The following is a 115,343-nucleotide window of genomic DNA, read 5'->3' as shown; positions in this document are numbered from 1 at the left end:
GTTTCACCATCCAGGTCACGTCGGTCCGCGGCACCACGTCGCGGGCGCGGAAGACGACGAGGTCACCGGGCGCGGGCCGCTGTCCCACCCGGACGAGAAGCTTGTCGCCGTCCCGCAGGGTGGGTGTCATGCTCTCGCCCCGCACGAGGATCAGGCGCCACCACCGGCGGATCACGGCGTTGCCAGCCGGTAGCCGCCGGCCTGCAGGGTGAACAGGCGGGAGTAGTCGCCGCCGGTGGCCATCAGCTCGTCGTGGCTGCCGGCCTCGGCGACCTGCCCGGCCGCCAGCACCAGGATCCGGTCGGCGTCGCGCAGGGTGCTCAGCCGGTGCGAGATCAGCAGCCCGGTACGGCCCTGCCGGACCCGCGCGAGGGAGGCGTTCATCCGGCTCTCCGCCTCGGCGTCCAGACCCGAGCTGGGTTCGTCCAGGATCAGCAGGTCGGCGTCGGCGCGCATCAGGGACCGGGCCAGGGCCACCCGCTGCCACTGCCCGCCGGAGAGCGTCACCCCGGTCTCGCCGTCCTCGTCGGTGAAGCTGCGGCTGAGCATCGTGCGGTAGCCGTGGGGCAGGTCGGCGAGCCGGTCGTGCACCCCCGCCTCGGTGGCCGCTCGCCGGACCGCGTCCGGGGAGTAGGGCAGCCGCCCGATCCCCACGTTCTCCTCGGCGGTCAGGTCGTAGCACATGAAGTCCTGGAAGACCGCGCCGAGCCGGGCCCGCAGCGTCGTCAGGTCGAACTCGCGCAGGTCGACACCGTCCCAGGTGATCCGGCCCCGCTGCGGGTCGTAGAACCGGCAGAGCAGCTTGACCAGGGTGCTCTTCCCGGCGCCGTTGACGCCGACCAGCCCGGTGGCGCGGCCCGCCGGGATGGACAGGCTCAGCCCGCGCAGCGCCCACGGGCCGTCCTGGTCGTAGCGGAACCACACGTCCTCGAAGCGGATCTCCGCGCCCAGCGGCGGTGCCGTGAGCGTGCCGTTCGCCAGGTCGGCGGGGCCGTGCACGACGGCGGCGTAGTGCCGGAACAGCCGCATCGAGGCGCCCACCTCGCCGAGTTGGGCGGCGATGCCGGACAGGCTGCTCTGCACGGCACCGACCGCGGCCAGGAAGATGGTCAGGTCGCCGAGGGTGAGGTCGCCGCGCAGCACCGCGGCGACCACGGTCACCGTGCCGATGAGGGCCACGGCGGCGCTCGCCAGCGCCCAGCCCGCCGAGACGAGGGCGGCGTGCCGGCGGGCGTCCAGCTCGATCCGGCCGGTTCGGCGCAGGGCGCCGGTGAGCCGGCCGTGGAAGAACTCGCCCAGCTGGAAGAGCCGGATCTCGCGGACCGCCCGCAGGTCGGTGAGCAGCCCCTGGTAGAGGAACCGGATCCGGTAGAACCGGTTGGCCTGCTCGGTCGCGCGGGCGGAGCGCCGGGCCAGGGCGAGCTGGATCGCGAACTCCGGCCCGGCCACGGCCAGGACCAGCAGGCCGGCCGGCGGCCACAGGGTGAGCAGGACCCCGGCGAAACTCACGATGGTGACCAGGCTCTGCGCGCTGCCGACGGCGAACATGACCACGGTGTACGGCGCCTGCTCGGCCGCCTGCTGCGCCAGCATGAGCCGGTCCCGAAACGCCGGCTGCTCGAACGGGGCCAGCCCCAGGAAGGCGTTCACCCGCGCGTAGAGGGACACGTTCGCGGCGATGCCGACGGCGTTCTGCACCACGGCGGTCAAGTAGGAGACCAGGCGGTTGGCCGCCGTGGCCAGCGCGACCAGGGCGGCCGCGAGGACGGCGAACCGGATGGCCCGGCCGAGCTGCGCGTCCGGGCCCTGGCCGATCTCGTCGAGCAGCAGCTTGGTGCACCACGCCGCACCGACCGGCAGGGCCGCGCTGCCGAGCATGAGGGCCAGCAGGCAGCTCAAGGCCGCCGGATGCGCCCCGGCACCCAGCCGCAGCGCGGCCCGCAGCGTCGTCACCGACGGACCCGGACCCGCGCCGGAAGCTCGTGCCCGACCCGGGTGACCACCCCGTCGTCCAGGACCAGCACGGCCGGGAAGCCGGTGACCCCGAAGACGGACTCCGCCACGTCCTCGCGGACCGAGATGGTCCGGTAACCGGGCAGCCGGGCCGCGACCGGCGCCAGCTCGGCCGGCTCGCCGACCACGCAGACCAGGCCGTCGCGGGCGTAGTCGTCCGCGCCGGACTCCAGCACGCCGAGCAGCTTCTGGCAGGGCGGGCACGTCGGCGTGATCATGATGACCGTGCGCCGGCCGCGAGCCAGGCCGCCGGCCTGCGGCAGCGACCCGACGGCGAAACCGACCGCCGGCAGGATGTCCGGCGCGGTGGCCTCGACCGGCCCGGCCGAGAGGTCCCGCAGCCGCCGGATCACGGCCAGGATCAGGACGAGATTGAGAATGGTGATCGCGCCGATCAGCGTCAGCGCACCTGCGGTGATGCCGGACATGCCGTCCTCTCCAGGGTGGGGGGACGGGGCCGCGCCGTCGGCGCGGCCCCGCGGGAGCGCTGAATCAGCAGGCGCCGGCCTTCTTGGTGTAGCAGACCGGGTCGGACGTCTTGGCCGAGCAGCCACCGCTGCAGGTGTACGAGCTCCGCCGGTAGTACCAGAAGTAGTTGCCGCCGGAGCAGTAGCCGTTGGAAATGGCGCAGCAGGACTGGCCGTGCTCCGGCACGCAGGCGCCGGCTTCCTCCTTACCGAGCAGGGCACCGAGCATCGTGTCGCCGAGTCGGGTCATCACCTTGGTCATGCCGAACCTCCGTGTCGGGTAACTTGCCCCGTCACTGTGCCGCCGGCCGCTGCGGATCTACTGCGGATCGGCTGCGGCCGGGTCCCTCGCCCCGGCCGGCTCCCAGGTCCGCAGCAGGTCGCGCAGCTCGACCGCGTCCTCGGCGGCGAACTGGTCGAAGATGGCCAGGGCCTCCCGGCCCAGGGTGACCGCCGCCGCGTGCTCGCCCAGGGTGGCCCGGGCCCGGGCCAGCAACGCCAGCGAGCGGGCCAGCGTGAACGGCTTCTGGCAGCCCCGCAGGATGGCCACCGAGGACTCCAGCTCGTCCGCCGCCCGTCCGGCCTCGCCCTCGTCGAGCAGCAGGTTACCGAGCAGCCGCTGGGAGACACCCTGGCCCCACGCGTACCGCATGTCGCGGAACGTGGCGGAGACCCGGGCCAGCAACGCGCGGGCCGCCTCGGTCTCCCCGGCCGCCAGGTGCACGGAGGCCAGCGCCTGCTCGGCGATCGTCATGGAGTGCTTGTCGCCCAGGCCGCGGTGCATGGCGATGGCCCGGCCGAGGTGCTCGGCGGCGAGCGGCCAGTTCCCGTCCTGCCGGTACACGACGCCGGTGGTCTCGTGCACCAGGGCCTGACCCCAGCTGTCGCCGGCACGCTCGAGGAACTCGTCGGCGGCCTGCAACAACCAGTGACTGAACGGCGTGTGCCGCTGGAACTGGCCGAAGTGCTGGCCCGCGACGAGCAGGCTGTAGCCGATGACCGGGTCGGCGATCCGCTGCCCGGCGCAGCGGCCGAACGCCAGCCCCAGCACCGCCTCCGAGGTGCGCATCTCGCCCCGGTGGCGGCTGCAGAGGGCGTACGTGAGCGCCGCCATCACCTGATGCTCCGGCAGCCGGCCGCGACCGTCCCGGTAGGCCGCCCGCAGCAGCGGCATCGCCTCCGCGATCCGGTCCGTCATCCGCGCGGCCGCGGCCAGCGCCAGCTGCACGGACACCCTGGTCGGCACGGTCAGACCGGCCGGTTCGGCCAGGACCGCCCGCAGCGTGTCCGCCCATTCCGGCAGGTGGCCCTCGCGCATCAGGGCGAAACGGCCCATCGCGTAGGCCAGCCGGCCCGCCAGGTCGGCCTGCCCGAGCGCCAGCAGATCGGCCACGGCGGCGGTCAGGTTCTCCCGCTCCTGCTCGAACCAGGCCAGCGCGGCCGGCGCGGGCCGGTCCGGGGTGACCGCGTGGGTCACCGGGAAGTGCTGGCAGGGCAGTGCCGCGCCGGCCCGCTCGGCCTGCCGGAGCAGCCGCTCGTACCAGCGGACCAGCTCGTCGTCGGCGGGCTCGGCCCGTTCACGCGCGTGCAGCCGCACCAGGTCGTGCATGCGGACCCGGCCGTCGCCGTACGCGGTCAGCATCTGCGCCCGGCAGAGCTGGTCCAGCAGCTGCTCGTCGTCCGGATCGGCGGTGCTGAAGCTGCGCAGCGACGTACGGCTGAGCACGCCGAGCAGCCGGGCCGCCGCCGGCCGCAACCGTTCGAACCCGACGGTGAAGCTGCTCCGTACGTCCAGCTCGCCCAGCGACAGCTCGTCGAGGCGCCGCCGCTCCACCCGCAGCCGGTCGCGCAGATGGGCGATGGTCATCGTCTCCCGTTCGGCCAGCCGGACGCCCGCGATCCGCAGCGCCAGCGGCAGGCCGCCACAGAGTTCGACCACCTGCTCGGCCGCCCGGGTCTCCCGCCCCACCCGGTCCGCGCTGGCCAGGTTGGCCAACAGGGCCAGCCCGTCGGCCAGCGGCAGCACGTCGAGCGGCAGGGCGGTCGCCCCGGACAGGGCGCCGAGCCCGGCTGTGGTCGTGATGAGCGTCGTGTTCGGACCGGGTGGCAGCAACGGCCGCACCTGCGCGGCGCTCGCGGCGCTGTCCAGCAGGATCAGGGTGCGCCGATCGGCGAGAACCGAGCGGTACAGCGCGGCCCGCTCGTCCCGCCCCGGCGGGATGGCCTGGCTGGTCACCCCGAGGGCGCGCAGGAAGGCGGCCAGCACGGCGGCCGGATCGGCTGGACTCGGGGTGTTGCCCCGCAAGTCGGCGAACAGGCTGCCGGCCGGGAACCGGTGCCGGTGCTCGTGCGCCGCGCGCAACGCGAGGGTGGTCTTACCGGTGCCGGCGAGCCCGACCACCACGATGACCTGCGCCGCGCCGGCCACCTCCGGCGTGTACGCCAGCATTGAACGCAGGCGGTCCAGCTCCCGGTCCCGGCCGACGAAGTCACCGATCACCGCCGGCAGCTGGTGCGGGCGGTACAGCCGGGCCGGCTGCGGTTGCGCCGCCCGGTCCTCGGCCAGAATGCGATCGTGCAGGTGGCGCAGCTCCGGGCCGGGGTCGAGCCCGTGCTCGTCGGCCAGCAGGCGGGCGCCGGCGCGGTACACCGCCAGGGCCTCGGCCTCGCGGCCACCGCGCTGCAGGGCGACCATGAGCTGCCCGCGCAGCCGTTGCCGCAGCGGACGGTCGTTGACGCTCTTCATCAGTTCGGGGACCAGCTCGCGGTGCAGGCCGAGGGAGAGTTGCGCCTCGAAGCGTTCCTCCACCGCGTGTTCCCGCAGCTCGTGCAGTCGGTCGCGCTCGAAGTCCACGAGGGAGGTGCGCACGTCCACGAAGGCGTCGTCGCGCCACCGGGCCAGCGCCTGGGTCAGCAGGTCGACGGCGAGCCGGGGGTTGGCCTCGGCGGCCTGCCGACCGGCGAGCCGGACCTCGTCGGCGAACTCCCGGGAGTCGAGCACCGGCGCCGCGCCGACCAGATAACCGGGCGGACGGGTCGTGATCAGTGTGGGCCCGGCGAGTTTGCGCAGCGCCGCCACCAGCGCCTGGACCCGGTTACGGGCCCCGGCCGGCGGCCGGCCGTCCCACAGCCCGTCGACCAGTCGGTCCACCGCGACGATCCGTCCACTGTGCGCGGACAGGACGGCCAGCAGCATGCGCTCGAGCGGCGGCAGCGCCACCGCGGACCCGTCCACGATCAGCTCCACCGGGCCGAGCACGCTGACCCGGACCGGCTCTCGGGTAGGTTGCACCGCGCAAAGCTAACGTGACCGGACAAGGAGCCGACCCGGCCCGACGGACCTGGCCCGGCCGGCGGGCGCCGGCCGCCCGGGTCACCAGGCCACGACACCCTGGGTGCTCGGCTGCACGGTGCCGATCTTCAGCGACTTCATGGTGATGAGGCTGCGGCTGGGGTCGGGGAAGTCCGCCAGCGTCGCGACCACGCCCCGGCCCGACCCGAGGCTGCCGCGCAGCGTGTTGCCGGTCGGGCAGTCGGCGTCGGCCCGGTCGCACGTCTCCCACTTGATGCCCTGGAACGCTCCGGTGCCGGGCCGCAGGAGGATGTCGACGGCCTCGCCGGGCTCGTCGACCGGGGTCGCCGGCACCGGCACGCGTTCGTCCGCGGCGTTGTAGAGACCGACGACGACACGGCCGTCGATCCGGCAGGCGGCGCCCGATCGGTTGGCGACCGAGAGCAGCCCGCGTTGCGTACCCGCCGCGGTCACGTCGTCGCTCTGCGCGGTGATGGTGATCTCCACGTCGGAGTCGCGGCACAGTGCGGCCGGGGGCGTCTTGCCGATGGTCGGTGCGTCGACCGGTTCCTTACCGGCGCGCGAGGTCGGGGCTGCCTGCGGCGCTTCGGCGGCCCGCGACGAGGTGGTCGACCTCGACGGCGCACCGCCGCTCGGCGTGCCGGAGGCCGCCGCACCGGGCGCGGCCACCGAATCGCGGGGCGGCTCCCCGGACAGCAGCCGCTGAGTCGGGCTGAGGGACAGGACGCCGCCGGCGATGGCGAGGACACCCACGGCCGTCAGCGCGATCGCGGTACGCCGTCGGCGGGCCGGCCGGCCGGTGTCCGGGTTCGCCGATGCGTGCCGGGCCGCCTGGGCCGCCCGTTCCGGCTCCGGCCGCTCGGCCCGGCCGACGGTCGTCGGCGCACCCGCGGTGACCAGTTCGTCGAGCAGGTCGAAGGCAGTCGGCCGGCGGGCCGGGTCCTTGTCCAGGGTTCGCGCGACCAGGTCCCGAAGCGGCGCCGACAGCCCGTCGAGCCGCGGCGGGCGGGTCAGGATGGCGCCGGCCGTGGCCGCCGCGGAGTCACCGCCGAACGGGGTTCGCCCGGTCCCCGCGTACGTGACGACCACGCCCCACGCGAACACGTCCGCGGCCGGCCCGATCCGGCCGGCGTCGTTGTCGAAGCGTTCCGGAGCCATGTAGGCGACCGTGCCGACCATCTGATCGGTGCCGGTGTGCTGGCTGGTCGCCTCGAACGCCCGCGCGATGCCGAAGTCGATCACCTTCGGCGTGCCCAGCGCGAACAGCACGTTTGCCGGCTTGAGATCGCGGTGGATCACCCCGGCGCCGTGGATGGCGGCCAGCGCGGTGGCCACCCCGACCGCCACGCTGTGCAGGTTGCCACCGGTCAACGGCCCCTGCTCGGTGACCACCTCGGACAGGCTGGGGCCGTCGACGTACTCCACGACGAGGTAGGGCGTCTCGTGGTCGGCGTCGGCGTCGAGGAGTTCGGCGGTGCAGAACGGCGGCACCTGGCGAGCGCGGTTCACCTCGCTGCGGAACCGGGCGCGGAACTCCTCCTCGTACGCGAACTCGGGCTTGACCGTCTTGATGGCGACCGGCCGCCCGTGCGGGTCGTGGGCGAGATAGACGGTGCCCATGCCGCCCTGACCGAGGCGCGCCTGCAGACGGTAAACACCCAGGTACCGTGGGTCACTCGGCCGCAGCGGTGCCCTCATCGGGCCGCGCCTTCGCCGATCCGATCGCAGGTCATCGCGGCGAACGATACTACGACCGGCGGGGGAATGCCGGGGGCCGCACGGTACCTGAGTCGGTCGCCTGGCCCCGGTGCCGTCCGCGTCGGCGGGGTGGACCGACGCCATCAGATCGTCCGGTCCCTGGGGGACGAACGCGATGCGCCGCCCGGCCGGGATGCTCGGGCCGGCGTGTGCTTGGCGCCGAGCGCGCCGGGCTGCAGAAGCCGGTCTTCGTCGGTCATGTCGATCAGTTCCTGCGCGAGTGCGTCGTCGGCCATGTCCGGCACCCTGGACGCGAGGAGACCCGGGTCTCTCCACCCCGAGCAGCACATTTGTCGATGTCGGTGTTGGATCCTTGTCGAGGCGACGACGGCACGCCCGGACCCTGGGGGACAAGGCCCGGGCGGCGGTCTCAAGCGTCGTTCACCACCAGGTCTGCTCCAGGGCGCGGTCCGTGCCGCCGGTGCCGTCCAGGCCGTCCAGCGTGCTCATGTCCGCGGCGGTCAACTCGAAGTCGAAGACCTTTGCGTTCTCCTCGATCCGCTCACGATGAGTGGACTTGGGCAGCACGATCAGGCCACGCTGCACCGCCCAGCGGATCAGCACCTGCGCCGGGGTGCGGCCCAGCCGCTCGGCGATCTCGGCCACCCGCTGGTCACTGAGATGACGGCCGGTCCCCAGCGGGCTGTAGGCCTCGAGGGCCAGGCCCCGCTGTTCGCAGGCCGACAGCAGATCGCGACGGAACTCGAACGGGCTGAACTGAACCTGGTTGACCACCGGGGCCACCTCGGCCGCCTTGAGCAGGGCGTCGACCTCGGACGCGCTGAAGTTGGAGATGCCGATCGAGCGCGCGTAGCCCTTCTCGTGGGCGCGCTGCATGCCGTCCCAGGCCCAGGTCGGCCCGCCCTGCGGCCAGTGCACGATGTACAGGTCGACGGACTCCACACCGAGTCGCTCGAGGCTGCGCTGCGCCTCGGCCTCCGGATCGCGCGAGCCCGGGTAGAACTTCGTCGTGATGAACACGTCCTGCCGGGCGACACCGCTGTCGCGCAGCGCCCGCCCGACGCTCGCCTCGTTGCCGTACGCCTGCGCGGTGTCGATGTGGCGGTAGCCCGCTTCCAGCGCCCAGCGCACCGCTTTCTCGCACTCGGGCCCGTCCGGCACCTGCCACACCCCCAGCGCGAGCAGCGGAATCTGGTTGCCGTCGGCGAGCACGCGGGCCCGCCCGTCCTCGGTCAGCTGTCCTGCCGCCATGGTTGTCTCTCCTGCTTCTGTGCTCAGCACCGGTCGGTACCTCATCGTCTGCCCAGCCTGACGCGCAGGAAACTATCGGCCGCGTGGGGCACGACACTTATCCGCGGGATGACGCACGCCGGAAATGCGGGCTTACCACAATGTGAGACATGAAGTTGTCGCCGCAGCTAGCCGTCACCGTCGCCATCACCCGGCGGGTCGCTCCGTCGCGGGACGCGGAGATGAACGCCTGGGTCCGGGCCGGCGCCTCGCTGGCCGAGACCTTCCCGGGGTTCCTCGGCACCGGCTGGGTCCGGCCGGAGCCGAGCTCGCCGGAGTGGCACATGCTCTACCGCTTCGCCGACGCCGGCGCGCTGCGCGGCTGGGAGGAGTCGCCGCAGCGCAAGTGGTGGCTCTCCTCGGCCGAGGGCTTCGTCGAGCACACCCGGATGGAGAAGCGCACCGGGATCGAGGGCTGGTTCGACCCGCCGCGGGAGCTGCAGGTCGATCAGCCGGCGCCGGCCGCGCCGGCCCGGTGGAAGCAGGCGATCACCATCTGGCTCGGCTTCTTCCCGGTCAGTCTGCTCTCCGGCGGGCTGCTGGCACCTCACCTGGCCGCCCTCAACCTGGTGCTGCGCACCCTGATCAGCACGCTGGTGCTGACGCCGATCATGACCTACCTCGTGCTCCCGCGGATCACCCGGATCTTGCAGCCCTGGCTGCGCCGCGGATGACCGGTCAGCGCCGGGCCCTCGCCCGTGGGGGAAGGGCCCGGCGGCTGTTCACTTGCGGTGCAGGATGACCCACCAGCTGACGGCGAGCGCCGCAGTGATGATCACGAGTTCGACCAGTGAGGCCATGATGCGGGTCCTCGTCGGGTCCGCCACCACCGTCGCGATCACCTGAACTATCAGGGCGGCCTCGATGACCGCGATGACCGCGAACTTCTTCCGCTTCGTCTGCGTGTCTGACACGTGCGTCACGTCCTGTGACAGTACTTGGAGTGGTCGGTGAACATGTAGCCGTAGTTGTTGATGCCGAGGCATCCGTTCTGGTCGCGGGCCGCCTTGAAGTGTCCGGCGATGTAGGCCTCGGACAACAGGAAGACCAGTCCGCACGCGGCCATGGCGAGGGGAGAACCCGCGGTGCACAGCAGTGCGCCGTACGCGGCGGCGAGGGCGGCGGAGCCGTTGCCGTAGTAGTTGAACAGGTAGCCCACCCGGTTCGTGATGTCGCGACTGAAGATGTAGCTGGTCGGCGAGTACCAGTGGGCGCCGGGCTTGCGGATGATGTGCTTCTTGCCGGTCGTGTCCGTGCAGCCGACGGGGTTGCCGACGCAGTAGTCGTACGGGTTGGCGTTACCGCCCACGACCGGGTCGGTCTGCAGGAACCGTCCGGTGGCCGGGCTGTAGAGCCGGACGCCCATGGTGAGGACGCCACCGGTGTTGTCGGCCGAGCGTTGGTCCGCACCGAGGTAGCCGTACCGGGGTGAGCCGTTGCCGGCGACCCCGTACTCGTCGAAGGCGTACGTCGCGGTGAGGCCGGCCGTGCCGCCCAGCGCCATGGCCACGACGTCGTCGTGCAGATCGGTGATCTGCCATTCCAGCTGGCCGCTCGTTCCGGTGTACAGCGCCTCCAGGCCGCCCAGGCCCTTGACGGCGCGGGTGTACGCGGTGCCGTCGGCGATCCAGGCGGGGTTGTCGGAGTCGTCGGCGTAGTGGTTGACATGGGTCACGGTCGTGCCGGCGACGGTGTTGCTGTATCCGCCGAACCGGCTGGCCAGCACGTCCAGCGTGGACGTCGTGCTGCTGGTGCCCTGCGTGATGGTGCGGGTCAGGTCGTTGGCGTAGTACGTCATGGCCGCGTCCGCGCCACCCGAGACGTCCGCGGCGGGCACGGTCAGCGCCCGGCCGAGGTTGTCGTACTGGTAGCCGCTCGAGCTGGTGCGGTCCGCCTCGTCGAAGGTCCACGCCCGGGTGGCCGACGGCGAGGTCAGCTGGCAGGCCCCACCGGTTCCCGGGCCGTAGGTCGTGAGCCCGGTGCGGTTGCTGTTCTTGTCGAGCGTGTACTTGCGGCTCTGGCAGCCACCGGTGCCGACGGTCTGGTCGGCGGTCGAGAGCCGGCCGGCCGCGTCGTACAGGTAGTCGGCATCCTGCAGCGTGCTCCACTGCCATTGCCACTGCCCCTGGGCCTGCACACCGACATGGTCGGCGTAGACCGTCGTCGTACCCCGCAGGTATTCGATCCCGGTGGCCGCTCCTTCCTCGTCGTAGTAGCGGTTGACGGTGAGCCCGTCCGGCCGGTTCTCGGTCTTGATCTGTCCGTCGGCGTCGTAGGCCGCGGTGAAGGTGCCGGCCTGGCCGTCGACGACCTGGTTGGGCAGGCCGCGCCCGTCACCGGCGTCGTCGTAGGAGAACGTCCGGACCGCCTTGCCGTCGTCGACGCCCTGGGTACGCGAGGCGACGTCGTAGGACGTCGTGGACAGGTTGCCGGCGGCGTCCGTGTACGAGGTGATCCGCCCGAGGGTGTCGACGGTGCGCACGATGGTGGCGGTGACCACGTCCGAGGCGTTCAGTTGCTCGGTACGCACGAGCTGGCCGGTTGCGGTGTCGTAGACCGAGCGCCGCTTCTCCACCGGCGTGCCGAGGTCGGCGGTCGCGCTCATCGTCGCCGAGGCGGGCCGACCGGCCACGTCGTAGCCGATGGTGGTGGTCCGCAGGGTCCCGCCGCTGTTGGTCTCCGTCAGGACGGTCGGCTGACCGTACATGTCGTACCTGGTGTAGGTGGTCGGCAGTTCCGGGTCGCTGCTGGTCTGGGCGGCGGCCACGGTGCGGCAGGGCAGGTCGACCCATTCCGCGTGGTTGTCGCAGGCGTCGTCGCCGGAGCCGGTCCCGGCCCGGTAGTAGAGGACGGTACGGGTGGCGGCGGTGGTGCCGTCACCGGCGGGCAGCGTGGTGGTGGTCGGTCGGCCGGCCGGGTCGTAGGTCATCCGGGTCTTCAGCGCCAGCCCCTGCGGGTCGACGATGACGGCCGTGGGCTGACGGAGGTCCCAGTCGTACTGGGTGGTCGTCGTCCGGCTGTCGGCGTCGACGGCCTTGCCGGTGCTGTCGAAGTACTGCGTCGATTCGATCTTGCTGGTGACCAGGTTGTAGGTCTGGCTCGGGTCCTTCGCGTTCTCGTCGTAGCGGTAGGTGGTGTGGGTACGCGCCCGGTCGGTGCTCCAGTCGGACAGCACCACGTCGTGCTCGGGGCCGAGGGTGTCGACGACGCGCTCGCCGTCGCTGCTGTAGCGCGTGACGGTGGACAGGTTCGCGGCCAGGGTGGCCTCGGCCGCGGCGGTGTCCGAGGCGGAGGAGCCCAGCGCCCGCTCCCGGTTGGCGGCGGTCAGTTCCTGCGTCACGTTGCCGAACGTGTCGTACCGGGTGGCGGTCATGTGCGATCCCGGCTGCAGATCGTTGACCTCGCGGGCATTGCCGTCGAGATAGGTGACCTGGGCCTGGCGCCAACTGCTCGGCATGGTCCCGAGGGCCTGGTTGCCGTCCGGCACCTGGGTCGGCGGGAACACCGCGGTCGCGTCCACCGGGGCGACGTTCTGACCCCACCGGGCGGTCTGCCCGGCGGACAGGTCCGCCGGCGCGCCGGTCCCGGTGCGCGGAACCCGGTAGACGATGCTGGTCACGGCGGTGCCGGCGGACAGCGCCGACCGGGTGACCTTGGCCAGCCGGCCCTTGCCGGCGTCGCCGGGCACCGTGGTGTACGCCAGCTGCCAGGGCAGTTGCCCCGGCGGGGTGAGGGTCGACAGGATGCCGTCGGCGTCGTACGTGTAACCGGTGGCGAGCTGGTGGATTCCGGTGCCGTCGGGGTAGGCCAGGCGCGGGTCCCACGAGGCCGACAGCCGGCCGTTGGGGTCATAGCTGTAGCCGGCGACGACCACCGTGGCCATGGCCGACTTCGCCGGGTCGTAGGCGGTGTAGTACAGCTGCTGCAGCCGCCCGGCGTAGTCACCGGCCGCCGACGCCGTAGCCGTCGTCGTGGTGGCGTAGGCGTACGTCAGGGTCTTGCAGCCCTTGGTGGTCAGCGGGTCGTTGCCGGCGGTCTTCGCGCAGTTGACCCCGGCCGGCGCGGGCGCCACGACCTGGGTCGGCCGCACCATGTCCGTGCCGTTGACGGTCGACTTGGTCCAGTACAGCGCGGTGGTGTTGCCGGTGCCGACCTCGACCGCCGAGGTGGGGGAGTAGACGCCGGCGGGGTCGCCGGTGGCTCGGGTGAAGGTGGTGCTGTTGCCGCTGCCGGCGGTCAGCACGTACTGGTCGGCGCCGCTGAAGTACTCCAGCGTCAGGGCCTCGTCACCGACCTGCGGGGCGAAGGTGGCGCCGGTGGAGGTGCTCGCCCGCTTGGTGAAGCCCAGGGTGTTGCCGTCCGGGATGCCGATCTGCACCAGGCTGCCGGCGACTGTCAGGGTCCGGTAGGTGTCCGGGGCTGCCACGGCGGCGCTCGACACCCACCCCGGGCCGAAGAGCGGGTCCACGATGCCGGCCTGACGGGTGTTGAAGGTACGCCCGACGCTGAGCGGGCCGGCCGCCTGCGCGTCGGAGGTGCTCACCGACAGGTTGCCGGTGAGCAGGTTGACGTCACCGGCACCGACCTGCGAGCTGGGGGCGTCGGCGCGGTTGCGGTCCAGTGCCAGGCGGACGGTGTCGCTGGTGCCGGAGGTTCCGCCGGTGTAGGAGGCCCGCACCTCCACCGGTCCGTCAAGAGCGTCCGGTCCCGCCTCGGCGGCGTTGACGGTGTTCTCGATGTTCCAGGTCAGGTCCGCGAACTTGCCGCTGCCCGTGGTCGCCAGCGGCCACGTCACGGTGCCGCCGCCGGAGCTCGGGACCACATCGGCGGCGGGGACGGTGGTCCAGGTGTCGGTCTCGGCCCGGCGCCACTGGTACGTCACCGCGGTCGAGGTGGCCGCGCCGGCGCTGGAGAGCGTGACCTTGCCGGCTGACAGGTCGCCGGTCCTCGGGGATGCCATGGTGCCGATGACGTTGCTGACCGTGAACGGGTACGACGTGATCGGCGACAGGTTCCCGGCCCGGTCCCGGGAGCGCGCGTACAAGGTGTGCGTTCCGCCGGTGGCCGGAGCGATGGCGACGGTGGCGCTGCCGCCGAGCGTGGACGCGTTGACCGCGGTGGTGGGCGGGTTGGTGTCCAGCCCGTACAGGAACGCGGCCGCGTCGGTCGTACCGTTGGCGTCGAAGCTGAACGTGCCGGCCACGCCGGGGCCGCCGCCCGAGCCGCCGGTCGGGTAGGTCGAGGAGCTCAGCTTGGGCCCGACGGTCGGGACGGTGGTGTCGACGACGAACTCGCACTTGCCGGACCAGTCACCGCCGACGGTGCCGTCGTTGGCTTGCACCCGCCACGAGTACCAGCCGCCGTTGGTCATCACCGCGGCGGGCACGGTCGTGGAGACCACCGAACCGGACGCGGCGGTGGCGGTGGTGGCGCCGCCCAGCTTGGTGCCGGCCGAGTTGTACCACTCGAAGGTGCCCTTGACCGGGCTCGACTCGGCGTCGGTCAGGGTCGCCTTGAGCGTCGGCGTGAGCGTGTTGAGGTACGGCCGGTTCGCTCCGGTCGCGCACGCCGCCGCCGGTGAGGTCGCGACGGCTTGCACGGTCGGGTACGAGTTGTAGTTCACCACCGCGTACGGCACCTGGCTGGAGTCCGCCGCGTTGCGGGACCGGAACTGCTTGAACGCGTTACCGTCGGTCTCGCTGGTGGCGCGGATACCCATGTAGGCCCGGGAGGACTGCCAGTTGTCGGCCGCCCGCTGGAAGAACGACTGCCCGTTGATGCTCACCCAGGCGTCGTCGCAGGCGGAGCTGAAGCCCTTGGTGCCGGTCGAGGTGGCTTCCTTGGTGTTCCACGCGGGCTGCGATCCCCATCGGGTGTCGGCACTGGCGGCACCGGTGGTCCAGATCTCCCATTGCGCCGTGCTGCACGACGGCGACCACCAGTTCCAGAAGTAGACCGAGGCCGAGGTGATCTGCTTGCCGCGAATCGCGCTGGTGTCCCAGTGGACGAACGACCGGGTCGCGTTGCCGGACACCACGCCCAGCTCGAGGTCGTTGGCGCCGCTGCGGTCGACGGTGTCGTTCTGCCGGACGTAGGTGTCGAACGTCGTCGACAGCGGGTTGATCTGCGGGTCGATCGTCACCGGATAACGGGTCGCCGGGTCGGCGAAGAAGCCGGCCGCCGGTGCGATGATCCGCTCGACGCCGGCCCCGTCGAGGGCCTTGCGCGGCTTCTTCGACCGGGCCGCGTGCTTGACCGTGCGGGAGCCGACCGCGCGTACGTCGGCGGGCTCACCGGTGCCGGCCACCGTTCGCGCGTCCCACATCAGGGGTTGCGGCGCGGTGGCGACCGGCCGGTTGCCGGCGTCGAGCAGGGTGACGTTGCCGGCCGCGTCGTCGCGGTAGGACGCGACGGCGGTCCCGGTGACCGGCAGCTTGAGGCCGGTGACCTGAGCCGCGGCCGCCTTCGTCTTGACGATCAGGAAGGTCTCGGCACCTGCGCGGGTGCCCTGGACCACCAGATCCACGCCGGGCATGGCCTCCGGGTAGGTGGCACGGTCCCCGTCGAGGACGGGCTCGGCGAGCTTGCCGGTCCAGGCCATCGAGACCTGGTGGACGCCGGTGCCCGCGGTGGCGAGCGGGTGTTCACCCGCATCGGTCTGGGGGCCGGAGATCACCAGGCCCGATGGGGCCGCCTTCGGTGACACCGTGCCGTCCGCGTTGCGCACCAGCGTCAGGTCGACCGGCACCCACTGGCCGTTCTGCCGCACGCGCACCGGGGCCGCGGAGATCGTCCGTTGCACCTGCCCGGACGGCAGTGCCGTCGCGAGCGCGGTCTCCGAGGTCGCGGCGTCGATGCCGACCGGTCCGTCGCACAGTCGCGCGGTGATGAGCGCCGCTGCTTCGTCGGCGACGGAGGCCGGGCAGGCGGAGGCCGCCACGGCCGCTTTGGCGGCGGCGGCCGCGGGCGCGGCCGGGAAGCCGGCCATGGTGGACACCAGGGCGATGGGCAGCCCGGCGGCCAGCCATCGTGAGCTCGACGACACGCCGGCACGCCACGGTGGCGTGGCGCCGCGCGATCGCGCAGAGGTTCTCGACAAAATGCTCTCCCAAGCAGAGGCGAAGAAATGCCGAGGAAAGGTAACGCCGGGGGAGTGCGGCTCATTGTCCCTTGACAGTTGATCTTCAATATGTATGAACTTGATTGGCGTCCGTCATGTCAGGTTTGGGCCCGATTTGCGAGCCCGGAAAGCAGGCCTAACGGTTGATTTCTTCTGCCGTAAAGGTGATGCGAGGGGTCAATTCCAGGCCGCGGAAAAGCGCCGTATCGGCCCTGCTGCTCGAACCTTTTCAAATTAGATCAAGTTCTAATTAGACGGGCCTCACGCAATATGTTGCAGGCCTTTTAAAAACCATTCTTCGGCCTCGCACGCCGTCGGCCCCGGCGCGGCGGTGCGTTTCCCGGCACCGTCGCCGAAGCGGCTCGGGCCGGTCAGGCCCGCAGCCGGCGCTCGGCTGCCGGCCATGCCGCCGCGGTGGCGGCGCGCGGCCGGTAGCGCACGATCGGCTGAGTCGCTCGCAGCAACCCCCGCAGGGCCGGTAGATCGCCGCCGACGGCCCCGGCCGCGCGGGCCTGGATCAGCACGTTGCCGAGCGCGGTCGCCTCGACCGGGCCGGCCAGTACGGGCAACCCGCAGGCATCGGCGGTGAGCTGGCAGAGCAGTTCGTTGCGGGCGCCGCCGCCGACGATGTGCACCGCGTCGACCTGCCGTCCGGACAGTTCCTGGGCCTGACGCACCGCACGGCGGTGGGCGAGCGCCAGGCTGTCCAGGACGCAGCGCACGATCTCCGCCGGCCCGGCCGAAGGGTCCGCGCCCGCGTTCCGCAGCCGCCCGACCATGTCGCCCGGCGGCAGGAAGACCGGATCGTCCAGGTCGACGAGGGTCCGGAAGGCCGGCACCGCGGCCGCCTCGCGGAGCAGCGCGGGCAGATCGGGGGATCCCCACTCGCGCAGGCACTCCTGCAACGGCCAGAGCCCCATCACGTTGCGGAGATAGCGCACGGTGCCGTCGACGCCGGCCTCGTTGGTGAAGTTGGCCCGTCGGGACGCCTCGGTGAGCACGGGTGCGTCCAGCTCGACACCGACGAGCGACCAGGTGCCGCAGGAGATGTAGGCGAAGTCAGGTCCGGCGGCGGGCACGCCGACGACCGCCGACGCGGTGTCGTGCGATCCGACCGCGATGACGTCCACCCGGCCGAGACCCAGGTCGGGCAGCACCGGGCCGATGACCGTGCCGGGCGCCCGCAACGGCGGGAAGAGAGTGGGCCGGATCCCGAGCGTGGTCATCAGTTCTCCGGCCCACCGGGCCGAGCCTAGGTCGAGAAGCTGCGTGGTGGAAGCATTAGTGATTTCCGCCCCTGTCCGGCCGGTCAACCAGTACGCCAGCAGGTCCGGGATCAGCAGCAGCTGCCGGGCCGCTTCCAGCTGGGGAGTGCCGGCCGCCGCGACGAGTTGGTAGATCGTGTTGAACGGCAGCTTCTGCAACCCCGTCCGGGCGTAGAGCTCGTCCTCGCCGACGACCTCGGCGACCCGGGCCGCCACGCCGTCGGTCCGGGAGTCGCGGTAGTGCACCGGGTTGCCGAGCAGGGCTCCGGTGGCGTCGAGCAACCCGTAGTCGACCGCCCACGAGTCGATGCCGATGCCGTCGACCGGGCCGGCCCGCCGTAACCCGGCCAGGACCTCGCGGTACAGCCCGAGGATGTCCCAGTGCAGGGTGCCGGCGGCCCGGACCGCCTCGTTGGCGAACCGGTGGGCCGTGGCGAGCGACAGGGTCCCCGGGCCGGCCCGGCCGACCATGACGCGCCCGCTGGACGCGCCGAGGTCGACCGCCGCGAAGGTCTTCACCGCAGGAAGGCCGCCGCAACCCCGGCGTCCACCGGGATGTGCAGGCCGGTCGTGTGCGACAGCTCGCCGCCGGTGAGCACGAACACCGCGTTCGCCACGTGCTCCGGGAGCACCTCGCGCTTGAGCAGGGTGCGCTGGGCGTAGAAGGCGCCGAGCTCGGATTCGGGTACGCCGTACACGGCGGCGCGCCGGGCGCCCCAGCCGCCGGCGAAGATGCCGGACCCGCGGACCACGCCGTCGGGGTTGATGCCGTTGACCCGGATGCCGTGCCCGCCCAGCTCGGCGGCGAGGAGCCGGACCTGGTGCGCCTGGTCGGCCTTGGCGGCGCCGTACGCGATGTTGTCGGGGCCGGCGAAGAGCGAGTTCTTGCTGGAGATGTAGATGATGTCGCCGCCCAGCCCCTGCGCGATCATGACGGCGGCGGCGGCCTTGGCGACCAGGAAGGAGCCCTTGGCCATGACGTCGTGCTGCAGGTCCCAGTCGGCCTCGGTGGTCTCGAGCAGTGGTTTGGAGATCGACAGGCCGGCGTTGTTGACCACCAGGTCCACCCCGCCGAAGGCGAGCACGGATTCCCGCAGTGCGCCGGCGACCTCCGCCTCGGCGGTCACGTCGGCGGCGACGGCCAGCGCCGCATCCGGGCCGCCGATTTCGGCCGCCACCGTCCGGGCGGCGTCGAGGTCCCGGTCCGCGATGACGACGCAGGCGCCCTCGGCGGCGAGCCGCAGCGCGGTCGCCCGGCCGATGCCCGAACCGCCGCCGGTGACCAACGCGACCCGGGTGGCCAGCGGTTTGGGCTTCGGCAGGCGCTGGAGTTTCGCCTCTTCCAGGGCCCAGTACTCGATCCGGAACTTCTCCGCCTCGTCGATCGGCGCGTAGGTGGACACCGCCTCGGCGCCGGACATCACGGTGATGGCGTTGACGTAGAACTCGCCGGCGACCCGGGCGGTCTGCTTGGTCGCGCCGAAGCTGAACATGCCGACGCCGGGGACCAGCACGATGGCCGGGTCCGCGCCGCGCATGGCGGGGCTGTCCGGGCCGGCGTGCCGCTCGTAGTAGGCGCGATAGTCCGCGCGGTAGGCGGCGTGCAGTTCCCGGAGCCGGGCCTCGACCTGCGCCGGCGGAGCGTCCGGTGCGGTGTCCAGCACCAGCGGGGTGACCTTGGTCCGCAGGAAGTGGTCCGGGCAGGAGGTGCCGAGCGCGGCGAGTTCGGGCATGCGCGCCCGGCCGACGAAGTCGAGCACCACCTCGCTGTCGGTGTAGTGACCCACCTGCGGCCGGTCGGTGGAGACGAGTCCCCGGACGACCGGGAAGAGGGCGGCGGCGCGCTCACGCCGTACCTCATCGTTCAGTGCCGGGTGGATCAGCGGGCCGAACGGCGCCGGACGGCCGTGCTCGGCGATCCAGGCCGCGGCGGTGTTGATGATCTCGAGGGAGTGGGCCTCGCACTCGGCGCTGGTGGCGCCCCAGGCGGTGATGCCGTGCCCGCCGAGGATGACGCCGATGGCCTGGGGGTGGGCCCGCCGCGCGGCGGCGATGTCCAGTCCGAGCTGGAATCCGGGGCGGCGCCAGGGCACCCAGAGCACCCGATCGCCGAAGATCTCCGCGGTGCGGGCCGCGCCGTCGGCGGCGGTGGCCAGGGCGATGCCGGCATCGGGGTGCAAATGGTCGACATGCGGCGCGTCCACCAGGCCGTGCATGGCCGTGTCGATCGAGGGGGCGGCCCCGCCGCGGCCGTGCAGGCAGTAGTCGAACGCGGTGACCATCTCGTCCTCGCGGTCGACGCCGGGGAAGACCCCGGCCAGGGCGCGCAGGCGATCGAGCCGCAGCACCGCGAGCCCGGCCTCGGTAAGCGTGCCCAGGTCACCGCCGGAACCCTTGACCCAGAGCAGCTCGGTCGGCGCGTTGGTGACCGGGTCGATCCCCGTCCCCTTCGCGGAGGTGTTGCCGCCGGCGTAGTTGGTGTTGCGAGGGTCGGCGCCGAGGCGGTTGCTGCGCGCCAGAAGGTCGCTGACGGCGGGGTTCGACTTGGGCATCCTGCACACCTCCGCACGTGAAACGTTTCACACCGGTTGCAGGTTACGACTCGGCCGGGGGCCGGTCAACACCTCAGCCGTCGATCCTTGACACTCCAGACCGACGCCACTTACGTTCGTCGGGGCCATCATGAAACATTTCAAACTGCGGAGTACGTCCGACCCGGCTGAAGAGAAGTGATCCCCATGGCTGATCCGGCAACCGTCAGGCGAGCCCTCGCCGCCCAACGGATCGAGACCCCGTCCTGGGCCTTCGGCAACTCCGGCACCCGGTTCAAGGTCTTCGCCCAGGCCGGTGTGCCCCGCAACCCGCAGGAGAAGATCGCCGACGCGGCCACCGTGCACCGGTTCACGGGGGTGGCGCCCACGGTGGCGCTGCACATCCCGTGGGACAAGGTGGACGACTACGCCGAGCTGGGCGCCTACGCGACGTCGCTGGGCGTACGCATCGGCGCCATCAACACCAACGTGTTCCAGGACGACGACTACAAGCTGGGGTCGGTCACCAACCCGGACGCCGGGGTGCGACGCAAGGCCACCGATCACCTGCTCGAGGCGATCGACATCATGGACCGGACGGGCTCGCGGGACCTGAAGCTGTGGTTCTCCGACGGCCTCAACTACCCGGGCCAGGACGACCTGCGCAACCGGCAGGACCGGCTGGCCGCGGCGCTGCGCGAGACCTATGACCGGCTCGGTGCCGAGCAGCGCATCCTGCTCGAGTACAAGCTGTTCGAGCCGGCCTTCTACGCCACCGACATCCCGGACTGGGGCACGTCCTACGCGCACTGCGTCGAGCTGGGCGAGAAGGCGACGGTGTGCATCGACACCGGCCACCACGCTCCCGGCACGAACATCGAGTTCATCGTGGCCTTCCTGCTGCGCCAGGGGAAGCTCGGCGCCTTCGACTTCAACAGCCGCTTCTACGCCGACGACGATCTGATGGCCGGGGCGGCGGACCCGTTCCAGCTCTTCCGGATCATGTACGAGATCGTCCGCGCCGGCGCCCTCGATCCCGCCTACGGCATCAACTTCATGTTGGACCAGTGCCACAACATCGAGGCGAAGATCCCGGCGATCATCCGCTCGGTGCTGAACATCCAGGAGGCCACGGCCAAGGCGCTGCTGGTCGACCGGGACGCGCTCGGCCGCGCGCAGAACGACGGCGACGTCCTGGAGGCCAACTCGGTGCTGATGGACGCGTACAACACCGACGTACGGCCGTTGCTGGCGCAGGTCCGGGCCGACGCCGGCCTGGACCCCGACCCGGTCCGGGCGTACCGGCGAAGCGGTCACCAGGAGAAGATCGTCGCCGACCGGGTCGGCGGTCAGCAGGCCGGCTGGGGCGCCTGATCGGGGCCGCGGGTGGCCGGCACGGCCGCGTCAGACGGCGAAGCGGTTGACCTTCTCGGGGTGCAGGACGATGCGCACCATGCCGCCGGCCCGCCACTCGGCGACGAGTTCCCGGTGGGCGGGGTCGGTCATGTCGTAGTAGCGGTCGGCGAGCCGGGCCGCCAGGTCGGCGCCGTCGTCGTGCAGGGTGACCGGCCCCTCGACGGCGACCCAGTGCTCGGGCTCGCCGGTCGGGGCGGCGACCACCACGGACGCGCGGGGCTGCTCGCGCAGGCGAGCGACCTTGGGGGCGCCGGGGTCGGAGAACATCTCCAGGTTGCCCTCGGCGCTCACGCCGAACCACACCGGCCGCGGGGCGGGCCAGCGGTCGTCGCGCGGGGCGACGGTGAGGAAGGCGTGCAGGGGGCGGCTGAGCAGAACAAGATCGTCGTCGCGAAGCATGCGCTCCAGCCTAGGCGCGCCGGCCCCGCGCCGCCGCCGGTCGTCCGGTCGCGGCGGGCGATCTCCCGGACCGACGCGCCCGAGTCGGACGATCGAACATCGAAGCATCCAGCCGTAGGTAAAATTCTCGCATGGCCGATCCGGGAGTCGTGCGCTCATGGATTCCCAGCGAAGGCTGGGGCGTCCTCGACTCCAGCGCGACGCCCGGCGGCTGCTGGGCGCATTCAGCAGCGCCGCCGTTCGAGAAGAGCACCCGGTCAAGTGGTGCGGCCTATCGGAGCACCTTGGCGCTCTCGTTCGATCTGCCCCGGCCGCGGTCGTACTGAAGGCGCTTCACGAGGTGTATTCGGTCGAGATCTCGGTGGCGTAGTTCTTCCACAACGGGGTCATGGTCTCGGCGTTGACCGGCGTGCCGGAATCGATGAGGGCCTTGAAGTCGCGGAAGTACTGGATGTACAGGTCGGGGGTGAAGGTGTTCAGCATGACCGCCGTCTCGTCGCCCGGGTTCGCGAAGGTGTGCGGCGCCCCGGTCGGCACGATGACCCAGGTGCCGGGGCCGGCGTCGTAGTCGTCCTCGCCGATCGTGAAGCGCAGGGTTCCCTTGAGCACGTAGAAGCCCTCGTCGTGCTGGGCGTGGCGGTGCTGCAGCGGGCTCGGGAAACCCGGCGGAATGGTGATCTCGGCGAATCCCAGCCGGTGCTCGGTGTGTTCGCCGTTCTCCAGGACCCGGATCCGCGCCGGTCCGCTCTCCAGGATCTCGCCCTCACCGGGGCGGACGATGTTCACCTTCGCCACGACTGCTCCTACCTGTTGCCTGCTTGGTCACCACCATCCTGTTCCGGCTGGGCCGTGCGCGTCTTGGTCGTCCGCGCACGGTTGCTGGTTATCAGTGCGCGGGCGTTGTAGCCGTACGTCGTCTTGAAGAGCTTGCTGAAATGAGTGGGATCGGAGAATCCCCAGCGGGCGGCCACGGCCGTGACCGTCCGTCCGCCGCCGGTCAGCTCGGCCCGGCAGCGCTCCAGGCGGCGCCGCCGGATCAGGGCCGCGACGGTGAGCGGCTGGTCCTCGAACAGCTTGTGCAACCGGCGTACGGAGATGTGGTGGGCGGCGGCGATGCCGGGCGGGGACAGCTCGGGATCGGCCAGCCGGGCCTCGATGTAGCCGGCGATCCGGTCCCGCAACCCCTCGTCCGGGGCCGGTTCCTCGTCACCCAACCGGGCCTCGAGTGCGACCGCGATCAGCTCGATGACGGCCGCCGCCGACCGCAGCGCCGCCGCCTCGCGAAGCTCGGTCACCGAGCGCGTGAACTCCCGGGCCAGCACGGAGACGAGCGCGCCCGGACCGTGGCTGCCGTCGATGCGTACGCCGATGAGCCGGTCGATCTGCGCGGGCCGGATCCGAAGCTCCCGGTGCGGAACCAGGATGGTGACGTGCGCCGAGGCGGTGCTCTCGAACCGCAGCGTACGGGTGGGATCGAGCAGCACCAGGTCGGCCGGTCCGAGTTCGGCGTCGCCGCGCCCCTGCTCGATCCGCGTCCGCCCCCGGGTCATCACCTTGATTGCCAGGTTCTCGCCGTCGACAGCGTCACGTTCCCGCCCGATGCAGGCGCTCTCGGGCGTCTCGAGGGAGAACAGCCGCAGCGACCCGAGGTCACGGGTGGTGACCCGGCCCTGGAAGCCGGCCCCGGCCCGCTTGTTGACCAGCCGGGGAAACCCGCTGGCGGCCAGCTCGTCCTGGAACGTCTCGAGGTTGCCGATCACCGGTCAACGATAACCGCGACGTCTCCGCTCGGGCCCGAGTCGTTGCCGGCCCGCGTCGGCGAGTGTCGCCCGGTGACTCCTCCACCATTCGTACGAGGCAGCGGCTTCTGATCTCCGCCACGAGCCGAGCCGTCGCAAGCTCGCGGGAGGAAGGCAACGCCGCCCTCGTCCGCCAGCCTTTGAGGCATGAAGCCGACACCACCCGAGCGGACTGCTCCAGCAAGCACCTGGCGCGGTTCGGCCTTCGTGCTGGCCGCGATGATTCTGGGTGGCACCATCGGGCCGGCTCAGGTTCTCCTCGACGGAGCGGTCGGACCCGCGGCCTTGGCGGGATGGCGCCACCTGGTCGGCGGCCTCGCGCTGATCGTGCTGGCTCTGCGCAGCCGCGCCGCGTTCCGGGCGGTCCGTGGGCTCCGGTTGTGGTCGCTGTTCGTGGCGACCGGGCTGTTCAGCGCCGGTTATCAGGTCAGCTTCCTCAAAGCGGTGACGCTGACCGGCGGCGCCATGGGCACCGTCGTCGCCGTCGCCACCGTGCCGCTGTTCACCGGGTTGGCCGCACGCAAATTCGACGGCGAGCGGCTGACCCGGAACTGGTTGATCGGCTCTGGCATCGCCGTGGCCGGATCATTCCTGCTGCTGGTCCCCGGCGCCGGCGCCAGGGTCGACCCGGCCGGTCTCGCCTGGGGAGTCCTGGCCGGCGCGGTGTTCGCCGGCTACACCGTACTGTCGAAGAGGATTTCGGCAGACGTTCCCGATGTCCACGTCTCCACCGGCCTGACCATGTTGATCGGCTCGGTAGTGCTCGCTCCCGCGATCGTCCGCGACGCGGGCAACATCGCCCAGCCCGGCACCGTCGCGCTCATCGCCTGGCTCGGCCTGATCACCACCGGTGCTGTCTACGCCCTCTACACCAAAGGTCTGCAGAGCGTCAGTGCCAACCTCGCCGGCACGCTGAGTCTGGGCGAGCCGCTGGCCGCCGCGCTCCTGAGCACTCTGGTGCTCGGGGAACGACTCTCGGCCGGGGCGTGGACCGCTTGCGCGATCATCCTCGTCGGCCTGCTCACCGCCGCGACCGGCGGGACGCCCGAGCAGAAGCCCGATCAGCAGTACTCGTGGCCGAGAGCGGTCGGAATGGTCGCCATGCCGGTCGGCATCCCCGTCCATCCCGCACACGTGGGTCGTCGCCGGCCCGCGGTCGGACGAGTACGCATCTCCGGTGCGGTCACCGCGGACGAGTTCCGGTCGACGCCGACCCCGCGCCTGCTCGAGGACGTCCCGTCGTGACCACCCAGGATCCCCGGGAACCGGACTGTGTGAACCCCGCCCTGACTGTCGCGGTGCTGTTCGGCGGGCCGTGCGCCGAGCCTGACGTGACCAAGAAAGTCCTGGCCGCCGAGGGAATCCCGGTCGCGCGCGGCGTGGTGCTGCGGCACCAGGAAGACAGCGATCGGGGTCGGCGAGCAGCCCGGGGCCGGGCGGTCAACCGGCGGCGATGCCGGCGCGCCAGGCCCAGGAGGCGACCTCGACCCGGTTGCGTACGGCGATTTTCGCCTGCGCCGCCGCGAGGTGTGTCTTGACCGTCGACACCGCGACGAACAGGTTGGCGGCGATCTCCTGGTTGGTCCAGCCCGCGGCCACGCCCCGGACCACGTCGGCCTCGCGTTCGGTCAGGTCGACCGGCGGTCCCGGCGCCCCCGCCGGCGCGCTGGTCCGGAGATGGTGCAGCAACCGCACCGTCACCTGCGGCGCCACCAGCAGGTGACCCCGGGCCGCGGCGCGGACCGCCTCGACCAGCAGCGCCGGGCCGCAGTCCTTGAGCAGGAAGCCGCTCGCGCCGCACTGCAACGCCGTACGTACGTCCTCGTCAAGGTCGAACATGGTGATCACGACGACCGGGATCGGGTCGGTCACCCCGGGACCGGCCAGCCACCGGGTCGCCTCCAGGCCGTCCAGGCCGGGCATCCGGATGTCGAACAGGCAGACGTCGGGCCGCATCGACCGGGCCATCTCGACCGCCTTGGTCCCGTCGGCGACATCAGCCACCACGGTGATGTCCGGCTGGGCCTCGAGGATCATCTTGAACCCGGCGCGGACCATCTCCTGGCCGTCGGCGATGACTACCCGCAACATGCTCGAGCTCCTGTGAATCGTGGCGATCACTACCTACATCCGGGTACATGCGATCCGCTGCCCGCGGGTTGCCGTCTGTCGGAGACTTTCTCGATTTTCTCGCCGGACCGGGCCGGCCTGGAGCGGCGGCCTCCGACCGCGGCAAAGTGTCGCCTGAGCGACAGGGAATCGCCCCGATATGACCCCAGGGGTGCTCAAATCGACCCTGCCTCGGGAAAACTGTTCGTAGCCAAAGTCGATCTTGCCGGTTAGCCTCTCCGCACGTTCACATCGTTTGGTGTGAATGAAATCGGGGGAGTGGAGAACGGCACCATGAGGTTAGCTTCGACACCGAGACGGTGGGCCGTCATCGGCCTGGCCATGGCCTGCCTTGTCGTCGGATCACCAGTTCAGGCCCACGCGGACGACACCGTCGCGCCGACCTTGACCGGAACGCTTCGCACACCGTCCGGCGAACCCATCGCCGACACGCTCATCACGGTCTCCGTGGAGCCGACCGCCGAGCAGCTGCTCGCGCTGCCGGCCGGTGCGGAGATCGAGCCGACCGAGGTCGGCTGGAGCTGGTCCTTCGAGGACGGCACCTTCTACACCTGGATCGCCGACCCGGCGACCCTGCTCGCGGCCAAGGACGCCGACGGGCTGATCTCCCTGGTGCTCACCGCGCCCACCGACCACGGGCAGGTCTTCTACCGCAGCCGGGTCACGATCGGCGACGACGGCGTCATGAGGCCGTTCGCCGACGACGTGGCCGCCGACGGTGACACCGAGGAGCGCCAGTCGAGCCTGTCGGCGATGGAGGCGGCGCCGAACGGCCGCCCCGAATTCGACCTGGTCTCCACCCAGGTCGAGCCGGAGGAGGTGACGAACACCGCCGCCGTCGAGACCGGGAGCCAGTGCCCGACCGGCATGATCTGCGCCACCGGTGCCCCGATCGAGGCGACCGGCACGGCACGCACCGACCTGCCGACCTACGACGCGTCCGTGGCCGCCGCCAACGCCCAGGTCTCCGCCTCCGGCAAGACGTACGACCCGGACGTGTGGTGCGGCGGGAACCACTGGATGCGCAAGAAGAGCAAGGACGTGATCGGCGCCAACGTGACCGTCTCCGACCAGGCCACCGGCTCGCACACCACCGGCACCTGGGAGTACCGCACCTCCAAGAACACCAGCCTCGAGGTCGGTGTGACCAACCGCAAGGGCAGCCTGGTGACCACGCTGGGCATGACCAAGGGCGCCACCACGACGGCGACCATCAAGGGCACCATCGCGAAGAACACCCGGGCCGAGTGGTACGTCAGCTACGGCTTCAACATGTACGACGTGTGGTGCCAGAACCGTCAGACGGGCGCGAAGTGGTGGTCGGGATACACCGAGTACCGCCCGAAGGGCTTCACCGGCAACTCCAACCGTCGCTTGTGGACGCCGTTCTCCTGCAGCGCGTCCTACAAGAACACCATCGGCGGCAACATGGAGATCAGCGTCGCCAAGGACAAGACCTCGACGTACACCGGCTCCTTCGGCTTCGGCAACGCGGTGGGCGGAAACCTCAAGCTGTCCCAGACCTGGAGTTCGGGTGTGACGGTCGGCTACAAGGGCGACTCCTCAGGATTCAACATCTGCGGGTACAAGGGCCGGTGGTACACCGGCGTGGCCAAGACGCGGGAAGTCGCGTGACGGATCAGGTTGCTGGCACCCCCCGGGACGATGTCCCGGGGGGTGCCCCCCGTCGCCGGAAACTCGTGATCGCCGCTGCCGCCGTACTCGCCTGCGCGCTCGCCGCGGCCGGCGTGCTGTGGCTGACCGGCCGGGGATCCAGCAGTGCGCCCTTGCGGGCCGGGCCGTTGGAGGGCACCAACTTCGAGGAGTTGCGGGCGCGCACCGAACCGTCGCAGTCAGGCCTGCTCTGGGGTTCGCTGGTGCTGCACAATCCGACGAAGAACGACATCGTTCTCCACGAGGTCACTCTCGCCGGCAACCCGCAGAGCCTCGAGCCGACGACCGCCCCGTACCTGTGGGGCCCGGACCGGGTGGCCCTGCTCGGCACCGGCGCGGTGAGCGGCTACGCCCTGCCGCTGCCGGCAGCCTGGAAAATACCTCCTCGCCACGAGGTGACGAACTATCGGATCGCGCCGCAGACCGAGGAGGAAAGCGTCGAGGTGGTCTTCGAGTTCCCCGTTCCCACGCACACCTCGGAACTGCACGGCATAACCGTGCGCTACCGCATGAACGGCCTCGCCTATCGCAAGACCTTCGACGTGAACCTCACCATTTGCGCCCCGGAGGACCCAAGCCCTTGCCGCAAGCTGTGACACGCCGCTGATTTCGGCAGGTCATGCCGTGGCCCTGGCTCGGCGGGGCTCCGCGGCCAGCCTGTCGATCTCGGACCACATCGCCTCGTCCGACCAGTAGCCGGTGTGCCGTCGCATTCGCGGCATCGGCTCGCCGGCGACGTACCAGGCGGAGTCCGGGTCGGGCAGCGCGACGTCGACGCCGTCGCGTCCGACCGGTCCGCCGATGTAGTCGGTCGGGTAGGAGAAATTGCGCCACACTCGTACGCGATCCAGCACCGTGGCATCGATGTAGGCGGGGAACGCCCACCCGTACAGCTTCATCAGCGGCGATCCGAACGTCACCAACGTCGGCTGGCCGGCCGGTTGCTGGACGAGGGCCAGAGCGGCCAGGACGCTGCCCTGGCTGTGCGAGACGACGATGACCCGGTGGCCGTTGTCGTTGAGCCAGCGGATGCGGCGCTGCAGGTCCGGCACCGCGCGCTCGGTGTAGCACGGCGGTGCGAACGGGTGGAACGAGCGCGGCCAGAACGTACCCACGTCCCAGAGCACTCCCAGCCACCGGCGGGCGTCCGGGCGACCCCAGCCCCACCTCAGCAGCGCCACTCCGGCCAGCGGAATCAGCCCGGCCAGCCAGACGGCGAAACCGTCGGCCAAGGTCGGCAACCTCGGCGTCGTCCCGTCGATCTCCGACTGGATCCCGGCGAGAACCGCGGCGGCGACAGCCACGAGACCGACAAGCAGATAGCGGACGTCCGGCGCGAAGCCGGCGACTTTCCGGGCGCGCGCGAGGGAACGGACCCACCGCATCCGGCGTTCACGTTCGCCTTCGCAGATGCCGTCGATCGGTAGAGCGTTACAGCGCCAGGCGTCCAGGGGCGGCGGCGGAGCCGGGGTGGCGTGCGACCGGCCGGCGTATTCGCCGAGAACCGGTGAGGTGCCGCGGAGGTTCCCGGCCGCGGCGTACCGGATCAATTCGACCACCAGGAATACGATGCCGACGGCTACCGGCGCCAGGGTGAGCCACGGGATCTGGTCGCGTAGCCCGTCGAACACCGCCTCCTGGGGAAGACCGAGCGACGTCGCCGTGGTGACCAGGCAGCCCAGGCCGGCGACGTTGACGCTGAGCATGCCGAGTACGGCTACGCACAACGGCGCCGCCGGCCAGCGCAGCCGCGCCGGCGGGACCGTCTTGTCCGCCGCGCCGCGCCGGAGTCCCGCGAGCCGGAGGAGGCCGATCGTGGCAAGGACCGGGAAGCGCACCAGCACCAGGGCGACGATCAGCCAGAACGTCTCGACCGCGATCCCGTGCATGTGTTCGACATTCGGACGGGTGCCCTCCGCCCCGGGGCCGGCGTGCCAGGCGTACCCGGCGGCAGTGCACGCCAGCAGCGCCGCCGCCACGACAAGCGGAAAGACCAGCCATTCCCCGCCGGATTCCACGGCGAGCAGAATGATCGCGCATCCGAGCAGTGCGGCCGCGCCGATCACCAGCGGATGCCCGATCGGCTTGTCGGCCAGCCAGGCCAGCACGTCGGCCAGCCAGGCAAGCCCAGCACCGACGTGCAGAAGCCCCAACCGGCGAACGGTAGCCGCACCGTTGAAGAACTGCGGATCGGTCGCGCCGCCCGGCAGGGCCGCGGCGCTGCCGCGGTAACGCCGGCCCGCCGGATCGACCGGGGTGACCTCCTCGTAGCGGTGGCGGGCCTGCCGCGACAGCAGCCAGAGCACCAGCAGTACGGCCACGACGACGCCGGCCCCGTTCACCACCCGGGGACCGGCGGCCGATCCGCCGAGCGGGGCGTGGACGATCCTCTCCCACATCGGCGCGGTGTCGCCGACCTCGCGGCGGCCGAACTGGAACGCCCACAGGTCGATGCCACCCAGCGCCGCGATCAGCAGGAGGTTGAGGGTGATGCCCAGTGCGGCCAGGCGCGCGCAGGCCCGGTGTGCCGCGAATGCCCACCGGTCGGCCCGGGTCCGCGCCGAGCAGGTCCAGCCGGCGAGGTTGGCCAGCATGAACGGGAACAGCAGCACCCACAACACCCGGGTGCTGCTCCGCGAGGTCAAGCCACCCCAGCAGTACGCCTCGACCGTCCGTCCCCGCTGCTCGGCGTCGGCGGCGTAGAAACCGGCGATCCGGTCTCCCCAGATCTGCCGGTGGGCCGCCGTCCCGAGCAGCGCTTCCGGCGCCGCCCCGCCCACCCCGTGCACCCGCAACTCGGTCACCCTCGACGATGCCGGCATCCTGCCCGCCTCCTGATGTGCACGGTCCGACTCGTTACTGGTTCACCGCGGCGGGTTCGGGGGCGGCGGTGCGCGGGCGGGCCGGGTGTTCGGCCTCCCGGATCGCGTTGAACGCCTGCAGCGGCCGGGGCGGGTTCAGCTTGACGACGGTGTGCGCGTCGACGGTCCGGTCGTCGAGGGCGAAGTCGCGGCGCCCGCCGATGAGGTGGACCGGGCCGGTGTTCTTGCCGGTCTGGTTCCACCAGATCCAGCCGGCGAAGCTCCAGCGCTGCTTCCAGCCCGGCGTGCCGGGATGCCAGGTGGAGACCTCGTCGTGCACGGCGCGCAGCCAGGTGGCGCGGGCCTTGCCGTCGTGGTCGTCGGGCATGCCGATCAGGCCCAGTTCGGGAAAGACCCGCGGGCGGGCGTCGGCCGGGCCATGCGCGTACGCCTTGATGTGCTTGAGGAAGTCCGCCGGCTTCGGCAGCCGTTGCGGGCTCATCACCCATTTGTCGGTGCCGGCGTCCACATAGCAGTCGACGCCGAAGAAGTCACCGGTGCCCGGGTCGTACGTCTCGTATTCGAACTTGCCCTTGTGCTCCGTCCAGTACTGCATCAGTACCGGGCCGCAGCGGACCTTGGCGCGGATCCGGGGGCTCAGGTGCTCGATCATGTGCAGGTACTTGGCGAAGTTGGCCCGGTAGGCGACCGCGCGGTCCTCGGGGTGTCCGTCCCGTTCCAGGTCGTCCTCGGGCTCGTGCCGGTCGGTGACGAACACCTGCATAGAGGGGTTGTCGCGCAGCCAGCCGGGCATGTCCTCCAACTGCTGGCGGATCCGTTCGAGGCCGGCCGGGTTGCCGTCGACCTTGCTGCTCAGGAACGGGATGGTGCCCTTGCGCTCGCAGTAGGCAAGGCGTTTGTCGGACCAGTCGGGGAAGACCTTCAGGTCGGCGTGACCCAGTCGTACGTCGACCGGGAAGATCCGCATGATGTCGTTACGGGGAAACAGCGGCTCGTAAAAAGGGATCTTGTCAGCTGCGATCGACGCGCCGATCAGCAAGGGAACCACCTCCGGATCAGATTTGACACCACCGTGGTCCCGATAGAGGGGTATCCGCGCCGCTATGTACGGCTTTAGGGGCATCGCCGTGTCGTCACCCGCGTACCCCGGTCCTGGCCACCCATCATGCACACATGCGAAAAGTCGGTCTTATTGCGCTATCACTGGCCATGTTGGTGCCTGGTGCCGCTGTGGCCGGGCCACCGCCCGCGGCCTGGGGACAGGACGGCTACGGGCCGGGCAACACCCGCTACAACCCGGCCGAATCGGTGGTCAACGCCTCCTCGATCGGCCGGCTCGCGCTGCGCTGGACCGTACGGCCCGCGCTCGGCCGGCCCGGCTGCGGCGCCGACCCGATCGCCCCCCGAGTGGTCGGCGACCGGATCTTCCTGCGCGACGGCGGGGGAGTGGGCGCCTACCAGGCCGCGACCGGGAAACCGCTGTGGCGGCAGACCGGGTTCAGCCAGGTCAGCGCCGGCCCGCTGGTCGCCGGTGGGCTGGTCCTCGTGGCCGGCACGAAATGCGGGTCGAGCAGCGACTACGACGGCACCCTGATCGCGCTGGACGCCGCGACCGGTGCACGGCGCTGGCAGCGCACCGGCCCGTGGACACTGGACGCGGTCGTCGCCGACGCGAGCACCGTCGTCGTCTCCGGCGCCTGCGCCACGTGTGACGACGCCCGGCGCGGCACCGTCGCGTACCGCCTGACCGACGGCAAGCCACTCTGGACCCACCGGAACGAGTCGCTCGCCGGCCCGGTCTCGGCCGGCGGGCTGATCCTGTTGCGGCGCAGCACCGGCAGCGCCGAAACCTGGGCGTCCCGGATCACCACCGGTGCGCCGGTCTGGGGCACCGATCAGGCGATCACCGCGTACGCCGCCGAGCCGGCCGTCTTCTACATCGGCGACGGCGGCGGTCTCTGCGCCCGCTCGGCCGTCGACGGGCGGACCCTCTGGCAGGTCGCGAAGGAGGCCGGCGACCTGGCCACCGACGGGCGGCGGGTCTACGTCGCCTCGGTGCAGCGGGTCAACACGTACGACGCGAGGACCGGGCGGCTGGTCTGGAGCCGGGCTCTGAACGCACCCGCCATGCCCGTACGTGCCGGGGGCCTGCTCTATGTGACAACCGGGACCGGAGCCGTGGCCGTCCTTTCCGCCACCGACGGCAGACCGGTCGCCACCAAGGGGCTCGCCATCGCCCCCCGGCAGCACGTCGTCGTCGCGGGCGGGCGCCTGCTCACCACCGATCAGAGCGCGGTGCGGGCCTATGCACCGTAGAGAGGTACGTCGATCTCCTGATTTCGCGTTCCCGCAGAACGGAGGGCTCAAGAATAATCCAGCACAGCCGTACGTGATAATGCGTGACGCTGACAAGTGCGGCCTGGTCGACGTCGCCCATCGCGGACATCACGCCGAGACTGGAGTAGAAAAGTCCAATTCGAGGGACATTCTTTCGAGCTTCCGGGGCAGCCCGTCGACTCCGGCTTCAGGACTGTAGGCGTCCCTGAGCTGTCGCCGGATCCGGCTGATCTTTACGGGAGCCGGACGGCGGGCGGTTTCGGATCGGTGTCCGGTTGGTGGACCTCGGCATCGCCGCGATCGGGGCCCCGCGACAGAGGTCCGGTTGCGCACCGCGCCGTGTCAGGATGTGACGACCGGCCGGACCTCGACCCCTCCGTCGTTGACGGGAACCAGGCGACCTATCCAGACCGCATGGTCCAGATCCGAGGCCTCGACGAGGAAGTAACCGGCAAGAGTCCGCTCCGTGCCGGCCGGCGAACCACCGACCGGGACGTTGTCGCGGATGGACACGGCGTTCGAGGCAGGCCCCATGGCGTTGCCCGCAATGATCCGTGCGCCGGCGGCGGCGAGGACGGATGCGCGATCTGGCCGAGGGCGGCGCGGCAATGAGCGCCGGCGGTCGGTGGACAGCTCGAACGTCTCGGCGCGGTGGGGTTGGGCCGAAGTCGCGCCGGGTCCGGCCGATCGTCGACTTCGACAGCCTGATCTTTCCGCCGTCGACGCGCGTGACCCCCATCAACGGTGAACTGTATTTGCGCAGGTCGCCGTCAATTTGCCGGACTGACGGATTTGAACTGATGGCCCCTTGTGCTAAATGCGGCTTTGCAAGGCTTGTGTCGCTGTTCGGCAGTTCACCTAACCGCACGGCGACCCAAAGCGACGCTATGCATTCAGCACGATTCGTGTAAATCACGACATTGAGGTACGACAATGCAGTCGTGCGTTGTTCGTCCATCGGAAAGTCTCGGTGTCGGCCCGTGCTTTCCGAGTTTCAGTCGGCCTAACATCGGGTTTGCGATCGACTACCCGTGGTGATCGCACGTCCGTCCTCATGTCTGGAGTAGGTATGCCGCAGATCCGTTCCTCCCGCTTCGTCCGCCTGGTGGCGGCGGGCGCCGCCGGCGTGGCCCTGGTGGCCACCCTCCCCGCGGCCGGCGCCCAGGCGGCCACCGCCTCGTTCACCGTCTCGGTCAAAGGCGGCTACAACGACAGCCAGTCCCTGGGCACCGCAACCGGCACCGTGACCGGAACGGCGGGAAGCACCCAGGCAAGCTACTCGGTGACACTCTGCGGGCAGAGCACCTATCCGACGGCGCGCGTGGTTCTCCAGGGCGGAACCGCCACCGCCGCCCACACCGTGAGCTATCAGAACTGCGAGACGTTCACCGGCGACCTCGTCTCCAGCTACGGGTTCAACAACGTTCAGGTCACCGTGTCCGGATCCACCTTCTACCCGGGCAACCAGTACACGACCTACTCGAAGACCAAGACGGCGTACTTCTGATCCAGCCCCGACCGCCTGACGGACCGCCACCGGTCCGTCAGGCGGTCGCCGCCGGCACCTCAAGCCGCCCGCCGCACCGGCAGCCCAGCACATCGCGCCGCCGGCCCTCGCGGTCAGCGTGCCGGGCCTTCCTGCCGGACGATGACCTCGATGTTGCCGGCCACGGCGCGGGAGTACGGGCAACGGCCGTGCGCCTGCTGCACGAGCCGGTCGGCCACTTCGGTGGGGGTGCCGGGCAGCTCGGCGACAAGCTCCGCCGCGAGCCGATATCCGTCATCACCGCGAAGCAGCCGGACGGTGGCGTGCACGCGGCTGTCCGGCAGCGTGATGCCGGCCTCGCGCGCGCTCAGACGCAGCGCACTGTGGAAGCAGGCGGCGTAGCCGGCGGCGAAGAGCTGCTCCGGGTTGGTGCCGCCGGGCGCCCCGGGCGCGGTCAGTTTCAGGTCCAGCCGGCCGTCGTCGCTGTGCACGATCCCGTTGCGGCCGTCCCCGTCCGACACGACCTCGGCGGTGTAGACGGTGGTCACGAGTGATCACCAGCCGCTGCCGCGGCGCGGGCGGCGGCGGGGAGCGCCGACGCCAGCAGATCGAGGGCCTTGTCGTCGTGGGCGGCCGAGACGAACCAGGACTCGAAGGGCGACGGTGGCAGATAGACGCCCCGATCGAGCAGGGTGTGGAAGAACGGCGGGTAGCGGAACGTCTCGGTGGCCCGGGCGGCCGCGTAATCGGTGACCGGCGCGTCGGTGAAGAAGACCGAGAACAGGGTGCCGGCCCGCTGCACGCGGTGGGCGACCCCGTGCGCCGTCAAGGCCGCCGTGACCAGGTTCCCGACGGCGTCGGCGGTCCGATTCAGGTGCGCGTACACCTGCGGCGTGCACGCTTGGAGGGTGGCGAGCCCGGCGGCGGTCGCGACCGGGTTGCCCGAGAGGGTGCCCGCCTGGTAGACGGGCCCGTCGGGAGCCAGCCGCGCCATCACGTCGGCGCGTCCGCCGAACGCGGCGGCGGGAAAGCCGCCTCCCATGACCTTGCCGAAGGTCAGCAGGTCCGGCTGCCATCCTTCGACGGCGCCGTCGAGTTCCCAGTGCCCGGCCGCGGCGGCGCGGAATCCGGTCATCACCTCGTCGGAGATCAGCAGAGCGCCGTGCCGGGTGCACAGCTCGCGCACGCCGGCGTTGAAGCCCGGCGCCGGTGGCACCACGCCCATGTTGCCCGGCGCCGCTTCGGTGATGACGGCGGCGATCTCGTCCCCGGCGGCGGCGAACGTCGCGGCCACGGCGGCGAGGTCGTTGTAGGGCAGCACGATCGTGTCCTCGGCGGTGGCGCCGGTGACTCCGGGGCTGTCCGGCAGGGCGAGCGTGGCGATTCCCGAGCCGGCCTGTACCAGGAGCGCATCCACATGCCCGTGGTAGCAACCGGCGAACTTGACGATCTTGCGGCGGCCGGTGAAACCGCGGGCCAGCCGGATCGCCGACATGGTCGCCTCGGTGCCCGAGGAGACCAGGCGGACCATCTCCACCGGTGCCACCCGCCGCGTGATCTCCTCGGCGAGGGTCACCTCACCCTCGGTGGGGGTGCCGAACGACGTGCCCTGCCGCACCGCGGCCAGGACGGCCTCGGTCACCGCCGGGTGCCGGTGGCCCAGGATCAGCGGTCCCCACGAGCAGACCAGGTCGAGGTAGCGGCGCCCGTCGGCGTCGGTCAGCCAGGCCCCGTCGCCCGAGGACATGAACGTCGGTGTGCCGCCGACCGCGCCGAACGCGCGTACCGGTGAATTGACGCCGCCGGGAACGACGGCGCGCGCCCGGTCGAAGAGCTCCTGCGAACGGGTCACGGTTGCGGTGGTCATGCGTCGGCCCCACTTTCTTTCGTACGCGTATAAGCCGCGTCCAGCACGAGAACGCCCTCGGGCAGCACCCGAATCGGGTTGAGATCGAGTTCGAAGCCGCGCCACCCGGCCGTCAACGCGGACAGCGTGTCGAGCAGATCGGCGAGCGCCGCGCGATCGCCGGGCGCTCGCCCGCGCACACCGTCGAGCACGCGCGCCCCGCGCAGTTCGTCGAGCATCTCGGCGGCGTCGCCGGTGCGCAGCGGCAGCAGCCGGCAGGCGACGTCGTCCAGTGCCTCGGCGAAGATCCCGCCGAGCCCGACGGTGAGCACGTTGCCGAGCGGCGTGGACCGCACGCCGACGATCATTTCGGCTCCGTCGGGTGCCTGCTGCTCGACCAGGACGTCGCCGCCCAGCCCGGCGAGCCGGGCGAAGACCCAGGCGGCCTGCTCGGTGCCGACGCCGAGGGCGACCCCGTCGGCCTCGGTCTTGTGCAACAGGCCGGGCACGACCGCCTTGAGCACGGCCGTGCCACCGAACCCGGCGACAGCCTGGCCTGCCGCCGCGGCGTCCGCCACCACCCGGCCGGCCGGCACGGGAACCCCGGCCGCGGCGAGCAGCGATTTGAGCCGCGGCTCGTCGGCGTCGGCGGCGGGCTGCGCCACGGCGTACGGGTCCACGGCCGCCGGTGGGCGGCGGCCCGCGCCGGACCCGGTGAGCGCGAGGGCGGCCGCCGCCCGCACGGCCCGGCCGGGGGAGGGGAACTCCGGCAGGCCCGCCGCGCGCAACTGGTCGGCCGCGTCCGGCGCGAGGAAGTCCGCCCCGGTCCGCGCGACCAGCACCGGCTTGCCGTACTCGGTGGCGACCCGGCCGAAGCTGGTGACGGCCTTGTCGACGTCGGCGCCGGCCATCACGCAGAAGCAGCCGATGATCAGGTCGACGGTGTCGTCGCGAGCGACCGCGTCGAGCGAGCGGTCCAGCAGGCTCGGGTCGCTCAGCACGGTGGCGGTGATGTCGACCGGGTTCTCCGCCGACCCGAACGCCGGCACGATCCCGGCCAGTTCGGCGCGGGTGGCCTCGCCCAGCGGCGCCAGTTCCAGGGCCTGCTCGGCGATGGCGTCGGCGGCCAGGATGCCGGAACCACCCGAGGTGGTGACCACCGCGATGCGGCGGCCGCGCGGGCGGTGCGGCCCGCTGAACGCGCGGCCGGCGTCGAGCAGTTCGTCGACGTCGTGGGCGCGGAAGATGCCGTACTGGCGCAGGGCACCGTCGAGCACCCGGTCGTCGGTGGCGAGCGCGCCGGTGTGCGAGGCGGCGGCTCGGCTGCCCGCGGCGCTGCGACCGGACTTGAGCAGCGCCACGGGTTTGCCGGCGGCGGCCAGCTCGCGCAGGGCGTCCGCGTCCGGCACCGTCTCCAGATAGGCGAGCAGGCCGGTGCAGTCCGGTTCGGCGGCGAGCGCCCGCAGCACCTCGACGGCGGTGACGTCGGCGTCGTTGCCGGTGCTCACCACCCAGCCGGGACGCAGGCCGCGTTCGAGACCGAGGCTGGCCACCCCGAAGCCGAGCGCGCCGCTCTGGCTGACCACGGCCAGGCCACCGGGCTCGAACGGCACCGACTCGGCCATGAACAGGGGGCTGAACGTGGCCAGCACGCGGTGGTGGAAGCCGACCGCGCCGATGCAGTTGGGCCCGATCAGGCGGACCCCGCCGGCTCTGGCCCGGGCGACCACCTCGGCCTGCAGGGCGGCACCCTCGGGGCCGGTCTCGGCGAAGCCGGACGACGCGATGATCGCGACCGGCACGCCCGCGGCGGCGCAGTCGGCCACCGCGTCGGGCACCCGTTCGGCCCCCACCATGATCAGGGCCAGGTCGACGGGCCCGGGCGCCGCCCGCACATTGGGGTAGGCGTCGAGCCCGAGGATCGTCGGCGACTTCGGGTTGATCGGCAGGATGCGGCCCGCGTAGCCGTAGCGCTGCAGGTAGTCGACCGGCTTGCGGCCCAGTGCGCCGGGCCGTTCGGTGGCACCGACCACGGCCACCGAGGACGCGTTCCACAGGGCGGACAGGTCGTTCATACCAGTACCTCGCTCTTGTCGACGGTGTCGGCGGTGTCGGCCGGCGCGAACAGTTCGCCGAGCACGCCGAGGTAGACGTCGCCGTGCGGGAGCGCGGCCAGGTGCCGGGCGCGCACGCTCGGCTGGTGCAGCAACTTGTCGACGACGCGGCGCAGGGCTCGGGCGATCTCGTCGTGGGCCTGCTCGTCGAGGCTCGGCACGCGGTGCACCAGCCGGGTCAGCTCCGCGGTCAGGGCCGTACGGGCCGAACTGTGCATGGCCGCCAGGACCGGGCCGACCCGGGCGATCCGCTGGCCGGCCATGAACTCGTCGACCGCGGTGGTGACGAGGTCGGTGGCGGCCCGGACGTCGTCCGACGGCGCGGGACCGGGCTCGCCGGAGGCCAGCGCGTCGAGATCGACGAAGCGCACTCCCGCTATCGCGGCCACGCCGGCCTCGACATTGCGCGGCAACGCGAGGTCGAGGACGAACAGTGTCCGGTCCGGGCGGCCGGCCATCACCCGCCGTACGGTCGCGGCGTCGAGCACGATGTCGGTGCCGCCGGCGCAGGTCACGACGACGTCCGCGGCCGCGAGCAGGCGCGGGATGTCCTGCAGTGTGCCGCCGCGTCCGCCGGCGGTGTCGGCCAGGTGCTGGGCGCGTTCGGGCGTGCGGTTGGCCACGTCGAAGCGTTCGACCCCGGCGCGGCGCAGGGCGGCCGCGACGACGGCGGCCATCGAGCCGGCCCCGACGATCAGCGCGTGCCGGCCGGCCAGCGAGCCGACGTGCCGTTCGAACCGGTCGATCCCGGCGGTGGCCAGGTCGCGGCCGGCCTTGTTCAGGCCTGTGCTGGTGCGGACGTGCTTGCCGGTCTGCAGTGCGCTCTGCACCATGCGGTGCAGGGCCTGCCCCGAGGCGTCGAGTTGCTGCGCCCGTTGCAGGGCGTCCTTGACCTGGCCGAGGATCTGATCCTCGCCGATGACGACCGAGTCCAGGCCGGACGTGACCGTGAACAGGTGCCGTACGGCCTGCTCGGCGGTGTGGACGTAGAGATGCGGGCGGAGCGTCTCGAGGCGCTGGCCGCTCAGGTCGGCCAGCAGGCCGGGGAGCCGGTCGGCGGCCGTCGAGCCGGGACTGAGCTCGGCGTAGAGCTCGGTCCGGCCGCAGGTGGACAGCAGCATGGCGCCGTCGGCGTCGGCCTCGGTGCGGACGCGCTGGATCAGGGCGGTGGCGTTCTCGTCGGGCAGGCTGACCCGTTCGAGAAGGTCGACGGGGGCGGTCGCGTGGCTGAGGCCGACGACGACCAGGTGGGCTTGATTCGCAGGTAGCGACATCACAGGTTCCGTCCGCTGGTCGGTCAGCGCGGCAGCTTGGCCGCGAATTCGGTGGCCCAGTAGGTGATCAGGACCGTGGCTCCGGCCCGGTACAGGCAGGTGAGGCTCTCCACCACGGCGCTGTCCCGGTCGATCCAGCCCTGCTTCGCCGCGGCCTCGACCATCGCGTACTCGCCGGACACCTGGTAGGCGGAGACCGGCACGTCGACGGCGTCGGCGAGCAGCCGCACGATGTCCAGGTAGTACGAGGCGGGTTTGACCATCACCATGTCCGCGCCCTCGGTCAGGTCGAGCGCGACCTCGCGCAGCGACTCCCGCAGGTTGGCCGGGTTCTGCTGGTAGGACTTGCGGTCGCCGGTCAGCGACGACTCGACCGCGTCACGGAACGGGCCGTAGAAGCTGGACGCGTACTTGGCCGAGTAGCCCAGGATCGCGACCTGCTGGTGCCCGGCCCGGTCGAGCGCGGCGCGGATGTGGCGTACCTGGCCGTCCATCATGCCGCTGGGTGCGACCACGTGCGCGCCCGCGTCGGCCTGGGCGACCGCCACTTCGGCGAAGCGTTGCAGGCTGGCGTCGTTGTCGACGTCGCCGTCCGGCCCGAGCACGCCGACGTGGCCGTGCGTCGTGTATTCGTCGAGGTTGATGTCGCCGATGACGACGGTCTGCTCGCCGACCTCGGCCACCACGTCGCGCAGCGCGACCTGGAGAATGCCCTCGGGGTCCGAGGCGCCGCTGCCGGTGCCGTCCTTGACCAGGGGGATACCGAAGATCATCAGTCCGCCGACGCCGGCCGCGACCGCCTCGGCCGCCGCTTTGCGCAGGGTGTCGCGGGTGTGCTGGAGCACGCCGGGCATCGAGGCGATGGGCCGCGGTTCGGTCAGTCCCTCCCGCACGAACAGCGGCTGGACGAGGTTGCTCGGTCGCACGGTGGTCTCGGCGGCGAGGCGGCGCAGCGCGGGGGTCCGGCGCAGCCGGCGCGGCCGGTGCAGCGGGAAGGCGCCGGCGTTGCTGTCGCTCGCGTAGCTGGTGGGAACGGAGAAGTTGGTCATGGTCATGCCCTTCCGATCAGGTGGCCTTGGAAGACGCGTTCCACGTGGTCGCTGACCCGCGGTTCCGGCCGGCGGAACCAGTAGCCGGCGGCGGTGCGGCCGAGGATGCCGAGCCCGTGCGCGCCCACCAGCAGTTCGGCGGTCTTGACCGCGAGTCCCGCCGGATCGACGACCGGCAGGCCGTGCAGCTCGTGGATGCCGAGGTGCCAGAAGATCTCGTTGGGGATGCCCTCGGCCGGGATCAGCAGCTGGGCGCCGGCTTCGGCGGCCGCTTCGGCGGCGCGGCCGAAGCTGTCCAGGAACAGGTCGAAGCTGCCGTCGAGGGCCTGCCGCACGGCCTCGGCGCCGTCCCGCACGATCTGGTACGAGGTGAGCAGGTGGCTCAGGCCTTGCCGGTGGATGTTGTCGGTGATCGGCTCGCGCAGTTTCGGCATGAAGCCGAGCACCCCGAACCGGTGGTTCTGCATGGCGGCCACGAACGTCGCGGTCTCGGTGTAGCCCAGGGCCGGGATGGTCGCGAGCGTTCGCGCCTCGCGCAGTCCCGGATCCTGGCCGGCGGCGATGATCCACGCGTCGTAGCCCTCGCGTTCGGCGGTCAGCGCCGTCTCGGCGAAGTAGCCGTTGAAGCGCAGCGCCAGATTGCCGAAGCCGACGTAGTCGAAGGGAGTGGCGTCGTCGTAGGTGCCCTCGGGCAGGGTGTGGATGTCGATCGTGGTGTCGGGCGCGATGATCGCGTTCAGATGGGCCTCGTACCACTTGTCCAGCAGCGGCAACCGTCCGGCGACGGTGTGTTTCTGCAGCCAGATGCGCATGGCGCGGCGATCCTTCCGTGGTTCGGTGGTCCCGGGCGCCCTCAGACGCCGACGGGTCGGGGGGTGAGCAGGGACGATCGGGCCAGATAGTCGCGGGTCAGGGCCGGATCGGCGGCGATCCGGACGATCTCCGCGACGGCCGCGCGGGGGTCGGTGCCGTCGGCGCCGCGGGCGCGGTTCTCGCTCTGCGGCAGCACGTCGTCGACGAGCGACGAGCGCCGCCGGTCGGCCCACCGGGTGGCGAGGTCGTCGTCGGCGCCCCGCAGGATCTCGGCCAGGGTGTCGCCGAGGGTGGTGGCGTCGTGCAGGCCGGCGTTCATGTTGAGACCGCCGGCGGTGGAGGTCAGGTGCGCGGCGTCGCCGGCGAAGAACACCGCACCGTGCCGGTAGCTGTCGAGCAGGCGGCGCGACACGGGATAGGTGTGCGCGTCGGCGATGGGTACGTCGACCCCGGGCAGGCCGCGCCGCAGCAGCCCGGCGGCGTCGGCGGCACGGCCGCCGAGCGGCACCCGGAAGATGAGCCGCCAGTGGTCGAGCAGGCCGAGCGCGCTGAACGACTGACGCACGTCCCGGTAGTAGGTCAGCGCGGCCAGCCCGGGGATGGCCTCGTCGAGCGCCTTCTCCGTGATGACGCGTAAGGCCTGGTGCGGGTAGTTGGTGCCGGGGAACGCGAGACCCAGTGCGGTCCGGACGGCACTGTGCGCGCCGTCCGCCGCGATCAGGTAGCGGCCGGCGAACACGTACGGCCCGTCCGGGGTCCGGGCCGTCACCTCGACGCCGCCCGCGACGGTGCTGGTCCGGTGGACCTCGTGCTCGAAGAGGATCCGGGCGTGCGGAAGGGCCTGCAGGCGTTCGGCGAGCAGCCGGGTGAGCGCCGTCTGCTCGGCGTGCAGCCGGTATGGGTGCCGGGTGAGCCCGTCGAGCACGGCCAGGTCCATCTCGGCCAGCACGGTTCCGGCAAGGTCGCGCCACTGGACGCGGGGCACGGTCAGGCCGGCGGCGACCAGCTCCGGTACCACCCCGAGTGGCTCGAGCCGGTCGAGCGTGCCGGCGTGGAAGGTGGAGGCCCGCGAGGCGGTGGACAGGCCGGCGCCGCGTTCCAGGACGGTGACCGCGACCCCGTGTCGTGCCAGGGTCAGCCCGCAGGCCAGTCCGACCGGCCCGGCCCCGGCGATCAGCACCTCGCCGGTCACGACAGGCCCCGCCGCGCGGCCAGGTCGGCGAGTGGGCCCGCCGGGAACGCCGGCTGGTTGCTCGAGTGCCGCAGCCCCCACCAGGTCAGGCAGATGTTGGAGGTCAGGACGGTGCGATCGGTGCCGGCGGTGAGCCGGGCGACCGCCGCGAGGGTGAACATGCCGGTGCCGGTGACGAAGAACGTGCCGCTGTTGCCGGGCTTCGCCTTCTCGACCTGCTCGACGAGTTGCTCGGTGCTGACGTCGTACGGGGAGAAGGTCTCGCCGGCCCGGACCGGGATGACCCGCTCGATCGTCAGCCCGGCCGCCTGCCAGTACCCCACGGACAGGTCGGTGAGCCACGGCTCGTACGGCGAGACGAGCGTGATGTGGCGGTCGCCGAGTGCGGCCAGCAGGTCGAGGGTCGCCACCGTCGCGGAGGCCACCGGGTGGCCCATCTCGCGGCTCAGCCGCTCGCCCAGCGTCCGGTCATCGTCCGGGCCGAGCAGGTAGTGCGAGCCGCTGCAGGCGATCAGCGAGGCGTCGCGGCGCAGTGACCCGAACCCGCCGAGCGTCTCGCCGACCACTTTGTTGTACGTCTCCAGCCGCTCGCGCAAGGTCCGGCCGGGCAGCACGGGGAAGCGGGAGGTGTGGATGTCGGCGCTGTCGCCCAGCAGGATCCGGCTTTCCGGCTCGACGGCGGCGTTCGCGGGTGGGACCACGATTCCGAATTGATTGACGGCATTTCCGGGCACAGGGTTCTCCCTCGGAGACTTCCTCGGAAATTGATATGCCCAGCGTAAATAGTCGATGCTGGGGCGGGCACTACGGGAATCCGCAGTCGCCGCGGCAAAAAGAAAGCCCGGCATCCCGATAAAGGGAGGCCGGGCGGGGCCGGGCGGTCAGGCGGCCAGCGGGCTCAATGTCAGCGCGCGAGCCAGCTGCGCCCGGCGCGCAATGCCGAGTTTTCGATACATGCTGGTCAGGTGTAACTCGACGGCGCGTGACGATACGTGTAAGTGCGTCGCGATCTCCCGGTTGGTCCGGCCGTCGAGGACCAGGTGGGCGATGCGATGCTCATGCGGGGTCAGCGCCCACTCGCCCGGGGCGGGCGTCGGCTCCGGCGCTGTGACGGTGGTGGGGGGCCGGTCCGGCGTGTCCATCAACCGTTCACCCATCAGGATGTTCCAGCGTCTGACCTGGACTTCGGTGATCACTCCGCCGACCGCGTAGGGGTCGGCGCGGACGAGGGCCCACACCGCCTGCTCGTCCGCGGCGCGGCAGACCAGCAGGCCGCCGTTGCCGTCGGGCCAGAGGCCACCGCCCATGAGTACGCCCCGGTCGGCGAGCGCCTGCCAATAGTCGCGATGCGCGCTCTGACAGCGCCGGCGCATATTCTCGTCGGGGCTGAAACACATCTCCACCGCGAACAACTGCATTCTTGTCTCCCCGTGCGGCCGTCAAGAATAGGGCGTTTTGGGTAATCGCACGGAAACGTTTTGAATCTTGCTCAGCTCGTCGACGACGATGAATGTCTCCGTGCTCGGCGAGGGTGCCGGAAACGATCAATCAACCACCGCCGCGCGGCGGTCACGGATACGGACTTTATGGGTGACTGTGCGTACCGTCAAACGGTGTGTCCTGGATCACGTAACGGCAATTTTAATGCTTCATGAACAGCTCGTAGGTGCCGCGCTCGGCGGCCCGGCGGTTAACCTGGGGTAATGCACGAGCTGGATGTCCGCCGCTTGCGCGTGCTGCGCGAGCTCAGCCGGTGCGGCACCGTCACCGCCGCCGCGCAGGCCCTGCACCTGACCCCCTCCGCCGTCTCGCAGCAGCTCGCCGCGCTCAGCCGGGAGGCCGGGGTGCCGCTGATCGAGCAGGCCGGCCGCCGGGTCCGGCTCACCAACGCCGCCCGGATCCTGCTCGACCACGCCGACGAGATCCTGGCCCGCATCGAGCTGGCCCAGGCCGAGGTGGCCGCCTCGCTCGGCGGCGCCACCGGAGAGGTCACGCTGGGCGGCTTCGCGGCGACCCTGTCCGGCCTCGCCCTGCCGGCGCTGCACCTGCTGCGCGACAGCTCGCCCGGGCTACGCCTGCGGATCGTCGAGGTCGAGCACCCCGAGGCGGTCGACCTGCTGCTGCGCGGCGACCTCGACGTCGTGCTGACCATCGAGACCCAGCAGGGCCCGGCCGCGACCGACGGCCGCTTCCATCGCCGCCCGCTGCTGACCGACGTACTCGACGTGGCCCTGCCCGCCGACCACCCGCAGGCCCACGCTCCGGTCGTCGACCTGGCCGGTCTCGCCCAGGAGCCCTGGATCCTGCCGCACGCCGACGCCTGCCTCGACGTGTCGCTGGCCACCTGCGCCGCCGCCGGATTCACCCCGCACGTCGCGCACAGCATCGGCGACTGGGAAGGCGTGATGACCGCGGTCTCGCTCGGTCTCGGCGTCGCCCTGGTGTCCCGCCTGGCCGGCGTCGCCACCCGGCCCGGCGTCGTCGTGCGGCGCCTCGAGGCCGACCGCCCGGCGCGACACATCACCGCCGTCCTGCGTCGCGGGAGTCAGCATGCGCCCCACCTGGCCGCCGTCCTGCGCGCACTGAGCGACGCCGCCCGCCCGCTGGCGCACCATGAAGAACCTCTTAACGTTCTCGCCTAGATTCTCTCGATGGACCCCGCCCCTGGTGTCCGGATGTGATGGGGAAGTACCCGTGACACCGGCGCGAGAGGATGACCCATGTCGAGAACGAGCCTGCTCAGGCTGGGATTACTGGGCCTGATCTGGGGATCGGTGTTCCTCTGGATCAAGATCACCGGCGATGGCTTCGCACCCGTCCAGATGGTCTTCGCCCGCCTCGCTCTGGGCGCCCTGGTGCTGCTGGTCATCGTCTGGTCGCGGGGTCTGCGGCTGCCGCGCGGGGCCGCCCTGTGGGGCCACCTGCTGGTCGCCGCCTTCCTCGGCAACGCGCTGCCGTGGACACTGTTCGCCTGGGGCGAGCGGACCGCTTCGTCCAGCGTCGCGGGCGTCGTCAACTCGACCACCCCGGTGTGGACGCTCGCGGTGGCGCTGCTCTGGGGCCAGGAGAAGCGGCTCGGCGGATGGCGTGCGCTCGGTCTGCTCCTCGGATTCACCGGTACGGTCCTGGTCGCCGCTCCCTGGACCGCCCACACGACGAGCGTCAGTGGTGTCGTAGCGTTCGCCGTCGGCACGATCAGTCTCGGCGCGAGCTTCGCCTACATGGGCCGGTTCCTCGCCAAGCGCCGGCTGCCGCCCCTGACCCTGGCCGCCGGACAGCTCACGGCGGGCACCGTGCTCATGCTTCTCGCGCTGCCGTTCGGCGGCCTGGACCGGATCCACCCGAGCGCCGGGTCGGTGCTCGGGTTGCTCGTGCTCGGCGTGGTGTGCACCGGGCTGGCGTACGTCCTCAACTTCCAGCTGATCGTGCAGGAGGGTGCGCCGATCGCGTCCACCGTCACCTACCTGTTCCCGCCCGTCTCCGTTCTGCTCGGCGCGGCCGTGCTGGGCGAGCCGCTCGGCTGGCCCGTCCTGGCCGGCGCCGCCCTGGTCCTCGCCGCGGTCTACTTCGTCCGCCGCAAACCGGCGGTCCCGGCCGGAGCCCCCGAACCCGGCGCCGCGTCCGCTCCGGCCACCCCGGCGGCCGTACCGGTGGCGGGGGCGGCAACCGGGCGGGAGCCGGCGTGAGATTCGGGATCAACGTGCCCAACTTCGGACCCGGCACCAGCCCGCAACGCCTGCGCGACTGGAGCGAGCGCATCGAGGGCGCCGGTTTCCATCTGATCATGATGTCCGATCACGTCGCGCTCACCCCGGACGTGCAGCGGCTGTTCCCGGCGCCGTTCTACGACCCGCTGACCACTCTGTCGTGGCTCGCCGGGTTCACCCGCACGGTCGAACTCGGCACCACCGTGCTGATCCTGCCCTACCGGCACCCGCTGCAGACCGCCCGTGTCACCGCGACGCTGGACCAGCTCAGCGGCGGCCGGCTCGTCCTCGGCGTCGCGGCCGGCTGGGCGCCCGGCGAATTCGCCGCGCTCGGCCTGGACTACGAGCGCCGAGGCGAGCTGATGGACGAGGGCCTCGAGGCGCTGACCCGGCTGTGGACGCGGGAGGTCGCGACGTACGAGGGAAAGCACTTCACCTTCCACGACGTGCACACCGCGCCCGTACCGCTGCGGCGGCCGCCCCTGTGGATCGGCGGAACCAGCCGGGCCGCGTTCCGGCGGGCGGTGCGGTACGGCACCGCCTGGCATCCGACCTCGATGACCGTCCCGGCCATCGCCGCCGGGGTGGCGGCCCTGCGGGCGCGGGGCGGCCCGCCGGTGGCGCCGCGCATCAAACTGCGGATCACCGACGCGGCCCTGCCGGCGGGCCGGCTCGCCGGGGAGGGCACCCCCGCGCAGATCTACGAGGACCTGGCGCGGCTGCGCGACCTCGGTGCCGAATACCTCGTCGTGGACACGACGTACCCGGGCGTTCCGCTCGACGAGAACGCCCATTGGAAGGCGGTCACCACCCTCACCGAACAACTCGTCGACCTGGCCCGTGGCACCCTCCGCTGACCGGCCCGGCGGTGCCGTGGCGGGCATCGGCGTACTGGCGCTGTGCACGTTCGCTCTCGGGGCCGACGCCTACCTGACCGCCGGGCTGCTGGCGCCGATCAGCGCGCGGTTCGGCAGTTCGACGGCTGCCGCCGGGCAGTTGGTGACCGCGTTCACGCTCGCCTACGCGGTAGCCGCACCCACTTTCGCGGTTCTGCTCACCGGCCCGCGGCGTACGGTCCTCGCCTGCGCCATGGCGGCGTTCGTGCTGGCCAATGCCGCCGGAGCGCTCGCCCCGTCGCTGGCCGTGCTTTTCGTCATGCGGATCGGGGCCGGCGCGGCCGCCGGGGTCCTCTCCCCACTGGCCGCCGGCACGGCCGCCGAACTCGTTCCCGCCGAACGGCGCGGGACCGCCCTGTCCTGGGTCCTGGCCGGACTGAGCGCCGGGTCGGTCGCCGGCGTCCCCGCCGGGCTGCTCCTCAGCCGTCATTCCACCTGGTCGGCCGCGTTCTGGCTGGTCGCTGGTTGCGGGGCGGTGGCCCTGGCCGGGCTGCTGCTCGTCCTCCCGGCCGGCCGGCCGGCGCGGCCGGACGTGCCGCCGCCACTGCGAGCCCGGTTGACCGTGCTGCGGGACCGGCGGGTGACCCGTGTCGTCGCCGCCACGATGCTGCAGACCACGGCGAGCCTCGGCGCCTACACCTACCTGGCGGCGGTCCTCGCCACCCGCGGGATCGGTGATCCCGTCGCGCACCTGAGCGTCTGGGGAGCCGGTGGCCTGGCCGCAAGCCTCGCCGCCGGTCCGGTGTCGGACCGCTTGCGCCGCCCGCGGGTGCTGGCGATGCTGCTGCTGGGCGTGCTGGCGGCGGCGCTCGTCGCCTTCGCCGCCGGTGCCGGTACGCCCTGGGGCCTCGTCGCCTGCGGATTGTGGGGCGCGGCGGGATGGGCGTTCGTCGTCCCGCAACAGCACCGGCTGCTCCCGGACACCGCCGCTGTCGGCGCGAACAGCTCCGCCACCTATCTCGGCGCCGCGATCGGTGCCGCACTCGGTGGCACCGCCATCACCGCCGGCCTCCCGGTCACCTTTCTTCCGGTCGCGGCGGCCGCCCTCGCCCTGCTCGGCCTCGCCGTCACCGGGGCTACGGATTCCCGTAGTGATCCGGTGCCGGTGAATCCCTAACGTCGGTGAGGTCGCCGAGACGCCTGACGGACCCGAGGAGACTGCCTTGACCGGACCCCTGCACGGACTACGTGTCATCGAGCTCGCCGGCACCGCGCCCGCCGCCTTCGCCGGCACCCTGCTCGGAGACCTCGGTGCCGACGTGGTGCGAGTGGACCGCCCCGGCCGGCCCGCCGTGGCCGCCGATCCGCTCGGCCGCAACCGCCGCCGCGTCACCGCCGACCTCAAGGATCCCGCCGGCCTCGCCACCCTGGTGAGCCTGGCCGAGACCGCCGACGTCGTCATCGACGGCTTCCGCCCCGGCGTCACCGAACGCCTCGGAGCCGGCCCCGAAGAACTTCACAAACTCAACCCCAGACTCGTGTACGCCCGGGTCACCGCCTGGGGTCAGGACGGTCCGTGGGCCGCGCGGGCCGGGCACGACATCACCTTCCTGGCGTTGTCGGGCGCGCTGCTGGACCCCGACACCGCAGACCCCGCGACCCCGCCGCCCTATTACCCGGGCAGTTTCGTGGGCGGCGCGACGTTCCTCGTCGTGGGCATCCTGTCCGCGCTGTGGGAGCGCGCGATCTCGGACCGCGGCCAGGTCGTCGACGCATCGGCCGTCGAGGGCACAGCGGTGCTGGCCGGCCTGAGCCGGCGCTGGCGCGAGACGCCGGGCGTGCACACTGTGACGGCCGCACCGTTCTATCGCACCTATCGCTGTGCGGACGGCGGCTGGGTCGCGGTCGGCGCCATCGAGGACGCGCTCTATGCGCGACTGCTGGAAAACCTCGACCTGGACCCGGCCACCTTGCCCGGTCGCGACGACCTCGCCGCCTGGCCGGCGTTGGAGGCCCGCCTGGCCGCCGCGTTCCGCACGCGCGACCGCGACGAGTGGGCAAAGATCTTCGCGGACACCGACGCCGGTGTGGTCCCGGTCCTCGACCTCGACGAAGCGGCCCGCCACCCGCAGGCACTCGCTCGTGGCACCTTCACTTCGGTCGCCGGCGTCAGTCAGCCCACTGCGGTGCCGCGCTTCTCCCGCACCCCGCCCGCCCTCCCCACCCCGATCCACGACACCGCCGGCGACTCCTTCACCTGGAAGTCATGACCCGACTCGCCGATCGGTCCCGTCAGCCGGGCACGCACCCCCCGAACCCCGCCGGCCCAGAGACGGCTTTCCTTGACCTTCCGACGGTGCTGGCCGACCGGCCGCCCCATGCTCACCGTCTGGAGCTACGACGCGGCGGACAACCGATTCGCGCCCCACGAACTACGTCATCAACGCGGCGCTCGCCGCAGGTCGGGGCCGCGACACCGGCGTGAGCGCGGTCAGGGTGGTGATGGCTTCCCGTGAGCGGCTTGCTCGCCGTCGGCAAGCTCCTGCGCCGCGTTCTTCCCGGCGTCGGCGGCCCGGCGCATGAAGTCGGCGACCACTTCCAGTTGGCTCTGGTCGTATCCGGCACAGATCTCGTCCAGCGCGGAGTTCATCCCCGCGTACAGGTGGAACACCTCACGGCTGCGCTGTGGCAGCGCACGGACCAGCACCGCACGGCGGTCCTGAACGTCCCGCTCGCGAGCCACCCAGCCGGCGCGCTCGAGCCGGTCGAGGATGCCGGTCAGGGTGGCGGGGTGGACCCCGGCCAGGCGGGCCAGACCGGAGGGGCTCAGCGGACCGTGCCGAGTGATCAGATCGAGGCAGTCCAGATCGCCGTCCTTGACGGCGATCCGAGCGCTGACCTGCCGATTGAGTATCGACAGCTCGTTACGCAGGTCTCGCAGCGCGGCCTTGATCTGCGTCGTAAGACCGCGGCGGTCATCGGCCTCACCGGATAATACGGAACTCATATGTTATCTTCCTCGTATCACTTCCGTATGACTTCCGTATGGTACGACTCCGAGAGGTTTCTCCATGTTTCTGATCACCGGCGTCGTCGGCCGGCAGACCGTTCGGCGCCTGACTGAGCTCGTCCACCCCGCCGAGGAGATCCGACGCGACATGCCCGCCGCCGGAGGAAGCCGGTGAAACTCACTGTCATCGCGGCCACCGGCGGCATCGGACGGCACCTGGTCGCGCAGGCGGTCACCGCCGGCCACGACGTCACCGCCGTGGCCCGCCGCCCGCGGGAACTGCCAACCGACGTCCGCGCGGTCGCCGTCGACCTCACCCGGCCCGACCTGCCCACGCTGACCTCGGCCGTACGCGGAGCCGATGCCGTCCTGTCGGCTCTCGGCCCCCGGAACCCGCGCGCCGAAGCGGGCGTCACCTCCCAGGGCACCCGCGCGATCATCGCCGCGATGCGGGCCGCCGACGCCCGGCGGATCATCATCGTCAGCGCCGCACCGGTGGGGCCGGTGCCGGTGCCCGGCCGAGCGGAGCCACCCCGGCACGACCCCGGCGACGGCTTCTTCATGCGCCACCTGGGCGCCCCGCTGACCCACGCCGTGTTCAGCCGGCACTACGCGGACCTCGCCGTCACCGAGCAACTGCTGCGCGACAGCGACCTGGAATGGACCGTCTCCCGGCCGCCCAAACTCACCGACAAGCCGTTGACCGGCCGGTACCGGACCGCACTCAACCGCAACATCCGAGGAGGATTCTCCGTGCCGCGAGCCGACGTCGCCCACCACATGCTCGCGATGATCGGCCAACCCCACACGGTCAAACAGATCATCGGCATCGCGAGCTGAGGCAAGGACGGTCCGGCTTGATCGGACCTCCCATCGCGTCCGACCTGTTCCCGCCATCTGTGCGCGTGCTCCGATGCGGCCTGGCCGGCGGCGGTCGTAGCGCGGCCGCCTGGCCGGAGTGCCGGGGGTGGCTCCTTCCAAACCGTTTGCCCAACCGTTATAGTTCTGCTGTCAATCGACGATCATCTATTGCTTGCCGGCATCGTCGTGGACCGGGGATCGGAGTTCGCCGCCTTGGACAAGGGAGCTCGTCAAATGGTGAGGACCGCTTCTGTGCTCTCGCGGGGGAGGGGGCGCGGGTTCCTGGCGCTCGGGCTGGCGTGCGCTGTGGCGGCGGGCGGACTCACCGCGTTCGGACGGCCGACGCCGGCGTCCGCCGATGACCCGCCGGCGTACAAGAACACCGCGCTGCCATTCAGCGTCCGTGCGGCGGACCTGGTCTCGCGGATGACGCTGGAGGAGAAGTACGACCAGCTCATCGCGATGCAGCCGCACGCGACCTGGCGGCCGAAACCGAAGGCGATCGACCGGCTCGGCGTGAAGCCGTACGGATACTGGGGAGAGGCGAACCACGGGATCTATTTCCCGACCATCCCCGGCAACGGAAACTACACGCAGTATCCGCAGAGCACCTCGATCGCGTCGACCTGGAATCCGGCCATCACCCAGGAGGTCGCCGGCGGTATCGCTGACGAGGCCCGCGTCACCTACAACACGTCCTGTCCGCCGGGGGTCGCAAAACCCGACCCCGTCGGTGGCGCCTGTCACGGCTTGACCTATTGGTCGCCGAACCAGAACCTCAACCGCGATCCCCGGTGGGGGCGGGCGGACGAGTCGTACACCGAGGATCCCTTCCTGGCCGGTCAGGTGGCCGGCGCGTTCGTGACCGGTTTGCAGGGCGACACCGCATCGCGTCCCGACACGATTCCGACCGCGGCGCACGACTACGTGCAGGCGGTCGCCACGCCGAAGCATTACCTGGCCAACAATTCCGAGGCCAATCGCGACTTCGGCACGTCGAACTTCACCGAGCGTTCGATGCACGAGTATTTCCTGCCGCCCTTCGCGGCCTCGGCCGGCAAGGCGGGCGCGCGGTCGCTGATGGTCGCCTACAACGCCTTGTCCGAGGTGGAGAACTACACGACGGACTACCCGTCGGCCTCGAGCTACCCGACCCTGTGGAGCCCTCGCGACAATGCCACCCCCGGCGGTACGCCCGGGACACCGGCCGCGGCGAGCCGGTACGCCATCGAGACCATGCTGCGCAGGACGTACGGCTTCGACGGTTACGTGGTTTCGGACTGCGACGCGATCACCCGTGTGCACGCGACCGGGACGGCAGGACACTCCTGGCACCCCGTCCAACTCGGCGGTCAGACGCAGATCAGCAAGACCCTGGGCAACGCCTGGGCACTCAAGGCCGGCACCGATCTCGACTGCTCGGGCGGTGACTACCCCACGGCGACCGGCCTCCCGGCGGCCCAGAGCCAAGGCTTCATCAGCGAGGCCGACGTCGACAAGGCGCTCGTCCGCGCCTTCACCGCGCGGTTCCAGCTGGGCGAGTTCGATCCCGTCGCCTCGGTCCCGTGGAACACCGAGTCCTACTCGCTGTCGGCGGCCGGTGATCCTGACGTCAAGCTGGCTTCGCCGGCGCATCGTGCGGTCGCGCACGAATCCGCCCTGGAGGCGCCCGTACTGCTGAAGAACGCCGGCCGAACGCTCCCGTTCGCGGGCGCGGCGACCGGCAAGACCGTCGCCCTGGGGCACGTGGACTCCCTGAACCGGTTCCAGTCGGGCTCCTACTCCGGGCCCACCGCTGTCAACACCACCTTCGCCCAGGCGTTGGCGGAGCGGACGGGGTCATCCGCCTCGGCCCTCACCGAGGGCTCCAGCACGCCGTTCCTGTCCAGCCACCTCGCGGTGTTCCCGGACGTCCTCGACGCCGACGGCACCGCGATCACCACCTCTGTGTGCGCCAGCAGCCCCTGCGATCCCGTGGCGGACGCGGCAACCGCCGAATATCAGATCTCCCAGGCCGACAACGTCGTTGTGGCCGTCGGTCACCGCAACAACGACGGCGGCGAGGGCGCGGACCGCTCCACGGTCGCCATGCCACGCAAGCAGGCCGAGCTGATCCGGGACTCGATCGCCCCGCTCGCCCAGAAGTACGGCAAGAAGATCGTGGTGTGGATCCAGGCCAAGACCATGGTCGACGTCACCGCGTTCCGGGACCTGCCGAGCGTAGGGGCGATCGTCTGGTCGTCCTTCAACGGCATGTACCAGGGCAAGGCCATGGCCGAGCTGCTCTTCAACGACAGGGTGACGCTCGAGGACGGGCGTACCGCGGTGGCCAACTTCTCCGGCAAGCTGCCGCTGACCTGGTACTCCGACGTCGACGCACAACTCGGCCCGGCCGCCGCCCCGGACCGCGCGATCGAGGACTACCGGATGACCAAGGCGGAAGGCGCCAGGTGCGGCCGGACGTACCTCTACTACCAGGTCGGTCCCGGCTGCGCGGCCCCGCACTATGTGTTCGGCCAAGGTCTGTCATATTCACCGTTCGTCTACGGCACCCCGCGACTGTCCTCCTCGAGGATCACTCCCGACGAGTCGGTGACGGTCTCGGTGCCGGTGTGGAACCGGGTCGCCGACAAGCCGGGCAAGGCTGTCGTGGAGGTGTACGCCAGAGCTCCGAAGGGAGCCGATGGGAACCAGCGCCCGCTCAAGCAGCTGAAGGGTTTCGTCAAGAGCGGCCTGATCGCCGGGACGCCGAAAACGGTAAAGGTCACCATCGGCGCCGGTGACCTGTGGTTCTGGGACGACGTGACGCACAAGAAGGTGTTCCCCACGGGCGACTGGACCATCCTGGCCGGCCCGAGCTCGGCCGACGCGGACCTGAAGCCGGTGCGCCTGCGGGTGACCGGACACCGGACGGCCGGCGTCGAGGTGGTCTCGGCCCAGCCGGACGCCACCGAGTTGAGCCTGGACACCCCCGACAACCGGATCAACGCCCAACTGTCGGTCACCAAGCACGACACGACGTTCTGGGATCTTTCCGACCGGGCGCTCAGGGTGCAGTACACCTCCTCCGACCCGGCGGTCGCGACGGTCGACGCCGGCGGCTCGGTCAAGCCCGTGTCCACCGGCGCCGTCCTGATCACGGCCAAGGCCACCGCCGACCGGGAGAGCAAGTCGACCACCTTCCCGGTGGTGGTGACCTCCGGCGTACCCGACGCCACCGGCTCGGCGTTCCCGAACGCCTACACGTCGCGGGTCGACTTCGGGGACCGGGAAGTCACGCTCCGCCAGGCAACCTCGGGGACGAAGCTGGCCGCGAGCGTGGTCCCGGCCAACCCCACCACGACGTACAGCTTCCAGATCGCCCCGATGGACACCAACACCGCCGGAGCGAGCGTCACCCCGGCCGGAGTCCTGACCGCGGCCAGGACCGGGCACGTTCGGGTCACCGTCACAGCCACCGATGCCGGCGTGCAGACGTCGGAATCCGCCCTCGTCACGATCGCCCCCCGTCGCCGGTTCGGTGGGTAGGACCGCCGCCGCCCGGCGCCGCCTCGCCCGGCTGCCTACGAGGTGAAGGCCGGGTCCGGTGCCGGCCGAGAGCTGATCGGCAGGCACCGGACCCGGGGGAGTGCGGTCAGCTGGTCGTGGTCGGCGCCGGGGCGGCAGCGCTGCCGCTGGGCACCGGCGCCGCGGGGGCCGTCGGGGCCGCGCTCCCCTCCGGGGCCGGGGCGGCGGGAGCGCCGCTTCCTTCGGGCGCCGGAGGCCGGGGATCCTGGTGGGCGCCGCCGCGGGGACCGCCGTCGCGGGGGCCGCGCTCGCCCGGCCCGCCCCGTCCGCCCGGTCCGGGTTGCGGGGCTACGCCGACCTCGGCCGCGTCCAGGGAAACGCCGTCCTTGTCCACCGTGCCCTCGGCGTGGACGCGGGTACCGACCGCCACCCCGTCCGGGACCGCCTTGATGTTGATCTGCCGGGTGAAGCCTTCGCGGTCGACGATCATGATTTTTCCGGAGCCGAGCTGCGTCACCGTGCCGTCCAGATGGGGCCGGTGTTGAACGTTGTCGGCCTCCGGCCCGGCGGGTGGGCCTGCCGGTGCCGCACCGGACGGGACGGCAGTCGGGCCGGACGGGACGGCCGCCGGGGCGGGCGGAGCGGACGGGGCGGTCGAGTTGTCGTCGGCGTAGGCCAGGCCGGTCGCCCCCAGCGCCAGGCCGCCGCCGAGGGCCACGGCGAGCGCTGCCCGCCGGACCCGGCGGGACCGGACACCGGATGCCGGACCCGGCATGATCGTGGGCTGGTCGCTTTGCTTCACGTGATTCTCCTGCTCGATTTCCGGGGCCGCGTGACCCGGCCCGCTGGCACCACCCTGTGAGCCGGATCTGAAGCGGGCCTGAAGGCCGGTCACTTCTTCAGGAAGCCTTCAGGCGACCGCGAATACTGGGCACATGGTTGCGAGAGTGCTGGTGGTCGAGGACGAGGAATCGATACGCGCCCCGCTGGCCACGGCGCTGCGCAGCGCGGGTCACCAGGTGCACGAGTGCGCGGACGGCGCCGGATTCGAGGGCCTGGTCGATGCGTTCCGCCCGGATGTGGCCCTGCTCGACCTGAACCTGCCGGGTGGCCGCGACGGGTACGCCCTGACCCGGGTACTGCGGGATCGCAGCGACTGCGCGGTGCTGATGCTCACCGCCCGCGACGCGCTCACCGACCGGATCCGGGGTTTCGACGCCGGTGCCGACGACTACGTGGTCAAACCGTTCGCGATCGTCGAGGTCCTCGCCCGGGTCACGGCCATCCTCCGGCGCCTCGGCCGGGTGCCGGCCACCGTGCAGGTCGGCGATCTGATCGTGGACGAGGAGGCCAAGGTTGCCGTCCGGGCCGGGACGACACTGGACCTGACCGGCACGGAGTTCCGCATCCTGGCGTACCTGATCGCGCACCGCGGCCGGATCCTGTCCAAAACCCAGCTGCTGACCCAGGTGTGGGGCTACGAGGAGTACGACCCCAACCTGGTCGAGGTGCACGTCAGCGCTCTGCGCCGCAAGCTGGAGCAGCACGGGCCGCGGCTGATCCACACCGCCCGCGGCCTGGGTTACGTGTTGCGGCCGTGATCCGCCGGTGGACGGCCCGGCTGCGGCCGGCGTCGTTGCGCGCCCGGGTCGCGTGGATCGTGCTCGCCCTGCTCACCTCGGTGCTCGTGGTGCTGTTCGTCGTCGTCGACCTGGCCCTGTCCGACCGGCTGCACGACGACGCGCGAACGCGGCTGACCGACCGGGTCGGTCTCGCCCAGCAGCTCGACGGGCAGCTCAGTGCGGAACAGTTGGTGGACCGGCTGGGCGGCGACGGCGTCACCGTGCAGTTGTGCCGCACGGACGGGTCGGGATGTGCCACGACCGTACCCAATCCCGCGCCGCCCCGGCCGGGAGCGGGTGACCCGAGGGGTCCGCGACCCAAGCCGGTCCGGGCGAACGCCGACGTGCCCGTCGAGACCGCCGGCAGCGTGCTGTTCGTGCGTACCCAGCTGAACGGCGCCCAGGTGCTGACGCTCAGCCTGGACACCACCCAGATCACCGAGGCGCTGGCCCGGCTCGTCGTTCTGCAGATCATCGGCGGGGCGGTCGCGCTGTTACTGGCCGGGCTGGCCGCGGCCCGTTTGTCGCGCACCGCGCTGCGCCCGCTGGAGCAGATGACCACGCTGGCCCGCCAGATCGCCGCCGGGGACCGGGGCCGGCGCCTCGGCACCGCCGGCCCCGACTCGGAGCTGCGCCGCATGGCGGCGGCCTTCGACGCCATGCTCGACGAGTTGGAGGCGGCGGAGACCCGGATGCGGACGTTCCTGGCCGACGCCTCCCACGAGCTGCGTACGCCGATGGCCGGTCTGCAGGCCAACGCCGAGCTGTTGCTGCGCGAGAACCCGGACCGTGCCGAGCGGGAACGCGTGGCGGTCGCCCTGGTCCGGGAGAGCCGCCGGGCCGCGCGGCTGGTCGACGATCTGCTCACCATGACCCGTGCCGGTGAGGGCATCGACCTGGCCCAGGAACGTCTGGACCTGATCGAGATCGCCCGGACCGAGACCGCCCGGGCGCAGGCCCTGGCCCCCGCACTGACCTTCCTGGTCGAGGGGGACGAGCAATGTCCCGTGGTCGGCGACCCGCTACGGCTCGGCCAGATTCTCGGCAACCTGCTCGACAACGCCCGCCATGCCACCCCGGCCGGCGGCAGTGTGACCGTCACCGCCGAACGCCGGGACGGCCGCGCCGTCCTCACCGTCGGCGACACCGGTCCCGGGGTCCCACCCGGGGAACGCGACGTGATCTTCGAACGCTTCGGCCGCGGCGACGCCTCGCGGTCGCGCAACACCGGCGGCGCCGGCCTGGGCCTGCCGATCGCCCGCGGCCTGGCCCGGGCGCACGGCGGCGACCTGACCTACGTCGACCGCCCGGCGGGCGCGTGCTTCCGGCTGGACCTGCCGGCGGCGGCCGCCCCGGCGAGTTCGCACCCGGGCCCGGCGCCAACGGACAACGGATCCATGCAACGCCCACGAGGCAGCCCCGGTGGGCGACGTTGACAGAGCTGATCCGGCGGCCGGCCCCGCATCCGCGCGGTCACCCGGCGCGGCCACCAGCCGGACGACCAGGGTTCCACCGTGACCGTCGGACGGGCCCGAGCCCGGCATAGGCTACCGGTTCCGCCCCTGATCGGCCCGGTATCCGGTACTACCGAATACCGGTACTCGGTGATACCGTGTACCGGTACCTGGTGCTACTGAGTACTGATTACCTGGTGCTACTGAGTATCGGATCGTGGGGCTCGCGGTGGATGATCTGACGGAGATGTTGAAGGGCACGCTCGAAGGCTGCGTGCTCGAGATCATCAGCCGCGAGGAGACCTACGGGTACGCCATCACGCGCCGGCTGAACGACCTCGGCTTCACCGACGTCATCGACGGCACGGTCTACACGATTCTGCTGCGCCTGGAACGCAACCAGCTCGTCCAGGTGACGAAGCGGCCGTCCGAAGTGGGCCCGCCGCGCAAGTTCTATGCGCTCACCGACGCCGGTCGCCAGAACCTCGCGACGTTCTGGACCAAATGGCGGTACGTCTCGTCGCGGATCGACAAACTCAAGGAGGGTGACGCATGAGCTTCTGGGAAGCCATCACGGGTAGTGATCTGACCCGGGACTGGAAGGCGTTCGAGGCTCGGGCGCAGGCGCTACCGGCCGATCATCGGGTCGCGTGGGAGCAGATCGGCACGCACCTTTTCTCGCACGGAAGCTTCACCGGGCGCAACCTGACGCCGATCGCCGATGCGGCGCTGGGGCTGCTCGAGGAAGCCTCGGCCGAGGGGCAGGGCGTTCATGAGGTGATCGGCGACGACATCGCCGGCTTCTCGGCGGCCCTGGCCGGCGAGGCGGGCGCCGGGAACTACCGCGACCGCTGGCGCGAGCAGCTGAACCGCAACGTCGCTCGCAAACTGGCCCGGCTGGGAGGCTGACATGGGTGTTCGAGACCTGATCGAGGGCAAGAAGCAGTGGCGGGCGCACGTCGCCCGGGTCAAGGCACTCCCGCCCGACTATCGGATCGTCTACGACGAGATCCAGCGCTATCTGTTCAAGGTCGGCCCGGTCGACCTGATCGACGGTGGCGTCCTTCCGGGTCTGCTCGACTTCTTCGAGGAGGGCGCCGCGGCCGGCCGGCGGGTCCTCGACGTGACCGGCGCTGATGTGGCTGCCTTCGTCGACGGCCTGATCAAGGGCTCGCCGACCTACGCTGATGCCGACTGATTGCGTGTACGTATAGGTGTGCGTATATTGGGCCGGTGCCCAACAAGACCATTTACGTGTCCGACGACGACCTGCCGCTGTTCCAACGCGCCCAGGAACTCGCCGGGGGCAAACTGTCCACGGCCATCGCCGCCGCCCTGCGCCGCTACGTCGACGTCGAGGAGGGCAAGCAACACGGCTACGCCGAGGTGATCGTGCGCGTCGGGCCCGGGCTCGGCCGCAAACAGCGATTCTCCGGCCTGCTGCTGGCCGAGATGGAACAGACCGGCAACGAACGCGACCAGACCTACCGGGTCTACCGCACCCGCACCGAGAAGTACGTCGTCCACCTCGAGCGCTCCGAGGCCCACGTGAACACCGGACCCGACGCCGAGAAGTACCGCACCGGCTGGCGGGCCTGGGTCGGCGACTGGAGCGCCGACCAGACCTGGACGCGCATCCCCGCCGACTCCAGCCTGCGCCTCGCCGACGATCTCGACGCGCTGCGCGAACTCATCCCGACCGAGCTCTTCGAGCTGGTCCTCGACGCGGTCGGGGAACCGACGATCGAGGACCTCGACATCTGACCCCAGCCTGACCCCACGGACGAGCCGACCCCGGCGCGTCCGCCTCCCTTCCGCTGCTCTTCATACCCTTCGTCAGTTCGGCCTTCGTGCCACCGCGACGATGCCCGGCCGCGAGGTTGCCGGAACGACCGATCGGCGGATTCCGAGTCGTCCCGGCCGGCCGAACCACCAGACACACCGGCCGATCATCCAGGGGCGCCCCGACGAAGGGACAGGTTAATGTGGACAGCCGTTCTTGCTCGCGGGACCGCCCGGTGCATAGCCTTTCTGAGTCTGGTGCCCGCATCGAGCCGTGTCGCACTTCGAGTCGAGGTTGGTTATGCCGGAACCATCGCGCAGTGAGCCGGATCCTCCGAGGACGTTCGCCGTTGTCCAAGAGAACGAGGGCGAGGATCGCGTTCTGCGCCCGAATATGTTGCTGGCGAATGGTAACGCGGCCAGTTCGACGTTCGTCAACGTTGACTTCTCGCATTCGGTGATGACGCAGATCGAGGCGTTCAACACGCGGATCCACGCGTCCAGCTTCGAGGGGGCGGCGTTCGACGAGGGGGACTTCGACGGCGCCACCTTCACCGGTTGCAGCATGCGGGGCGTGGAGCTGATCAACTGCGACGTGGACCATCTGGTGGTCAACGGCGTCAACGTCGGCAACCTGCTGAGGTTGCTGCTCGGCGAGGAAGGGCGGTTCCAGCCGTGAGCACGGAGGACGTACGCCCGTTCATCAGCGCGGCCGAGCGCGTCGACGTGCTGGGCCGGCTCGCCCGGGAGAACAGCGACCGCATCGCCGTGGTCGTCGATGATCTCATCGCGAACGGATTGGACCTCGGGTCGACCAAGAAAGACGGCAAGGACGGCGCGAAGGACGCCGGCGAGGCCGGCTTCTGGGACAAGAAGGACGGCGCGAAGGACGGCGGAAGCAACGACAAGATCAAGGACAAGGACGGCGGGAAGGACGGCGGCGACAAAGGCGGTAAGGAAAGCTCCGACAAAGGCGGTAAGGAAACCTCCGACAAAGGCAAGGACACGTCGGACAAGGGTCATTCCAAGGACGGCAGCAAGGACGGCTCGAAAGAAGGGATCGACGGCGACAAACTCCTCGCCGCGGAGAACGAGCTGATCATCCACGACCTCGACTTCGTGACGATCCCGGTGGACATCACCGAGCAGATCCAGGACCTCCATGAGGCCCGGCTGACGGCGTTGCTGAGCCAACCGATCATCTGAACCCGCCGCAGGAGGTTCCGTGCCCGAGACGACAGCTGCCCGCCCGTCGGCCGAGCCGGGCCGCGCGGACCGCCCGATCGACCTGCTGATCGTGGACGAGGCCGACGACCCGTTCGGCCATGCGTTCTCCTCGTTCGCCACCGCCCGCGGCGTTGCGGTCGACCGGTGCCGGCTGCCGGTGGCGGCCCGCCGGACGACGCTCGACATCGCCGGCTGCGAGGTCACCGTCGACCCGGCGCCGTCCGTCCTCGTCCGGCCGGCTCGGCCCCCGCTGCCGGACGCCACCGAAGACGAGCGCTTCGCCTGGACCGAGTGTTACTCCACGTTCTGGTCCGCGGCAGCGCTGTCGCCGCGGCCCGTGGTCAACCGGCCGAACGAGTGGGGCGGCGTCTCGCGGAGCGTGTTGTCGGCCGTCGTGACCGAACGCCGGGCCGGTCGGGTCCCGGTTCTGCGCGAGAATTTCTGGAACGACCGGCCCCCGCCCGACCCCGATCGGTGGTTCCATCAAGACCTCGGCTCGTTCGCGGTCTCCGACAGCCCGGCCGGGATCACGTTCGGCCGGTCCCGCGAGCGGACCGCTACCCAGGGCTGGGAACAGGTCGTCGTCGTGGGCTCCGCCGGGTTCCGCGTGACAACGGCCGACATCGGGCCACGGGACGTCGAGGCGCAGAGCGTGGCCGCCGTGGCCGCGCTGGGACTGCAGTTCGCCACCGTCTCGTGGGCGATCCCGGCCGGAGACGGACCGGCCGTGCTGGCCCGGGTCAACCCGTTCCCCGGTCTCGAGGAGTGCCGCCCCGTCCTCCGCGAGGTCTTCACGACGCTGCTGGAGCTGTTGCTGCCGTGACCATTCACGTGATCGGCACGGACACCGACACCACCACGGTCCACTTCGCCCAACGCGCCCACGCCGCGGGTCACCGCGTCGAGTTCGTCAACCTCCGCGCCGTCGTGCGCCATCCGTGGCACTTCGAGCTCGACGGGTGGAACGGGGTCGCCCACCTGCGCAGCAGGGCGGGAGTCGAGCATCACCTGCCCGGCGACGGGAGCTACTACGCACGCGTGGTCGACCTCTCGCCAGTGCTCGACCCGGACGAGGGGCCGGCCTGGACGCGCCTCGTCATGGGCCTCACGGCCTTCCTCGACGCGGCCCGCGGCACGGTGGTGAACCGGCCCAGCGGGCAGGCGCACAACGGCTCCAAACCGTTGCACGAATGGTGGCTGGCCCGCCAGGGTTTCCTGGTCCCGCCCAGCCGGACGACGTCCGACCGCGAACGCATCCTCGACTTCCTCGACCGGCACGGACCGGTGATCGTCAAGACGATCACCGGGGTACGGGGGGCGGCGCAACTCGTCGACGCCGGCCGCTTCGCTTCCTTCGACGCGAGCCAGGGGCCGGTGCACCTGCAACGCCGGATCGAGGGTTTCGACGTACGCGTGCATCTTGTGGGTGGGGAAGCCTTCGCCGAGCGGATCGACGGCGCGGTGGTGGACTACCGGACCCGCGGGGCCGACATCACTCACCGACCTGTCGAGGTCCCCGACGAACTGGTCGTACGGATGCGGTCGGCGGCCGAGACGATGGGCCTGGCGTTCACCGGATGGGACTTCCGCGTCGACGCACAGGACCGCTGGTGGTGCCTGGAGGCGAATCCGATGCCCGGTTACGACTGGTACGACCGCCGCTGTGACGGGGCCATCTCCGCAGCGCTCTGCCGGGTGCTGGCGCCATGAGCGCCGTCGTGGACGACACCCCGGTCGTACGCCGCACTCTGTTGACCTCGCGGGCCTGCGCCGACGTCGTGGGACGAATCGACGCACTGCGCCCTCGCTGGCGCGAGCGCGGCCGGGACTTCTACAGCCTGGGTGCCTCGGTCTACCTCGACGTGGGCCCGCAGCGGAACCTCGACGGGTACGCCCACCGCGCGGCCGCCGACAACGAGCTGCTCGCGGGGGAGTTCCCGGACCTGCTGGAGAGCTGCCGCCTGGCCCTGGAGGACGAGCTGAACGCGCCGTGCACGCTGGCTTCCGGGGCGACGGCTCTGCCTGGTTTCCACCTGTTCCTGGCCCGGTCGCTGACCGGCGCCGCCCGTGACCGCCTGCACCTCGATCTGCAGTTCCGGCACCTGGGGCCGGCCACCCGGCTGGACACGCCGACCCGGACCTTCACCCTGCCCGTCGAGCTGCCGCCGGCCGGGGGCGGGATCGAGTTCTCCCGCGGTGGCTCGGGGCGCCCGTACATCGAGCGCGAGGACTACCGGCTGGGCGAGCTGTTCGTGCACACCGGTCGGACCCTGCACCGCCGGGCCTGTTACCCGGGTGGAAACGCCGGCCGGCGGATCACTCTGCAGGGTCACGCGCTCGCGATCGAGGAGAACCGATGGCTTCTCTACTGGTGAACCCGGTCATGGCCGACCTCGTGGTGCTCGACCCCGCCGGGGCGGCCGACGTGGCCGACCGGGTCCGGGCACTGCGCCCGCGGTGGATCGAGCGGGCCGAGCATTTCTGGACCCTGGGCGTGGCGACCTACCTCGACCTCGCTCACTCGGCCGATCCGGTCCGTGCTTACCACGAGCGGTTCGAGTCGCAGAACGCGCTGCTCACCGAGCACTTCGGGGACGTGCACACCGCGGTTGGCGCCGCGCTGGCCGAGCATCTCGGTGCGCCCACCCGGTTCGACAGCGGCAGGGCGGCCCTGCCCGGCTTCCACATCTTCGAGGAGCTCGGCATCTCGACCGGGGGAGTGCCCAACGAGCACTTCGACCTGCAGTACGAGGCGCTGCCGTGGGCGGCGGAGATCGTCCACCCGAGGCAGCACATCTCCTTCACCCTGGCGATCCGGCTGCCGCACGAGGGCGCGGCCCTGGAGTACTGGAACTTCACCGTCGAGGAGAGCCGGCGCCGGCGCCGGATGGGCCGCGCCGGCGACATCCGCCGGATCGCCGAGACGAAGCCGCCGACCCGCCATCCCTACCAGGTCGGTGTCATGGCGGTGCAGATGCGGTCGGTCCTGCACCGCATCGGAGCGGTCCCGCGGCTGTGGCCCGGCGACCAGCGGATCACGTTGCAGGGGCACGGAATCCGCGACACCGCGGGGTGGGTGTTGTACTGGTGAACCACACCGAGATCCTGAACCGGCTCGCCGGCGTCGCCGCCGCGGAACTCAGTATCGCCTCGGACACCGGCGCCGTGGGCGTGCTGGTAGCGGGAAACCAAGCCCCTCTCGTGCACTGGATCGGCGGGCACTGGAACCGGCCGTGGTCCGGACCGAGCCCTCGATTCGTGCGCTGTGACCTCTCGCAACATCAGCTGCGCGCCGTCACCTGGTACCGGTCCGCGCGCCGGGACGAGCACCACGGACTCGCGGGCACCGTGCCCGCCACGATGGTCGCCGAGCGCTGGCGGTCCGGACGTCCCGACGAGCGATCGGTCTACTTCGACGTCGCTGCCCTGCGCGGCACCCGGCTCGTCGACGTCGCCATGGCGGCGGCTCGATCGGGCGGGCTCGCCCCCGGCGTGGTCGACGCGATCCCCGACCTCGTCCGGCGCTCGGCGACGGCCGGGTGGCCCCGACTGCTCTCGCTCGCGGTCGCCGGTGACAGCCCGCGACTCAAGCTTCAACACGCCGCGCCCGGCGCCCGGCGCGCGGCCGAGGTGCTCGACGGGGCCGCCGACCCGCTGTTGACCCGATTCCGCCGCCTGCGCCTGCCGGCCGGTTACGCCGGATTCACCCTGAGCGAGCACGGGCTGGCGTTGCGACTCTACGCGCGGCCGATCGACGGTCGGCACCTGCCGCGGGCGGTGGCGGCGCTGTGACAACCGAACCGCTGCCCGTGCCCGTCCCCGACACCGCGGCCGCCGAGCTGGAATCGCGCACCTTCCTCCGCCTGCCCCTGACCCCGGCCCAGGTCGAGTTGGTGCACGTTACCTACGCGGCGTGGGAGCGGACGTTGACCGGCCCGCTGCGGAAAACCCTGCCCGGCAACCGGCACCGGCCGATCGGCTTCCTCCCGTTGCAACCGGCATTCACCGCCGAGATGAAGGACAGCTACTACTACCGCAGAGGCGTACGCCTGCCCCAGGCGCTGTGCGACCAGACCGACGCACTGATCGCCCTGCTCGCCCCGGTCGCCCGGAAGATCGGCGAGCAGATCGCGGCGCGGGGCGGCCCGAGGCTGCTGCGCCGTACCGATCGAGGGTGCCTGCGCGTCATGCGCTACCCCCCGTTCGAGGGCGACATCGACTCGGCGATGGTGCGGCAACGGGCCCAGCGGGGGACGCCGCGGTCACCCGCGCACAAGGACCTGAACGCCCTGACGATCCTCGCCCCGGCATCGCTGCCGGGCCTGCAGATCGAGGGTCCCGACGGCTGGGCCGAGGTGCATGACGCCGGCAACGAACTCATCGTGCACACCGGCCAGGAGATGGAGGACCGCAGCGGCCGGCGCTGGCCGGCCACCGTCCACCGCGTTCGCAACCCCGAACCCGGCGACCCGCAGCTCGCCCGGATGTCGTGCGCGTACTTCGTCTCATGACCGAGGCAGCGCGGCGGGTGCCCCGGCCTGTCCGTCGTCCGATGGACAACCGGGTCGGGTCCTCGACGGATATCCGCAGGCCACTGACGATGCAACGATCGACGCATGCCTCAGCCTGACGCGCCCGCCACCAGATCGAAGAACATCGCTCTCATCGCGATGCTCCTCGCGGTGGCGATGACCTTCATCGACCAGACCATCGTGGCGATCGCCGCCCCGAACATCCAGTCCGAGCTGTCGCTGAGCGCGGAGGGCTCACGCTGGGTCATCAACGCCTACCTGCTGGCCCTGGCGGCGACCTTCGCCTTCGGCGGCCGGCTCGCCGACGTGCTGGGTCATCGCCGGATGGCGACGATCGGCATCCTCGGATTCGCCGCGTCCTCGCTGCTGTGCGGGCTCACCCCGAGCAACGGCGCGGCCGAAGCGTGGATCATCATCTTCCGTGCGGCGCAGGGCGTCTCCGGCGCGATCATGATCCCGGCCGCCCTCGCGGTGGTGGTCTCGGCGTTCCCGATCCGCGAGCGCGGCCGGGCGATGGCGATCTTCTTCGGGGTCAGCGGCGGGCTGACCGCGATCGGCCCGATCGCGGGCGGCTTCCTCACCCAGTGGACCTGGCGGGCGATCTTCTGGATCAACGTGCCGATCGCCGTGCTGGCGCTCATCCTGCTGGCCGTCGCGCACATCGCGCCGACCCGGCGCCGGGAACGGATCGACTACATCGGCGCCCTGCTCGCCGCGGCCGGCATGGGCTTGTCCGTACTCGGCTTCGAGCAGGCCCCGGTATGGGGCTGGGGCAACCCCGGCACCTGGCTGTGCATCGTCGGCGGCCTGGCCGTCATCGTGGCCTTCGTGGTCGTCGAGGCCCGTACCAGCAGCCCGCTGATCAAGGTACGGATCTTCCGCGATCGTGCCTTCGTCGTCGACAACGCGGTGCTGTTCCTCGCGATGATCGCGTTCATCCCGGTGTTCTTCTTCGCCAGCGTGTACGCCCAGTTCTCGCTCGGCTTCGACGCCAACGAGGCCGGCCTCTACCTGCTCGTCTTCTTCGGCGGCTTCGCCCCGGCGGCACAGGTCGGCGGCCGGCTGCTGGACGCGCGCGGCGCCCGGCTACCGGTGATCGCCGGGTCGGCGGTGGCGGCCATCGGCTTCGCGCTGTGGGCCTGGAAGATCACCGACCTCAGCCTGGGAGCGCAGTGGCCCTACATCGTCATCGCCGGTGCCGGGATCGGCCTCCTGCTCGGACCGGCCAGCACCGACGCGGTCAACCGGGCGATCGGCGCCTCGTACGGCGAGGTCACCGGCATCACCCAGACCGTGCGCAACTACGCCTCGGCGCTCGGGGTCGCGGTGCTCGGCACGGTCCTGTCGACGGTCTTCGCCCACCGGCTGGTGTCCTCGCTGGTCGGCCTCGGGGTGCCGCGGACACAGGCCGAGAGCCTCGCCGACTCGGCGGGCGGGCAACGGGGCGGCAGCGGCGGCACCATCCCGGCCGCGGTGGCCGACACCATCCGGCACGACTTCGCGGTCGCCACCGGCTGGGTCCTGGGCGGGATGGCGATCGCCCTGGGAATTTCCTTCCTCGTGTCGCTCGCCCACCCGGGCGGGCGGCCCGCGCAGGGCGGGGCCGATGCGACCGAGGAGCCGGCCGCCGCGGTGGAGCCGGCCTGACTCATCCGCTGCCGACGAGGACGCCGCCGTCAAGGCGGCGTACTCGCGCCATCACCCCGGGTTCCGTGGGTGTCCTTCAGCGCCTGCGTCGCCGCTGCCAGGACGACCGGGTCGGTACAGCCGCGCGCGTAGGCGCGGATCCGCCGGTTGATGTCGTGTTGGAGCAGCCGGCGGCCGAGGCGCTCGGCCACCGGACGCAGAAGCGCGGGGCGGCAGCGGAAGCTGTACCGCCATGTCGCGACGGTGTGGCCGGGGGTTCCCTCGGCCGCGGCGAACCGCCATCCTCCGGCGAACATCTCGAAGAACCAGGGGCCTCGGAGCATTTTCATGCCGACGTTGGTCGGTGGGGCGAACGACACGTACTGGCTGATCATGGTGAGGCCGTGGCGGGACCTGGTGAACGTCCGTACGCCCTTGCCGGGCCTGGTGGCGCCGTCGAGCAGCCGCTGTTCGCGTACGAAGGGGTCCCATCGGTACCGGAGCGGTGCGGTGGTCTGGGACACCGCGAACGCCACATCCGGCGGTACCAGCACCACGACCGCGGCTTCGACGACTGGCATGCTTCCATGATCCATCGCGCGACCCTCCCGCGCATCCCCGGGACGGCTCGAGCCGGCGGCTGTGCACGCACGCCGCGGACCCGATTCTCAGCCGGCCGCCGCGACGGCGACCCGATCGCGGCCGGTCGTCTTCGCCCGGTAGAGCGCCTGGTCGGCCGCGGTCATCAGGGAGTCCGCCGCGCCGGCCGGGCGGGTGGCCACGCCGATCGACGCGGAGACCGGGATCCGTGTGCCACCGGCCACGATCGGGGTCCCGGTGATGCTCTGCCGGATGCGCTCGGCCAGGGCCCGCGCCTGCGACTCGTCGGCGGCCGGGCAGAACACGACGAACTCCTCGCCGCCGTACCGGGCCACGACGTCGTCCGTCCGGCAGACCGCGGCGATGCGCCCGGCGGACTCGCGCAACACCACGTCGCCGACGGGATGGCCGTACGTGTCGTTGACCGTCTTGAAATGGTCGAGGTCGATCACGAGCAGGCTGACCGGGTGGCCGTCCGGTGCGGAACCCGCCTCGGCGGCCATCCGCTCGGTGAGGAAGCGACGGTTGTGCAGGCCGGTCAATCCATCGGTGACGGCCAGGCGCTGCTGCTCCTGGACGGCATGGCGCAGCTCCGTGGCCAGGCTCGCCCGGTCGGCGGCGAACAGATACTGCCGGGTCAGCATCGCCAGGATGAGCACGCCGACGATGATCAGCGTCAGGACGCTGGTCGTGCCGCTGGTCACCCGCTCGACGACGACGAGTGTGCAGGAGGCCAGGGTGGCGGTGAGGACCGGCAGCACCGTGAAGCCGCGGTCGAAGGTGCGGCGTCGCGCCGCGGGCTCTCGGAACCGGATCGCCACCACGGCGGCGACGAAGGAACAGGTCGCGCTGGCTTCGAAGGCCACATCGACCCAGCTGCCACTGGCGTAGGTGCTGAAGACCAGCTGGTACGTGTAGAGCATGTCGCTGATCGCGTTGAGTCCGCCGGCATAGCCGACGAGGCGTACCGAAAGGGGAAGTTGGCGGTGGCCGCCGATCCCCACGATGCCGAGACAGCAGATCAGGGCGATGTCCAGCAGCGGGTAGGCGACGGTGAACAGGTTCGACAGCGCCATGCCGTCGGACAGTTGGGGCCGGATGAGGATCTGCCAGCCCATCGCGCCCGCACTGGCGATCAGCAGCAGGGTGTCCAGCAGGCCGCGCAGCTGCCGCAGCCGGCCGCCCCCGCCGAACCCGACCAGGACCGCCGCGACGGTCACCACCGACGCGGTCAGATAGCAGACGTCGGCGAAGGACGGGTCGGGTGGCCCGCTCGGCGTCAGGTAGTCGTAGCCGGTCCAGATGAGCTCCCCGGCCAGCTGAGCGCCGTAGGCGATGGCGAGCAGCCGCCACAACGCCCGGTGTCGCCCGGTCAGGCGGCGTGCGGCGACCGCGGCGGCGATCGCGCCGGCGGCGATCGGCAGCAGGTAGAGGACGTCGCCGACGAACTTCGCCCGGCTCGGGTTGTCCTCGCTGAGCACGGTGAGAATGGCGTAGCAGATCAGCCAGCCGACTCCGGCGAGCACCGCGATCCGGGTCGGGACGTCGGCCAGGATCTTCCGGCCGGCGGTGGACAGCCTCGCCACGGACACCGCCCTCTCCGCGGTCGCGACGCGACCCTGAGGATTCCATCGGACGGCGGCCGGTGCGCTTGAGGAATTCAGCGGCCCCTTGCGCCTGGCCGGCCCCGATGAGCGGGCGCCGGCGCCCGACCAGGGGCGACCGATGCCGCGGTGGCGGGCCCGGCGACTGCCGGGCCCGCCACCGCGGTGCTGCGTGGATCAGCTCAGTGTGCAGCTCACCGTCGGTGCGGAGGTGGAGTTGCCGGTACGGGAACCGAGGAAGCCGAAGGTCGCCGAGGCGCCGGGGGCGAGAGTGCCGTTGTAACTGACGTTGGTGGCGGTCACCGTCGACCCGCTCTGCTTGACGTCGGCGTTCCAGGACTGGCTCACCTGTTGCCCGTCGGCCAAGGTGAAGGCGGCCTGCCAGCCGGTCGACGCCCCGGACGAGGCGTTGGTGACGGTGATTTCACTCTGGAAGCCGCCGGACCACTCGGACACCACCTTGTAGGTGGCGGTGCACCCGCCCGGACCGGACGGACTCGGGCTGACCGGAACCGACGGGCTCACCGACGGCGACGGGGTCGGGGTCGGGTCCGGCGGCACGCTGCCGCTGTAAATCTTGAGGTTGTCGAACTGTGCGGTCACGCCCTGCCCGGTGGCGTAGCCGATCTGACCGGCGCTGAAGGCCGAGTCCGTGGCGCGGCCCACGATGGTGCCGTCGATGGTCGCGGTCAGGCTGCTGCCGCTCATCGTGAGGGCCACGTTGTGCCAGCGGCCGGTGCCCAGCGCCGCCGTCGTTCCGCTGGCCAGGGTCCGCTGGTTGCCGCTGGTGTTGTTGCTGCGGATCGACCACGAGCCGTTGTCGGCCACCCGCAGGTAGTACCCGTTGAGGTTCTGCGGGCCCTGGTGGTTGTAGTTGCCGGCCCGGCCGATGAGCTGGGCGTAGCCGCTCTTCTCCAGCATGACGTCGGACGAGACCGTGTAGTCCCGCCAGCCGAGGTCGCCGAGCAGGGTGAACGGCTCGGCGTGACCGTCGGTCCAGTAGATCGGCGCCTGTTCGGACATCTGGCGTACGCACTGCCCGGTCCGGCTTGCGCCGCAGGCGACCACCTCGAACGAGCCCTGGTGATCGGAGAGGTATTTCGCCTCCCGGCCGGTCTGGTAGCTGTCGAAGGTGTCGGTGTACGGCAGGGCGAGCGAGCGCTGCGCCGGACTCGTCGCGGTGCCCTTGCCCTGCCCGGTGGTGGTGGTGATGCTGTAGACGTAGCCGGGCTGGACGGTCAGCGAGAACGAGCCGTTGGACGGCGTGATGTCGCTGCGCTTGACGAAGAAGTCGGCCTGGTTGTTGGACCGCACGTTGGTGGACCACACGTGCACGGTGCCGGTCGACAGCCCGCCGGTGACGTTGAACTGCAGATCCTGGGCCGACCCGGCGTCCATCGTCTCGATGACGGTGCTGTAGTTGCTGTTGTTGGGCGACTTCAGGGAGACGAAGCTGCCGTTGTTGCGGTTGCCGCCGATGTACCCGGAGGAACTGTCGAGGTACTTCCAGCCGGGCGCGCTGAACTGGGTCGTCTGGCCCATCACCCAGGCGTTCTTGCCGATCGAGTAGTTACCCGACCAGGGTTGCTGAGCGACCGCCAGGCCGGTGGTGGACCAGGGGACGTTCGGGGTGATGGCGGCGATGACCGGCCAGTTGAGGTAACCGGTCATCTTGCCGTCGATGTAGCCGCGGTTGATCCCGCGGGCCAGGGCATTGGCGCCGGCGTTGTAGTCGTCCGAGCCGTTCTCGCTCGCCCACAGCGACTTGCCGGAGTTGATGGCGTTGGTCGAACTCGGGCAGCTGCTCTGGGCGCTGCGATAGCCGCAGACGTAGTGGCTGCCGTACACCGCGATGGCGTTGCCGAACGCGGGGTCGCGTTGCGCGTCGTCGGCCGGTCCCCAGCCGAAGTCGTCCGAGGCGACGATCTTGACGGCGGCGTAGCCGCGCGAGTTCAGCGCCGACCGCAGGTTCTTGTACCAGGTGAGGTCGCGGCCCTTCTCGTTCCAGCCGCCGAGGTAGTCGATCGTCAGCCCGTGCGAGGTGGCGCACCCGAGCCACGCCACCAGATAGTCGATCGCGTCGTTGGTGAAGAACGTGTTGTTGCCGATCCAGCCCGGCGCGCCCCAGGCCAGCCCGACGAGCTTGATGTTGGGGTTGCGGGCCTTCGCCTCACCCATCAGCCACCACTCGTAGCCCCGGTTGCAGTTGATCGCCCCGCGGGTGTGCTCGTGGCTCGGTTCGGCGCCGGAGGTCGAGTTGGTGTCCCCGCCGATCTCCGTCTTCATGATCTGCATGGCCGCGCCGTAGCCCGGCTTGAACAGGTAGTCGAGGATGTCACTGCGCTGCGGTTCGGGGTAGTCGATCAGCAGCCGGCTGTTGCCGCCGCCGCCGCTGATGGCTCCGACGCCGTCGAGCGTGCGGCCGCCGGACGACCCGTTGATGGTGATCCCGGTGGCGGCCTGCGCCGGCTCGGGGGAGACGACCTGTATGCCCGCCGCCGCCAGCAGTAGACCTGCGGCCGCGGCCCAGCGACGGAACCGCCGCGGTGGTGGGTCGGTCGGTCGGCGGCTCGCTCCGCCGTCCCTGCGTGTTGTCATCAAGGCTGATTCCTTTTCTGCCGAGGGGACCGAGGCGGGTGGCGGCTCGGCGGAGCGTGGTCCCGTCGACCGGTGGCGGCGAGCGGGGGATACCGGCGGCGCGGGACGCACGGACGTCGGGCGGCGCTGCGGCCGGAGAGGGGGTGATGGCCGGGCGCCGACGACTCGCGACCCGGCTCGGAAATCCATCAGTGTCTATGGATAGCTGTCGCCAAGCTAACGTTTTCCGATGCGCCCGTCAAACGACGGACATCGACGTCATGCGGCTACGGTGTCCTCGACGCGCGGGGAGACGGCCGCACTCCGACGAGACCGTCTCCCGCCCGCCGGCGACGTTCCGCCGAGGCCGGCTTGTCAGCTGTTGTCGCAGGTGGTGCCGTTGAGCGTGAAGGACGCCGGGTTGCCGGCGTTGCCGGTGTGACTGGCCTGGAACCCGATGCTCACCGAGGCGCCGGGGGCGATGGCGGCGTTGTAGGACGCGTTGGTGGCGGCGACTCGGCCCGTCGTGGGCGTGTAGGTGGCGTTCCAGCCCGAGGTGATGGTCTGGCCGGCGGGCAGGTCGAACGTGAGGCTCCAGCCGTTTATCGCGGCGGCGCCGGCGTTCGTGATCGTGATGGTTTCGGTGAGGCCGCTGTTCCAGGCGTTGACGGCGGCGCCGACGCGGCAGGCCGAGGTGGCCGGCGGCGGGGTGGACGGGCTGGCCGGCGGGGTGGTCGGGCTGGGCGACGGCGAGCTGGGGCTGGGCGACGGCGAGCTGGGACTGGGCGACGGCGTGGTGCTGCTGGGCGGCACGGTGGCGGTCCAGGCGTACCGGAGGCGTCCGGCGCCGGTGGTGCTGGGCGTGGTGAGAGTGAGACCGGTGCCGGTGCCGTGCAGTTTCTGCATGGCGTACCAGTCGTCGCCCTGATTGTTGTGGTTCTTGCCGCCGAGACCGGGCCAATAGACGGCGCCCATGTGCAGGTCGTGGATCACCTGCGTGGTCGCCCTGAAATAGCGTACGAAGTTGTCCGTGCTGTTGGCGTCGTTGTAGTTCAGGCCGGTGTCCATCGGGGCGCCGAATTCGTCGACGACCGTCCGGCCGGCGCAGTTGCCCACCGCGTTCTGGGTGTAGCGGACCCACTCGTCGTAGCTCTTCGCGCCGGTGAAGAACGTGTAGGTGTGCCAGGACAGGTAGGTTCCGTCGAGCCGGTGGTCGGCACACATGGATTTGATGTCGGCGTTGAGCCCGGAACCGCTCACGAAGATGCGGTTCCGGGGCACCGACGGGCGGTCGGATATCCAGGTCGCGGCGACGTTGGCCCACTCGCTGGTGCTGTGCCCGCCGGGTTCGTTCATCGGCTCGAAGTAGACCTGGTTGTTGGCGCCGTATTTGGCGACGGCGGTGTTCCACATCGCGTCGAAGGCCGCCTTGTTGACGATCTTGCTGTTCTTTGAGGCGACGCCGTCGTCCCAGTAGGAGAGGACGACCTTGAAACCGTTGCCGAGAGCCGAGTCGATGGCGCCGGTGTAGGAGTTCCACCAGGCGGAACCGGTGGTATAGGTGTTGATCGGCAGTCGGACGGTGTTGGCGCCGAGATTGGTTCGGAAGCCGTTGTAGACGGCGTCCGCCTTGGCCTTGACCGTCGCGTAGCTGTCCGATCCGCTCAATCCGTGCAGGACCAGGTTGCCGCCGTAGAAGTTGTCGCCCAGGCGGGCCCAGTTGACGCCGTGGAACTGGCTGGGGTCGAGGTCGGCCGCGGCGGCCCGCGACACGCCGGAGACGGCGCTGAGCGACACCGCGCTGATGGCCACGGCGGCGCCGACCATCGCCCGGACCAGGGCGCGCGGGGGATGAGCGATCTGCATTAGTTTCCTCTCGTTGAGCGGGCGCCCGGACGTCCAGGCGCCCCGCCCGTTGCCGCGGAGACCGGGCTATTGGTGGTAGCGGGCGGTGGTGATGTTCGCCTGTACGGCGTTCTCGGTCGCGGCCGTCGGGTAGCCGCTGGTCAGTACGCCTTCGTAGAAGGTGCCGCGGCCGCTCACGCTGTTGTCGCCGCCGATGCCGAGCAGGATGGCGCCTTCCTTCTTCATCGGGTTGTAGCCGCTGGGCCGTTTGCCGTCGAAGTAGTTGGTGAGATCGCCGGACTGCGCGTCGCCGCCGCGGATCGCCCAGTGGTTCGGTTCGCCCTTGACCATGGCGGTGACGAAACGGTGGTTGATCGAGGCGAGGTTGTTGTACCCGGCCTTGTCCCCGGAGAAGAGTCCCCATTCCAGGTCGCCCATGATCCAGGGGCCGTTGCCGGCACCCCAGCCCCATTGCTTGTCGGCACCGAAGTAGACGGTTTCCATGATGGCGGGGGCGTCGGCTATGCCGTCGGTCTGGGCGTTGCCGTAGTCGAAGCAGCACCACTGGTTGTAGTGCGTGCCGTCGACGATCGCGTAGATCCCCTCCGGCTGGTCACCCTTGGCCACGCCGTTGGTGTTGTTGTTGCGGTAGCCGGTGCCGGGGGCGATGTAGACGCCGTACGCCTTCTGGCCGCCGACGGTGATCGGTGCGGCTTTCGCGTCGGCGAGGTTGTCGTAGCCGCCGGCGGCCGGGCCCTTCCAATATCCGGGCGGGGCCTGGGTGAGGCGGTTGTTGCGGCCGGACTGGTCGTACAGGATGGTGATGACGCAGTTGGTGCCGGCGCAGAACGAGTCCTGGGTGGCGGCGTTGACGACCCCGCCGGCGGTTTGCAAGCCGATGTCCCGGGTGGTGTTGTCGGACGAGCGGCGCACCTGGTAGAGCGGGCCGTTGTAGGCGCCGTACAGCGCGCGGGTGGTGCTGTGCGCCGCCACGCAGGGGGTGCCGCCGGCCGAGTAGATGTCACAGGGGCCCTGCCGCGCCGGCGGCGGCGTGGTCGGCGGCGTGGTCGGTGTGACCGGCGGGCTGGTCGGCGGGCTGACGACGCCGCCGGTGCAACTGGTGCCGTTGAGGCTGAACGCGGCCGGGATCGGGTTCGTCCCGGTCGAGCTGCCGTTGAAGCCGACGCTTGCCGTCGCGCCGGAAGCGATCGACGCGTTGTAGGCGGCGTTGGTGACGGTGACCGCGGCGCCCGTCTGGGTGTACGAGCCGTTCCACAGCTGGGTGATCGATTGCCCCGCGGTGAACGACCAGGTGAGCCGCCACCCGTCGACGGGGTCGCCGAGGTTCGTGACCGCGACGGTCGCGCCGAACCCGCCGGGCCACGACGAACTGATGGTGTAGTCGACCCGGCAGCCGGCCGCCGCCGCGGCCGGATTCGCGGTCAGCACGGCGGTGGTGCCGAGTAACGCCACCCCGGCCAGGCCGGCGAGCAGCGCTCGGGGCACGCGATGCGTACGTCTCATGGTCTCCTCCGGGTGCAGCGACAGCGGCGGCGATGATGTTGGCCGGCCCAGCGATCTCGCTCGCGGCGCGGCCGGACGGCGGCATCGCGGGGGCGCGGGAGCGCTCCCAGCCAACACATTGAAACATGTCACTGTCCTGCAACTCAATGGAAACATCACCGCAGTTCAGGCGGCATGACAAACGTTTTCCCTGGAGCGCGCGGCCGAGCCCGCCCATCGTGCCGGTGGTGCTGGTCGGTGTCAGGTTAGAGACCGGCGGCTGCCGGAGCCCGGAACGGAGCCCGGGATGCTGCGGGCCGGTGCACGTGATCACCGGGCCCGTGGTTGGCGACTGATGCGTACGATCCGTTCATGGTGGACGAGCAGATCGATAAGCGTCGGGGTTCGTTCTGGCGCGAGTTGCCGATCCTCCTCGGGGTGGCGGTATTGGTCGCCCTCCTGGTGCGGGCGTTCGTGGTGCAGACGTTCTTCATCCCTTCGCCCTCGATGGAGCACACCCTCGACATCAACGACAAGGTGCTGGTCAACAAGCTGACCTACAATTTCCGCGACCCCCGGCGCGGCGAGATCATCGTCTTCGAGGCTCCGCGGCAATGGCGTAAGAGCAGCAAGGACAAGGACTTCATCAAGCGTGTCATCGGGGTCGGCGGCGACCGTGTCCAGTGCTGCGACGCCACGCACCGCATCACGGTCAACGGCCACGCTCTCGACGAGCCGTACGTCTTCAAGGATCTTGACGGCGTGGCCGATGAAGCGGCCGGCAAGCCCTTCGACGTCACGGTCCCGCCGGGCCGGATCTGGGTGATGGGCGATCACCGCTCAGCTTCCGCGGACTCGCTCGAACACTGGCTGACCGATCAGGACATCGAGAAGGCGACCATTCCGGCCGACTCGATCGTGGGGCGGGCCTTCACGTTGTTCTGGCCCGTCGACCGGGTGACGTGGCTGACCGTGCCGCCGACGTTCGACGACGTGCCCGCTCCATGAGTCGTCGGCCCGGCGTTGCCACGGGGCTGATCGTCGTCACGTGCTCAGATGGCGCTCGAGGAAGTCGAGCTCGGCGGCGACGACGGTGTCATGTTCGTCCAGGAACGGGGCGTAGTGGTGGCCGGACAGCTCCAGGAGTTCGTGGCGGGGAGCTCGGCGGGCCATCTTGACAGCGGGACCGGGCAGGTTCGTCTGATCGGCGCGCGCCACCACCACCAGCAGCGGGGCGGTGAGCTTGCGAGCGGACCGGGTCGGGCGGTAGGAGCCGAGCGGCAGCACCGAACGCGCCGCCACCGACCGGGTCCAGTCCGGGTAGGCGCCGTCCGGGTCGAGTGCGCGGTCGCCCAGTTGAGCGTCGGGCGTGGTCAGCATCGCCACCGTCCCCTTCGGGCCGGCGAGCGGGATGAGTCGGGGCTCGCGTCCGAGGGCGCCGCGGAGCAGGTCACCGGCGGCGATGAGCGGGAATCGCGCCACCACGCCGAGCGTCTCGTGTCGCAGGGCGTTCGGGAAGAGCGCGAGCCCGTCGCTGAACGGGGTCTGCGCGATCACCGCCGCGACTCCGAGCGCCCTGTCGGCGGCGACCTTGACGACGTGACCACCGGAGAGTGAGAACCCCCAGAGCGCGATCCGGGTGGCGTCGACCTCGGGAAGTCGAGCGGCGGTGCGCACTGCCGCTTTCCAGTCCGCCAGCTGGGAGCCCACCCGGATGACCTGACGGGGCGTCCCGCCGCTCTCCCCCCAGTGCCGATGATCGAAGGCGAGGACGCTGTAGCCGGCGCGATGGAAACGGGTGGCGAACCGGTCGGTGCCCGGCTCCTTCGTGATCCCGCCGCCCGGGCCCATCACCACACAGGCGCCGTTCGTGCCGGGGTAGTGGTATGCGACGCACTCGTCGGAACCGCTGCTGAACCGCACCTTGACGCGAGCCCGGACAGTCATCAGGCACCCCCCGACACAAGTGAACCACCTGGCTCACTTGCGGTCAACGCCGTGGTCATTCGTGGTCGGCCCGGGCCTCCTCGCTGTCCAGCGCGCGGGTAAGAGCCGCCAGCCCGGCCTCGATCCGCGACTCGTCGCGGGTGGTGCGCCACTCCATCAGGAACCCGCGCATCGTTGCCATGACCATCTCGGCCACCTGGCGCTTGCGTTCCGCCCGCCAATCCGGCGGACACAGCGAGACGAGCGGTCCGACGTAGAGGTCGGAGGCGTCCGCCGCCAGATGGACGTACCGTTGCGGGTCGTACATGGCCAGGCCGATGGCCTGGTCGATGACCCGGAGGCCGGTGTCGTCCGCGGCCAGCGACGGCCACAGCGCCCGTACGCGCTCCGCCAGCGTCCCGCCGGCCCCGGCGCCGGTCAGTGCGCCCTCGATGCGCCGCATCCGAAGCCGGCGCATGGCCTCCTCGAGAAGAAGCTCGCTGGTCTGGAAGTGATAGATCAGTACCTTGTGGGTGGTGCCCGCGGCCCTCGCCGCCCGGCGCATCGAGAAGTCGACCAGCCCGTTGGCGGCGAGATCCGCCGTCACCGCCGTGAGGAGTGCTTCGCGACGCGCCCGGCCGCGCGCGTTGGCGCCGGCGGGACTGGCCTGAGTCATCCGGCCAGGGTAGAGGTTCCCGCGCCCGCGGCGAGGTGAGTCGTCCGCATCGCCTGACGGACCGGTGACTTTCCGCAATGTCGTACCTCAATGTCGGCATTCACCCGACCGGAACGAGACCCCGGGCGCGGTCGTGCCGACGACTCGGCCGATCCGCGCCGCGAGCCCGGCCGACCTCGGTCTTCATCCGAGGAGGAGGGTTCGGTCACTCCTGCTCCGGCCCGGGCGGAGCCCTGCGCCCCGGCGAACGCCTCGAACAAGCCGAAGTGCTCGGGCGGCCGGCCCGAACGATGGGCTGCCACTTCGGTGGCAGCCCATCGGTTCTCGTTGGTCAGCGCCGCAGCGTCAGGACACCGGGGCGGTAGGGCAGCTTGCCGTAGTCGGGGTACGAGCCGGGGGCGTACCCCTGGTAGAGCAGTTGCAGGTTGCAGGGGTCGACGGTCATGGTCTGATCGGCGGTGGCCCGGACGAGGTCGCCGTGGCTGATGTCGTTGGTCCAGGTGGCACCGCTGTTGGCCTTGCCCGCGAACGGGTTGCTCTCGGTGGCCGCCTGTGGGGTCCAGTTGCCGGACAGGCTGGTGGCGGTGAACGACCGGAAGTATCGGCCGTTGCGGCCCATCGCCTCGACGATCATCAAGTACTGGTTCTGGCCCTGCACCTTGTAGACCTGGACCGCCTCGAACAGGTTGGCCTGGGTGTCGCTCATGATCGTGGTGTAGCTGGTACCGAAGTTGCCGGGGAAGTTCCCGATCGGCATGCTCGCTCGGTAGATCTTGCCGTTGTCCCCGGCGAAGAACAGGTACATGTTCTGGCTGTCACCGATGATGGTCTGGTCGATGGGGCCGGTGCCGGAACCGGTGATGCTGCCGGAGAACAGCGGCTTCGCCGCCGACCAGCCGTTGGCGTTGGTCGGGTCGCTCGAGGTGCGGTAGGAGAACGCGGTCGCTCCCCACTGATAGGTCAACACCCAGATGTTCTTCGGTGCGAAGTAGAACAGCGTCGGCGCGACGGTGCCCGAGGACATCGCGTTCTGGCTGGCCGAAGCCATGTCCGACCAGTTGGTGAAAAGGCCGAAGTTCATCGAGCTGTACGTCGAGCCGGTGTCGTGGGTCGTCGCGTAGACCAGGTGCTTGCCGTTGTAGGGCACGGCGGTGAAGTCCTTGAGCGAGACCCAGCCCGACCGTGGGGTGGCGAGCGGTCCGGTGGACGTCCACCGATACGACGACGGGAGCGTGCACGTCGCGGGCGGCGTGGTCGGGCCCGTCGTGGGTCCGGTGGTCGGGCCCGTCGTGGGTCCGGTCGTGGGCCCGGTGGTGGGTCCGGTCGTGGGCTCCGTGGTCGGCGGGGTCGTCGTCGTGCCGCCGGTGCAGGTCACCCCGTTCAGCGCGAAGCTCGACGGCGTCGGGTTGCTGCCGGTCCACGACCCGTTGAAACCGAAGGAGACTGTCCCGTTGGTGCCGACCGCGCCGTTGTAGCCGACGTTTGCCGCCGTCACCGCGGAACCGCTCTGGGTCAGCGTCGTGTTCCACGCTTGCGTCACCGTCTGCCCGGCCCCGAACGACCATGTGAGGTTCCAGCCGGTCAACGGATCACCCAGGTTGGTGATCGCCACGCTTGCGCCGAACCCGCCCTGCCACTGCGACGAGACGGCGTAGGTCACCGAACATCCGGCGGCTGCCGCGTCCGCGGGCCGGGCGGCGACGACCGCCGCACCTGCCACCAACGCGAGGCTCGCCGACACCAATCCGATGTTTCTCGTTCTTGCTCGGGTCATGAGGATGCTCCTGAAGGGCGGGGATGCCCGCGAAGCCAGGTCGGAGGTGACCGGCCCGCGGCTCGGCGTGGTGCGGGGAGGTGCGACGCGGGCGGCCGGCGGCCCGGCTCCGACGTCTTTGGGAGCGCTCCCAGCACCCCAGCCGATTGAAGCATGTCGTTGTCCGGATTTCAACGGCGGCGTCGGCGCAGCTCAACTGCCATGACAAACGTTTTCGCGAAGGACGCCCGCCCCGGTCAACCCGCGGGCGCGGCCGGCTGGGCGGGCTTGGGCTCGAATTCCTCGAACACCAGGGAGGTGCGGGTGTTCACCACCCCCGGCATGCCCTGGATCTCGTCGAGGACCAGGCGTCGCAGGTCGGCGTTGTCGCGGGCCCGGACCAGCAGGATCACGTCGAAGTCGCCGCCGACCAGGGCGATGTGCACCACTCCGGGCAGCGTGCGCAGCCGTTCGCCGACCGTGCGCCACTCGGCCTGGTGCAGGTTCACCGTCACGTACGCCGATGTTCCCAGCCCGGCCGCGACGTGGTCGACATCGGCGCGGAAGCCCTTGATCACGCCGTCGTCGCGGAGCCGCTGGACGCGGGAGTAGGCGTTGGCCCGCGAGATGTGCAGTGTCTCGGACAGCGTCCGGATCGACATCCGCCCGTCGCGCCGGAACGCGTCGAGGATCTGCCGGTCGATGTCGTCGAGGGTGCTGGCCACCTGTCTCCGTCTCCCTTCGCGCCCGCCGCTCCGGCTGGACGTTTGGCCGTTGAACGATCGTTCAGGAGCGTCATTCTCTCGTTCTTCGGCCAGATGTGGAACACAAGTGGGGACGCCCACACCATTACCCCATGACACCTGACCCCCGTCGGCTGCTGCCGTCCGCGGACCCGGTCACCCTGATCGACGCCCAGGGACAGCCGGCCGGCATCGTGGCGCACACCGTCCCGGACGACGTCGAGCTGCTCGCGTCCCTCGCCGCGCTGATCACCGCCCGCCGGCTCAACGACCAGGCGTACGCGCTGGTCCGCCAGGGCCGGCTGGCGGTCTACCCGTCCTCGCACGGTCAGGAAGCGTGTCAGGTCGCGGCCGCCCGGGTGCTGACCGCCGACGACTGGCTGTTCCCCACCTACCGCGACACGGTCGCCGCCGTGGTCAAGGGCGTCGACCCGGTCGAGGCGCTGAGCCTGCTGAAAGGCGACTGGCACTGCGGCTACGACCCGTACGAGCATCACGTCGCCCCGCACGCCACGCCGCTCGCGACCCAGCTGCCGCACGCGGTGGGCGTCGCCCACGCCGCCCGGCTGCGCGGCGAACCGACGGTCGTCATGGCGATGTGCGGCGACGGCGGCACCAGCGAGGGCGACTTCCACGAGGCGTTGAACTTCGCCGCCGTCTTCCGCGCCCCGGTCGTCTTCCTCGTGCAGAACAACGAGTACGCGATCAGCGTCCCGCTGGCCCGCCAGTCGGCGGCGCCGTCACTCGCGCACAAGGGCATCGGCTACGGCATCGCCGCCGAACGTGTCGACGGCAACGACATGGCCGCGCTGCTCGCCGTGCTCGGCGAAGCCGTGGACCGGGCCCGGGCGGGGCAGGGGCCGCAGCTGATCGAGGCGCACACCTATCGGATGCAGGCGCACACCAACGCCGACGACGCGACCCGCTACCGCGACGAGGCCGAGGTCAAGGAATGGCTGGACCGCGACCCGATCCGCCGCCTGGAGACCTACCTGCGCGATCGCGGCGTGTTGACCGACGAGACCCGCGCCCGATTCGACGCCGAGGCCGACCGGGTGGCCGAGCACCTGCGCGCCGGCCTCAACACCGACATCGAACCCGACCCCCAAGACCTTTTCACCTACGTGTACGCCCACTCGACGCCCCAGTTGCGCGAGCAAGCCGCCCTGCTCAGCGACGAACTCAGCCGGGAAGGAACGTCCTGATGACGGTGCTCGATGCCGAGATGCGCACCATGTCCATGGCGCAGGCACTCAACCAGGCTCTGCGCGACGCCATGGCCGCCGACCCGGCGGTGGTGCTGTTCGGCGAGGACGTCGGCGCCCTCGGCGGGGTCTTCCGGATCACCGACGGGCTGACCGCCGAGTTCGGCGAGAACCGCTGCTTCGACACCCCGCTGGCGGAGTCCGGCATCGTCGGCATGGCGGTCGGGATGGCCATGAACGGAATGCGCCCGGTCGTCGAGATGCAGTTCGACGCGTTCGCCTACCCCGCGTTCGAGCAGATCGTCAGCCACGTCGCGAAGATGCGCAACCGCACCCGCGGCCGGGTCGCGCTGCCCATGGTGATCCGGGTGCCCTACGCCGGCGGCATCGGCGGGGTGGAACATCACTGCGACTCCTCCGAGGCGTACTACGCCCATACCCCGGGCCTGCACGTCGTCGCGCCGTCCACCCCGGCCGACGCGTACACGTTGCTGCGCGCGGCCATCGACGCGCCCGACCCGGTCGTCTTCCTGGAACCCAAGAAGCTGTACTGGAGCAAGCAGGAGGTCACCCTCCCGGCGTCCGGACCCGGCATCGGTACGGCGGTGGTCCGCCGCCACGGCACCGACGCCACGCTGCTGGCGTACGGACCGGCCGTCCCGGTGGCGCTCGAAGCGGCCGAGGTGGCCGCCGGCGAGGGCCGGAGCCTGCAGGTCGTCGACCTGCGCTCGATCGTGCCGTTCGACGACGAGACCGTCTGCGCCGCGGTCCGCTCCACCGGCCGCGCCGTGGTCGTGGCCGAGGCGGCCGGGTTCGCCAGCGTCGCCTCGGAGATCGTCGCCCGGACCACCGAACGGTGCTTCTCCTCGCTGGCCGCCCCGATCCGCCGGGTCAGCGGCTTCGACATCCCCTACCCGCCGCCGAAACTCGAGCACTTCCAGCTGCCCGGCGTGGACCGGGTGCTCGACGCCGTCGACGACCTGCAATGGGAGCAGTGATGACCGCTCAGACGTTTCGCCTGCCCGACCTCGGCGAGGGCCTGACCGAGGCGGAGCTCGTGCAATGGCTCGTGGCCGAGGGCGACGTCGTCGAGGTCGACCAAGGCATCGCCGAGGTGGAGACGGCCAAGTCGATGGTCGAGGTGCCGTCGCCCTATGCCGGCCGGGTGGCAACCCTGCACGCGACCGCCGGCACCACGCTGGCCGTCGGCGAGCCACTGATCACTGTGGAGCCACTGACCCCGGCCGACACCTACCGCGCGGAGGAGAAGGCCGGCTCCGGCAACGTCCTGATCGGCTACGGCACCTCCGCCGCCCCGGCCGCCGCTCGTCGTCGCCGCCCCCGGAGCACTCCCGGCACGCCCGTCGCCGCTCACCCGTCTGCCCCCGCCCACTCGGCTGCCCCCGCCCACCCGGACGCCGGAGCGCGGCCGGCGCCGCGAGTCACCTCACCGCTGGTGCGCAACCTGGCCCGCGCCAACGGCATCGACCTGGCCTCGATCGAGGCGACCGGTCGCGGTGGCGTGATCGTCCGGGCCGACGTCGAGCGCGCGGTTGCCGCCTCCGCGCCGGCGCGGACCTCCGCACCACGGGCGGGCGAACGGCGTACCCCGCTCAGTGGTTTTCGCAAGGCCGCGACGGCCGCGCTGAGCCGCAGCCGTGCCGAGATCCCGGAAGCGACAGTGTGGGTCGATGTGGACGCGACGAGGCTGTGGCAGCTGCGCGAGAGCAACCCGGGCGGTCCGGGCCTGCTCGCCTACCTGGCCCGTTTCACGGTGGCCGCGCTGCGCGAGTACCCCGTGCTCAACGCCCGGTTCGACGCCGAGCGGCAGGAGATCATCGAGTTCGACCACATCGACCTCGGTATCGCCGTGCAGGGCGAGCGCGGTCTGGTGGTGCCGGCGGTGCTCGGTGCCGAGTCGATGACCACGGCCCGCCTCGGCGACGAGATCCGCCGGCTCACCGCCACCGCCCGGGCCGGCCGCACCAGCGCACGAGAACTGTCGGCGGGCACGTTCACGCTCAACAACTACGGCGGTTTCGGCGTCGACGGCAGCGCCGCGATCATCAACCATCCGCAGGTGGCTATCCTCGGCTTCGGCCGCATCCTGGATCGCCCGTGGGTGGTCGGCGGCGAACTGTGCGTCCGGAAGATCACGCAGATGAGCTTCGTGTTCGACCACCGCGTCTGCGACGGCGGCGTCGCGGCCGGCTTCATGCGTGGCGTCGCCGACGCGATCGAGGACCCGGCCTCGGCCATCGCCCGACTCTGACAGCTCGTCCCACAGCGGCGGCGCGGGTCCGCTCGACAACAACGGGTCGAGCGGCCAGATCACCGGGCCCGATCGCTCCACCGCCCTTCGACGACTCCGGCCACTGGTGGAGCGTGCTCGACCGGGGCGCGGCCATCCCGCACCGAGGTGCCGGCGCCTCCGGACGGCGACTACGAGCAGTCGCCCCACGACTGGGCCACCAGCGGCCTGTTCCTCTCGGCCGAGGAGGACTCCCTGGTGGCCGTGCTGGAAGTGCCGGTCTGCCGCGCTTTCGTGCACGGCCGTGACGGCTACCGCCAGGTCTTCGCCGACCTGCGAAGTCAGTTCCCTCAGCTGACTGAACGCGGCGTCCCGCCCGGGGCCGGCGGCGAAGGACGCGACGAGCGCCGGGTGATGTTCGCCCGCGAGCCTGCTGCCCCGAGCGCGGCGACCAGGCCCGCCGGGCCGGCGCCGACGACTGCCGTCGTCCTGAAGTCCCGCCGGGTCCCCGGGGCAGGCGCTGCGAGCGAGAGAACCGTCGCCGCCGGGTGCAGCACTCGGCTACGATGACCGGCCTTATGGCGATGACCTTGGATCGTGACCGTTCAGGTGCGTGCGGACGCGGCCGCATCGTCGCCGCCCCAGGCTCCGACTGCTCGGGGACAAGGCTGACCTGAGCCGGGTGCCGGGCGGAAACCACCTGAACAGTCCCGCAGATCGCCGGCGGGTCACGGCAAACCGCTGCCGTGGCACGAGAAGCAACCCATCGACCGGAAACTAGCAATCGGTAAGATCTTGAAACTCATGACATCGCGGGAACTTTCCCGAACAGATGACCAGACTCCGTGGCGCCGACGCCCATTTTTTCAGTGGGTCATCTGGGGCATCGTGGGTCTCGGCTTTCTTGCCGCGCTGGAGTTCACGGCACGTCGTTACAGCCTGCCCGGACCCGTCACCAAGCAGGCGGAAGAGTTCATATTCCCCCCTAAGTCGGGCTTCCCGCTGTACGCCAGTCTGGCCTTGATGATGGTGGTGCTCACCCGACGCCAAAGAGTCATCTCACTGGGCGCGGCAATCGGGATAGATGCCGCCTTCCTCCTGGTTCGTTGGTTCGCCGACGCCAGGCTCACCTTCGGAAACGGTGCGCTGTGGGTGATCGCGGCCCACGCGTTCATCGCCCTGACCCGACGCACCGGCCAGGAACGAATCCTGCTGCTGAAAGGCGTCGGGCTGGCTCTGCTGCTGGCGGCGGCCCGGAAAACCGGGGAAACCTGGTTGCTCATCACGGCGAAGACCCGCCCCGCAGTGCTCGACCAGTACGTGGCGACCGCCGACCACGCGCTGGGCAATCCGTCCTGGGTGGTGGGCCGGATCGTCCGGGCCACGGGTACGGTCGGCACCCACTTGCTCAACGGCGTCTACACACAACTCGCGGTGGCTGCGGTTGTCATCGCGATCTACCAGCTTCGTGGCGTAGCGCAGGAGCGGGCGTTCCCGCGCCATCACCTGGTGCGCACGTTTCTGGTCATAGGACTTCTCGGGCCCGGCATCTACATGCTGTTCCCTGTGGTCGGACCAGTGTTCGCGTACGGCGTGCACGGCGGGCACTGGGCCATGGCCAACCTCTGGCCGGACGTCCCACCATCGATCGGCCCTCCGCGTCACATGCCGTTCGACGAGATCACTCCCCGCAACTGCATGCCCAGTCTGCACACCGCATGGGCCACCGCGATCTTCATTCATTCTCGTCGAAGCCCACGCGCTCTACGATTCGCCGGGACCTTCTGGCTGATCGCCACGCTCGGTGCGACCCTGGGGTTCGGCTATCACTACGGTGTGGACATCGTCGCCGGTGTGGTATTCGCCCTCACCATCGAGATCTTTCTGCACTCGCAGGCTCGCGGCTGGGACCGATCGGGAATGCAGACGGCCGTCCATGGTGCGCTCGTCTTCGCCGCGCTCTTGCTGACCTACCGTTTCCTGCCCCTGCACATGGCCCGACTTCCTTGGATCTTCGGGCCGGCCGTCATCATTCTCATGATTTCCGTGATTCGCCACTATCGGCGGACCACTCGATCATGGGAGTCGGCGCCGTCGGTAACGGGTTGGATTCCACGTTCCAGCCTGGAGAACTGATCAGCGTGCCTGTACCGGACCTGGCGTCCAGTGCGACGACCACGAGCCCGACCACCGGTTTGACTGGTCTCTGGAGCTGTGCGGCGACTTGCGGCCGGTGGGTGACCGGCCGCCGGGCGACTGCTCACATGGTCACGACGCGCCCGACGTGGGCGGGGGTGCGGCCGGCCAGAACCTCCTGCCACGCCTGCCGCAGAGCGTCGGGCCCGTCTTCGGTATGGACTTCGAGCCGGGGGAGGACCGCGACGGTGAAGTGGCGCCACGCCTCGGCGAATCGTTGCTCCAGGCCGTCGTTACCCCATTCGAGGCGGCGTTTACGGATCTGGACCGGGGCGAAGAACACCTCGCCCGCCGTGGCGGCGTTCGAGACCTGAGTGGTCAGGCCGACCGCGATGTCGCGGATCAGTTGGTCAGCGAGTCGTTCGCGGAGCGTCGCCCTGGTCGCCGGCGCGCCGGACAGGTCGAGATAGACGGTCGGCAGCACGGCGAGGTCACCGGCGTCGGCATAGGGAAGAACTTCGTCGTAGCAGCCGAGCGATCGGGTGAACGCGACGTTCCCGGGTGAGGTGAGTGCCACCACGCGCGGGCCTCGTCCGTGCAACTGCAGCGCCGCGGCGTAGGCGGTCTTGCTCGATGCCGACGAGAAGACCAGTTGTCCGGCGCCGTAGAAGTCGTTGTCGGTCAGCTGGTCGGCCAGCATGAACGCGGTGTAGAACAGCGGCCGGAAGAGCACGAGCAAGTCCTCCTGGTCGGCCCGGTAGACCGGGTCGCCGCTGGTCGACCGGTAGGCGTTGTAGGGCGTCGGCAGATTGGCCCGGTGGGTGCTGGCGTCCCGGAAACCGGAGCCGTCCACCCGGGCCGGCCGAACCACCAGATGGCTGGCGGGTGGGAGGTAGCCGTAGACGCGCAGTCCCACCGGTACCTCGGAGACCGCTGAGGCGGCCACGTCGGCGAAACCCCACAGTGGCGGCAGACCCCATCGGCGGCTCAGCCCTCGCGGCTCGGGCGGGAAGAACTCCCAGTACCTCATCGCCTCGCCCAGCACCGCGTAGGTCACGTTGTTGGCGGTGAGACCGACGCGGGCGACGCGGAGCAGAACCTCGCCGTCACTGAGCTGCGGCGGGTCGCCGGCGGCGATCGTGGTCTGTCGCAGATCGTCTCGGGCGACGGCGAGCGTCCATGGTCGTGACATGGTCCCGACGCTAGGGTCATCGGTCAGCCCAAACAAGTGCACAGGGAGTGCAAAATTACACTCGTGGTGGGCTGCGCGGGCGAACGCGCGCCGGGCCGCCGCTCGCGGCCGAGTGGCGGCCCGGCGAGGGTTACCGGGGAGCGCCGAAACTTTTCCGCAACGCTCTTGACATGTGATTTACATGACGGCAATACTTCGGCCCATGAGAAACCGGTTTCCGTCGTCCCGGCCTGCAGGGCAGCGCGCCACGATCAGTGACGTCGCCGCCGCCGCCGGCGTGTCGAAGGCGACCGTTTCCAAGTTCCTGGGCGGCAACAAGAACTACTACATCGCCAGCGAGACCCGGGAGCGGATCGCCAAGGCCATCGAGGATCTTCAGTTCGCACCCAACGCGATCGCGCAGGGGCTGTCGAACCGCCGCACCGACACCATCGGGGTCATCGTCGCCAGCATCACCAACCCGTTCTATCCCGAGCTGATCGCCGGGGTCGAGGAGGCCCTCGGCGGCAGTGAGTACACGTTGTTGCTCGGCAGCACCGACGAGCAGCCGGCCAAGGAGGCCGCCCTGGTCCGGTCGATGCTGCAGCGCCGGGTGGACGGGCTGATCATGGCCGCGGTGACGATGGACGACGCCGAGGTCTCGCGCCTGGTCGACACCGACGTCGACGTCGTGCTGGCCAGCCGCGGCCTGGACACCACCCTCGCCGACACCGTCGTGATCGACAATCTGACGGGCGCGCGGCAGGCGGTCGAGCACCTTCTCGGCCACGGGCACCGCCGGATCGCCCACCTGGCCGGGCCGGCCGACGTCGTGCCGTTCCGGTACCGCATCGAGGGCTACCGCGAGGCGATGGCGGATGCCGGTCTGGACGGCGACGAGCGGCTGGTGGCGAGCGGGAACCCCGCCGAGGCGATGACCGCGTTGCTGACTCTGCCGGATCCGCCGACCGCGGTCTTCGTGGCCAACGACCGGATGGCGATCGAGGTCCTGGAGTTCTGCGCCGGCCGCGGGATCGAGGTGCCGCAGGAGCTGGCCGTGGTCGGCTTCGACAACGTCTGGGTCGGCCGGCTCTCCGGTGTCGGGCTGACCTCTGTGGACAGCAAGGCGCGGGCGGTGGGCCGGAAAGCGGCCGAGGTGCTGGCCGGCCGGATCCGGGCCCGGCACGCCGACACCGTCCAGCTTCCCGCTCCGCCGGAGCGGACTGTCCTGCAACCCGAACTCGTCATCCGCCGTTCCTGCGGCTGCGTGGCTGGCGAAAAAGACGACGACGCACCGGATCGATCTTTTTTTTGACCACATAGGAAACCGGTTTCACACCATTCTCGACGTTCCCCCCACACCTCCGGAACCATCAGTAGAGAGGACCCCGGACAATGAGGATCTCCCGTGGTGCCGCCGCCGTCGCCCTGGCGACGACCGCCGCCCTGACCTTGAACGCGTGCAGCTCGGCCAGCGAGGTGGCCACCGGCGGCCAGGTCGACCCGAGCAGCGCCAAATACACCTACGGCAGTGACAAGGACGGCGTCACCCAGGTCGAGGGCGTGCAGTTGAACACCTCGCTCGGCGGTGAGGTGAAGCCGGCCAAAAAGTACCGGATCGCGATCATCCTCAAGTCGCTGACCAACCAGTACTGGCAGGGCATCCAGAAAGGCGCCCAGGCGGCCGGCTCCCAGCTCGGCGTCGAGATCACGGTGCAGGCCGCCAGCAGTGAGGCCGCCCAGACCGAGCAGCTGACGATCGCGCAGACCATGGTCGGGCAGAAGTACGACGCGTACGTGGTCGCCCCGGAGAGCACTTCCAACCTGACCCCGGCGCTGGGCCAGATGCAGGGTCAGGGCGCGCCGATCGTCAACGTCGACGATGCCCGGATCGCGGCGACCACCTACGTCGGGCCGGACCACGCCCTCGACGGGGAACAGGCGGCCACCGAGTTCACCAAGCTCTTCCCGGACGGCGGGCAGGTCGCCCAGATCGAGGGCCAGGCCGGCTCCAGCGCCGCCATCCTGCGGATCAAGGGCTTCAAGGAGGGTGTCGCCAAGGACACCAAACTCAAGCTCGTCGCGAGTGTCCCGGGTGACTGGGACGCGGACAAGGCCTACGCCGCCGCCCAGCAGATCATCCGGCAGTACCCGGAACTCAAGGGCATCTACGCCAACAACGACACCATGGCGATCGGGGTGGCCAAGGCGGTCCAGGCGTCCGGCAAGAAGATCGCCGTGGTCGGCACCGACGGGGTCCCGGAGGCCGTCGCCGGCGTGCGTTCGGGCTCGATGACCGCCACCGTCAGCCCGCTGCCGTACTACGAGGGCTTCTGGGCGGTCGAGTCCGCCGTCCGCCTGCTCGAAGGACAGAAGGTCCCGCAGTGGGTCGTCGCCCCGGCCCAGTTGATCACCAAGGACACGGTCGACCAGTTCTACGACCCGCAGGGCCAGGTCCTGACCACCCTCTACAAGTAGGCGGGAGCACGAGATGTCCGACCGCTCACCGGTCCTCGAACTGAACGCGATCACGAAGACCTTCCCCGGGGTCAACGCGCTGCAGGACGTCGCCATGACGGTGTTCCCCGGTGAGGTGCACACCCTGCTGGGCGAGAACGGCGCCGGCAAGTCCACCCTGCTGAAGATCATGTTCGGGGTGCAGCCGGCCGACTCGGGCGAGATCCGGATCGACGGCGAGCCGGCCCGTTTCGCCCAGCCGGCCGACGCGATGCGGGCGGGCATCGCCATGGTGCATCAGGAGCTGAACCTGGTGCCCCAGATGACCGCGGTGCAGAACGTGGTGCTGGGCCGGGAGCGGACCACCGCCGGGGTCATCGACTGGGCCGAAGCGCGCCGCCGGGCCAGGGAATCCCTGGCCCGGCTGGGCTTCGATGCCCGTGCCGACGTCCCGGTGCGGCAGCTCAGCGTCGCCCATCAGCAGATGGTGGAGCTGGCCCGCGCCCTGAGCGTGGACGCCCGGATCATCATCATGGACGAACCGACCGCCTCGCTGACCACGCAGGAGAGCGAGCGGCTCTTCCGGATCATCGAGGGCCTGCGGACTGCCGGCAAGGCGATCATCTACGTCTCGCACCGGCTCAAGGAGGTGCTCGAGCTCTCCGACCGGATCACCGTGCTGCGCGACGGCAGGCTCGTCGCCTCCCGGACCCGCGCCGAGGTCACCGGCGAACCGGATCTGATCCGGCTGATGGTGGGCCGGGACCTGGCCGCCATCGGCGTGCCGCCCTCGGCCAAGCCGGCCGGCGAGGAGATCCTGCGGGTGGCGAACATCTGCCGGCCGGGCGTGCTGCACGACGTGTCGCTGACCCTGCGCCGGGGCGAGATCGTCGGGATGGCCGGGATGGTCGGCGCCGGGCGCACCGAACTGGCCCGGGTGATCTTCGGCGCGGACCGGGCCAGCTCGGGCACCATCCACGTGGCCGGGAAACCGGCCGCCATCCGCACGCCCGGCGATGCGATCGCGGCCGGGATCGCGCTGCTGACCGAGGACCGCAAGCACCAGAGCCTGGTGCTCGGGATGACCACCGCCTCGAACGCCACCCTGCTGAAGCCGCCGACCCGGTTCGGTTTCCTGGATCGCCGACGCCAGAACACGATGACCGAGGACGTGCTGCGCCCGCTGAACACCAAGATGCGGGCGGAGATGGTCGTCGGCAAGCTGTCCGGCGGCACGCAGCAGAAGGTCGTCCTCGGCCGCTGGCTGCTCTCCGACAGCGAGATCTTCATCTTCGACGAACCGACCCGGGGCATCGACGTCGGCGCCAAGGGCGAGATCCATACGCTGATGCGAGACCTCGCCGACCAGGGCAAAGCCATTCTGATGATCTCCTCCGACCTGCCTGAGGTGCTCGGCATGAGCGACCGGGTGCTTGTCATGCGCCGCGGCCGGATCGTCGCCGAGCTACCACGCGAAGACGCCACCGAAGAGGCCGTGGTTCACCATGCCGCCGCTGAATGAGAAAAGGAGCTCGTCGATGAGCACGCTCGAGAAGGTGACCGAGACCCTGCCGCCCGCCGGGCGTGGCCCGGGGGCCCGTGACTTCGCCGGCCGGATCGCCCGGCAGGCCGGCCTGCTCGGCGTGATCGTCGTGCTGGGCATCGGGTTCGGCATCGCCCGCCCGTTCTTCCTGGACGGCGGCAACATGATCAACGTGTTGCTGCAGGCGGCCGTGGTGGGCATCCTCGCCCTGGGGCAGACCTTCGTCCTGTTGACCGGCGGCATCGACCTATCCATCGGCTCGGTCGTCGCGGTCGCCGCGGTGTGCAGCGGTCTGCTGTCGCACTCCCTGCCGGCTGTGGTCGCGGTGCTGGGCGGCATCGCGATCGGTGCGCTCTGCGGTCTGGTCAACGGCCTGCTGATCACCATCACGAAGATCACCCCGTTCATCATCACGCTGGGCACCATGGGCATCTTCGCCGGCCTGGCCCTGATCATCGCGGGCGGGCAGGCCGTCTACGGCATCCCCGTGCCGTTCTCCGACGTGCTCGCCGGGGGCGTGGCCGGCATCCCGATCCCGGTGCTGCTGTTCATCCTCCTGACCGTCGTCGCCGCGCTGGTGCTGAAGTTCACCACCTTCGGCGAATACCTGACCGCCATCGGCGGCAACTCCGAGGTGGCCCGGCTGGCCGGCATCGCGGTGGGCCGCAACACCGCTCTCGCGTACGTCGTCGCCGGTGGCACCGCCGGACTGGCGGGCGCGATCCTGACCGCCCGCCTCGGCGCGGCCGACCCGACGCTCGGTGGCGACCTGCTGCTGACCGCGATCGCCGCGACGGTGATGGGTGGCACGAAGCTCGCCGGCGGCGAGGCCAGCATGGTCGGCGCCGCCTTCGGGGCCGTGCTGATCGCCACCCTCACCGCCGGCCTCACCACGCTCAACGTGCAGGCGTTCTACCAGCAGGTCGCGGTCGGTGCCGCGATCATCCTGGCCCTGGTCGTGGACCAGCTGACCAAACGCCGGGCCTGACCCCACCCACCCCCACCAAGAGGAGGACGTCATGCCAGTGACCCTGGATGTCGACGACCGCTCAGTGGCCACCCTGCTGCTGGACCGCCCGCGCAAACGCAACGCCCTGGACCGCGAGATGCTCGAGTCGCTGCTCGACGCGACCGGGCGACTCGCCGGCCGCACCGACGTCCGGGCCGTGGTGGTCCGCGGGGCCGGCGGCACGTTCTGCGCCGGAGCCGACATCGGCGACTGGGTCGCGCCCAGCGCCCCGCTGGCCGCGGAGCTGTCGAAGCTGGGCCGTGACGCGTTCGCCGCGGTCGCCGCGCTGGACGTGCCGAGCGTCGCGCTGATCGAGGGCACCGCGATCGGCGGCGGCTTCGAGCTGGCCCTGGCCTGCGACCTGCGGATCGCCGCCGGCGACGCGCTGATCGGCTTCCCCGAGCTGCGGCTGGGCAACCTGCCCGCCTGGGGTGGGCTGGCCCGGCTGATCGACGTGGCCGGCCTGGGCACCGCCCGGCACCTGCTGCTGACCGGCGAACTGATCGACGGTGTCCGGGCGGCCGCCCTCGGGGCGGTCACCGCCGTCGCCGCCGACGGCGACCTGAGCGCCGAGCTCTCCCGGGTCGTCGACTGCTTCACCGCCTGCGAACCCGCCGCCCTGGCCCTGGCCAAGCAGGTCCTGTCGGGCTTCGACAGCGATCTGCCGCTGGAGCCCGCGATGGCCTCCTACACCGCCGGCCTCGACTCCTCCCGCCGCCGCAAACAGGACTTCCTCGACCGTCAAGCCGCCCGCAAGATCGGAGTCTCGTCATGACCAGCTGGACCGACCTGATCGGAGCCGCCGTCGTCGCCGAACGCGACCACGTGCCGGTGATCGGCTCGCTCATCGCCGGCAAGGGCGTCGCCGCCGACACCGAGATGAGCTCCCGGATCAGCCCCGCCACCGGCACCGTGCTCTTCCACGGCGGCGACGCCGGCGAGGGCACCGTCGAGGCGGCCGTCGCCACCGCCCGCTCCGCCTTCGACGACGGTGCCTGGGGCCGGGCCGGCGGCCGGGACCGCGCCCGGGTCCTGGCCCGCACGGCCCTGTTGCTGGAGCAGCGCGCCGAGCAGTTCGCCGAGATGCTGGTGCTGGAGACCGGCAAACCGATCCGGGAGGCCCGCGGCGAGGTGGCCGCCACGGTCAACGCGTTCGAGTACTTCTCCGGGCTGGCCCGCGACATCAACGGCCGGACGCTGCGCGACATCGGTCCGCAGGTGTTCGCCTTCACGGTGCGGGAGCCGGCCGGGGTCGCCGGGCTGATCATCCCGTGGAACTTCCCGATGGGGATCCTCGGCCAGAAGCTCCCGCCGGCCCTGGCGGCCGGGTGCACGGTCGTCGCCAAGCCCAGCCCGCTCACCCCGCTGAGCACCCTGGCCGTGGCGAACCTGCTCTACGAGGCCGGCCTCGACCCGTCCGTCCTGTCGGTGGTCGTCGCCGACGGTCTCGCGGGCGCCGCCCTGGTGGCCCATCCGGACAGCGACGTCATCAGCTTCACCGGGTCCACCACCACCGGCCGCCGGATCGCCGCGACGGCCGGCTCCCAGCGGCTCAAGCGGGTCGCGATGGAGGCCGGCGGCAAGACCCCGGTGATCGTCACCCGCCACGCCGACCTCGACCAGGCCGTCGAGGGCCTGCTGTTCGCGTCCTTCTTCAACCAGGGCCAGGTCTGCGTGGCCGGATCGCGCATCCTCGCCGACGCGACCGTCGCCGAGGACCTCACCGCCCGGCTGGCCGCGCGGGCCGCGACGCTCAAACTCGGCGACCCCTACGACGCCGGCACCGAGATGGGACCGCTGGTCTCGGCGGCACACTACGACGGTGTCCTCGCCGGCGTCGGCCGGGCGGTCGCGGAAGGCGCGAGCATCGTCGCCGGCGGCCGGGCGGCACAGGTGCCCGGCACGGTCGCTGCCCCCTTCCTGGCCCCCACGGTCCTCTGGACCGACCAGGACACCAATCACGGAGTACGCGAGGAGCTGTTCGGCCCGGTCACTGTCGTCCAGCCGTACACGGACCTGCAAGAGGTCGTCCGCCGGGCGAACCGTTCGCAGTTCGGTCTGGCCGCCTCGGTCTGGACCAACGACGTGACCGAGGCGTTCGATCTGACCTTCGCCCTGCGCACCGGCACGGTCTGGATCAACGGTTCCACCGACGCGTTCCCGGAGATCCCGCTCGGCGGGCGCCGCGACAGCGGTTACGCGGCGGAGTTCGGCCGCGAGGGCATGGAGTTCTTCACCGAACTCAAGACCGTGCAGCTGAGCCGCACCGCGGCGGCCGCCTGGTACGCCCGGTGACCGGCGTCCTGGCCGGCCGGACCGTACTGGTCACCGGCGCCCTCGGCGGACTCGGCAGCCACATCGTCGCCGCCGTCGCCGCCGCGGGGGCCCGGGTCGCCCTGCACCACCTCGGCCAGCCGCAACAGGCCGCCGAAGCGGTGGAAACGCTGCGCCGGCAGGACGTCGACGCGCTCGCCGTCGACGCCGACGTCACCGACTGGGCCCAGGTCGAAGCCATGGTGGCCGCCGTCGGCCGGGTCGACGTCCTGGTCAACAACGCCGGCTACCAGAAGGCCACCGCCTTCGTCGAGATGACGCTGGACGACTGGCGGCGCACCGTCGAACCCGACCTGACCGGTGTCTTCCTGACCTGCCGGCACGTCCTGCCCGGCATGCTCGACCGTGGCGAGGGAGTCATCATCAACATGTCCAGCCAGCTCGCCTTCAAGGGCGCACACGACTTCGTCAGCTACTGCGCGGCCAAGGCCGGCGTGGTCGGTCTGACCCGGGCGCTGGCCCGCGAGGTCGGCCCGGCGATCCGGGTCAACGCCATCGCGCCGGGCCCGGTGGACACCCCGTTCATCGCCCCGGACAAGACCCCGGACTGGGTCGACGCCCGAACCCGGGACCTGGTCACCCGCCGGCTCGGCGAGGCACACGAGATCGCCCCGGCCGTGGTCTTCCTGGCCGGCCCGGGAGCGGCACTGATGCACGGGCAGACGATGCACCTCAACGGGGGCGGGGTGATGTTGTGAGCGGCACCGCGTCGCGCCGGGTCCGCGGCGGCCCGGCATTCATGACCGCCGACGAGGCGGTGGCCCGGATCCAGCCGGGAGACACGCTCGCGATCGGTGGTTCCGGTGGCGGGCTGCTCGAACCCGACCTGCTGCTCGAAGCGCTGGGCCGCCGGTTCCGGGAGACCGCCGGCCCGGCCGGGCTGCAGCTGGTGCACACCACCGGTATCGGGGACCGGGCCGGTGGCGGCATGGACCACCTGGCCCAGCCGGGCCTGGCCCGGCGGATCATCGCCGGTAACTGGGGGATGGCACCCCGGATGAGCGAGCTGGCCGACCAGGGCGCGTTCGAGGCGTACAACTTCCCGCAGGGGGTGCTCAGCCAGCTGTTCCGGGAGATCGCCGCCGGGCGCCCGGGCGTGGTCACCCACGTCGGCATCGGCACGTTCTGCGACCCCCGGGTCGAGGGCGGCAAGCTCAACCACGTCACCACCGAGGACATCGTCCAGGTCGTCGAACTCGGCGGTCAGGAGTGGCTCTTCTACCCCTCGTTCGGGCTCGACGTCTGCTTCATCCGGGGCACCACCGCGGACGAGAACGGCAACATCTCCCTCGAGCAGGAGGGCGCCCGACTGGAGATGCTGGCCATCGCCCAGGCCACCCGCAACCGCGGCGGGCTGGTGATCGCCCAGGTCAAGCAGGTCGCCCGGGGCGGCTCGCTGGACCCGCGGCTGGTCGTGGTGCCGGGGATCTGCGTCGACGTGGTGGTGGTGAACCCCCAGCAGCGCCAGGTCGTCACCCACGCGTACAACCCGGCGTTCTCGGGCGAGCTCAAGGCGGCGCTGAGCTCGCTGGAGGTCTTCCCCCTGGACCAGCGCAAGGTGGTCGCCCGCCGGGCGCTGGCCGAGATCCGCGACGGCGACGTGGTCAACCTCGGCGTCGGCATCGCCGACGGGGTGGCCGCGGTCGCCGCCGAGGAGGGCTGGTCCGACCACTTCACGCTGACCATCGAGCAGGGCCTGGTCGGCGGGGTCCCGGCCCGCGGCGTCATCTTCGGTGTGGCCACCAACCCGGACGCCATCCTGGACCAGCCGTCGCAGTTCGACTTCTACGACGGCGGCGGCATCGACATCGCGTTCCTCGGCTTCGCCCAGATCGACCGTGCGGGCAACGTCAACGTGTCGAAGTTCGGCAGCCGGGTGATCGGCACCGGCGGCTTCGTCAACATCTCCCAGAACGCGTCGACCGTGGTGTTCTGCGGGACGTTCACCGCCGGGGGACTGGTCGCCACCCCCGGCCATGGCGCCCTCGTGCTGTCGCACGAGGGCCGCAACCGCAAGTTCGTCGCGGCCGTCGACCAGATCACCTTCAGCGCTGCCGAGGCGCGCCGGCGCGGGCAGCGAATTCTGTACGTCACCGAACGCGCCGTCTTCGAGCTGGGTCCGCGCGGCCTGGTGCTGATCGAGGTGGCGCCCGGCGTCGATCGGGAGACCGACGTGCTGAAGCTGCTGGACTGGCCGGTCGAGGTGGCCGCCGACGTGCGCACCATGGACCAGGCGATCTTCGACGAACGGGCGCTGGGCGCGAGCTGGCGTCCCGGCCGGACCGGATAGGGAGCAACTCATGGCGAAGACCTACGACTACATCGTCATCGGTGCGGGCGCCGCCGGCTGCGTGCTGGCGAACCGGCTCAGCGCCGACCCGGGCACCTCGGTGCTGCTGCTGGAAGCCGGTGGGCGCGACGTGTCGCCGCTGGTGCACATCCCGGCGGGGTTCAGCATGCTGATGGGCACCAAGGCCAACTGGATCTTCGACACCGTCCCGCAGAAATTCATGCGGGGCCGCCGGATGTTCCTGCCCCAGGGCAAGGTTCTTGGCGGCAGCACCGCCGTCAACGCGATGCTCTACGTGCGAGGCAACCGCGGCGACTACGACGGCTGGCGCGACCTGGGCAACAAAGGCTGGGGTTATGACGACGTCCTGCCGTACTTCAAGGTCCAGGAGCGCAACGAGCGACTGGCGGGGGAGTACCACGGCGTCGACGGCGAGCTCAACGTCGCCGATCAGGTGCAGCACAACCCCATGTCGAACGCGTTCGTCCGGGCGGCGCAGGAGGCCGGTATCCCCTACACCGCCGACCCGAACGGCGCCACCCAGGAGGGCGTCTTCTACCACCAGGTGACCCAGCGCAAGGCTCGGCGGGAGAGCGCGGCCACCGCGTTCCTGCATCCGGTCCGCAAGCGCCGCAACCTGACCGTCCGGACCGGCGCCGACGTGACCAGGATCCTGGTCACGGACAAGCGGGCCCACGGGGTCGTCTTCGCCAGCGGCGGCAAGCAGTTCAAGGTCGAGGCCACCCGGGAGGTCATCCTCAGTGCGGGCGCCATCAACTCCCCGCGGCTGCTGCTGCTCTCCGGCATCGGCCCGGCCGACGAGCTGCGCGCGATCGGCATCGAACCGGTCCACGACCTGCCCGGCGTCGGCAAGAACCTGCACGACCAGCTCGAGGTCTACATCACCGCCGAAGCGGCCGAGCCGGTGACCTACTCCGGCGAGAACCGCCCGCACCGGGCCGCCCTGCACGCGCTGCAGTACCTGCTCTACCGGACCGGACCGGCGACGGCCACCATCACCGAGGCCGGTGCGTTCGTGCACAGCAGCGACGACGTCGCCTACCCCGACATCCAACTGCACATGCTCCCCGCGTACGTCGTCTGGAAGGATCTGGCTCGCAGCGCCGACAAGGTCGACGGCCACGGCATCACGATCCTGGCCTGCCACATCCGGCCCAAGAGCCGCGGCGAGGTGACGCTGACCTGCGCCGACCCGGCCGCGCCGCCGGCGGTGAACCCGAACTACCTGTCCCACCCCGACGACCTGGACGTGGCGGTCAAAGGCTTCCGCTGGATCCGCAAGGTGCTCGCGGCGGAGGCGTTCCGGCCGTACCTGAAGCAGGAGCGGCTGCCCGGCCGCCAGGTCGAGACGGACGAGGAGATCCGCGACTTCATCATCCAGTGGGGCAAGACCGACTACCACCCGGTCGGCAGCTGCAAGATGGGGGTCGACGAGCTGGCGGTCGTCGACCCGGAACTTCGGGTGCGCGGCATCGACGGGCTGCGGGTCATCGACTCGTCGATCATGCCGAGCATCATCAGCGGCAACACCCAGGCGCCGTCGATGATGATCGGGGAGAAGGGCGCCGCCCTGGTGCTGGGCCGGGAGCCGGTCTGATGCCGTCGATCACCCTGCCCGTGCCCGGCGGCGGCACCCGGGCGCACACCACCGCGCAGCGGCTCGCGTGGCACGATTTCACCGGCCCGGCGCCGACGTCCCGCAGCGTCTACGCGGCCGCCCACGTCGTGGTCGACCCGCTGACGGACACCATCGACTGGGACACCACGCTGGCCTTCCGCCGCCACCTGTGGAGTCTGGGCCTGGGCGTCGCGGACGGCATGGACACCGCACAACGCGGCGGCGGCCTGACCTGGCCGCACGCCAGGGAGCTGGTCGTGCGCTCCGGTGCCGAGGCCACCGCCGCCGGTGGGGCGCTGGCCTTCGGGGCGGCCACCGACCAGCTCGACCCGCTGACGGCGTGGAGCCTGGACGATCTGGCCGACGCGTACCTGGAACAGGTGACGTTGATCGCGCAGGCCGGAGCCACACCCGTGCTGATGGGCAGCCGCCTGCTGGCGGCGACTGCCCAAGGCCCCGACGACTACCTGTACGTCTACGACCGGGTGCTCGCCCAGACCGACGGACCGGTGCTGCTGCACTGGCTCGGGGCGGCATTCGACCCGGCGATGCACGACTACTGGGGCGACCGCGACCTCGACGCCGCCACCGGCACCGTGCTGCAGGTCATGGGCCTGCACCCGGGCAAGGTCACCGGCATCAAGGTGTCCCTGTTGGACGCCGGGCGCGAGATCGCGATGCGCCGCCGCCTGCCCGCCGGTGTCCGGATGTTCACCGGCGACGACTTCAACTACGACACCCTGATCCGCGGCGACGACCACGGGCACAGCGAGGCGCTGCTCGGGGTCTTCGACGCGATCGCCGCGCCCGCCCGGGCCGCCCTGGCCCGCCTCGACGCCGGTGACCCGGACGGCTTCTCGGCCGTCCTCGCCCCGACCGTCCCGCTGGCCCGCCACCTGTTCACCGCACCGACCGCGGCCTACAAGACCGGGGTGGTCCTGCTCGCCTGGCTCAACGGACACCAGCGGCACTTCCACCTGCTCGGTGGCGCGCAGAGCGCCCGGTCGGTCAGCCACCTCGTGCGGCTCTTCGAACTGGCCGACGAGGCCGGCGCCCTGGCCGACCCCGACCTCGCCGTGCACCGCATGCGGCAACTACTGGCCGTGGCCGGATTCGAGGGCTGAGCATGCACTCCGGTCAGCTGTCGATCAACCAGGCCACCGCCGAGACGTCCGGCACCGACGACCTCGCCGTCGCGTGCCGGGCCGCCGGCATCGACCAGGTGAGCCTGTGGCGACACAAATACCTCGGCCAGGACCCGGCCCGGACCGCGGCCACGCTGCGCGGGCACGGCCTGCGGGTCTCGAGCCTCTGCCGCGGCGGGTTCTTCACCGGCACCCGCCCCGAGCAGGAGGCGTACGAGGACAACCGGCGCGCGATCGAGGAAGCCGTGATCCTGGGCTCACCGATCCTGGTCCTGGTCTGCGGCCCGGCCGTCGGCGGCGATATCGCGGCCGCCGAGTCCGCGATCCGGCGCGGCATCGAACGGATCCTGCCCGCCGCCGGGGACGCCGGGGTGACCCTGGCGGTGGAGCCGTTCCACCCGATGTTCCTGGCCGAACGCAGCGCCGTCGTCACCCTGGCCCAGGCCCACCGGCTGCTCGACGACCTCACCGACCCGGCCCTCGCCCTGGCGATCGACACCTATCACGTGTGGTGGGACCCGGCGCTGCAGGCGGGTCTGGACCGGGCGGCCGGCCGGATCGCCGCCGTGCACGTCGCCGACTGGCTGGTCCCGACACCGTCGATGCTGGCCGGCCGGGGCCTGCCCGGCGACGGGGTGATCCCGCTGGGCGACCTGCTCACCCGGATCGAGGCGACCGGCTTCACCGGCCCGGTCGAGGTCGAAGTGCTCAACCCGGACGTCTGGGCCCGCCCGGTCGCCGAGGTGACCGCCGACGTCCGGGACCGGATGGCCCGGCTGTGGTGACCCTGCTGCTGGCGCCGGATTCGTTCAAGGGCACCATGAGCGCCGAGACGGTGGCCACCGCTCTGGCCGACGGCGTCACCGCCGCCGGTGGCACCCCCCTGCCCTGCCCGCTGGCCGACGGCGGCGAGGGCACGGATTCGGTGCTGCACGCGGCGCTCGGCGGCACCCTCACCGAGACGACGGTCAGCGGGCCGCTCGGGCAACCCGTACGCGGGCGGTTCCTCCTCACACCGGACGGCCGCACGGCCGTGGTGGCCACCGCTGCCGCCAGTGGTCTGGGTCTCGTCCCGCCGGACCGCCGCGACGCGGAGGCAGCGACCAGCACGGGAACCGGGGAACTGCTGGTGGCGGCGGCGCGGGCCGGCGCGGAACGCATCCTGCTCGGGGTGGGTGGCAGCGCGTGCACCGACGGTGGAGCCGGCGCGCTGCAAGCCATCGCGGCCGGCGGTGGCCTCGGCACGGCCGAGCTGATCGTGCTGTGCGACGTGCGGACGGCCTTCGAGGACGCGGCGATCGTCTACGCCCCGCAGAAGGGAGCCGGACCGGCCGCCGTCGAGCGACTCACCGCCCGCCTGCACCACGTCGCCGGCTCGCTGCCCCGAGATCCGCGCGGCGTCGCCCGAACCGGGGCGGCAGGTGGCCTGTCGGGTGCGTTGTGGGCGGTCCACCACGCCTCGCTCGTCTCCGGCATCGACGCCGTGCTGGCGGAGGTCGACTTCGAGGCCCTGCTCCGGCGCGCCGATCTCGTGGTGACCGGCGAGGGTTGCCTCGACGCCCAGACCGCCCAGGGCAAAGTGGTGTCGGGGGTCGCCCGGCGGTGCGCCGCTGCCGGCGTGCCGGTCGTGGCCGTGGTCGGCCGCAGCCGGCTGGACCCGCGAGGACGAGCCGACCTGGGCCTGACCACCGTGATCGAGGCCGGTGACCCGGCCTCCCTGCGCGCGGCCGCCATCCAGATCGTGGCGGGCCGCCGATGATCGTCGACCTGCACGGCCGGACGGTCCTGATCGCCGGTGCTTCGCGAGGCATCGGAGCCGCCACCGCCCGGCTGGCCGCCGAAGCCGGCGCGCGGGTGATCGTGCACGGCCGCACACGCAGCGAATCCCTCCGGCTGCTCGCTCGTTCGCTGGACGCGACGGCGATCGCGTGCGACGGGCGCGACGAGGCCGCGGTCCGCCACGCGGTCGCCGGGCTGCGGGTGGACGCGTTGATCTGCACCCTCGGCTCGGTGCAGCCGACCCCGGCGCTCGACGGTGACACCGAGGACTGGGTAAGCGAATTCCGCGCCAACGTGCTCGCGCCGGCCCATTTCATCAGGGCCGTCGCACCAGCCATGCGGCGGCGCGGCTACGGTCGCATCGCCACGGTGTCATCGATCCGCGGCCGCAACAGCCTGGCCGGCAGCGACGTCACCGGCTACAGCGCGGCCAAAGCCGCCCTGGAGAACATGACCGTCAGCTACGCCAAGGAACTCGCCCCGGCCGTCACCGTCAACGCGGTAGCTCCGGGTTTCGTGCTCACCGACATGTCGCGGACGTGGACCGACGCGGTCCACGCCGAGGTGGGCCGCAACCTGCTCGGCCGGGCCGCCCAGCCGCAGGAGATCGCCGGCGTCCTGACGTTCCTGATCAGCGACGCCGCCTCGTACCTCACCGGCCAGACCATCGTGGTCGACGGTGGACTGGAGAATCGCGCCATCTGACCGCGGCGGAGAAGGCGCTGACCCCTCGACCCCGATCTGCCGCAAATCGGGGGTATCTCGGGGATTCGCCTGATCTGAAGGACACCCCCGCCGGACCAGACTCATGCCCCATGAGAACCCTCCGAACGCTGTTGGTCGCGGCAGTGGCGAGCGTGGCCACGGTCGCACCCGCCTCTGTGGCCTCCGCGCACACGACGCCGGATCCGGCTGACCCGGCCTCGTACGACTTCGCCGACTGCCCGGCGCCGCCGCCCGGCCTCGACCCGACCACCTGGCGGTGCGAGGTGCACCTGGCCACCGGCGAGATCACCATCGGCCGCACCCGGCTCAGCGGCATCCCGATGCGGCTCGTCCACGCCGAAGGACCGCTGCCGGACGGCACCACCGGCCAGGTCTTCGGCACGCTGCAATCCCGCCCGACGGCCGTGCCCCGCGGCGAGGGGGAGCGCGGGCTCATAGTGCGGGTGCGCTACGCCGGGTACGCCGACCTCGTCGGCAACGGCACCGACCCGGGCGGCCTCTACCTGATGCTGGCCGTCCGCGGGCCGGGTCTGGGCGAGCACTGCACGATCGGCACCCTGGCCGACCCGATCAGGACACACACCGCCCGGGTCGGTGCCACCACCACCGTCCCGACCGTGCCGCCGATCAAGCAGTTCACTCTGCAGGACACCGCATTCACGGTGCCGTCGGCCGGCGGCTGCGCCGGGCACGATCACCGACTCGACACGCGGTTCGGGTTGCCCTCCGCAGCCGGTAACACGCTGACGCTGCAGGCGGCGTACACGTACCGGATGTATTCCTCCGCCGGCCGCATCGACACCGCAGGCCGGGCCGGTCGGCCCGGCGGCGGCCGACTGGGGTGAGGAGCCGGGCGAGGTGGTCAGCGACCTCAGGGCCGTCGACCGTCTCGCCGGCGCGGGCCGCGCGGAGAGCCGGTGCCTGTGCGGCTCCTCCGCGCGTCCGGCGCTGGTCCGGCACCGGTGGCGGTGGGCGGGCCGGTTGCCGCGGCCGCCGGCAGTGATGGAGCCGGGCGCACCGGCGTCGGGCCGTCGTCAGGCGTTGGTGCAGGCGTCGTCGAGCTTCCGGCCCGCTGCGTCGAAGGAGCCACTCGTCGCTGCCTGTAGCGGGTCGGTGGCCTTGGCGGCCTTCGAAGCCTCGGCCGCGAGTGCGTCCAGCGCGTCGGCCAGCTCACCGTCGCCGGCCGCGGCGAGATCGCTCAACGCCGAGGCCAGACCGGTCATCAACCTCTTCCCCTCGGCCGGCGGCACTTTACCGTCGGGGCCGGCCACCCGTCTGAGCTCCTCGTTCAATGCCCTCTTCGCTGCGGCTACCTCGTCGCACAACGCCGCGCCACCTCCCTTCGCGGTGGCCGACGCCGACGCCGCAGGCCCATCAGTGGGAGCAGAGCTGGGAGCGGCGGACACCACAGATGCGGTGGGCGTGGCCGTGTCCGCTTCGCTGGATTCGTTCGAGGAGCATCCGCTGAGCAGCGCGAGGGCGACCGCGCACACGGCCGAGGAGATCGTCAGTCGGGTCACAGAACCCAACTCTACTGATCGACGTCGATGTCCGCTGGTCGCCCCGCTCGTCCCGCCGCTGCCACGACCTCGGTGTCCTGCTCGCGGAGTAACGGCCCCCGCCCGCTCCCGCGAGCACGGTGGCGCCGCCGACGACGGTGGGGACCGTAGCGAGGGTCCGGAGGACGAGCCGGCTCATGGTCCACCAGCCTGATCCAGCTAGACCGCGACCAAGATGGGGCCGGCGAGAGTGGCGACCGTGCGTACGACCCGTGCGCAACCAACCCCACGAACAGGCGGAGCACACCGACGGACGATGGATGCACGGATCCGCCGTCGATCGTGCGTGGCGCCCGCACGAGGCCGGAAAGTCGTTCCATGGCCGGGCCCGATCGAGCATCCGATCCGTAGCTAAAACTTGGTGACCAGGATCGAGGCTACCGTGTTGTCCCAGTTCGGGGTCAATGTGCTCAGGTCGCTGACCGCGTAGTTGTTGTTGCCCGTGTAGAAGCGATAATTGCCATTGAAGTTGCAGTTGACCCACTCGAAGAAATACACCTTGTAGTTCCACGCGCCGGGGTAGTTGTCCTGAGCGTTCCGGATGGCCCAGGAACTGGCCGTGTCGCGAACGGCGTGGCCGTTGGTGTACGACGAGCCGTCCAGGTTGTAACATCCGTCCACTCCGGCGGAGAAGCCGCCCTCGAGGGTCAACTTGGCGGCTTGCCAGCGGCCACCGGTGTAGTTCGCGTTCTCCCACAGGCAGACGTACCCGCTCGAGTTGGAATCAGACGACGGGCAGTCGGTCCAGCTCGCCGCCTGCGCCGGCGTGGCCCCGGCGAACGCGGCCCCGGCGACAGTCATGATGATCACTGCCAGTCCCGCCAGTGCTTTCCTGATCCGGCTCACTTACGGCTCCTCTGTTGTGTGGGGCGTGGGCAGGGCAAAGCCTGGCAAGGTCTGCTCCCGATGTGCCCGACACAATGGACGTTACCGTCGTCGATCCTTACTGAACAGCAGTCCGATGTATGCATTCGATCTCGGCTCGAGCGCCGTCCGGGGTCAGCAGCATCGGCGCGGCACCGCGGCACCGATAACATCTCGGCGCGGTCGACATAGTCGTACAGCCGGTGTTTCGCGAAAGGGCATTGAGTGTTATCGCAGAGGACTTCCCCGATCAGCTGATCCCTGCGGCTGCGGCTGCGGCTGCGGCGCAAGGCACGCAGTGGACTGCCGGCCGGCTGGTAGCGGTGGCGGAGTACTCGCGGCGATGGGCCACCTTCCGGACACCCGGAGGTGCTTTGGCGGGATCTGATCCGCGGCCTGCGCGACGAGAGCCTGATCCGCTGCTTCGAGAGGCTGGAGTTCTGGTCCAGCAGCGCCACGCTCACTGACAGGGCGGAGCAGAGATGGAGCCGCATCAGCCGTAGAGATAGATGTCCGGACTGGCCCGCTCGTCGAGGTAACGGCGGACCCGTTTCCGCGGTGATCGCGGCGCTTCTGGCAATGACTGGACTAGGTCTCGTCGCCTAAGACAGTTCCACCTCTGCCGGGGCCGGCTAGAGAGTAGGCGAGTATGGATGAGACCAGGAAGGTCGCGCCGAGCAGTAGCCCTGTGGAACTCCCCATGAACTCACGGTATGCGATTCCGGCCTCTCCGTTCGACATCTGCAGGCTGAACAACGCGAATCCGATGACGATCACGGGTGCCCAATATCGGTCGGCAAGAAGGAGAACCGATGTTTGCGCGACAGAAATGAGGACCATACCGTGTGACATGACACTGTTTCCTGATTCGGAAATGTATCCGAGGGCGGCGAAGCCGAGGGAGATGCACGTGGATAGAGTGGCCGTCAATATTCTCGATCGAAATCCGATTCTGACGGCCGCGCTGGAGAAGCTGGGCCACCAGTCGACGAGCGTGAGTCCGTGCAGCAAGGCGAGTAGCGCGGGAAGGCAGAAGGTGAGAGGAAGGGGTCTTTCGCCGAACGGCAACCCCACGGAGACGTGACCCCAGTGCAGCATGAAGGCGGTCGAAATCGCGGATAGAAGGATCGCCGTGTCGAAGCGGTGGGCGCGGAGCTGGACCTTAAGCCGGTAGGCTGATCTTCGCAAGATCGCATGTCCTCAGCTTGTCGTAGGTCGATTTCAGCCAAACTGACGCTGCGCTGCTGTCCATCCAGTCTCTAATCGCCTGGTCGTTGCCTAGGACCATGGGTTGCAGCTTGTTCCCATGTCTAATGAGATCAGCGACGGCTGCTCGGGCTTGCAGGGCGGTTTCGGGGGGGAACTCACCGAAGAAGGCTTTGCATGCTGCCGGAAATGATAGGTAGTCGGCGACGTCCTGCGGATTTGGATTTGCCGCGTTGACGCTGTCGGTGGTCATGATGATGAGGCCCTGCGTGGGATCGGCTTGCCGGTTGGGGACATCTTGATAAAAGGTATCTGGGATGTCGATCCCGGCTGCAGTCAACACTTGTGCCTGCGTGTGCATGGCGTTCGTCAGAGCATCGAGTTGGCGAGTGGTGCCCGTCGCCATGCAGACCCGGGGAGTCTGACCCTCGCACGTGTACTTCAGTGGTTTTGCGTCAACGACGTACTTGTCACTACCGGTGTGCTGCAGCGTGAAGTAGCCGGTAGCGAGTAACGCCAGCGCCACACCTGCGGCGGCGGTAGAGCGCGGGGGCAACATCGGTGAGCGGCGCACGGCAACAACGGCTGCGCACAGCAGAGCGACGGCGACGAGGAAGATCGCCATCGCGCCGCCGACTCTTCGGTCGAGAGTGAGCCCAACGAGGGAGCCGGTCGCGCCACCGACACGGAAAGCGGCGGGGATGGCCCCGGTGGCACCTAGGTAGGTCAATCCGAACGCCCCGGCCGCGGCGATCGGCGCCGCGACGAGAGATCGAATCAGGGTCCCGCACAGCGCCCCTATGCCCGCGAACGCGACAAGCACGACCGGTCCTAGGGGTAGCAGAGACCACGGAATCAGGCCCGTCGGCCTGGTTGTTGCCGTGAGCCCAATGGCGAACAGCAGGACCACAAGATGAACCGTGCAGGCGACGATCCAGTCAGCAAGTGCTTGATGGAGGATAGGTTGCCCGGTTCGCACAGCCGGGTAGGCGATGGGGTTCCAGTCTCTTCGTGCGGTCTTGTGGACGTGGTAGGCCACGATGCCGGCGAGTAATGGACCGGCGAGTATCGTCATGCCGTTGGCCCAGTCGACGGTCCATGCCCACTCACCCCGCCAGGGCGTTCCCCGGCTGAACAGACCCGCGAGCTCTACCGTGAGGAGCAGGGCGGGGGTCCACCAGCCGGCGTCCCGGCGGATCCACAGGAGGACGGGTTTCATCTAATGCCCTCCACGGCAGACTCGATCAAACTGAGGAAGCTGTCCTCGGCAGCGGTTGGTGAGTCCGCCTGCGGCGCACGCGCCTTCAACTCGGTGAGATCGCCGTCGAATACGAAGGATCCTTCGTGCAGGATGACGACTCGATCCGCGACGGCTTCTACGTCTTCCATGACATGGCTGCTGAGGACGACAAGCCGGTCGGCGGAGACCGTCTTGACCAATCGTCTTACTCCGGCCCGCTGCGCGGGATCGAGGCCGGTGGTCGGCTCATCCAAGATCAGTATCTGCGGATTCGACGCGATGGCCTGCGCCAAGGCGACCCGGCGCAGCATCCCTCCGGACAGCGATCCCAGGCGCGAGTTCTTGCGATCAGCAAGGCCTACCAGTTCGAGTGCCTCGTGAGCGGAGACGAACGCCGCCCGCCAGCTCATACCCTTGAGGTAGGCGAGATAGTTCACGAACTCATGCGTGCGCAGGCGCGGCGAAAATGAGAAACGTTGCGGCATGATCGACAACCTGGGCAGCGCATGCCGGCGGCTCCCGCGCCGGTAGAGATCATCTCCGTCAACGAGAACACTCCCGTGTGCAGGCCTCAGTGCCCCACCCGCGATAGACATCAGGGTTGATTTGCCGGCTCCGTTGACGCCGACGAGGGCCACGACACCGCCGGACGCGCTTAGCGAAATAGTGTTGAGTGCGGTCTTTCTTCCGTACTCGTGTGAGACCTCGCGGAGCTCTAACATGTTCCCCATCATATCTCTCCGGTGGTCATATTGCCCGCCATCAGGGATCACGGACAACATGACCTGTCCCTGGAATATCAGTAGCTGAAAGTGACGTACCCGGCGGCGGAGCAGGGGTCCCAGGAGAACGAATTATCCTCGCAAACCGTAAGGGTCCCGCGAGCCTTCTCCGAACTCGACGACAAGTTCACCTGCAACTGCTTGAAAACCCACGACGACGTGGTCGTTCGTGCCGTTTCCTTGTATGACCCGGTATATCCGGTGCTCGGGAAGAAACCGAACTCGACGTGGACGTACACGCCTTCCCCGCCGGCCTTCGGGTCGTACTGGTAGGAATTGTCCCGAGCGTACTGGTTGTTGTAGTTCCCGTAATCGCCCCAACCCTTTGCCTGTGCGACCTTGTTGTCGTAGGCGATATACGGCGAGGACTGCGAACCCCACTGGATCGCAAACGCCGGCGTCGCGTAACCCACCACCGCAACAGCCATCGCCGTCACGGCGGCCACCTTTGCAGTTATTGCCCTTTTCACGTTGCTGAATTCCTCCCGACCACGCTTAATCCCCGGGGCATTGTGCCTCCGGTCCGCGAAGTCTGAGCAAAGATATTCGGCCAATCCCCAAGCCGCAATGGCGGAAACCCGGGTTAGTAACTGGCCGACCTCGGCCCCGCCCGGTTGTGCGCCAATCGTCGGATTTCCGGCGCGGCGCTGTCCGTATTCGGCCAGAAAGCCGATCAGAACGATACCTTAAGGCGAATCGCGGCCATTCATCATGGACTGGTAGGCGACTTGTCAGTCTCAAGCGAACATGGATGATGCGGGTGACACGGACTTCGCCGACAGCTGTTTCTGGCCTTTCTTGCGGGTCAGTTGTGCGTAAAGAGTCAGGTGTGGTCTAAGGTTTCATCACCGTCACGGCTTGACTTCCTTCCCCCCTCCGACAGGGGGCGAACGCAAAGCACTGGAAGCTCAAGACGGTCACCCTGTTCACGACCGCGTTGATGATCACCACGGTGGCGCCAGGCCCGGCGTAGGTCGGGGCCTGCCCATCGACAGCGGCCCGGTCACCCGTCCGATGTCCGATCATCGTGAACGGTCTGCTGACCGCCATCCTTCGCGGCGAACTCCGTCGTCATCGAACCGCCGGCGGATCACCGCACACGTTCCATGATCAGCGACCGACCCATGATGACAATCGCCCGACGGTCAGCACCGCAGCGCGGTCAGTGCTGCGCAGCAACCCGGGGCTTGCGCGTCGGGGTTGCGAGGATGCCCCGCGAGACCGCGAAGCAGGTAATGACCCTGCCACAGGTAAATGGCCGGTACATCGGGGGGGCCTGAGCTTGATGGTCGTGAAGACCAGCCGGACAGAGAAAGTCGATCCCGATCAGCAGGACCGGCGGGCGCGCCAGCCAGGCGTTGAGCCGAGTACGGGTTGCCGGGACACAGCAGTCCTGACATTTCAGATGCTCAGCGCGCGTCCGGAGGTAACCTGACATCAGCTGCGCTACCCCGTCCCCCGAGTAGGCGCTGATTGACTGATCACGCCGTATCCACCGGGGGAAATTGTGTTGGCAGAACCCGAACGGTTCAGTGGTACCGGCGCGCTGCTGCCCGAGCAACCGGCCGTGCTCGCCGCCGCGATGGACGCGTACCTCGCCTTCGACACCAGCGGACGTGTGGTGGCCTGGAACCCCGCCGCGGAGGCGACCTTCGGATACACCCACAAGCATGCGTACGGCCGATCGGTCGAGGAGCTGATCGTGCCACCCCAGGCCCGGCAGGCGGCACGCGCCGAACTGGCGTCGTTGGCCGGCGGTCTTTCGGGGCACACCTTGGGCCGGCGGTTGCAGTGGACCGCCCGGCACGCCGACGGCCACGACCTGCCCATCGAAATGACGCTGACCGCTACCGACAACAACGGCGGTCGGGTGTTCCACGTCTTCGCCCACGACGTCACCACTGCGCAACGCGCCAGCAGATTCATCGCCGTGGAGGCAGCGGTCGCCCGTGGCTTGGCCGAGGCGGACTCCAGCACCTCCGCCGCGGCCCGGGTGGTCGAGGCCGTCGGCGTGAAGATGGGCTGGCCGGTGACCGAACTATGGGTCGTCGACGAGGACCGGCAGATACTGATCTGCGCCGCCCGCCACGTCGAGCCCGGCCGGCAACTACGCGACTTCTGCATCGATGTCCTCGAACCCGGCGTCGCCCTTCCCGGCCGGGTCTGCGCCGACGGCACCCCGCACTGGATTCCCGACCTGGGCACCGACGCCGGATCGCTCCGCAGCCGCGCCGCCGCCCGGCTCGGGCTGCACGTCGCCGTCGGTGTCCCGCTGTGCACCGGCAGACACGTCCTGGGGGCGCTGTGCGTCTACGGCGACCGCGTCGAAGATCCCGAAGACACGTTGCTCGGCCTGCTCAGCGGCCTCGCAGCGCAGATCGGGCAATACGTGGAACGGCGCCGCGCCGAGGAACTCGCCATCGAACTGGCCCGCACCAAAGACGAGTTCCTCGCCATGGTCACCCACGAACTACGCAATCCCCTGATGGTGATCACCGGGACTACGGCCCTGCTCGACGAGGACATCGAAGACCTACCCACCGACGAGCGGCGGCACTACCTGAGGATCATCGTCCGCAACGCCGAACGCCTCTCGATCATGGCCGAAGACCTGCTCGACCTGGCCCGGCTCGAATCCGGGCACCTGGCCATCAACCCCACCAGCACCGACCTGTGCGAAATCATCCACCAAGCGCTGAACGCCGCCGCACCACCACCGGACAAGAACCTCACCATCACAGTAAGCCTGCCGGAGCGCCTCCAGCTCTACGCCGACCCCGCCCGGCTGCGTCAAGTCGCCGACAACCTGCTCTCCAACGCCATCAAATACACCCCCGCCGGGGGAACCGTCACCATAACCGTCACCACCGACGACAACGACCACCACATCACCTGGACCGTCGCCGACACCGGCATCGGTATCCCCGCCGCCGAACGCCCCCGGCTGTTCCGCCGCTTCTACCGCGCCTCCACCGCCCTCGAGCACCGCATCCCCGGCACCGGCCTTGGCCTGGTCATCGCCCGCACCATCATCGAACGCCACCACGGCACCATCACCCTGAGCGACCACACCGGCCCCGGCACCACCTTCACCATCGAGTTGCCCACCAAACCGCGATAAGCGGCTCGCGCAGGCCCCCAGCCCATTCCGCCGATCCACATCAAGGCGGGTGGACAAGGCCCGCGTCGCACCGGGTCGTGATCTCCTCGGTGGCCCGTTCGGCGGGTGGTGGGTCCGGCACACCGAGGTTCGCCTGGCCCGAGCCGGCTCGAGTGGCGATGCGGTCGAGGGTGGCCATCTTTTCGGTCGCGGCCGCGAGGCTGGTCTGCCGGCCGTCAACTTTGCCGAGCCGGCCGTTTTCCCTTGCTTCGGTGCTGTGGTCGTCGAGGTTGCCGATGATGGTCAGCAGGCGGGACCGGGCGCGTGGATCGATGCGCAGGCTGGGGCAGCGGATACAGGCTCAACCGAATGATCTTGACCGGGCATCGCCGTGTGTCCGAGCTCTTGCTCGTTACTGGGAGTGACAAGGCGGATTTCGCCGCCGAGGCGTCCGGGCGTGTCGGCGTGTGCGTTCAGTCTGCGAGGTTACGTGCTCCACCTTGCACGTAGCACTCCGTCAGGGTCGGGAAGTGCAGCCGCCGATAAGGGATGGCGGTCCTCGGCGTAGGTCGGCAGCGCTGTCGCGGCGTGAGCGTCCAGTATGTGCGGAGGGCAGGGGTCACCCTCTTCGACGAGGCGGCTGGTCACCTGGCCGGTGTGGTCCGGCTGGAGCACCTCAGCGAGCCCGTCGTCGGCAACGAGTCCGGCAGCGCGGGAACGTCATCGTTCGAACCGGGCTAAACCAGCAGCCGCGAGCGAGGCGCCAAGCATTGAGCGCGCCAGCTCTGCGGCGCAGTTCAACCAGACAGCGGCGCCGTCGTGGTAGCCCTCCAGGTCATCGCCGAGGAGTTCGGCGGGCCCGTCGACGTCTGGGGACGGACCTCCGCGCAGTCGGGCTCATCTGACGACGCGGGTTGGGCGATTGTTCGAACAGGGTGGTGGGTCAACGGGGGACCGACCTGGCGCAGGTACCTCGATACCTGCGCCAGGTCGGTCCGCACCCGGACTACCGGCTCACACGCGCTGAAGGGTGAAGCGCTGGTTGGTGCCGCCGCCCGGGGTCCACTGCGAGATGCGGGCGCCGTCGGCGGTCGACGCGTTGAACACGTCCATCGCCAGGCCGCTCTGGCGGTTGACCAGGCTCACCGTGCCGCCGCCCTGGTCCACCACGCGCCACTGCTGGCTCGCGGCGTTGGAATCGGTTTGTTGGCTGATGTCGGCGCCGGTGCTCGAACTCGCGACCTGCAACACCAGGCCGCTGTGCCGCGCCCGAATCCGGTAGTAGCCGCTACCCGAGTCGACGAAGTCGAACTGCTGGTTGAGCCCGCTGGACACCGACCACTGGATCAGCAGTGCGCCGGCCGCGGTGGACACGCCGTTGATGTCCGCGGCCTTGCCGCTGTGCTGGGCCACCAGCCGGTAGTACGCGCCGGTCTGCGGACCGCTGCCGGCGCCCGCCGTCTCCACCGGTCGCCGGGACAGCGCCAGGGCCTGGCCGACATCCGGCAGGGGCCGCAGCCGGTAGGTGTAGGAGTAGTCCCGGTTGGCGAACAGCTTGTACTGGTCCAGCGTCTGCGCGCCCCAGCTGTCGTTGCCGCCGACACCCATCTGGCGGTAGTTGAGCCGCAGTACGATCTCCGACCGGCGCGTCAACTGGTAGTCGTGCCGGGCGCCGGTCGACAGGTCCTCCGGCGTGTAGTGCGACGCGTTCACCTCCAGCAGCGGTTCGCCGAACGCGAGCAGGCCACGGCCGCTGCCGTTGACCAGCGCTACCCACCGCACGTCGGTCTTGTTGCCGTTCTCCTGCGGCCGGATGTAACCGGTCCACTGCCCCGAGACGGTCGAGGAGTACACACCGACGTCGGACCCGCTGTTGCGGTCCCAGTGGTTCTCCTCCGGCCCGCGGCCGTAGTAGCGCACCTGCTCCAGCTCCGCGGGCAGGAACAGGATCGTGCCCACCTCCGGGATGTACGGCAGGCTGGTCGCCCCGGGGTGCAGGGTGTTGTCCACCTTTATCTCCCCATTGCCGTACACCGTGTACGTCGTGGTGTACGTCGACCTGGTGCTGGTCGGCAGGGTGCCGGTGACCGCGATGCGGACGGCGCGGTCCGACGGCTTGCTGACGGAGAACCCGGTCACGGTCCGGTCCAGGCCGGCACGCCGCCAGGTGCCGTTGCGGCTGGGCTGGCCGTTGCCCCGGTCGTTGTCGGTGGGCGCGCGCCAGAAGTTCGGCACCGGGCCGGAGTTGACCAGCCGCACGCCCATCGCGTCGAACGAGCTGATCGTGCCGGTCGCCTTGGCGAAGACGACGGTGAAGTCCGGGCCCGCGACGGTGACACGGTCACTGGCCTCGGTGACCGTCAATGCCGACACGTCCGCCACCGGCGTCGGCACGATGGGCGGGCTGGAGAAGTTCACCGGGAGCTGTTGCCGCGCCACCTCGTACCCCGCGTCGGCCCAGGCCGTGGTGGTCGCAAGGGTGAACGACAGCTCGAGGAAGTGCTCCTCCCCCGGCGCCGGGGCGGTCGGCCGCTGCACGGGCAGTTGCACGGTCTTGCTCGTCAACGGCGCGATGTCGAGCTGCGCGGCGGTGAGCGCTCCACTTTGGACGACTGTGCCGTCGGCGACCAACGCCCACCGGCCGGTGAACTCGTTGACGTTGGTGAACAGGTTCTCGTTGGTGATCTTGATGACCCCGCTGGTGACGTCCGCGCCCGCCGAGACGGTGATCGCCTGGTAGATCCGCTTGACCTCGGCCGCCTTGCCGGACGGCCGCCGATCCGCGGTGACGATGCCGTTGGCACAGAAGTTGCCGTCGTTGGGGTTGTCGCCCCAGTCGCCGCCGTACGCGAGGTAGGTCCCGCTGCCGCCCGACGGGATCGGCCGGCGCAGGCCCTGGTCGACGAAGTCCCAGATGTACCCGCCCTGCAGGATCGGATAGCGCCGGACGATGTCCCAGTACTCCTTGAAGTTGCCGGTGGAGTTGCCCATCGAGTGCGCGTACTCGATCATCACGTACGGGCGGGTGTCGGAGGTGTCCTTGGCCCGGCCCTCGACCGTGGACGGGCTCTCGTACATCCGGGACCGGATGTCGCTGACCTCTCGCCGGTTGTCGCCCTCGTAGTGGACGATCCGGGTCGGGTCGGCCGAGCGGATCGCGTTGCGCATCGTCACGAAGTTGCTGCCGCCGCCCGCCTCGTTGCCGAGCGACCAGATGACGACCGACGGGTGGTTCTTGTCGCGGTGCACCATCTGGACGGCCCGGTCCACGACGGCCGTGGTCCAGGCGGAGTTGGAGTCGGGGTAGTTGTCCCGCACGCCGTGGGTCTCCAGGTTGGCCTCGTCCATGACGTAGAGGCCGTACTCGTCGGCGAGGTCGTACCACACCGCGTTGTTGGGGTAGTGCGAGGTCCGGACGGCGTTGATGTTGAGCCGCTTCATCAGCTTGATGTCGGTGACCATGTCCTCGCGGGTCAACGCCTGCCCGCGGTCGGGGTTCGTCTCGTGCCGGTTGGTGCCGCGCAATGACACGGGCTGACCGTTGATCCGCATCAGGCCGCCGGAGAGCGTGAACTCTCGGAAGCCGACCCGGGCCGACGCGGTCTGGGTGACCGCGCCGGACGGGTCGCGCAATTGCAGCACGGCGGTGTAAAGGTTCGGGTGCTCGGCCGACCAGAGCTTCGGGCCCTGAACGGCCTGGGAACCCTGCGCCGTCGCGTCCTGCCCCACCGGCACCGCGCCCACGTTCACCGGTACCCGCAGGGGCGACGGCCAGACGGCCTGCCGGTTGGCGTCGTAGAGCTGAATCTCCACCGAGTACGTCCCCGACTGCTGCGCGCCGCGGTTGCGCACCGCGACCTTCACCGCCAGGTCGGCGTTGGTGTAGTTGTCCCGCAACGGGGTGGTGAGCGTGAAGTCGCGCAGGTGCACCGCGGGCACCGAGTACAGGAAGACCGGCCGGAAGATCCCGGACAGCCGGATCATGTCCTGGTCCTCCATCCAGTCCCCGTCCGGGAACCGGTAGACCTCGACCGCGACCAGGTTGGAGCCGGCCCGGACGTAGTCGGTGACGTCGAACTCGGCCGGCGTGTACGAGCCCTCGCGGTACCCGACCTTCGTTCCGTTGACCCACAGGTAGAACCCGGACTTGACGCCCTCGAAGTGCAGGTGGACCCGCCGCCCCGGCCAGGCGGCCGGGAGGTCGAACCGCCGGCGGTACTGACCGACCGGGTTGAACCGCGTCGGCGCGAACGGCGGCTGGGGGTTCTCGTTCTGCCCGTTGGCGCCCGACCAGGGGTAGGTGAAGTTGGTGTAGATCGGGAAGTCGTAGCCGTGCTGCTGCCAGTTGGCGGGCACCGGGATGGTCGGCCAGCCGGTGTCGTCGACGTCGGTGCGGTGGAAGTTCAGGTCACGGTCGGCGGGCTTGGCGACGTGCTTGAACCGCCACGTCCCGGTGAGGTCGAGCCGGTACGGCGACGTCGTGCGGTCGGCGTCCAGCGCCTGCTGGAGGTCGGCGTACGGCATGGAGGTCGCGTGCGGCGGCTCCGAGTTGACCTCGAAGATCCCGATGTTGTTGTTCCACTCGGGGTAACCGTTGGGCGGGTCCACCCACGCGGCCGCGACCTCGGGTGCCGCGCCGGGCGTGGCCGACGCGATCCCGCCCGGTAGGGCCACGGCCCCCAGAGCGGCGAGCCCTCCGCCGAGAACCGTGCGCCGACGGACGGATCGCCCTCGGTCCTGCGGGTCAATCATCATCGTCTCCCGTGAGTGCGTCCAACTGTGGTGGTGGCGTCAGGTCCGCAGCTTCCGCTGCCGGTTCAGTCGATGGTGGCCAGCAGGAGACCGCGCCGCGTCGTCGTGGGTGGCCGAAGCCGGGTCCGTTGGGGGCGTTCAGGGTGCGTGTTCCATCTGGATGCCCCCTGCGCCGGTCAGGCAACGGTGCACGCCGCGCCGTTGAGCGTGAATGCGGTCGGGGTGGCGGTGTTGCCGGTGTGATTGGCCTGGAATCCGATGACCACCGGCGCATTCGGGGCGAGGGTGGCGTTGTAGTTCACGTTCCGGGCGGTCACCTGGCCGGTAGCCGGCGAGTACGTGGCGTTCCATCCTGAGGTGATGCTCTGGCCGCCGGGCAGGGTGAACGTCAGGGACCAGCCGTTGATCGGGGCGGTTCCGGTGTTGGTGATGGTGAGGTTCTCGGTCAGCCCGGTGCTCCACGGGTTGATGGCCGCGCTGACCCGGCAGGGTCCGCTCGCCGGAGTCGAGGGGCTCGGGCCGGACGACGACGGACCGGGCGAGGAGGGGGAGGGCGAGGGCGAGGAGGTGCTCGCGAACTGGCTGAAGAACTTCCACACCTCCGGCTTGACCCAGCTCCGCGCGCCACTCTCGCAGCCGGCGCACCCGTCCACCGGACCCTGCTGGTGGCCGCCGTCGAACGGCGCCCAGACGAC

101 protein-coding genes (2 of these 101 only partly in view) are annotated in these 115,343 nt (G+C 70.6%); 53 read left to right on the top strand and 48 right to left on the bottom strand.

The window, feature by feature from the left end; genetic code table 11:
• The 8 genes from Afe05nite_RS25190 to Afe05nite_RS25155 form a co-directional block, all read right to left on the bottom strand.
• Positions 1 to 175: the 5' portion of a S24/S26 family peptidase gene (locus tag Afe05nite_RS25190; RefSeq protein ID WP_275407506.1), read on the bottom strand. It extends 128 nt beyond the left edge of the window; only the first 175 of its 303 coding nucleotides appear in the window; its start codon is at positions 173 to 175; the stop codon falls past the left edge of the window.
• Positions 172 to 1,953: an ABC transporter ATP-binding protein gene (locus Afe05nite_RS25185; protein WP_203819664.1), complete on the bottom strand. Its 1,782-nt coding sequence runs from the start codon at positions 1,951 to 1,953 to the stop codon at positions 172 to 174. The genes Afe05nite_RS25190 and Afe05nite_RS25185 overlap by 4 nt, the downstream gene beginning before the upstream one ends.
• Entirely contained in the window at positions 1,950 to 2,441 is a 492-nt protein-coding gene (locus Afe05nite_RS25180; RefSeq protein ID WP_203819663.1) for a thioredoxin family protein, read from the bottom strand. Before Afe05nite_RS25180 ends, Afe05nite_RS25185 begins: the two co-directional genes overlap by 4 nt.
• A gap of 64 nt (positions 2,442 to 2,505) precedes the next feature.
• Positions 2,506 to 2,742, bottom strand: coding sequence for a hypothetical protein (locus Afe05nite_RS25175; protein ID WP_203819662.1), 237 nt, complete (start codon positions 2,740 to 2,742; stop codon positions 2,506 to 2,508).
• A gap of 57 nt (positions 2,743 to 2,799) precedes the next feature.
• The gene (locus Afe05nite_RS25170) at positions 2,800 to 5,772 is read right to left on the bottom strand and encodes an AfsR/SARP family transcriptional regulator (protein WP_239118176.1); all 2,973 of its coding nucleotides are present in this window, start codon (positions 5,770 to 5,772) and stop codon (positions 2,800 to 2,802) included.
• A gap of 81 nt (positions 5,773 to 5,853) precedes the next feature.
• Positions 5,854 to 7,491 carry a protein kinase domain-containing protein gene (locus Afe05nite_RS25165; protein WP_203819661.1) on the bottom strand — a complete coding sequence of 546 codons (1,638 nt, stop codon included), beginning with the start codon at positions 7,489 to 7,491 and terminating at the stop codon, positions 5,854 to 5,856.
• Positions 7,492 to 7,634: 143 nt separating this feature from the next.
• Complete coding sequence (locus Afe05nite_RS25160) at positions 7,635 to 7,787, bottom strand: hypothetical protein (RefSeq protein ID WP_203819660.1); 153 nt, start codon at positions 7,785 to 7,787, stop codon at positions 7,635 to 7,637.
• A gap of 145 nt (positions 7,788 to 7,932) precedes the next feature.
• The gene (locus Afe05nite_RS25155; RefSeq protein WP_203819659.1) at positions 7,933 to 8,763 is read right to left on the bottom strand and encodes an aldo/keto reductase; all 831 of its coding nucleotides are present in this window, start codon (positions 8,761 to 8,763) and stop codon (positions 7,933 to 7,935) included.
• 149 nt (positions 8,764 to 8,912) lie between these two features.
• Here Afe05nite_RS25155 and Afe05nite_RS25150 point away from each other — a divergent pair, with 149 nt between their 5' ends.
• On the top strand, positions 8,913 to 9,476 hold the full coding sequence (locus Afe05nite_RS25150; RefSeq protein ID WP_203819658.1) for an antibiotic biosynthesis monooxygenase: 564 nt from the start codon (positions 8,913 to 8,915) through the stop codon (positions 9,474 to 9,476).
• A 48-nt stretch (positions 9,477 to 9,524) separates the two neighbouring features.
• Here Afe05nite_RS25150 and Afe05nite_RS25145 read toward each other — a convergent pair whose 3' ends face one another.
• From Afe05nite_RS25145 to Afe05nite_RS25130, 4 genes are all read right to left on the bottom strand, one after another.
• Positions 9,525 to 9,725: a hypothetical protein gene (locus Afe05nite_RS25145; RefSeq protein WP_203819657.1), complete on the bottom strand. Its 201-nt coding sequence runs from the start codon at positions 9,723 to 9,725 to the stop codon at positions 9,525 to 9,527.
• Positions 9,722 to 15,847 carry an RHS repeat-associated core domain-containing protein gene (locus Afe05nite_RS25140; protein ID WP_203819656.1) on the bottom strand — a complete coding sequence of 2,042 codons (6,126 nt, stop codon included), beginning with the start codon at positions 15,845 to 15,847 and terminating at the stop codon, positions 9,722 to 9,724. The genes Afe05nite_RS25145 and Afe05nite_RS25140 overlap by 4 nt, the downstream gene beginning before the upstream one ends.
• A 446-nt stretch (positions 15,848 to 16,293) precedes the next feature.
• Entirely contained in the window at positions 16,294 to 17,706 is a 1,413-nt protein-coding gene (locus tag Afe05nite_RS25135; protein WP_239118174.1) for a rhamnulokinase, read from the bottom strand.
• Positions 17,703 to 19,739 (bottom strand): bifunctional aldolase/short-chain dehydrogenase, encoded by a 2,037-nt coding sequence (locus tag Afe05nite_RS25130; protein WP_203819655.1) that lies wholly within the window; start codon positions 19,737 to 19,739, stop codon positions 17,703 to 17,705. Before Afe05nite_RS25130 ends, Afe05nite_RS25135 begins: the two co-directional genes overlap by 4 nt.
• 186 nt (positions 19,740 to 19,925) lie before the next feature.
• Here Afe05nite_RS25130 and rhaI point away from each other — a divergent pair, with 186 nt between their 5' ends.
• The gene (gene rhaI / locus Afe05nite_RS25125; protein WP_203819654.1) at positions 19,926 to 21,092 is read left to right on the top strand and encodes an L-rhamnose isomerase; all 1,167 of its coding nucleotides are present in this window, start codon (positions 19,926 to 19,928) and stop codon (positions 21,090 to 21,092) included.
• Positions 21,093 to 21,122: 30 nt separating this feature from the next.
• Here the strand turns inward: rhaI and Afe05nite_RS25120 are convergent, their stop codons facing one another.
• Positions 21,123 to 21,533 carry a pyridoxamine 5'-phosphate oxidase family protein gene (locus tag Afe05nite_RS25120; RefSeq protein ID WP_203819653.1) on the bottom strand — a complete coding sequence of 137 codons (411 nt, stop codon included), beginning with the start codon at positions 21,531 to 21,533 and terminating at the stop codon, positions 21,123 to 21,125.
• Between the two features lie 131 nt (positions 21,534 to 21,664).
• On the opposite strand from Afe05nite_RS25120, the gene Afe05nite_RS25115 reads away from it, so the two are divergent.
• A complete protein-coding gene (locus Afe05nite_RS25115) occupies positions 21,665 to 21,859 on the top strand; it encodes a hypothetical protein (RefSeq protein ID WP_203819652.1) in 195 nt (64 codons plus the stop codon).
• A 7-nt stretch (positions 21,860 to 21,866) separates the two neighbouring features.
• Here Afe05nite_RS25115 and Afe05nite_RS25110 read toward each other — a convergent pair whose 3' ends face one another.
• Both Afe05nite_RS25110 and Afe05nite_RS25105 read right to left on the bottom strand, forming a co-directional pair.
• Complete coding sequence (locus tag Afe05nite_RS25110; RefSeq protein ID WP_203819651.1) at positions 21,867 to 22,328, bottom strand: cupin domain-containing protein; 462 nt, start codon at positions 22,326 to 22,328, stop codon at positions 21,867 to 21,869.
• A gap of 8 nt (positions 22,329 to 22,336) precedes the next feature.
• A complete protein-coding gene (locus Afe05nite_RS25105) occupies positions 22,337 to 23,293 on the bottom strand; it encodes a helix-turn-helix domain-containing protein (protein WP_203819650.1) in 957 nt (318 codons plus the stop codon).
• A gap of 186 nt (positions 23,294 to 23,479) precedes the next feature.
• Here Afe05nite_RS25105 and Afe05nite_RS25100 point away from each other — a divergent pair, with 186 nt between their 5' ends.
• Positions 23,480 to 24,577 (top strand): DMT family transporter, encoded by a 1,098-nt coding sequence (locus Afe05nite_RS25100; protein WP_203819649.1) that lies wholly within the window; start codon positions 23,480 to 23,482, stop codon positions 24,575 to 24,577.
• Positions 24,578 to 24,772: 195 nt separating this feature from the next.
• On the opposite strand, the gene Afe05nite_RS25095 is transcribed toward Afe05nite_RS25100, so the two are convergent.
• Positions 24,773 to 25,423, bottom strand: a complete 651-nt coding sequence (locus Afe05nite_RS25095; RefSeq protein WP_203819648.1) for a response regulator — start codon at positions 25,421 to 25,423, stop codon at positions 24,773 to 24,775.
• A 423-nt stretch (positions 25,424 to 25,846) separates the two neighbouring features.
• Between Afe05nite_RS25095 and Afe05nite_RS25090 the strand changes: the two genes are divergently transcribed.
• Entirely contained in the window at positions 25,847 to 27,097 is a 1,251-nt protein-coding gene (locus Afe05nite_RS25090) for a hypothetical protein (RefSeq protein ID WP_203819647.1), read from the top strand.
• A gap of 65 nt (positions 27,098 to 27,162) precedes the next feature.
• Positions 27,163 to 27,732 (top strand): hypothetical protein, encoded by a 570-nt coding sequence (locus tag Afe05nite_RS25085; protein WP_203819646.1) that lies wholly within the window; start codon positions 27,163 to 27,165, stop codon positions 27,730 to 27,732.
• Between the two features lie 21 nt (positions 27,733 to 27,753).
• On the opposite strand, the gene Afe05nite_RS25080 is transcribed toward Afe05nite_RS25085, so the two are convergent.
• The gene (locus Afe05nite_RS25080; RefSeq protein WP_203819645.1) at positions 27,754 to 29,958 is read right to left on the bottom strand and encodes a hypothetical protein; all 2,205 of its coding nucleotides are present in this window, start codon (positions 29,956 to 29,958) and stop codon (positions 27,754 to 27,756) included.
• Positions 29,959 to 29,992: 34 nt separating this feature from the next.
• A complete protein-coding gene (locus Afe05nite_RS25075) occupies positions 29,993 to 31,006 on the bottom strand; it encodes a hypothetical protein (RefSeq protein ID WP_203819644.1) in 1,014 nt (337 codons plus the stop codon).
• 182 nt (positions 31,007 to 31,188) lie between these two features.
• Here Afe05nite_RS25075 and Afe05nite_RS25070 point away from each other — a divergent pair, with 182 nt between their 5' ends.
• A complete protein-coding gene (locus Afe05nite_RS25070; protein ID WP_203819643.1) occupies positions 31,189 to 32,274 on the top strand; it encodes an outer membrane protein assembly factor BamB family protein in 1,086 nt (361 codons plus the stop codon).
• 363 nt (positions 32,275 to 32,637) lie between these two features.
• On the opposite strand, the gene Afe05nite_RS25065 is transcribed toward Afe05nite_RS25070, so the two are convergent.
• The gene (locus tag Afe05nite_RS25065; protein WP_203819642.1) at positions 32,638 to 32,829 is read right to left on the bottom strand and encodes a YciI family protein; all 192 of its coding nucleotides are present in this window, start codon (positions 32,827 to 32,829) and stop codon (positions 32,638 to 32,640) included.
• A 535-nt stretch (positions 32,830 to 33,364) separates the two neighbouring features.
• On the opposite strand from Afe05nite_RS25065, the gene Afe05nite_RS25060 reads away from it, so the two are divergent.
• On the top strand, positions 33,365 to 33,802 hold the full coding sequence (locus tag Afe05nite_RS25060; protein ID WP_203819641.1) for a hypothetical protein: 438 nt from the start codon (positions 33,365 to 33,367) through the stop codon (positions 33,800 to 33,802).
• A gap of 113 nt (positions 33,803 to 33,915) precedes the next feature.
• Here the strand turns inward: Afe05nite_RS25060 and Afe05nite_RS25055 are convergent, their stop codons facing one another.
• From Afe05nite_RS25055 to Afe05nite_RS25015, 9 genes are all read right to left on the bottom strand, one after another.
• A complete protein-coding gene (locus tag Afe05nite_RS25055) occupies positions 33,916 to 34,329 on the bottom strand; it encodes an Ohr family peroxiredoxin (protein WP_203819640.1) in 414 nt (137 codons plus the stop codon).
• Positions 34,326 to 35,648 carry a glutamate-1-semialdehyde 2,1-aminomutase gene (gene hemL / locus Afe05nite_RS25050; RefSeq protein WP_203819639.1) on the bottom strand — a complete coding sequence of 441 codons (1,323 nt, stop codon included), beginning with the start codon at positions 35,646 to 35,648 and terminating at the stop codon, positions 34,326 to 34,328. The genes Afe05nite_RS25055 and hemL overlap by 4 nt, the downstream gene beginning before the upstream one ends.
• On the bottom strand, positions 35,645 to 37,702 hold the full coding sequence (locus tag Afe05nite_RS25045) for an acetate--CoA ligase family protein (protein WP_203819638.1): 2,058 nt from the start codon (positions 37,700 to 37,702) through the stop codon (positions 35,645 to 35,647). Before Afe05nite_RS25045 ends, hemL begins: the two co-directional genes overlap by 4 nt.
• Complete coding sequence (gene hemA, locus Afe05nite_RS25040; protein ID WP_203819637.1) at positions 37,699 to 39,015, bottom strand: glutamyl-tRNA reductase; 1,317 nt, start codon at positions 39,013 to 39,015, stop codon at positions 37,699 to 37,701. The genes Afe05nite_RS25045 and hemA overlap by 4 nt, the downstream gene beginning before the upstream one ends.
• Before the next feature lie 23 nt (positions 39,016 to 39,038).
• A complete protein-coding gene (hemB, locus tag Afe05nite_RS25035) occupies positions 39,039 to 40,064 on the bottom strand; it encodes a porphobilinogen synthase (RefSeq protein ID WP_203819636.1) in 1,026 nt (341 codons plus the stop codon).
• Between the two features lie 2 nt (positions 40,065 to 40,066).
• Positions 40,067 to 40,876, bottom strand: a complete 810-nt coding sequence (locus Afe05nite_RS25030) for an aspartate/glutamate racemase family protein (RefSeq protein ID WP_203819635.1) — start codon at positions 40,874 to 40,876, stop codon at positions 40,067 to 40,069.
• A gap of 41 nt (positions 40,877 to 40,917) precedes the next feature.
• A complete protein-coding gene (locus tag Afe05nite_RS25025) occupies positions 40,918 to 42,069 on the bottom strand; it encodes an FAD-dependent oxidoreductase (RefSeq protein WP_203819634.1) in 1,152 nt (383 codons plus the stop codon).
• The gene (locus Afe05nite_RS25020) at positions 42,066 to 42,770 is read right to left on the bottom strand and encodes a maleate cis-trans isomerase family protein (protein ID WP_203819633.1); all 705 of its coding nucleotides are present in this window, start codon (positions 42,768 to 42,770) and stop codon (positions 42,066 to 42,068) included. The genes Afe05nite_RS25025 and Afe05nite_RS25020 overlap by 4 nt, the downstream gene beginning before the upstream one ends.
• Positions 42,771 to 42,950: 180 nt before the next feature.
• Positions 42,951 to 43,487 (bottom strand): LuxR C-terminal-related transcriptional regulator, encoded by a 537-nt coding sequence (locus Afe05nite_RS25015; RefSeq protein ID WP_203819632.1) that lies wholly within the window; start codon positions 43,485 to 43,487, stop codon positions 42,951 to 42,953.
• A gap of 285 nt (positions 43,488 to 43,772) precedes the next feature.
• Between Afe05nite_RS25015 and Afe05nite_RS25010 the strand changes: the two genes are divergently transcribed.
• From Afe05nite_RS25010 to Afe05nite_RS24990, 5 genes are all read left to right on the top strand, one after another.
• Positions 43,773 to 44,711: a LysR family transcriptional regulator gene (locus Afe05nite_RS25010; protein WP_203819631.1), complete on the top strand. Its 939-nt coding sequence runs from the start codon at positions 43,773 to 43,775 to the stop codon at positions 44,709 to 44,711.
• Positions 44,712 to 44,789: 78 nt separating this feature from the next.
• Positions 44,790 to 45,755, top strand: a complete 966-nt coding sequence (locus Afe05nite_RS25005) for a DMT family transporter (protein WP_203819630.1) — start codon at positions 44,790 to 44,792, stop codon at positions 45,753 to 45,755.
• Complete coding sequence (locus tag Afe05nite_RS25000; protein ID WP_203819629.1) at positions 45,752 to 46,633, top strand: TIGR03619 family F420-dependent LLM class oxidoreductase; 882 nt, start codon at positions 45,752 to 45,754, stop codon at positions 46,631 to 46,633. Before Afe05nite_RS25005 ends, Afe05nite_RS25000 begins: the two co-directional genes overlap by 4 nt.
• The gene (locus Afe05nite_RS24995; protein ID WP_203819628.1) at positions 46,617 to 47,789 is read left to right on the top strand and encodes an MFS transporter; all 1,173 of its coding nucleotides are present in this window, start codon (positions 46,617 to 46,619) and stop codon (positions 47,787 to 47,789) included. The genes Afe05nite_RS25000 and Afe05nite_RS24995 overlap by 17 nt, the downstream gene beginning before the upstream one ends.
• Before the next feature lie 46 nt (positions 47,790 to 47,835).
• Positions 47,836 to 48,882 (top strand): CaiB/BaiF CoA transferase family protein, encoded by a 1,047-nt coding sequence (locus Afe05nite_RS24990; protein WP_203819627.1) that lies wholly within the window; start codon positions 47,836 to 47,838, stop codon positions 48,880 to 48,882.
• A gap of 221 nt (positions 48,883 to 49,103) precedes the next feature.
• Here Afe05nite_RS24990 and Afe05nite_RS24985 read toward each other — a convergent pair whose 3' ends face one another.
• The gene (locus tag Afe05nite_RS24985; protein WP_203819626.1) at positions 49,104 to 49,619 is read right to left on the bottom strand and encodes a MarR family transcriptional regulator; all 516 of its coding nucleotides are present in this window, start codon (positions 49,617 to 49,619) and stop codon (positions 49,104 to 49,106) included.
• Positions 49,620 to 49,793: 174 nt separating this feature from the next.
• On the opposite strand from Afe05nite_RS24985, the gene Afe05nite_RS24980 reads away from it, so the two are divergent.
• Entirely contained in the window at positions 49,794 to 50,462 is a 669-nt protein-coding gene (locus Afe05nite_RS24980; RefSeq protein WP_203819625.1) for an NAD(P)-dependent oxidoreductase, read from the top strand.
• 273 nt (positions 50,463 to 50,735) lie between these two features.
• Positions 50,736 to 54,011, top strand: coding sequence for a glycoside hydrolase family 3 C-terminal domain-containing protein (locus tag Afe05nite_RS24975; RefSeq protein WP_203819624.1), 3,276 nt, complete (start codon positions 50,736 to 50,738; stop codon positions 54,009 to 54,011).
• Positions 54,012 to 54,117: 106 nt separating this feature from the next.
• On the opposite strand, the gene Afe05nite_RS24970 is transcribed toward Afe05nite_RS24975, so the two are convergent.
• A complete protein-coding gene (locus Afe05nite_RS24970) occupies positions 54,118 to 54,792 on the bottom strand; it encodes a hypothetical protein (protein ID WP_203819623.1) in 675 nt (224 codons plus the stop codon).
• A 133-nt stretch (positions 54,793 to 54,925) separates the two neighbouring features.
• On the opposite strand from Afe05nite_RS24970, the gene Afe05nite_RS24965 reads away from it, so the two are divergent.
• The 15 genes from Afe05nite_RS24965 to Afe05nite_RS24895 all read left to right on the top strand — a co-directional run bounded on the left by Afe05nite_RS24965 (position 54,926) and on the right by Afe05nite_RS24895 (position 66,254).
• Positions 54,926 to 55,591, top strand: coding sequence for a response regulator transcription factor (locus tag Afe05nite_RS24965; RefSeq protein ID WP_203819622.1), 666 nt, complete (start codon positions 54,926 to 54,928; stop codon positions 55,589 to 55,591).
• Complete coding sequence (locus Afe05nite_RS24960; RefSeq protein WP_203819621.1) at positions 55,588 to 57,048, top strand: sensor histidine kinase; 1,461 nt, start codon at positions 55,588 to 55,590, stop codon at positions 57,046 to 57,048. Before Afe05nite_RS24965 ends, Afe05nite_RS24960 begins: the two co-directional genes overlap by 4 nt.
• A gap of 235 nt (positions 57,049 to 57,283) precedes the next feature.
• On the top strand, positions 57,284 to 57,622 hold the full coding sequence (locus Afe05nite_RS24955; protein WP_275407505.1) for a PadR family transcriptional regulator: 339 nt from the start codon (positions 57,284 to 57,286) through the stop codon (positions 57,620 to 57,622).
• Positions 57,619 to 57,975: a DUF1048 domain-containing protein gene (locus Afe05nite_RS24950; RefSeq protein ID WP_203819620.1), complete on the top strand. Its 357-nt coding sequence runs from the start codon at positions 57,619 to 57,621 to the stop codon at positions 57,973 to 57,975. The genes Afe05nite_RS24955 and Afe05nite_RS24950 overlap by 4 nt, the downstream gene beginning before the upstream one ends.
• A 1-nt stretch (position 57,976) precedes the next feature.
• Entirely contained in the window at positions 57,977 to 58,264 is a 288-nt protein-coding gene (locus tag Afe05nite_RS24945) for a DUF1048 domain-containing protein (RefSeq protein WP_203819619.1), read from the top strand.
• A 35-nt stretch (positions 58,265 to 58,299) separates the two neighbouring features.
• Positions 58,300 to 58,830 (top strand): EXLDI protein, encoded by a 531-nt coding sequence (locus Afe05nite_RS24940; protein ID WP_203819618.1) that lies wholly within the window; start codon positions 58,300 to 58,302, stop codon positions 58,828 to 58,830.
• A gap of 478 nt (positions 58,831 to 59,308) precedes the next feature.
• Positions 59,309 to 59,527 carry a pentapeptide repeat-containing protein gene (locus tag Afe05nite_RS24935; RefSeq protein ID WP_203819617.1) on the top strand — a complete coding sequence of 73 codons (219 nt, stop codon included), beginning with the start codon at positions 59,309 to 59,311 and terminating at the stop codon, positions 59,525 to 59,527.
• On the top strand, positions 59,524 to 60,054 hold the full coding sequence (locus Afe05nite_RS24930; protein ID WP_203819616.1) for a hypothetical protein: 531 nt from the start codon (positions 59,524 to 59,526) through the stop codon (positions 60,052 to 60,054). Before Afe05nite_RS24935 ends, Afe05nite_RS24930 begins: the two co-directional genes overlap by 4 nt.
• Before the next feature lie 19 nt (positions 60,055 to 60,073).
• Positions 60,074 to 60,898 (top strand): hypothetical protein, encoded by an 825-nt coding sequence (locus tag Afe05nite_RS24925; RefSeq protein ID WP_203819615.1) that lies wholly within the window; start codon positions 60,074 to 60,076, stop codon positions 60,896 to 60,898.
• Positions 60,895 to 61,785, top strand: a complete 891-nt coding sequence (locus tag Afe05nite_RS24920) for an ATP-grasp domain-containing protein (protein ID WP_203819614.1) — start codon at positions 60,895 to 60,897, stop codon at positions 61,783 to 61,785. Before Afe05nite_RS24925 ends, Afe05nite_RS24920 begins: the two co-directional genes overlap by 4 nt.
• Positions 61,782 to 62,450, top strand: coding sequence for a hypothetical protein (locus tag Afe05nite_RS24915; protein ID WP_203819613.1), 669 nt, complete (start codon positions 61,782 to 61,784; stop codon positions 62,448 to 62,450). The genes Afe05nite_RS24920 and Afe05nite_RS24915 overlap by 4 nt, the downstream gene beginning before the upstream one ends.
• A complete protein-coding gene (locus tag Afe05nite_RS24910) occupies positions 62,432 to 63,166 on the top strand; it encodes a hypothetical protein (protein ID WP_203819612.1) in 735 nt (244 codons plus the stop codon). The genes Afe05nite_RS24915 and Afe05nite_RS24910 overlap by 19 nt, the downstream gene beginning before the upstream one ends.
• On the top strand, positions 63,163 to 63,867 hold the full coding sequence (locus tag Afe05nite_RS24905; RefSeq protein WP_203819611.1) for a hypothetical protein: 705 nt from the start codon (positions 63,163 to 63,165) through the stop codon (positions 63,865 to 63,867). Before Afe05nite_RS24910 ends, Afe05nite_RS24905 begins: the two co-directional genes overlap by 4 nt.
• On the top strand, positions 63,864 to 64,586 hold the full coding sequence (locus Afe05nite_RS24900) for a 2OG-Fe(II) oxygenase family protein (RefSeq protein ID WP_203819610.1): 723 nt from the start codon (positions 63,864 to 63,866) through the stop codon (positions 64,584 to 64,586). Before Afe05nite_RS24905 ends, Afe05nite_RS24900 begins: the two co-directional genes overlap by 4 nt.
• A gap of 105 nt (positions 64,587 to 64,691) precedes the next feature.
• Complete coding sequence (locus tag Afe05nite_RS24895) at positions 64,692 to 66,254, top strand: MFS transporter (RefSeq protein ID WP_203819609.1); 1,563 nt, start codon at positions 64,692 to 64,694, stop codon at positions 66,252 to 66,254.
• A gap of 29 nt (positions 66,255 to 66,283) precedes the next feature.
• On the opposite strand, the gene Afe05nite_RS24890 is transcribed toward Afe05nite_RS24895, so the two are convergent.
• The 5 genes from Afe05nite_RS24890 to Afe05nite_RS24870 form a co-directional block, all read right to left on the bottom strand.
• Entirely contained in the window at positions 66,284 to 66,814 is a 531-nt protein-coding gene (locus Afe05nite_RS24890) for an SRPBCC family protein (protein WP_203819608.1), read from the bottom strand.
• Positions 66,815 to 66,901: 87 nt separating this feature from the next.
• Positions 66,902 to 68,425, bottom strand: coding sequence for a GGDEF domain-containing protein (locus tag Afe05nite_RS24885; protein WP_203819607.1), 1,524 nt, complete (start codon positions 68,423 to 68,425; stop codon positions 66,902 to 66,904).
• A gap of 189 nt (positions 68,426 to 68,614) precedes the next feature.
• Positions 68,615 to 71,035, bottom strand: a complete 2,421-nt coding sequence (locus Afe05nite_RS24880; RefSeq protein WP_203819606.1) for a cellulose binding domain-containing protein — start codon at positions 71,033 to 71,035, stop codon at positions 68,615 to 68,617.
• 354 nt (positions 71,036 to 71,389) lie between these two features.
• The gene (locus tag Afe05nite_RS24875) at positions 71,390 to 72,880 is read right to left on the bottom strand and encodes a cellulose binding domain-containing protein (protein WP_239118172.1); all 1,491 of its coding nucleotides are present in this window, start codon (positions 72,878 to 72,880) and stop codon (positions 71,390 to 71,392) included.
• 66 nt (positions 72,881 to 72,946) lie between these two features.
• Positions 72,947 to 74,383, bottom strand: a complete 1,437-nt coding sequence (locus tag Afe05nite_RS24870) for an arabinofuranosidase catalytic domain-containing protein (protein ID WP_203819605.1) — start codon at positions 74,381 to 74,383, stop codon at positions 72,947 to 72,949.
• Positions 74,384 to 74,734: 351 nt separating this feature from the next.
• On the opposite strand from Afe05nite_RS24870, the gene lepB reads away from it, so the two are divergent.
• Positions 74,735 to 75,370 (top strand): signal peptidase I, encoded by a 636-nt coding sequence (gene lepB, locus Afe05nite_RS24865; protein ID WP_203819604.1) that lies wholly within the window; start codon positions 74,735 to 74,737, stop codon positions 75,368 to 75,370.
• 36 nt (positions 75,371 to 75,406) lie between these two features.
• Here lepB and Afe05nite_RS24860 read toward each other — a convergent pair whose 3' ends face one another.
• The 4 genes from Afe05nite_RS24860 to Afe05nite_RS24845 form a co-directional block, all read right to left on the bottom strand.
• Positions 75,407 to 76,309, bottom strand: coding sequence for an alpha/beta hydrolase (locus tag Afe05nite_RS24860; protein WP_203819603.1), 903 nt, complete (start codon positions 76,307 to 76,309; stop codon positions 75,407 to 75,409).
• 55 nt (positions 76,310 to 76,364) lie between these two features.
• Positions 76,365 to 76,964: a TetR/AcrR family transcriptional regulator gene (locus Afe05nite_RS24855; RefSeq protein WP_203819602.1), complete on the bottom strand. Its 600-nt coding sequence runs from the start codon at positions 76,962 to 76,964 to the stop codon at positions 76,365 to 76,367.
• 331 nt (positions 76,965 to 77,295) lie between these two features.
• Positions 77,296 to 78,738 carry a non-reducing end alpha-L-arabinofuranosidase family hydrolase gene (locus Afe05nite_RS24850; RefSeq protein ID WP_203819601.1) on the bottom strand — a complete coding sequence of 481 codons (1,443 nt, stop codon included), beginning with the start codon at positions 78,736 to 78,738 and terminating at the stop codon, positions 77,296 to 77,298.
• A 236-nt stretch (positions 78,739 to 78,974) separates the two neighbouring features.
• Positions 78,975 to 79,442: an Lrp/AsnC family transcriptional regulator gene (locus tag Afe05nite_RS24845; RefSeq protein WP_203819600.1), complete on the bottom strand. Its 468-nt coding sequence runs from the start codon at positions 79,440 to 79,442 to the stop codon at positions 78,975 to 78,977.
• A gap of 131 nt (positions 79,443 to 79,573) precedes the next feature.
• Between Afe05nite_RS24845 and pdhA the strand changes: the two genes are divergently transcribed.
• The 5 genes from pdhA to Afe05nite_RS24820 all read left to right on the top strand — a co-directional run bounded on the left by pdhA (position 79,574) and on the right by Afe05nite_RS24820 (position 85,052).
• Positions 79,574 to 80,665 carry a pyruvate dehydrogenase (acetyl-transferring) E1 component subunit alpha gene (gene pdhA, locus Afe05nite_RS24840; RefSeq protein WP_203819599.1) on the top strand — a complete coding sequence of 364 codons (1,092 nt, stop codon included), beginning with the start codon at positions 79,574 to 79,576 and terminating at the stop codon, positions 80,663 to 80,665.
• Positions 80,666 to 80,685: 20 nt separating this feature from the next.
• Positions 80,686 to 81,663, top strand: a complete 978-nt coding sequence (locus Afe05nite_RS24835) for an alpha-ketoacid dehydrogenase subunit beta (protein WP_203819796.1) — start codon at positions 80,686 to 80,688, stop codon at positions 81,661 to 81,663.
• A complete protein-coding gene (locus Afe05nite_RS24830) occupies positions 81,663 to 82,937 on the top strand; it encodes a dihydrolipoamide acetyltransferase family protein (RefSeq protein ID WP_239118170.1) in 1,275 nt (424 codons plus the stop codon). The genes Afe05nite_RS24835 and Afe05nite_RS24830 overlap by 1 nt, the downstream gene beginning before the upstream one ends.
• A 147-nt stretch (positions 82,938 to 83,084) precedes the next feature.
• Positions 83,085 to 83,486 (top strand): hypothetical protein, encoded by a 402-nt coding sequence (locus Afe05nite_RS24825; protein WP_203819597.1) that lies wholly within the window; start codon positions 83,085 to 83,087, stop codon positions 83,484 to 83,486.
• Between the two features lie 234 nt (positions 83,487 to 83,720).
• A complete protein-coding gene (locus Afe05nite_RS24820) occupies positions 83,721 to 85,052 on the top strand; it encodes a phosphatase PAP2 family protein (RefSeq protein WP_203819596.1) in 1,332 nt (443 codons plus the stop codon).
• Positions 85,053 to 85,176: 124 nt separating this feature from the next.
• Here Afe05nite_RS24820 and Afe05nite_RS24815 read toward each other — a convergent pair whose 3' ends face one another.
• Positions 85,177 to 86,244, bottom strand: coding sequence for a DUF2855 family protein (locus Afe05nite_RS24815; RefSeq protein ID WP_203819595.1), 1,068 nt, complete (start codon positions 86,242 to 86,244; stop codon positions 85,177 to 85,179).
• A 202-nt stretch (positions 86,245 to 86,446) separates the two neighbouring features.
• Between Afe05nite_RS24815 and Afe05nite_RS24810 the strand changes: the two genes are divergently transcribed.
• The 14 genes from Afe05nite_RS24810 (at position 86,447) to Afe05nite_RS24745 (ending at position 101,990) form a co-directional block, all read left to right on the top strand.
• On the top strand, positions 86,447 to 87,538 hold the full coding sequence (locus tag Afe05nite_RS24810) for a LacI family DNA-binding transcriptional regulator (protein WP_203819594.1): 1,092 nt from the start codon (positions 86,447 to 86,449) through the stop codon (positions 87,536 to 87,538).
• Positions 87,539 to 87,618: 80 nt separating this feature from the next.
• Entirely contained in the window at positions 87,619 to 88,701 is a 1,083-nt protein-coding gene (locus Afe05nite_RS24805; RefSeq protein WP_203819593.1) for a sugar ABC transporter substrate-binding protein, read from the top strand.
• A gap of 13 nt (positions 88,702 to 88,714) precedes the next feature.
• Positions 88,715 to 90,202 (top strand): sugar ABC transporter ATP-binding protein, encoded by a 1,488-nt coding sequence (locus Afe05nite_RS24800; protein WP_203819592.1) that lies wholly within the window; start codon positions 88,715 to 88,717, stop codon positions 90,200 to 90,202.
• A gap of 16 nt (positions 90,203 to 90,218) precedes the next feature.
• Positions 90,219 to 91,211 carry an ABC transporter permease gene (locus Afe05nite_RS24795; protein ID WP_203819591.1) on the top strand — a complete coding sequence of 331 codons (993 nt, stop codon included), beginning with the start codon at positions 90,219 to 90,221 and terminating at the stop codon, positions 91,209 to 91,211.
• A 31-nt stretch (positions 91,212 to 91,242) separates the two neighbouring features.
• Positions 91,243 to 92,007, top strand: coding sequence for an enoyl-CoA hydratase/isomerase family protein (locus Afe05nite_RS24790; protein ID WP_203819590.1), 765 nt, complete (start codon positions 91,243 to 91,245; stop codon positions 92,005 to 92,007).
• Complete coding sequence (locus Afe05nite_RS24785; RefSeq protein WP_203819589.1) at positions 92,004 to 93,527, top strand: aldehyde dehydrogenase family protein; 1,524 nt, start codon at positions 92,004 to 92,006, stop codon at positions 93,525 to 93,527. Before Afe05nite_RS24790 ends, Afe05nite_RS24785 begins: the two co-directional genes overlap by 4 nt.
• Positions 93,524 to 94,264, top strand: coding sequence for an SDR family NAD(P)-dependent oxidoreductase (locus Afe05nite_RS24780; protein WP_203819588.1), 741 nt, complete (start codon positions 93,524 to 93,526; stop codon positions 94,262 to 94,264). Before Afe05nite_RS24785 ends, Afe05nite_RS24780 begins: the two co-directional genes overlap by 4 nt.
• Positions 94,261 to 95,856 (top strand): acyl CoA:acetate/3-ketoacid CoA transferase, encoded by a 1,596-nt coding sequence (locus tag Afe05nite_RS24775; protein ID WP_203819587.1) that lies wholly within the window; start codon positions 94,261 to 94,263, stop codon positions 95,854 to 95,856. Before Afe05nite_RS24780 ends, Afe05nite_RS24775 begins: the two co-directional genes overlap by 4 nt.
• A gap of 10 nt (positions 95,857 to 95,866) precedes the next feature.
• Complete coding sequence (locus Afe05nite_RS24770; RefSeq protein ID WP_203819586.1) at positions 95,867 to 97,474, top strand: GMC family oxidoreductase; 1,608 nt, start codon at positions 95,867 to 95,869, stop codon at positions 97,472 to 97,474.
• Positions 97,474 to 98,619 carry a DUF993 family protein gene (locus tag Afe05nite_RS24765; RefSeq protein ID WP_203819585.1) on the top strand — a complete coding sequence of 382 codons (1,146 nt, stop codon included), beginning with the start codon at positions 97,474 to 97,476 and terminating at the stop codon, positions 98,617 to 98,619. Before Afe05nite_RS24770 ends, Afe05nite_RS24765 begins: the two co-directional genes overlap by 1 nt.
• Before the next feature lie 2 nt (positions 98,620 to 98,621).
• Entirely contained in the window at positions 98,622 to 99,425 is an 804-nt protein-coding gene (locus Afe05nite_RS24760) for a sugar phosphate isomerase/epimerase family protein (RefSeq protein WP_203819584.1), read from the top strand.
• Positions 99,419 to 100,399 carry a glycerate kinase family protein gene (locus Afe05nite_RS24755; protein ID WP_203819583.1) on the top strand — a complete coding sequence of 327 codons (981 nt, stop codon included), beginning with the start codon at positions 99,419 to 99,421 and terminating at the stop codon, positions 100,397 to 100,399. Before Afe05nite_RS24760 ends, Afe05nite_RS24755 begins: the two co-directional genes overlap by 7 nt.
• Entirely contained in the window at positions 100,396 to 101,124 is a 729-nt protein-coding gene (locus tag Afe05nite_RS24750) for an SDR family NAD(P)-dependent oxidoreductase (protein ID WP_203819582.1), read from the top strand. Before Afe05nite_RS24755 ends, Afe05nite_RS24750 begins: the two co-directional genes overlap by 4 nt.
• Before the next feature lie 110 nt (positions 101,125 to 101,234).
• Positions 101,235 to 101,990 carry a hypothetical protein gene (locus Afe05nite_RS24745; RefSeq protein WP_203819581.1) on the top strand — a complete coding sequence of 252 codons (756 nt, stop codon included), beginning with the start codon at positions 101,235 to 101,237 and terminating at the stop codon, positions 101,988 to 101,990.
• A gap of 189 nt (positions 101,991 to 102,179) precedes the next feature.
• Here the strand turns inward: Afe05nite_RS24745 and Afe05nite_RS24740 are convergent, their stop codons facing one another.
• The 6 genes from Afe05nite_RS24740 to Afe05nite_RS24715 form a co-directional block, all read right to left on the bottom strand.
• Complete coding sequence (locus Afe05nite_RS24740; protein WP_203819580.1) at positions 102,180 to 102,368, bottom strand: hypothetical protein; 189 nt, start codon at positions 102,366 to 102,368, stop codon at positions 102,180 to 102,182.
• Between the two features lie 687 nt (positions 102,369 to 103,055).
• The gene (locus Afe05nite_RS24735) at positions 103,056 to 103,550 is read right to left on the bottom strand and encodes a peptidase inhibitor family I36 protein (RefSeq protein ID WP_203819579.1); all 495 of its coding nucleotides are present in this window, start codon (positions 103,548 to 103,550) and stop codon (positions 103,056 to 103,058) included.
• Between the two features lie 606 nt (positions 103,551 to 104,156).
• Positions 104,157 to 104,756, bottom strand: a complete 600-nt coding sequence (locus Afe05nite_RS24730; protein ID WP_203819578.1) for a hypothetical protein — start codon at positions 104,754 to 104,756, stop codon at positions 104,157 to 104,159.
• Positions 104,731 to 105,993: a hypothetical protein gene (locus tag Afe05nite_RS24725; RefSeq protein ID WP_203819577.1), complete on the bottom strand. Its 1,263-nt coding sequence runs from the start codon at positions 105,991 to 105,993 to the stop codon at positions 104,731 to 104,733. The genes Afe05nite_RS24730 and Afe05nite_RS24725 overlap by 26 nt, the downstream gene beginning before the upstream one ends.
• Positions 105,990 to 106,796 (bottom strand): ABC transporter ATP-binding protein, encoded by an 807-nt coding sequence (locus Afe05nite_RS24720; RefSeq protein WP_203819576.1) that lies wholly within the window; start codon positions 106,794 to 106,796, stop codon positions 105,990 to 105,992. Before Afe05nite_RS24720 ends, Afe05nite_RS24725 begins: the two co-directional genes overlap by 4 nt.
• 17 nt (positions 106,797 to 106,813) lie before the next feature.
• Positions 106,814 to 107,233 (bottom strand): hypothetical protein, encoded by a 420-nt coding sequence (locus tag Afe05nite_RS24715; protein WP_203819575.1) that lies wholly within the window; start codon positions 107,231 to 107,233, stop codon positions 106,814 to 106,816.
• 1,073 nt (positions 107,234 to 108,306) lie between these two features.
• On the opposite strand from Afe05nite_RS24715, the gene Afe05nite_RS24710 reads away from it, so the two are divergent.
• From Afe05nite_RS24710 to Afe05nite_RS24700, 3 genes are all read left to right on the top strand, one after another.
• Positions 108,307 to 109,917, top strand: a complete 1,611-nt coding sequence (locus tag Afe05nite_RS24710) for a sensor histidine kinase (protein ID WP_203819574.1) — start codon at positions 108,307 to 108,309, stop codon at positions 109,915 to 109,917.
• A 49-nt stretch (positions 109,918 to 109,966) separates the two neighbouring features.
• Positions 109,967 to 110,269 carry a hypothetical protein gene (locus tag Afe05nite_RS24705; RefSeq protein ID WP_203819573.1) on the top strand — a complete coding sequence of 101 codons (303 nt, stop codon included), beginning with the start codon at positions 109,967 to 109,969 and terminating at the stop codon, positions 110,267 to 110,269.
• Positions 110,270 to 110,499: 230 nt separating this feature from the next.
• Entirely contained in the window at positions 110,500 to 110,637 is a 138-nt protein-coding gene (locus tag Afe05nite_RS24700; protein ID WP_203819572.1) for a hypothetical protein, read from the top strand.
• A gap of 273 nt (positions 110,638 to 110,910) precedes the next feature.
• On the opposite strand, the gene lacZ is transcribed toward Afe05nite_RS24700, so the two are convergent.
• Positions 110,911 to 114,570 carry a beta-galactosidase, LacZ type gene (gene lacZ, locus Afe05nite_RS24695; RefSeq protein WP_239118168.1) on the bottom strand — a complete coding sequence of 1,220 codons (3,660 nt, stop codon included), beginning with the start codon at positions 114,568 to 114,570 and terminating at the stop codon, positions 110,911 to 110,913.
• Positions 114,571 to 114,824: 254 nt separating this feature from the next.
• Positions 114,825 to 115,343 carry the 3' portion of a CE1 family esterase gene (locus Afe05nite_RS24690; protein WP_203819570.1) on the bottom strand. It continues 807 nt past the right edge of the window, so only the last 519 of its 1,326 coding nucleotides appear in the window; its start codon lies off the right edge, out of view; the stop codon is at positions 114,825 to 114,827.

Source organism: Paractinoplanes ferrugineus (genome assembly GCF_016862195.1).
Taxonomy (GTDB): Bacteria; Actinomycetota; Actinomycetes; order Mycobacteriales; family Micromonosporaceae; genus Actinoplanes; species Actinoplanes ferrugineus.
The sequence above is the reverse complement of the archived record's forward strand: the minus strand, read 5'-3'. Positions and strand labels throughout refer to the sequence as shown.

Bases quoted from the DNA above. Each gene is read 5' to 3' on its own strand.
- Afe05nite_RS24875 (WP_239118172.1), bottom strand. From the start codon at position 72,880: ATGCAGATCGCTCATCCCCCGCGCGCCCTGGTCCGGGCGATGGTCGGC.
- Afe05nite_RS24965 (WP_203819622.1), top strand. From the start codon at position 54,926: ATGGTTGCGAGAGTGCTGGTGGTCGAGGACGAGGAATCGATACGCGCC.
- Afe05nite_RS25095 (WP_203819648.1), bottom strand. From the start codon at position 25,423: ATGTTGCGGGTAGTCATCGCCGACGGCCAGGAGATGGTCCGCGCCGGG.
- Afe05nite_RS24720 (WP_203819576.1), bottom strand. From the start codon at position 106,796: ATGTTGTCCGTGATCCCTGATGGCGGGCAATATGACCACCGGAGAGAT.
- Afe05nite_RS25160 (WP_203819660.1), bottom strand. From the start codon at position 7,787: ATGGCCGACGACGCACTCGCGCAGGAACTGATCGACATGACCGACGAA.
- Afe05nite_RS24850 (WP_203819601.1), bottom strand. From the start codon at position 78,738: ATGACCCGAGCAAGAACGAGAAACATCGGATTGGTGTCGGCGAGCCTC.
- Afe05nite_RS24795 (WP_203819591.1), top strand. From the start codon at position 90,219: ATGAGCACGCTCGAGAAGGTGACCGAGACCCTGCCGCCCGCCGGGCGT.
- Afe05nite_RS25100 (WP_203819649.1), top strand. From the start codon at position 23,480: ATGAAGCCGACACCACCCGAGCGGACTGCTCCAGCAAGCACCTGGCGC.
- Afe05nite_RS25080 (WP_203819645.1), bottom strand. From the start codon at position 29,958: ATGCCGGCATCGTCGAGGGTGACCGAGTTGCGGGTGCACGGGGTGGGC.
- Afe05nite_RS24745 (WP_203819581.1), top strand. From the start codon at position 101,235: ATGAGAACCCTCCGAACGCTGTTGGTCGCGGCAGTGGCGAGCGTGGCC.
- Afe05nite_RS25065 (WP_203819642.1), bottom strand. From the start codon at position 32,829: ATGGGGCCTGCCTCGAACGCCGTGTCCATCCGCGACAACGTCCCGGTC.
- Afe05nite_RS24815 (WP_203819595.1), bottom strand. From the start codon at position 86,244: ATGTCACGACCATGGACGCTCGCCGTCGCCCGAGACGATCTGCGACAG.
- Afe05nite_RS24870 (WP_203819605.1), bottom strand. From the start codon at position 74,383: ATGAGACGTACGCATCGCGTGCCCCGAGCGCTGCTCGCCGGCCTGGCC.
- Afe05nite_RS25130 (WP_203819655.1), bottom strand. From the start codon at position 19,739: ATGCCCAAGTCGAACCCCGCCGTCAGCGACCTTCTGGCGCGCAGCAAC.
- Afe05nite_RS24810 (WP_203819594.1), top strand. From the start codon at position 86,447: ATGAGAAACCGGTTTCCGTCGTCCCGGCCTGCAGGGCAGCGCGCCACG.
- lepB (WP_203819604.1), top strand. From the start codon at position 74,735: ATGGTGGACGAGCAGATCGATAAGCGTCGGGGTTCGTTCTGGCGCGAG.
- Afe05nite_RS24855 (WP_203819602.1), bottom strand. From the start codon at position 76,964: ATGACTCAGGCCAGTCCCGCCGGCGCCAACGCGCGCGGCCGGGCGCGT.
- Afe05nite_RS25030 (WP_203819635.1), bottom strand. From the start codon at position 40,876: ATGCGCATCTGGCTGCAGAAACACACCGTCGCCGGACGGTTGCCGCTG.
- Afe05nite_RS24910 (WP_203819612.1), top strand. From the start codon at position 62,432: ATGGCTTCTCTACTGGTGAACCCGGTCATGGCCGACCTCGTGGTGCTC.
- hemL (WP_203819639.1), bottom strand. From the start codon at position 35,648: ATGACCACCGCAACCGTGACCCGTTCGCAGGAGCTCTTCGACCGGGCG.
- Afe05nite_RS24765 (WP_203819585.1), top strand. From the start codon at position 97,474: ATGCCGTCGATCACCCTGCCCGTGCCCGGCGGCGGCACCCGGGCGCAC.
- Afe05nite_RS25165 (WP_203819661.1), bottom strand. From the start codon at position 7,491: ATGAGGGCACCGCTGCGGCCGAGTGACCCACGGTACCTGGGTGTTTAC.
- Afe05nite_RS25120 (WP_203819653.1), bottom strand. From the start codon at position 21,533: ATGCTTCGCGACGACGATCTTGTTCTGCTCAGCCGCCCCCTGCACGCC.
- Afe05nite_RS25005 (WP_203819630.1), top strand. From the start codon at position 44,790: ATGTCGAGAACGAGCCTGCTCAGGCTGGGATTACTGGGCCTGATCTGG.
- Afe05nite_RS25180 (WP_203819663.1), bottom strand. From the start codon at position 2,441: ATGTCCGGCATCACCGCAGGTGCGCTGACGCTGATCGGCGCGATCACC.
- Afe05nite_RS25015 (WP_203819632.1), bottom strand. From the start codon at position 43,487: ATGCAGTTGTTCGCGGTGGAGATGTGTTTCAGCCCCGACGAGAATATG.
- Afe05nite_RS24835 (WP_203819796.1), top strand. From the start codon at position 80,686: ATGCGCACCATGTCCATGGCGCAGGCACTCAACCAGGCTCTGCGCGAC.
- Afe05nite_RS24895 (WP_203819609.1), top strand. From the start codon at position 64,692: ATGCCTCAGCCTGACGCGCCCGCCACCAGATCGAAGAACATCGCTCTC.
- Afe05nite_RS24935 (WP_203819617.1), top strand. From the start codon at position 59,309: ATGACGCAGATCGAGGCGTTCAACACGCGGATCCACGCGTCCAGCTTC.
- hemB (WP_203819636.1), bottom strand. From the start codon at position 40,064: ATGACCAACTTCTCCGTTCCCACCAGCTACGCGAGCGACAGCAACGCC.
- Afe05nite_RS24890 (WP_203819608.1), bottom strand. From the start codon at position 66,814: ATGCCAGTCGTCGAAGCCGCGGTCGTGGTGCTGGTACCGCCGGATGTG.
- Afe05nite_RS24770 (WP_203819586.1), top strand. From the start codon at position 95,867: ATGGCGAAGACCTACGACTACATCGTCATCGGTGCGGGCGCCGCCGGC.
- Afe05nite_RS24915 (WP_203819613.1), top strand. From the start codon at position 61,782: ATGAGCGCCGTCGTGGACGACACCCCGGTCGTACGCCGCACTCTGTTG.
- Afe05nite_RS24805 (WP_203819593.1), top strand. From the start codon at position 87,619: ATGAGGATCTCCCGTGGTGCCGCCGCCGTCGCCCTGGCGACGACCGCC.
- Afe05nite_RS24820 (WP_203819596.1), top strand. From the start codon at position 83,721: ATGACATCGCGGGAACTTTCCCGAACAGATGACCAGACTCCGTGGCGC.
- Afe05nite_RS25150 (WP_203819658.1), top strand. From the start codon at position 8,913: ATGAAGTTGTCGCCGCAGCTAGCCGTCACCGTCGCCATCACCCGGCGG.
- Afe05nite_RS24760 (WP_203819584.1), top strand. From the start codon at position 98,622: ATGCACTCCGGTCAGCTGTCGATCAACCAGGCCACCGCCGAGACGTCC.
- Afe05nite_RS24860 (WP_203819603.1), bottom strand. From the start codon at position 76,309: ATGACTGTCCGGGCTCGCGTCAAGGTGCGGTTCAGCAGCGGTTCCGAC.
- Afe05nite_RS25010 (WP_203819631.1), top strand. From the start codon at position 43,773: ATGCACGAGCTGGATGTCCGCCGCTTGCGCGTGCTGCGCGAGCTCAGC.
- rhaI (WP_203819654.1), top strand. From the start codon at position 19,926: ATGGCTGATCCGGCAACCGTCAGGCGAGCCCTCGCCGCCCAACGGATC.
- Afe05nite_RS24740 (WP_203819580.1), bottom strand. From the start codon at position 102,368: ATGACCGGTCTGGCCTCGGCGTTGAGCGATCTCGCCGCGGCCGGCGAC.
- pdhA (WP_203819599.1), top strand. From the start codon at position 79,574: ATGACACCTGACCCCCGTCGGCTGCTGCCGTCCGCGGACCCGGTCACC.
- Afe05nite_RS24830 (WP_239118170.1), top strand. From the start codon at position 81,663: ATGACCGCTCAGACGTTTCGCCTGCCCGACCTCGGCGAGGGCCTGACC.
- Afe05nite_RS24790 (WP_203819590.1), top strand. From the start codon at position 91,243: ATGCCAGTGACCCTGGATGTCGACGACCGCTCAGTGGCCACCCTGCTG.
- Afe05nite_RS25060 (WP_203819641.1), top strand. From the start codon at position 33,365: ATGCCGCAGATCCGTTCCTCCCGCTTCGTCCGCCTGGTGGCGGCGGGC.
- hemA (WP_203819637.1), bottom strand. From the start codon at position 39,015: ATGTCGCTACCTGCGAATCAAGCCCACCTGGTCGTCGTCGGCCTCAGC.
- Afe05nite_RS24945 (WP_203819619.1), top strand. From the start codon at position 57,977: ATGGGTGTTCGAGACCTGATCGAGGGCAAGAAGCAGTGGCGGGCGCAC.
- Afe05nite_RS24800 (WP_203819592.1), top strand. From the start codon at position 88,715: ATGTCCGACCGCTCACCGGTCCTCGAACTGAACGCGATCACGAAGACC.
- Afe05nite_RS25175 (WP_203819662.1), bottom strand. From the start codon at position 2,742: ATGACCAAGGTGATGACCCGACTCGGCGACACGATGCTCGGTGCCCTG.
- Afe05nite_RS24750 (WP_203819582.1), top strand. From the start codon at position 100,396: ATGATCGTCGACCTGCACGGCCGGACGGTCCTGATCGCCGGTGCTTCG.
- Afe05nite_RS24985 (WP_203819626.1), bottom strand. From the start codon at position 49,619: ATGAGTTCCGTATTATCCGGTGAGGCCGATGACCGCCGCGGTCTTACG.
- Afe05nite_RS24725 (WP_203819577.1), bottom strand. From the start codon at position 105,993: ATGAAACCCGTCCTCCTGTGGATCCGCCGGGACGCCGGCTGGTGGACC.
- Afe05nite_RS24880 (WP_203819606.1), bottom strand. From the start codon at position 71,035: ATGACAACACGCAGGGACGGCGGAGCGAGCCGCCGACCGACCGACCCA.
- Afe05nite_RS24950 (WP_203819620.1), top strand. From the start codon at position 57,619: ATGAGCTTCTGGGAAGCCATCACGGGTAGTGATCTGACCCGGGACTGG.
- Afe05nite_RS25115 (WP_203819652.1), top strand. From the start codon at position 21,665: ATGGCCGATCCGGGAGTCGTGCGCTCATGGATTCCCAGCGAAGGCTGG.
- Afe05nite_RS25045 (WP_203819638.1), bottom strand. From the start codon at position 37,702: ATGAACGACCTGTCCGCCCTGTGGAACGCGTCCTCGGTGGCCGTGGTC.
- Afe05nite_RS24785 (WP_203819589.1), top strand. From the start codon at position 92,004: ATGACCAGCTGGACCGACCTGATCGGAGCCGCCGTCGTCGCCGAACGC.
- Afe05nite_RS25155 (WP_203819659.1), bottom strand. From the start codon at position 8,763: ATGGCGGCAGGACAGCTGACCGAGGACGGGCGGGCCCGCGTGCTCGCC.